97 protein-coding genes and 1 pseudogene (2 of these 98 only partly in view) are annotated in these 115,343 nt (G+C 56.8%); 42 read left to right on the forward strand and 56 right to left on the reverse strand.

The genetic code is table 11. The features are described from left to right. The 3 genes in view from edd to zwf are tightly spaced (at most 3 nt apart) and all read right to left on the reverse strand, a layout consistent with a single transcriptional unit that may run on beyond the window. Window positions 1-59 carry the start of a phosphogluconate dehydratase gene (gene edd, locus AC0L6S_RS08955; protein ID WP_473428136.1) on the reverse strand. The gene continues 1,780 nt to the left of window position 1, outside the view, so only the first 59 of its 1,839 coding nucleotides appear in the window; its start codon is at window positions 57-59; its stop codon lies beyond the left edge, outside the window. A 3-nt stretch (window positions 60-62) separates the two neighbouring features. After that, complete coding sequence (gene pgl, locus AC0L6S_RS08960) at window positions 63-767, reverse strand: 6-phosphogluconolactonase (protein WP_473428138.1); 705 nt, start codon at window positions 765-767, stop codon at window positions 63-65. Then, the gene (gene zwf / locus AC0L6S_RS08965; RefSeq protein WP_473428139.1) at window positions 767-2,239 is read right to left on the reverse strand and encodes a glucose-6-phosphate dehydrogenase; all 1,473 of its coding nucleotides are present in this window, start codon (window positions 2,237-2,239) and stop codon (window positions 767-769) included. Before zwf ends, pgl begins: the two co-directional genes overlap by 1 nt. Before the next feature lie 154 nt (window positions 2,240-2,393). On the opposite strand from zwf, the gene AC0L6S_RS08970 reads away from it, so the two are divergent. The 4 genes from AC0L6S_RS08970 to AC0L6S_RS08985 all read left to right on the forward strand — a co-directional run bounded on the left by AC0L6S_RS08970 (window position 2,394) and on the right by AC0L6S_RS08985 (window position 7,986). Continuing rightward, window positions 2,394-3,215, forward strand: a complete 822-nt coding sequence (locus AC0L6S_RS08970) for a secretin N-terminal domain-containing protein (protein WP_473428140.1) — start codon at window positions 2,394-2,396, stop codon at window positions 3,213-3,215. Window positions 3,216-3,394: 179 nt separating this feature from the next. Continuing rightward, complete coding sequence (locus AC0L6S_RS08975) at window positions 3,395-4,639, forward strand: cytochrome P450 (protein ID WP_473428141.1); 1,245 nt, start codon at window positions 3,395-3,397, stop codon at window positions 4,637-4,639. Window positions 4,640-4,729: 90 nt separating this feature from the next. Next, window positions 4,730-6,664 (forward strand): pentapeptide repeat-containing protein, encoded by a 1,935-nt coding sequence (locus AC0L6S_RS08980; RefSeq protein WP_473428142.1) that lies wholly within the window; start codon window positions 4,730-4,732, stop codon window positions 6,662-6,664. Window positions 6,665-6,747: 83 nt separating this feature from the next. Then, on the forward strand, window positions 6,748-7,986 hold the full coding sequence (locus AC0L6S_RS08985) for an NADH:flavin oxidoreductase (RefSeq protein WP_473428143.1): 1,239 nt from the start codon (window positions 6,748-6,750) through the stop codon (window positions 7,984-7,986). 88 nt (window positions 7,987-8,074) lie between these two features. Here the strand turns inward: AC0L6S_RS08985 and AC0L6S_RS08990 are convergent, their stop codons facing one another. Continuing rightward, window positions 8,075-9,571: a flavin-containing monooxygenase gene (locus tag AC0L6S_RS08990; protein WP_473428144.1), complete on the reverse strand. Its 1,497-nt coding sequence runs from the start codon at window positions 9,569-9,571 to the stop codon at window positions 8,075-8,077. Between the two features lie 225 nt (window positions 9,572-9,796). On the opposite strand from AC0L6S_RS08990, the gene AC0L6S_RS08995 reads away from it, so the two are divergent. Beyond that, window positions 9,797-10,810: a helix-turn-helix transcriptional regulator gene (locus AC0L6S_RS08995; RefSeq protein WP_473428145.1), complete on the forward strand. Its 1,014-nt coding sequence runs from the start codon at window positions 9,797-9,799 to the stop codon at window positions 10,808-10,810. On the opposite strand, the gene AC0L6S_RS09000 is transcribed toward AC0L6S_RS08995, so the two are convergent. From AC0L6S_RS09000 to AC0L6S_RS09015, 4 genes are all read right to left on the reverse strand, one after another. Continuing rightward, entirely contained in the window at window positions 10,797-11,225 is a 429-nt protein-coding gene (locus tag AC0L6S_RS09000; RefSeq protein WP_473428146.1) for a hypothetical protein, read from the reverse strand. The genes AC0L6S_RS08995 and AC0L6S_RS09000 overlap by 14 nt on opposite strands. Window positions 11,226-11,677: 452 nt before the next feature. Then, window positions 11,678-12,331 carry a response regulator gene (locus AC0L6S_RS09005; protein ID WP_473428147.1) on the reverse strand — a complete coding sequence of 218 codons (654 nt, stop codon included), beginning with the start codon at window positions 12,329-12,331 and terminating at the stop codon, window positions 11,678-11,680. Further along, entirely contained in the window at window positions 12,315-14,693 is a 2,379-nt protein-coding gene (locus AC0L6S_RS09010; protein WP_473428148.1) for a PocR ligand-binding domain-containing protein, read from the reverse strand. Before AC0L6S_RS09010 ends, AC0L6S_RS09005 begins: the two co-directional genes overlap by 17 nt. Window positions 14,694-14,978: 285 nt before the next feature. Then, entirely contained in the window at window positions 14,979-15,929 is a 951-nt protein-coding gene (locus tag AC0L6S_RS09015; protein WP_473428149.1) for a GGDEF domain-containing protein, read from the reverse strand. A gap of 372 nt (window positions 15,930-16,301) precedes the next feature. Between AC0L6S_RS09015 and AC0L6S_RS09020 the strand changes: the two genes are divergently transcribed. From AC0L6S_RS09020 to AC0L6S_RS09030, 3 genes are all read left to right on the forward strand, one after another. Then, window positions 16,302-17,177 (forward strand): DMT family transporter, encoded by an 876-nt coding sequence (locus AC0L6S_RS09020; RefSeq protein ID WP_473428150.1) that lies wholly within the window; start codon window positions 16,302-16,304, stop codon window positions 17,175-17,177. An 89-nt stretch (window positions 17,178-17,266) separates the two neighbouring features. Continuing rightward, the gene (locus tag AC0L6S_RS09025; RefSeq protein ID WP_473428151.1) at window positions 17,267-17,662 is read left to right on the forward strand and encodes a hypothetical protein; all 396 of its coding nucleotides are present in this window, start codon (window positions 17,267-17,269) and stop codon (window positions 17,660-17,662) included. A 37-nt stretch (window positions 17,663-17,699) separates the two neighbouring features. Continuing rightward, window positions 17,700-18,740 carry a transporter gene (locus AC0L6S_RS09030; RefSeq protein ID WP_473428152.1) on the forward strand — a complete coding sequence of 347 codons (1,041 nt, stop codon included), beginning with the start codon at window positions 17,700-17,702 and terminating at the stop codon, window positions 18,738-18,740. Window positions 18,741-18,863: 123 nt separating this feature from the next. Here the strand turns inward: AC0L6S_RS09030 and AC0L6S_RS09035 are convergent, their stop codons facing one another. Further along, window positions 18,864-19,664 carry an alpha/beta fold hydrolase gene (locus AC0L6S_RS09035; RefSeq protein ID WP_473428153.1) on the reverse strand — a complete coding sequence of 267 codons (801 nt, stop codon included), beginning with the start codon at window positions 19,662-19,664 and terminating at the stop codon, window positions 18,864-18,866. Between the two features lie 120 nt (window positions 19,665-19,784). Between AC0L6S_RS09035 and AC0L6S_RS09040 the strand changes: the two genes are divergently transcribed. Then, complete coding sequence (locus AC0L6S_RS09040; protein ID WP_473428154.1) at window positions 19,785-20,171, forward strand: DUF4870 family protein; 387 nt, start codon at window positions 19,785-19,787, stop codon at window positions 20,169-20,171. Between the two features lie 88 nt (window positions 20,172-20,259). On the opposite strand, the gene AC0L6S_RS09045 is transcribed toward AC0L6S_RS09040, so the two are convergent. Beyond that, window positions 20,260-21,075 (reverse strand): SDR family NAD(P)-dependent oxidoreductase, encoded by an 816-nt coding sequence (locus AC0L6S_RS09045; RefSeq protein WP_473428155.1) that lies wholly within the window; start codon window positions 21,073-21,075, stop codon window positions 20,260-20,262. Window positions 21,076-21,084: 9 nt separating this feature from the next. Beyond that, window positions 21,085-22,128 carry a MaoC/PaaZ C-terminal domain-containing protein gene (locus AC0L6S_RS09050; protein WP_473428156.1) on the reverse strand — a complete coding sequence of 348 codons (1,044 nt, stop codon included), beginning with the start codon at window positions 22,126-22,128 and terminating at the stop codon, window positions 21,085-21,087. A gap of 296 nt (window positions 22,129-22,424) precedes the next feature. Here AC0L6S_RS09050 and AC0L6S_RS09055 point away from each other — a divergent pair, with 296 nt between their 5' ends. Continuing rightward, window positions 22,425-23,186, forward strand: coding sequence for an SDR family oxidoreductase (locus tag AC0L6S_RS09055; RefSeq protein ID WP_473428157.1), 762 nt, complete (start codon window positions 22,425-22,427; stop codon window positions 23,184-23,186). Window positions 23,187-23,209: 23 nt separating this feature from the next. Here the strand turns inward: AC0L6S_RS09055 and AC0L6S_RS09060 are convergent, their stop codons facing one another. The 11 genes from AC0L6S_RS09060 to AC0L6S_RS09110 form a co-directional block, all read right to left on the reverse strand. Then, the gene (locus tag AC0L6S_RS09060; protein ID WP_473428158.1) at window positions 23,210-23,962 is read right to left on the reverse strand and encodes an SDR family NAD(P)-dependent oxidoreductase; all 753 of its coding nucleotides are present in this window, start codon (window positions 23,960-23,962) and stop codon (window positions 23,210-23,212) included. A gap of 181 nt (window positions 23,963-24,143) precedes the next feature. Beyond that, window positions 24,144-26,690, reverse strand: coding sequence for a TonB-dependent receptor (locus AC0L6S_RS09065; RefSeq protein WP_473428159.1), 2,547 nt, complete (start codon window positions 26,688-26,690; stop codon window positions 24,144-24,146). 395 nt (window positions 26,691-27,085) lie between these two features. After that, window positions 27,086-27,487: a GreA/GreB family elongation factor gene (locus tag AC0L6S_RS09070; protein ID WP_473428160.1), complete on the reverse strand. Its 402-nt coding sequence runs from the start codon at window positions 27,485-27,487 to the stop codon at window positions 27,086-27,088. A 362-nt stretch (window positions 27,488-27,849) separates the two neighbouring features. Continuing rightward, the gene (locus tag AC0L6S_RS09075; protein ID WP_473428161.1) at window positions 27,850-28,869 is read right to left on the reverse strand and encodes an NAD-dependent epimerase/dehydratase family protein; all 1,020 of its coding nucleotides are present in this window, start codon (window positions 28,867-28,869) and stop codon (window positions 27,850-27,852) included. Continuing rightward, entirely contained in the window at window positions 28,866-30,101 is a 1,236-nt protein-coding gene (locus AC0L6S_RS09080; RefSeq protein WP_473428162.1) for an MFS transporter, read from the reverse strand. The genes AC0L6S_RS09075 and AC0L6S_RS09080 overlap by 4 nt, the downstream gene beginning before the upstream one ends. A 93-nt stretch (window positions 30,102-30,194) precedes the next feature. Continuing rightward, window positions 30,195-31,811 (reverse strand): AMP-binding protein, encoded by a 1,617-nt coding sequence (locus AC0L6S_RS09085; RefSeq protein ID WP_473428163.1) that lies wholly within the window; start codon window positions 31,809-31,811, stop codon window positions 30,195-30,197. Window positions 31,812-31,879: 68 nt separating this feature from the next. Then, on the reverse strand, window positions 31,880-32,806 hold the full coding sequence (locus tag AC0L6S_RS09090; protein ID WP_473428164.1) for a TauD/TfdA dioxygenase family protein: 927 nt from the start codon (window positions 32,804-32,806) through the stop codon (window positions 31,880-31,882). 18 nt (window positions 32,807-32,824) lie between these two features. Beyond that, window positions 32,825-33,595, reverse strand: a complete 771-nt coding sequence (locus AC0L6S_RS09095) for a class II aldolase/adducin family protein (protein WP_473428165.1) — start codon at window positions 33,593-33,595, stop codon at window positions 32,825-32,827. Window positions 33,596-33,719: 124 nt separating this feature from the next. Further along, a complete protein-coding gene (locus tag AC0L6S_RS09100; protein WP_473428166.1) occupies window positions 33,720-34,676 on the reverse strand; it encodes an AraC family transcriptional regulator in 957 nt (318 codons plus the stop codon). A 303-nt stretch (window positions 34,677-34,979) separates the two neighbouring features. Continuing rightward, on the reverse strand, window positions 34,980-35,291 hold the full coding sequence (locus AC0L6S_RS09105; protein WP_473428167.1) for a Rieske (2Fe-2S) protein: 312 nt from the start codon (window positions 35,289-35,291) through the stop codon (window positions 34,980-34,982). Beyond that, on the reverse strand, window positions 35,292-36,680 hold the full coding sequence (locus AC0L6S_RS09110) for an aromatic ring-hydroxylating oxygenase subunit alpha (protein WP_473428168.1): 1,389 nt from the start codon (window positions 36,678-36,680) through the stop codon (window positions 35,292-35,294). A 147-nt stretch (window positions 36,681-36,827) separates the two neighbouring features. Between AC0L6S_RS09110 and AC0L6S_RS09115 the strand changes: the two genes are divergently transcribed. Together AC0L6S_RS09115 and AC0L6S_RS09120 are read left to right on the forward strand one after the other, a co-directional pair. Next, complete coding sequence (locus tag AC0L6S_RS09115) at window positions 36,828-37,355, forward strand: nuclear transport factor 2 family protein (protein ID WP_473428169.1); 528 nt, start codon at window positions 36,828-36,830, stop codon at window positions 37,353-37,355. A 16-nt stretch (window positions 37,356-37,371) separates the two neighbouring features. Beyond that, window positions 37,372-37,887 (forward strand): nuclear transport factor 2 family protein, encoded by a 516-nt coding sequence (locus AC0L6S_RS09120; RefSeq protein WP_473428170.1) that lies wholly within the window; start codon window positions 37,372-37,374, stop codon window positions 37,885-37,887. Between the two features lie 4 nt (window positions 37,888-37,891). On the opposite strand, the gene AC0L6S_RS09125 is transcribed toward AC0L6S_RS09120, so the two are convergent. After that, window positions 37,892-38,731, reverse strand: coding sequence for an SDR family oxidoreductase (locus AC0L6S_RS09125; RefSeq protein ID WP_473428171.1), 840 nt, complete (start codon window positions 38,729-38,731; stop codon window positions 37,892-37,894). 221 nt (window positions 38,732-38,952) lie between these two features. Here AC0L6S_RS09125 and AC0L6S_RS09130 point away from each other — a divergent pair, with 221 nt between their 5' ends. Next, entirely contained in the window at window positions 38,953-41,091 is a 2,139-nt protein-coding gene (locus AC0L6S_RS09130; protein WP_473428172.1) for an oxidoreductase, read from the forward strand. Window positions 41,092-41,163: 72 nt separating this feature from the next. Here the strand turns inward: AC0L6S_RS09130 and AC0L6S_RS09135 are convergent, their stop codons facing one another. Continuing rightward, window positions 41,164-42,249, reverse strand: a complete 1,086-nt coding sequence (locus AC0L6S_RS09135; RefSeq protein ID WP_473428173.1) for a helix-turn-helix transcriptional regulator — start codon at window positions 42,247-42,249, stop codon at window positions 41,164-41,166. A 212-nt stretch (window positions 42,250-42,461) separates the two neighbouring features. On the opposite strand from AC0L6S_RS09135, the gene AC0L6S_RS09140 reads away from it, so the two are divergent. The 5 genes from AC0L6S_RS09140 to AC0L6S_RS09160 all read left to right on the forward strand — a co-directional run bounded on the left by AC0L6S_RS09140 (window position 42,462) and on the right by AC0L6S_RS09160 (window position 44,745). Next, the gene (locus AC0L6S_RS09140; protein ID WP_473428174.1) at window positions 42,462-42,968 is read left to right on the forward strand and encodes a hypothetical protein; all 507 of its coding nucleotides are present in this window, start codon (window positions 42,462-42,464) and stop codon (window positions 42,966-42,968) included. A 4-nt stretch (window positions 42,969-42,972) separates the two neighbouring features. After that, window positions 42,973-43,728, forward strand: coding sequence for an SDR family NAD(P)-dependent oxidoreductase (locus AC0L6S_RS09145; protein WP_473428175.1), 756 nt, complete (start codon window positions 42,973-42,975; stop codon window positions 43,726-43,728). Between the two features lie 270 nt (window positions 43,729-43,998). Then, window positions 43,999-44,379 (forward strand): nucleoside diphosphate kinase regulator, encoded by a 381-nt coding sequence (gene rnk / locus AC0L6S_RS09150; protein WP_473428176.1) that lies wholly within the window; start codon window positions 43,999-44,001, stop codon window positions 44,377-44,379. Beyond that, window positions 44,376-44,639 (forward strand): hypothetical protein, encoded by a 264-nt coding sequence (locus tag AC0L6S_RS09155; RefSeq protein WP_473428177.1) that lies wholly within the window; start codon window positions 44,376-44,378, stop codon window positions 44,637-44,639. Before rnk ends, AC0L6S_RS09155 begins: the two co-directional genes overlap by 4 nt. Beyond that, on the forward strand, window positions 44,623-44,745 hold the full coding sequence (locus tag AC0L6S_RS09160) for a hypothetical protein (protein ID WP_473428178.1): 123 nt from the start codon (window positions 44,623-44,625) through the stop codon (window positions 44,743-44,745). The genes AC0L6S_RS09155 and AC0L6S_RS09160 overlap by 17 nt, the downstream gene beginning before the upstream one ends. 61 nt (window positions 44,746-44,806) lie before the next feature. Here AC0L6S_RS09160 and AC0L6S_RS09165 read toward each other — a convergent pair whose 3' ends face one another. Then, the gene (locus tag AC0L6S_RS09165; protein WP_473428179.1) at window positions 44,807-45,190 is read right to left on the reverse strand and encodes a DUF6306 domain-containing protein; all 384 of its coding nucleotides are present in this window, start codon (window positions 45,188-45,190) and stop codon (window positions 44,807-44,809) included. 182 nt (window positions 45,191-45,372) lie between these two features. Here AC0L6S_RS09165 and AC0L6S_RS09170 point away from each other — a divergent pair, with 182 nt between their 5' ends. Together AC0L6S_RS09170 and AC0L6S_RS09175 are read left to right on the forward strand one after the other, a co-directional pair. Beyond that, entirely contained in the window at window positions 45,373-45,642 is a 270-nt protein-coding gene (locus AC0L6S_RS09170; RefSeq protein ID WP_473428180.1) for a hypothetical protein, read from the forward strand. 140 nt (window positions 45,643-45,782) lie between these two features. Beyond that, window positions 45,783-47,477, forward strand: a complete 1,695-nt coding sequence (locus tag AC0L6S_RS09175; RefSeq protein ID WP_473428181.1) for a class I adenylate-forming enzyme family protein — start codon at window positions 45,783-45,785, stop codon at window positions 47,475-47,477. A 41-nt stretch (window positions 47,478-47,518) separates the two neighbouring features. Here the strand turns inward: AC0L6S_RS09175 and AC0L6S_RS09180 are convergent, their stop codons facing one another. The 4 genes from AC0L6S_RS09180 to AC0L6S_RS09195 are packed head-to-tail and all read right to left on the reverse strand — an operon-like array spanning window position 47,519 to window position 51,899. Continuing rightward, window positions 47,519-48,793 (reverse strand): MFS transporter, encoded by a 1,275-nt coding sequence (locus AC0L6S_RS09180; RefSeq protein ID WP_473428182.1) that lies wholly within the window; start codon window positions 48,791-48,793, stop codon window positions 47,519-47,521. A 9-nt stretch (window positions 48,794-48,802) separates the two neighbouring features. Continuing rightward, on the reverse strand, window positions 48,803-49,783 hold the full coding sequence (egtD, locus tag AC0L6S_RS09185; protein ID WP_473428183.1) for an L-histidine N(alpha)-methyltransferase: 981 nt from the start codon (window positions 49,781-49,783) through the stop codon (window positions 48,803-48,805). A 27-nt stretch (window positions 49,784-49,810) separates the two neighbouring features. Beyond that, window positions 49,811-51,091 (reverse strand): ergothioneine biosynthesis protein EgtB, encoded by a 1,281-nt coding sequence (gene egtB / locus AC0L6S_RS09190; RefSeq protein ID WP_473428184.1) that lies wholly within the window; start codon window positions 51,089-51,091, stop codon window positions 49,811-49,813. Next, window positions 51,084-51,899 carry a PhzF family phenazine biosynthesis protein gene (locus AC0L6S_RS09195; RefSeq protein ID WP_473428185.1) on the reverse strand — a complete coding sequence of 272 codons (816 nt, stop codon included), beginning with the start codon at window positions 51,897-51,899 and terminating at the stop codon, window positions 51,084-51,086. Before AC0L6S_RS09195 ends, egtB begins: the two co-directional genes overlap by 8 nt. 255 nt (window positions 51,900-52,154) lie before the next feature. Here AC0L6S_RS09195 and AC0L6S_RS09200 point away from each other — a divergent pair, with 255 nt between their 5' ends. Further along, window positions 52,155-54,215: an SDR family oxidoreductase gene (locus AC0L6S_RS09200; RefSeq protein ID WP_473428186.1), complete on the forward strand. Its 2,061-nt coding sequence runs from the start codon at window positions 52,155-52,157 to the stop codon at window positions 54,213-54,215. Between the two features lie 36 nt (window positions 54,216-54,251). Here the strand turns inward: AC0L6S_RS09200 and AC0L6S_RS09205 are convergent, their stop codons facing one another. Further along, entirely contained in the window at window positions 54,252-56,933 is a 2,682-nt protein-coding gene (locus tag AC0L6S_RS09205; RefSeq protein ID WP_473428187.1) for a bifunctional diguanylate cyclase/phosphodiesterase, read from the reverse strand. Between the two features lie 469 nt (window positions 56,934-57,402). Between AC0L6S_RS09205 and fghA the strand changes: the two genes are divergently transcribed. After that, window positions 57,403-58,251, forward strand: coding sequence for an S-formylglutathione hydrolase (gene fghA / locus AC0L6S_RS09210; RefSeq protein WP_473428188.1), 849 nt, complete (start codon window positions 57,403-57,405; stop codon window positions 58,249-58,251). A 70-nt stretch (window positions 58,252-58,321) separates the two neighbouring features. Here fghA and AC0L6S_RS09215 read toward each other — a convergent pair whose 3' ends face one another. The 7 genes from AC0L6S_RS09215 to AC0L6S_RS09245 form a co-directional block, all read right to left on the reverse strand. Then, on the reverse strand, window positions 58,322-59,218 hold the full coding sequence (locus AC0L6S_RS09215; RefSeq protein WP_473428189.1) for a hydroxymethylglutaryl-CoA lyase: 897 nt from the start codon (window positions 59,216-59,218) through the stop codon (window positions 58,322-58,324). 35 nt (window positions 59,219-59,253) lie between these two features. Next, complete coding sequence (locus AC0L6S_RS09220; protein ID WP_473428190.1) at window positions 59,254-61,278, reverse strand: acetyl-CoA carboxylase biotin carboxylase subunit; 2,025 nt, start codon at window positions 61,276-61,278, stop codon at window positions 59,254-59,256. 39 nt (window positions 61,279-61,317) lie between these two features. Then, entirely contained in the window at window positions 61,318-62,925 is a 1,608-nt protein-coding gene (locus AC0L6S_RS09225; protein ID WP_473428191.1) for a carboxyl transferase domain-containing protein, read from the reverse strand. Window positions 62,926-62,979: 54 nt separating this feature from the next. Continuing rightward, complete coding sequence (locus AC0L6S_RS09230) at window positions 62,980-64,149, reverse strand: isovaleryl-CoA dehydrogenase (protein WP_473428192.1); 1,170 nt, start codon at window positions 64,147-64,149, stop codon at window positions 62,980-62,982. Window positions 64,150-64,359: 210 nt separating this feature from the next. After that, window positions 64,360-65,805: a phosphotransferase family protein gene (locus AC0L6S_RS09235; protein WP_473428193.1), complete on the reverse strand. Its 1,446-nt coding sequence runs from the start codon at window positions 65,803-65,805 to the stop codon at window positions 64,360-64,362. A gap of 5 nt (window positions 65,806-65,810) precedes the next feature. Continuing rightward, window positions 65,811-67,076, reverse strand: a complete 1,266-nt coding sequence (locus tag AC0L6S_RS09240; protein WP_473428194.1) for an acyl-CoA dehydrogenase family protein — start codon at window positions 67,074-67,076, stop codon at window positions 65,811-65,813. Window positions 67,077-67,148: 72 nt separating this feature from the next. After that, window positions 67,149-67,973: a crotonase/enoyl-CoA hydratase family protein gene (locus AC0L6S_RS09245; RefSeq protein WP_473428195.1), complete on the reverse strand. Its 825-nt coding sequence runs from the start codon at window positions 67,971-67,973 to the stop codon at window positions 67,149-67,151. A gap of 144 nt (window positions 67,974-68,117) precedes the next feature. Between AC0L6S_RS09245 and AC0L6S_RS09250 the strand changes: the two genes are divergently transcribed. The 3 genes from AC0L6S_RS09250 to AC0L6S_RS09260 all read left to right on the forward strand — a co-directional run bounded on the left by AC0L6S_RS09250 (window position 68,118) and on the right by AC0L6S_RS09260 (window position 70,583). After that, window positions 68,118-69,281: an acyl-CoA dehydrogenase family protein gene (locus tag AC0L6S_RS09250; RefSeq protein WP_473428196.1), complete on the forward strand. Its 1,164-nt coding sequence runs from the start codon at window positions 68,118-68,120 to the stop codon at window positions 69,279-69,281. Window positions 69,282-69,306: 25 nt separating this feature from the next. Next, a complete protein-coding gene (locus AC0L6S_RS09255; RefSeq protein ID WP_473428197.1) occupies window positions 69,307-70,203 on the forward strand; it encodes an HTD2 family dehydratase in 897 nt (298 codons plus the stop codon). A 179-nt stretch (window positions 70,204-70,382) separates the two neighbouring features. Continuing rightward, complete coding sequence (locus tag AC0L6S_RS09260; protein ID WP_473428198.1) at window positions 70,383-70,583, forward strand: hypothetical protein; 201 nt, start codon at window positions 70,383-70,385, stop codon at window positions 70,581-70,583. 77 nt (window positions 70,584-70,660) lie between these two features. Here AC0L6S_RS09260 and AC0L6S_RS09265 read toward each other — a convergent pair whose 3' ends face one another. The 3 genes from AC0L6S_RS09265 to AC0L6S_RS09275 all read right to left on the reverse strand — a co-directional run bounded on the left by AC0L6S_RS09265 (window position 70,661) and on the right by AC0L6S_RS09275 (window position 74,362). Beyond that, the gene (locus AC0L6S_RS09265) at window positions 70,661-71,833 is read right to left on the reverse strand and encodes a saccharopine dehydrogenase family protein (protein ID WP_473428199.1); all 1,173 of its coding nucleotides are present in this window, start codon (window positions 71,831-71,833) and stop codon (window positions 70,661-70,663) included. Between the two features lie 40 nt (window positions 71,834-71,873). Further along, entirely contained in the window at window positions 71,874-72,764 is an 891-nt protein-coding gene (locus AC0L6S_RS09270; protein WP_473428200.1) for an SDR family NAD(P)-dependent oxidoreductase, read from the reverse strand. A gap of 68 nt (window positions 72,765-72,832) precedes the next feature. After that, the gene (locus AC0L6S_RS09275; RefSeq protein ID WP_473428201.1) at window positions 72,833-74,362 is read right to left on the reverse strand and encodes a flavin-containing monooxygenase; all 1,530 of its coding nucleotides are present in this window, start codon (window positions 74,360-74,362) and stop codon (window positions 72,833-72,835) included. 124 nt (window positions 74,363-74,486) lie between these two features. On the opposite strand from AC0L6S_RS09275, the gene AC0L6S_RS09280 reads away from it, so the two are divergent. From AC0L6S_RS09280 to AC0L6S_RS09305, 6 genes are all read left to right on the forward strand, one after another. Then, on the forward strand, window positions 74,487-75,584 hold the full coding sequence (locus tag AC0L6S_RS09280) for a helix-turn-helix transcriptional regulator (protein WP_473428202.1): 1,098 nt from the start codon (window positions 74,487-74,489) through the stop codon (window positions 75,582-75,584). Window positions 75,585-75,672: 88 nt separating this feature from the next. Beyond that, the gene (locus AC0L6S_RS09285) at window positions 75,673-76,260 is read left to right on the forward strand and encodes a TetR/AcrR family transcriptional regulator (protein ID WP_473428203.1); all 588 of its coding nucleotides are present in this window, start codon (window positions 75,673-75,675) and stop codon (window positions 76,258-76,260) included. Between the two features lie 34 nt (window positions 76,261-76,294). After that, window positions 76,295-77,173 (forward strand): haloalkane dehalogenase, encoded by an 879-nt coding sequence (locus tag AC0L6S_RS09290; RefSeq protein ID WP_473428204.1) that lies wholly within the window; start codon window positions 76,295-76,297, stop codon window positions 77,171-77,173. 40 nt (window positions 77,174-77,213) lie between these two features. Next, window positions 77,214-77,528, forward strand: coding sequence for a DUF1330 domain-containing protein (locus AC0L6S_RS09295; protein WP_473428205.1), 315 nt, complete (start codon window positions 77,214-77,216; stop codon window positions 77,526-77,528). Window positions 77,529-77,739: 211 nt separating this feature from the next. Beyond that, window positions 77,740-78,366, forward strand: coding sequence for a cohesin domain-containing protein (locus AC0L6S_RS09300; RefSeq protein WP_473428206.1), 627 nt, complete (start codon window positions 77,740-77,742; stop codon window positions 78,364-78,366). A 23-nt stretch (window positions 78,367-78,389) separates the two neighbouring features. Then, entirely contained in the window at window positions 78,390-80,936 is a 2,547-nt protein-coding gene (locus tag AC0L6S_RS09305; RefSeq protein WP_473428207.1) for an SO2930 family diheme c-type cytochrome, read from the forward strand. Window positions 80,937-80,955: 19 nt separating this feature from the next. On the opposite strand, the gene AC0L6S_RS09310 is transcribed toward AC0L6S_RS09305, so the two are convergent. The 4 genes from AC0L6S_RS09310 to AC0L6S_RS09325 form a co-directional block, all read right to left on the reverse strand. Beyond that, window positions 80,956-82,641, reverse strand: coding sequence for an AMP-binding protein (locus AC0L6S_RS09310; protein ID WP_473428208.1), 1,686 nt, complete (start codon window positions 82,639-82,641; stop codon window positions 80,956-80,958). Between the two features lie 82 nt (window positions 82,642-82,723). Then, the gene (locus AC0L6S_RS09315; RefSeq protein WP_473428209.1) at window positions 82,724-84,952 is read right to left on the reverse strand and encodes an NADP-dependent isocitrate dehydrogenase; all 2,229 of its coding nucleotides are present in this window, start codon (window positions 84,950-84,952) and stop codon (window positions 82,724-82,726) included. 157 nt (window positions 84,953-85,109) lie between these two features. Continuing rightward, complete coding sequence (locus AC0L6S_RS09320; RefSeq protein ID WP_473428210.1) at window positions 85,110-85,766, reverse strand: 3-oxoacid CoA-transferase subunit B; 657 nt, start codon at window positions 85,764-85,766, stop codon at window positions 85,110-85,112. An 11-nt stretch (window positions 85,767-85,777) separates the two neighbouring features. Continuing rightward, on the reverse strand, window positions 85,778-86,479 hold the full coding sequence (locus tag AC0L6S_RS09325; protein ID WP_473428211.1) for a CoA transferase subunit A: 702 nt from the start codon (window positions 86,477-86,479) through the stop codon (window positions 85,778-85,780). A gap of 198 nt (window positions 86,480-86,677) precedes the next feature. On the opposite strand from AC0L6S_RS09325, the gene AC0L6S_RS09330 reads away from it, so the two are divergent. After that, entirely contained in the window at window positions 86,678-86,875 is a 198-nt protein-coding gene (locus tag AC0L6S_RS09330; protein ID WP_473428212.1) for a hypothetical protein, read from the forward strand. 165 nt (window positions 86,876-87,040) lie between these two features. Here AC0L6S_RS09330 and AC0L6S_RS09335 read toward each other — a convergent pair. The 3 genes and pseudogenes from AC0L6S_RS09335 to AC0L6S_RS09345 all read right to left on the reverse strand — a co-directional run. After that, a pseudogene (locus tag AC0L6S_RS09335) lies at window positions 87,041-87,751 on the reverse strand (carbonic anhydrase family protein); the annotation flags it as partial. Window positions 87,752-88,068: 317 nt separating this feature from the next. Then, window positions 88,069-90,243 (reverse strand): catalase/peroxidase HPI, encoded by a 2,175-nt coding sequence (gene katG / locus AC0L6S_RS09340; RefSeq protein WP_473428213.1) that lies wholly within the window; start codon window positions 90,241-90,243, stop codon window positions 88,069-88,071. A 257-nt stretch (window positions 90,244-90,500) separates the two neighbouring features. Continuing rightward, entirely contained in the window at window positions 90,501-90,749 is a 249-nt protein-coding gene (locus AC0L6S_RS09345) for a hypothetical protein (RefSeq protein ID WP_473428214.1), read from the reverse strand. A gap of 526 nt (window positions 90,750-91,275) precedes the next feature. Between AC0L6S_RS09345 and AC0L6S_RS09350 the strand changes: the two genes are divergently transcribed. From AC0L6S_RS09350 to xylA, 6 genes are all read left to right on the forward strand, one after another. Continuing rightward, window positions 91,276-92,064, forward strand: coding sequence for a dienelactone hydrolase family protein (locus AC0L6S_RS09350; protein WP_473428215.1), 789 nt, complete (start codon window positions 91,276-91,278; stop codon window positions 92,062-92,064). Window positions 92,065-92,114: 50 nt separating this feature from the next. Then, a complete protein-coding gene (locus AC0L6S_RS09355) occupies window positions 92,115-93,023 on the forward strand; it encodes a YihY/virulence factor BrkB family protein (RefSeq protein WP_473428216.1) in 909 nt (302 codons plus the stop codon). 70 nt (window positions 93,024-93,093) lie between these two features. Next, window positions 93,094-94,377, forward strand: a complete 1,284-nt coding sequence (locus tag AC0L6S_RS09360) for an MFS transporter (RefSeq protein WP_473428217.1) — start codon at window positions 93,094-93,096, stop codon at window positions 94,375-94,377. 211 nt (window positions 94,378-94,588) lie between these two features. Next, a complete protein-coding gene (locus AC0L6S_RS09365) occupies window positions 94,589-95,032 on the forward strand; it encodes a hypothetical protein (RefSeq protein ID WP_473428218.1) in 444 nt (147 codons plus the stop codon). Between the two features lie 219 nt (window positions 95,033-95,251). After that, a complete protein-coding gene (xylB, locus tag AC0L6S_RS09370; RefSeq protein ID WP_473428219.1) occupies window positions 95,252-96,739 on the forward strand; it encodes a xylulokinase in 1,488 nt (495 codons plus the stop codon). A 45-nt stretch (window positions 96,740-96,784) separates the two neighbouring features. Further along, complete coding sequence (gene xylA / locus AC0L6S_RS09375) at window positions 96,785-98,125, forward strand: xylose isomerase (protein ID WP_473428220.1); 1,341 nt, start codon at window positions 96,785-96,787, stop codon at window positions 98,123-98,125. A 9-nt stretch (window positions 98,126-98,134) separates the two neighbouring features. Here the strand turns inward: xylA and AC0L6S_RS09380 are convergent, their stop codons facing one another. From AC0L6S_RS09380 to uxaC, 4 genes are all read right to left on the reverse strand, one after another. Further along, window positions 98,135-98,758 carry a bifunctional 4-hydroxy-2-oxoglutarate aldolase/2-dehydro-3-deoxy-phosphogluconate aldolase gene (locus tag AC0L6S_RS09380; RefSeq protein WP_473428221.1) on the reverse strand — a complete coding sequence of 208 codons (624 nt, stop codon included), beginning with the start codon at window positions 98,756-98,758 and terminating at the stop codon, window positions 98,135-98,137. 51 nt (window positions 98,759-98,809) lie between these two features. Further along, a complete protein-coding gene (locus AC0L6S_RS09385) occupies window positions 98,810-99,604 on the reverse strand; it encodes a FadR/GntR family transcriptional regulator (protein WP_473428222.1) in 795 nt (264 codons plus the stop codon). 90 nt (window positions 99,605-99,694) lie between these two features. Then, entirely contained in the window at window positions 99,695-100,894 is a 1,200-nt protein-coding gene (uxuA, locus tag AC0L6S_RS09390; protein ID WP_473428223.1) for a mannonate dehydratase, read from the reverse strand. Between the two features lie 74 nt (window positions 100,895-100,968). Beyond that, window positions 100,969-102,384 carry a glucuronate isomerase gene (uxaC, locus tag AC0L6S_RS09395; RefSeq protein ID WP_473428224.1) on the reverse strand — a complete coding sequence of 472 codons (1,416 nt, stop codon included), beginning with the start codon at window positions 102,382-102,384 and terminating at the stop codon, window positions 100,969-100,971. A gap of 266 nt (window positions 102,385-102,650) precedes the next feature. On the opposite strand from uxaC, the gene AC0L6S_RS09400 reads away from it, so the two are divergent. The 3 genes from AC0L6S_RS09400 (at window position 102,651) to AC0L6S_RS09410 (ending at window position 106,803) form a co-directional block, all read left to right on the forward strand. Beyond that, window positions 102,651-103,610 (forward strand): sugar kinase, encoded by a 960-nt coding sequence (locus AC0L6S_RS09400; RefSeq protein ID WP_473428225.1) that lies wholly within the window; start codon window positions 102,651-102,653, stop codon window positions 103,608-103,610. A gap of 69 nt (window positions 103,611-103,679) precedes the next feature. Then, the gene (locus AC0L6S_RS09405; protein ID WP_473428226.1) at window positions 103,680-105,167 is read left to right on the forward strand and encodes a mannitol dehydrogenase family protein; all 1,488 of its coding nucleotides are present in this window, start codon (window positions 103,680-103,682) and stop codon (window positions 105,165-105,167) included. Then, on the forward strand, window positions 105,160-106,803 hold the full coding sequence (locus tag AC0L6S_RS09410) for an acyl-CoA synthetase (RefSeq protein ID WP_473428227.1): 1,644 nt from the start codon (window positions 105,160-105,162) through the stop codon (window positions 106,801-106,803). Before AC0L6S_RS09405 ends, AC0L6S_RS09410 begins: the two co-directional genes overlap by 8 nt. 30 nt (window positions 106,804-106,833) lie before the next feature. Here the strand turns inward: AC0L6S_RS09410 and AC0L6S_RS09415 are convergent, their stop codons facing one another. Beyond that, window positions 106,834-109,005, reverse strand: a complete 2,172-nt coding sequence (locus AC0L6S_RS09415; RefSeq protein WP_473428228.1) for an acetyl-CoA hydrolase/transferase C-terminal domain-containing protein — start codon at window positions 109,003-109,005, stop codon at window positions 106,834-106,836. 232 nt (window positions 109,006-109,237) lie between these two features. On the opposite strand from AC0L6S_RS09415, the gene AC0L6S_RS09420 reads away from it, so the two are divergent. Beyond that, window positions 109,238-109,684 (forward strand): ester cyclase, encoded by a 447-nt coding sequence (locus AC0L6S_RS09420; protein ID WP_473428229.1) that lies wholly within the window; start codon window positions 109,238-109,240, stop codon window positions 109,682-109,684. 59 nt (window positions 109,685-109,743) lie between these two features. Here the strand turns inward: AC0L6S_RS09420 and AC0L6S_RS09425 are convergent, their stop codons facing one another. The 4 genes in view from AC0L6S_RS09425 to AC0L6S_RS09440 are tightly spaced (at most 56 nt apart) and all read right to left on the reverse strand, a layout consistent with a single transcriptional unit that may run on beyond the window. After that, the gene (locus AC0L6S_RS09425) at window positions 109,744-111,132 is read right to left on the reverse strand and encodes a DUF1329 domain-containing protein (RefSeq protein WP_473428230.1); all 1,389 of its coding nucleotides are present in this window, start codon (window positions 111,130-111,132) and stop codon (window positions 109,744-109,746) included. Window positions 111,133-111,154: 22 nt separating this feature from the next. Further along, window positions 111,155-112,774 carry a DUF1302 domain-containing protein gene (locus AC0L6S_RS09430; protein ID WP_473428231.1) on the reverse strand — a complete coding sequence of 540 codons (1,620 nt, stop codon included), beginning with the start codon at window positions 112,772-112,774 and terminating at the stop codon, window positions 111,155-111,157. Window positions 112,775-112,830: 56 nt separating this feature from the next. Then, complete coding sequence (locus AC0L6S_RS09435; RefSeq protein WP_473428232.1) at window positions 112,831-115,263, reverse strand: efflux RND transporter permease subunit; 2,433 nt, start codon at window positions 115,261-115,263, stop codon at window positions 112,831-112,833. Window positions 115,264-115,265: 2 nt separating this feature from the next. Then, window positions 115,266-115,343: the final stretch of a WD40/YVTN/BNR-like repeat-containing protein gene (locus AC0L6S_RS09440; RefSeq protein ID WP_473428233.1), read on the reverse strand. It continues 1,029 nt past the right edge of the window; 78 of the gene's 1,107 nt are visible here — the last part of the coding sequence; the start codon falls outside the window, past its right edge — the gene reads right to left on this strand; the stop codon is at window positions 115,266-115,268.

A 115,343-nucleotide genomic window follows, 5' to 3' on the forward strand; every position in this document is an offset into this window, starting at 1 on the left:
CGCGTCAGCTTGCTGCGGCTGCGCAGGTTCGCGGTAACCTCTTCCACTACCGGGTACATGATTCAATTCCTGTTGGCGTAGTAAATGTCCAGCGCAAGCGCTTCTCTGTGCAGCAATGCGCGAATTGGTAAAAGTGCGACATCACCGGCTTCACTGGCGAGTGCCAGCACCTCGTGCTTGGCGTCTCCGACGATGTGCAGGTAGGCGTGCCTTGCGCGTAGCAGTGTGCTCAGCGAAAGCGTCATTCTGTCGTGTGCGGCCTCGGGCGGTCGCACCGCAACACACACATCTGTCCCTGTGGGGTCCATCGCGCGCATCAGGCTGCCGGCGCCGGGAAAGAAGGATGCGGTGTGGCCGTCCTCACCCATGCCGAGCACCAGTACGTCGATACCGGCGGCAAAGCGCTGCAGTTTGCTGCTGGCGGCCCGTTCCGCGGTGAACGGCGAATCCTCGGGTGTTTTCATCGAGAGGAATTCGGCAGCGGCGGCCTCGTGTTGCAACAGGTGTTGTTTTATCAGCCGAGCATTTGAGTCGTTGTGCGTCTCATCCACCCAGCGCTCATCCACCTGGGTGACGGCCACCTGTGACCAGTCCAATACCTGCCGGGATAGCGCTTCAAACAGCGGTCGCGGAGTAGAGCCACCAGATACCGCAAGCGTGGCACTGCCGTTTTCGGCGATGGCCGATGCCAGATCGTCGGCAATACGCACCGCGAGCGCCGTCGACAGCTCGGCGTTGGTGTCAAAGGTGTGCATGGGCCGGGTCACTAGGAGAACTCCCGCCAGGCCCTGTCATCGCGCGCAATCAGCGCAACGGCGCTGGTGGGCCCCCAACTCCCGGCGGTGTATTTCTCCGGTGCCTTGCCGACTTCATCCAGCAGGGCCTTGATCTGATCGACCCATTTCCAGGCCTCTTCCACCTCGTCGGAGCGAACAAACAGCGTGGGGTTTTCGCGGATCACATCCAACAGCAGACGCTGGTAGGCATCAGGGGTACTGCCCGGCTCGTTTTCCTCGGGAAAACTCAAGTCGAGCGCCGCGGTGCGCAGCGGTATCTTCACATCCAACCCCGCCACCTTGTTCATCAACTCCAGGCTGATGGTCTCATCGGGCTGCAGCCGGATAATCAGCCGGTTGGGCGCATCCATTGCGCGCTGCGACGGGAAAATGGAGTGCGGTACCGGTTTGAACTCCACCACAATCTCTGAATATTGTGTCTGCAGGCGCTTGCCGGTGCGGAGATAAAACGGCACATTGGCCCAGCGCCAGTTGTCGATATGTGCTTTGATCGCGATGAAAGTTTCGGTTCGCGAGTTCGCTTCCGAGCCCTGCTCTTCACAGTAGCCCGGCACCGGCTTGCCCTCTGCGGTACCGGCCACATACTGCCCCACCACGACATTGTCGCGCAGCATATCCTGTTGCAACGGACGCAGGCAGGACAGGACCTTGAGCTTTTCGTTGCGCACCGCGGTGGGTTCCAGGTGTGCGGGGGGCTCCATTGCGATCAGGCAGAGCAACTGCAACATATGGTTCTGCAGCATATCGCGCATCGCGCCGGCGCCGTCATAAAACTCCCAGCGCCCGGTAACACCGATGGACTCGGCCACGGTAATCTGCACGTTGTCGATGTACTTGCTGTTCCACAGTGGCTCCAGGAACATATTGGCGAAACGCAGGGCCAGCAGATTCTGCACGGTTTCCTTACCGAGGTAGTGATCGATGCGGTACACCTGCCGCTCCTCAAAAATCGCGGTGAGCTGGCCGTTGATCTCCTGAAAGGATTCGCGATCCTCACCCAGCGGTTTCTCTACCACAATCCGCGTATTGGGGCGCACCAGGCCCGCCAGTTTGATCGCCTCGCACACCGGCCCGAAAATAGTCGGCGGCGTGGCCAGATACACAACGAGGTGACGATCGGCGTCGGTGAGGGACTCCTCGCGCAACTGCGCCAGTGCCTCGCCGGAAGTGGCGTCCAGTGAGTGAAAGGTAAGTCTTGAGGTGAAATCGCGCCAGGCATTTTCATCGTATTGCTGCGCGGACTTACTGGTATCAAACCAGGTGCGCACCTGGGCGAGAAACTCGCTCTGTGGTGTGTCCCGCCGCGAGACGGCGAATATGCGGAAGTCTTCTGGCAGGCAATGACTCACCCACAGTGAATACAGGGCAGGGTACAGCTTGCGCAGCGCAAGGTCGCCCTCCCCCCCAACGATTAACAGATCACAGGCTTTTGGCGATTGCATTTTTCTATCTAACGAAGAAGTTTGACACTGGTAAACAGCATACGCCGATTCAATAAATATTGCCCCCCCTTACGGCCTGTACCTGACAAACTACCTCTATTGCAGCATCGCCATGCGCAACATTGGCAGCGTGAACCTGTGTTAGGATTTCTCCATGCGACTCTTTCTGATCCTCATCCTGGCTTTCGCAGCGCCCCTCGCGCTAGCCCAGCGCGTGCTCACGCCGATCACGTTGCACTATGCCACCCCGGCGCAACTGGTACCGGTGATCAAGCCCTATCTCTCTGCGGGCAGCACGGTGACAGCCTATCAAAACCAGTTGATTCTGAACGCGACCCCAGAGGAACTGGAGAAAACACGCGAGCTGCTGAAGAGCCTGGACAAGGCCGGGCGGCAGCTACAGATATCTGTGCGCAGCGACAGCACCGGCAGCGACCACCGTCAGGGCGTGGACGTCGATAGCGTCATTCGCTCTGGCAATACGGTAATCCGCACCGGTAGCGGCGGGCGCAGTATCGACAGTGGTAATTCGGGGAGCCGCACCACCATTCGCGTTGAAAATCATTCGGGCACCAGCAGCGGCGAAGGCTCGCAGGCCGTGCGAGCGACGGAGGGGATGCCGGCGTATATCGCCACGGGCATGAGCGCCCCCGTGCGAACCTACACGCTGGGCGCCGATGGCAACCGCTATATGCAGCAGGATTATGTGAATGCACTGCAGGGGTTCTACGCCACGGCCTGGCTCAATGACAACACAGTGCGAGTCAGCATCGACCAGAGCAACGACCAGCTCGAAGGGCGCACCGTCGCCACACAGCAGCTGCGCTCAGATGTCTCCGGCAGGCTCGGCGAATGGCTGCCTATCGGCACGATCAATACCTCGGGCAGTCAGCAGGCCAGCGGTATCGGTTCCAGCGGACGTGCCAGTGAGGCCTCCTCTACCGCGCTGTATATCAAAGTCGAAGCGCTGGATTAGCGCGCTGCTGGCGTGCACAGAGGCGCAATATTCCCCACACCATTCCCTACCCCGCCGGGCGATGACCTCGCGACATCACCGGGGAAAGCTTGAATTCCGATATTCCCCGACAAAGAGTCTGGATAATTACTCACTCTCTGTGTACCCTTTTCGCCTCTTTTTTACAGCCGGGTAGCAACATGAGCGTTTCACAACAGTTACTGGACCCCGCCGTCATGGGCGATGAAAACACAATGCATGAGCTGTTCCGAGCGCTGCGCGAGAACGACCCTGTCAGCCGCGTGGAGCACCCGGATTTCGAACCGTTCTGGGCGATCACCAAGCACGCCGACATCAAGCATATCAGCCAGAACAACGCCAAGTTTCTGAACAACCCACGCACGGTGCTGATTCAACAGGCGTTTGAGCGCGCGCTGCTGGAACAATTTGGCACGCGCAACGGCCTTGAAACACTCATTCACATGGACGACCCCAAGCACAAGAAGCTACGCAATGTCACGCGCGACTGGTTCAAGCCCGGCCCCGTCGGCAAACTGCGCGGTGATGTCGAAACCATCGCGCGCCAGTATGTCGACAAGATGGAGGCGATGGGCGGCGAGTGCGATTTCGTCAAGGATATCGCGCTGCTCTACCCGCTGCGGGTGATCATGTCGATCATCGGTGTCGCGCCCGAGGAAGAGGCTATGATGCTGAAGCTGACGCAGGAACTGTTCGGCGGCCAGGACCCGACACAATCCCGGGGCGGCGATGTGAATGACGGCATGGCGGTACTGATGGACTTCTTCGCCTATTTCACCGCCGTGGTGGAAGACCGCAAGAAGAACCCCACGGGTGATCTCGCCTCTATTCTCGCCAACGCACTGGTCGACGGCGAGCCGATGGAGCAGCTCGATCAGATCAGCTACTTCATCATCACCGCCACGGCGGGCCACGACACCACCTCCGCCACGATCAGCGGCGGCTTGAAAGCCCTGTTGGAGCACCCTGAGCAGCTGAAGAAACTGCAGGATAACCCCGATCTGGCGCCGCAGGCCGCCAGAGAGATGATTCGCTGGGTATCCCCTGTACGGCACATGATGCGCACTCCCACCGAGGACGTCGTATTGCAGGGCAAAACAATCAAGGCCGGTGAGAGCCTGTGCCTGTGGTATCCCTCGGCCAACCGCGACAGTGACGCGATCGAGAATCCGGACGTGTTCGATATTGAACGCGACAACCGCAATCAGCTCGCGTTTGGCTACGGCGGACACATGTGTCTCGGCCAGCACCTGGCGATACTGGAAGTGGAAGTGTTCTTTCGCGAGCTGCTGCCACGCCTTGCACAGATAGAACTGGCTGCCGAGCCCGAATGGGTGCAGGCGATCTTTGTCGGCGGCCTGAAATCCATGCCGATACGCTACCGCTTCAAAGACACTGCCGCCTAAAGCGCTATAGCAACCCACCCTGCGGAGCCGGGCTCAACGCGTCGCAGGGGGTCACTTGACCAGCGCCCGGGGCTTGACTTAACTGGGGGTATGGATACCCGCGACGCTGCAGCCACCCACTTCGATGGCCTGGATTATATTCTGGAAGAGCACGCCGACTGGTTAACCAGCAATGGCAGCAGTGGTCGTCGCGCGGTACTCGCAGAAACTGATCTGGCAGGCGCTGAACTCAACGGCTGCACACTGCAGAAGGCCGATCTCTCCGGCGCCGATATGCACAGTGCCCAACTGGCCGGCGCGGACCTGCGCGGCGCGGATCTCACCGCCTGCCAACTCGATGGCGCGGTGCTGGAAAACGCAGACCTCAGCGATGCCATACTGGTGCGGGCCCAGTTTGGCAATGCCCGAATGCAGGGCGTGCGAGGTCTCGCCAAAGCGCAGCTGCGGGACGCCGACCTGGGCGATGTCTGTGGCCTCACCGCAGACGATATTGCCGGCGCCGACCTGACCGGCATGCGCCTGCCGCCAGCACTGGCCAGTATCGATCGCATAGGGCATCTCGGCGATGTTGCGGGTATTGCCCGGGGGCTGTACCTGTTTCTGCTGCTGGTGAATGCGTTTATCGTGCTCACGGTGTTCTCGACGCCGGATGTATCCATCTTTACCAATGCGCCCTCAGCGGTGATGCCGAACCTGTCGACCAGCATCCCGGCGGCGTCGCTGTTCTGGATAGCACCCGTCATCCTGGTCTTCCTGTTCGCCTACCAGCAGTTTTATATGACCCGGTTCTGGCAGAGTATCGCGAGCCTGCCGGATGTATTGCCCGATGGCACCCGCATTGAACGCAGCGCCAATTCCTGGCTATTTATGGATCTTATTCGCCTGCGTGAAGGCATGTCGGCGGCGGGGTTTCGTGAGGCGCTGCTTATCTTCCTGATGTGGGGCGCAGTGCCGGCGACGCTGATGGCGATCTGGTGGCGCTATCTTCCGGTGCGGGACTGGCCCGTCACCATCGCCCATATCGGTATTGTGCTGCTGGCCGTATGGGGTGCACTGCGGCTGTTCAGTGGCGCGATGACACAGTTACGCAGGGAGGCGTGGCGCGTCCCAAACGCATCGCGCATCCTGTGGCTGCTCGGTGCTGCGATGTTCGCGATCAGTCTTTTCTGCCACACCCTGCCCTGGCTGCTGGACAGGTTTGTACAAGCGCCGCCCGACCCGGATTTCGCCTATCCGGAAGTGCTGGGCCTCAAACCGAAAAACGTGCGCTGGCTGACGGCGGATATCGAGGATGGTGACCTGCAGGGCACGGCCATGACGCATTCCGATTTGCGCTACGCCTACGGCCACCGCGCGAATCTGGTCGCGGTCAATCTGAAGGACAGTGTGGTTTCTGGCTCGGATTTTCAACGCGCGGATTTCAGTCGCGCGCTGCTCGAGGACGTGGACCTGTCCAATGCCAACCTCGATTCGGTGCGCTTTCGCAACACCTGTCTGCGCCGCGCCAGCCTGGTGCGTTCCGATCTCGAAGACAGCGATTTCTCCGGTGCCTATCTGGGGCGCGCGGACCTGAGCTACGCCTACCTCGGGCGCAGCCGGTTACAACACGCCAACCTGCAGGGCGCGCGCATGGTCGGCGCGGATTTCGAGGGCGCCGATTTGCGCGGTGCGGTGTTTAACTGCTATGTCTCACACCGACACGATACGCGGCGCGAACCGGTGGTTCAGTGCGCTGAACTATCCGGCGCAAATTTCAGCGGCGCAGACCTCACTGGCGCGCAGTTTATAGGCACCGACCTTAGCGGTGTAACCAGCCTGACCAGAACACAATTACAGTCTGCCTGTGGTGTGAATGTGCGCCTGCCAAACGGCCTGCAGGGCGCCCTGCCCAACTGTGGCAGTACTTCCAACACCGGTATCTCCCCGGCAGCGCTGGCGGAAGGTTCCGGGACGGTGCCCGAAGACAACCCCTGCTGGCACGAAATGCGCAGTGATTTTCACCCCGGCCCGGCCACTGAGCCGTAATTGCACCCCCTCTCCAATGCCGGGTAAAACTGCTAGGATAACCGCCGATATTCCATAACAACTATGACTCGTCGGGTTACTGCATGAACGCACCTGCCTCGCCATTCGATCCAATCACTCTCGGCCCACTTACACTGCGCAATCACTTTATCAAGTCCGGCGCAAACGAGGCGATGTGCCTCGATGGGTTTCCGACCAAAGCACTGGTGAAACACCACAGCGATCTCGCGCGCGGCGGCGTTGGCATGACCACCGTCGCCTATATGTCGGTAGCACGCGAGGGACGCACCCTGCCCAACCAGATCTGGATGCGCCCGGAAATCCTGCCGGACCTGAGGGCACTCACCGATGCCGTGCACGCGGAAGGGGCGGCCATCTCCGCGCAGATCACCCACGGCGGCTCGTTTGTCACCGGTATGAAAGTGAAAGGCCGCACCATCAGTTCCAGTGCCGGCTTCAACCCCGCCGGCGCGCTCAAGGGTAACTTCCTGCAGCGGGCCATGAATGAAGACGACATGACACGCGTGATCGCGGAGTTCGTCACCGCCGCACAACTGGCAAGGGATGCTGGCTTTGACGCCGTAGAACTGCATATGGGGCACGGCTACCTGCTGAACCAGTTTATCTCGCCGCTGAGCAACCGACGCGAGGATGAATACGGCGGCAGTGCAGAAAACCGCGTGCGCTTCCCGGCCCGTGTACTGGCCGCAGTGAAAGAAGCCGTGGGCGAGACAACCGCAGTACTGGCAAAGATCAATGTCGCTGACGGCACCCGCCGCGGCGCCAAAGTCGAGGATGGCATCGTCACCGCGCAGGCACTGGAGGCCGCCGGTGCCGACATGCTGGTGCTGAGCGGTGGCCGCAATGTGGAGTCCACCTGGTTTATGTTCGGCAGCCGCATGAACCGCGAGGAAATCGTAAAAGTACTGAAGTCACAGGGTGACTGGCTCACCGCCTTCATGATGAAGGGCGCAGCCGCCAGCGAACCGGACGTGACCTTCAAGGAGATGTACTTCCTCGAATACTCGCGCAAAATTCGCGCCGCCGTCACACTGCCACTGGCCTATCTCGGCGGCATCAAGTCACTGGCCAATGCCGAGCAGGCGGTCGCGGAGGGGTTCGAGTGTGTGGTGCTTGCCAGAGCCCTGATACACGAGCCGGCACTGGTGAATAAATTTCGCGCTGGCGAGCTCAGTGAATCCGGCTGTGACAACTGCAACGGCTGTGTGGCCTATATCTACCACCCGGCGGGTACGCGCTGCGTATACCGCCCGCCCAACGACCCGGCATTAAACAAAGTGGTAGCGTCTGCGCCCGATTAAACGCGCGCGCCGCTGTCGCTTCGCAGCCCATTGTCGAATCCGGTCGAACAACTGAAGGCTATAGCTGCTCCGTCTATGGCAACGAAAGTTATGCCACCGTTTCCGCCGCTTCGCTCTCAGCCGCCGTAGTCAGCTCGAAGTGCTCCCAGTTCGGCTGCTGCATCTCGGCAACAAACCGATCGTAGTCCCACGGCCAACTGGCAGGCACACCCTGCGCATCCAGGTACCAGCTTTTGCAGCCGCCAACAAACCAGACGGTTGTTTTGGCGGCGGCAATTCGTCGCTGCTCAAACTCTTCCAGCGCAGTCTCTGATACACATATCCCGGCGCCCTCACTCGCGCGAACTTTTTCCAACAGCTGTTCAATGTAGTGCCACTGGTGCTCGGCGATATCGATGAGTGGAAAATTGCCCACCGGGCCATTGGGGCCGTTGAGCATAAAGAAATTGGGGAAGTCAGGCATGCTGATCGCGAGGTAGGCCTTGGGGCGCTCCTGCCACAGGCGCTCCATGGTCACGCCATTAGCCCCGGTAATCTGCATCGGCCGCATGAACTGGTCGGGTTTGAAGCCGGTGGCTATCACAATAATATCGAGCTCGTGCAGCGCCCCATCGCTGGTGCGAATGCCATTGGCTTCAATGCGCTCTATCCCTTCGGTGACCAGTGCCGCCTGCGGGTGCTGGATCGCCTGGTAGTAGTCCGGCGAAAAGATCAGGCGTTTGCATAGCGGTTCATGGTCGGGACGCAGTTTTTCACGCAGTACGGGGTCAGCAACACTCGCTTCCAGATTCTGCAGACAGGTGGCCTTCCAGAACTCCGCCGCCTCCGGGTTCTCGCGGGTAATCACCTGCGTGTAGCTGTTGACACTGGCGAGGTACTCCTCGGTCTGCATCACTTCTTCCAGCGCCGCCGGGTCATCGTGGAACGCGCGGCGCTGCTCCTCGCTGTAGGGTGTGTTCTCTACCGGCATGATCCACTGTGGTGTGCGCACATAGTGCTCGATCAAATCGACCTTGCCGGCCAGCGCTGAGATAATCTGCACGCCGGTTGATCCGGTACCGATCACGCCTATGCGCTTGCCTTCCAGCGGCACGCTGTGGTCCCAGCGCGAGCTGTGAAACAGCGCGCCTTGGAAGCTCTCCATGCCATCAATATCCGGGTAGCTTGGATGGTGCAGCACGCCGGAGGCCGCTATGACCACATCCGCAACATCGCGCTCACCGCTTTGCAACTGCAGGTGCCAACGGCCGTCGCGATACTCGGCGCTGTCGAGCTCCGCGTTGAAGCGGATAAACTTGTCGACGCCGTACTTGCGGCAGGTGCGTTCGAAGTATGCCTGTATCTCCGGTCCCGGTGGCAGATAGCTGCTCCAGTCCGGGTTGCGCTCGAAGGTGTATGTATAGTGGTGTGAGGGCGTATCGCAGGTAAGGCCGGGGTAGGTGTTCTCGCGCCAGGTTCCGCCGACGCGGTCGGCCTTCTCATAGATCGCAAAATCGTCTATGCCCGCCTCCTGCAATTTAATGCCGGCGAGAATTCCCGACATTCCCGCACCGATGACCACTACTCGAAAAGGCTTCTTCGCCATATCCCGCCACTCCTGCTCGCTGATTGAAGTGGGCATACAGTAACGCGCTGCGGGACGCCTTATAAGCACATTTATGCTCATCATTATTGGCATTACTGCTACATCTTACCTAAACTCAGTCTAAACCGGGTTCAGCACTGCGGGCCACGCAAGCTGCTCAGTCGACACCGGAAAACGCGGCAGAATAGGGCTGCCGGCAATTCCTCAACATCCAGGGAGAGCAACATGTCCGAAATCGCCAAATCCGACGTCGAACTGGCGCTGCAACCCCTGGTAGAACTCCTGCAACAGGAACTGGCCCACGCGAAGATCAGTCTACCGGGGCCGCCACCGACCTCCATTTCCGAGTTTGCCCACTGGTACCTGGAAGCAGTGCAACGGCTGGAGCAGTTTGTCGCCAGCGCCGATGCCCATGCACCTATGTCCCGCACCGAGGTCGAGCTGATGTGTCGCTGTGTAATGAGCGCGGTAGATTTGCGCGAGGCTATAGCCCTGCTTAGTGACTACACCGCGATGCTGCACCCCCGCGCTGGGCAGATCAGGCTCTCCATCGTGGGAGATACTGCCGTATTCCAACTCGATTCACTGCGCAGCGAGCGCAGCAGAGCGGCGACCCTGATCGACATCACCGGATTGTTCTCGTTCCTGCAACTGCTGCAGTGGCTGGGCGGTGCACAGTTTCCACTGCAACAGGTGTGCATCGGGCCGCTCGAGCGGGAAGACCTGATTCCCTTTCTCAAGCTCTTCCGCGCCCCGGTACTGGCAGGCGGTGACCAGTGCAGTCTGGAATTTCCGGCGACGCATCTGGCGCGGCCTGTGGTGCGCACGCGGGCCGAGTTCACAGAGTTTTTCGAGCTGTTCCCCTGCGCGGTATTTCATGATCCAGCACACGGACTCACGCAGCAGGTTGACGCACTCATCAGCGCAGCGGTGATGCAGGGCCGGCCCATTCCCTCGCTGGAAGAAGTGGCGGCAACGCTTGAGCGACCGCCCTCCACATTTCGCCGGCAACTGCAGCGCGCCGCCACCTCGTTTCGTCTGCTGCGAGACGACTCTCTTCAGGCACAGGCACAGCGCCTGTTACTGCGCGGGGACATGTCCATTGAACAAATCGCCTCCAGACTGGGTTACAGCGATGCCAGCACCTTCAGGCGCGCGTTTCGCAAATGGTGCGGGGTCGCGCCTACGCGATGGAGTGCGGGCAATGCGCACTCATCGCATACCGCTAATGACGCCTGAAGCTGGTTTGAGATAGGCTGTGGAGCAACGCCAGGGCATCGTCCCGGTTGGACAGGACGGCCATTGGCCAGTGTGTCGGTCGCGGCTGACGCATCAGGCAGCAGGCGGCCACATCCGTGAGCGGTTTATCGGAAACCAGCGCAACTGCCAGCAGATCATCCACTGCGCCGAGGGCCGTCTGGGCCTGGAAATCGTAACTGTGCGAATTGCATTCATTAACCAGCAGACAATAGGGTGCTACCAAGGCGCCGCGCAGCAGGCTAAAACACTGTTCGACCATCGGGCCGGACACTTCCACCCCCTCATTGATGACCACCTCTGCAGTCGTCTCGGAGTGGATAACGATGGAACAAAAATCCAGATCAAACGTGCCGGGCTCGTCGCAGGTGGGATATAAACGTTCAAGCGATTGCATGATAACTTCACCTCCCGGTGGCATGTTACCTCCATGTAATTCAGTCCCATTACCGCTGTGGGTCGATCAATGAATCTGGTATGCCCTCTTTTACCTTATAAAGCCCTCTTTTGCCCTATGAAGCCCGTTGCACCGTTCGCGCGCCGTTTGGTCGCCTGCTTCCGGGCCGATGTTGTTGTTCGGACGCGTCCTCGCCCTGCGCCTGGCAGGCACCGCCAAGCACTTTGTTCCACGCCAGGGAAAGCGTCATCCCGGTGAGATTGTAGATCTCCCTGCGCCTGCATCTGGCACACCTGCAATGATCCATTGCTTGCACCCTCTCTCCTCTTGAATAGTGGTCTCGCTATAGAGAATTTATTGGCATCGAATTCTTAAGGCCTTTATAAGCCTTTTTGCGGATGCGGGGCAATCGTAAGATATATGCTATCGACTCATAAAAACTATGAGATTCATCAGGCGTCGCTGGAGACAATACCCTCGCGGATGGCGTAGCGCACCAGATCCGCGATACTGCGGGCGTTAAGCTTTTGCATGAGATGCTGACGGTGTGTGTGGACGGTAGGCACGCCAAGGCCGAGCTTGGCGGCCACTTCCTTGGTGGGATAACCCTCCGCCAGCAGTTGCAGCACTTCGCGCTCACGCTCTGTCAGGGTTGCAAAAGCACTCCCGGCGGACACAGTGCGATTTCTGGATTCCACAAAATCGCCGAGCACTTCCGGACTGATGTACATTTTTCCTTCGCTGACACAGGAAATAGCTTCCAGCAGTTCACTGGCCGCACAATTCTTTGGTACATAGCCACTGGCACCGGCATTGAGCATTTCCGAGACCATGCGGCCCTTTATGTGAATGGACAACCCCAATACCCGGAGATGCGGATAGGTGGATAATAGCTGGCGTGTAGCTTCAATGCCATTGAGCTCCGGCATATTGATATCCATGACGACCACGTCGGGCGCCCCCGCCTCAACCTGTGCCATCAGCTCACGTCCGTTCCCCGCCTCCCCGACTACCGCCAGATCCTCGCGGGAGTCCAGCAGGCTGCGCAGGGCAGAGCGCATCACCTCGTGATCATCGGCGAGCAGGATTTTAATTTTGCGCTTCATGCGTCTCCTCCGATGGCACACTAAGCACCACCTCTGTCCCTTTCCCTGGAACCGATTCAATCTGCAAACTGCCGCCCGGATGGCGGATATACTCGCGGATGTTAAACAGGCCGAAGCCCCCTGACGGCGAAAACCCGCGGCCCGCCATCGTCGCGTCAAACCCGACACCGTTGTCTCTTACGCGGATCTGTACACAGTCACTCAACACCTGCAGAGTCACGCCAGCCCACTGTGCACCCGAGTGTTTCATCACATTGATCAACAGTTCGCGCGTCGACCGGTACAGGGCTATTTTGGTGTCCATTGAAATAGGCAACCGCACCAATGCGCCCTCGAATTCGAAGTGGATGGAGTGCTCGTGTGTCATACTGGAGCACAGCTCATCCAGCGCAGCCGCCAACCCCAGTTCAGAGAGCATCGGACAACTCAGTTCGAACGTCAGGGAACGAGTTTCATCCAACGCTTCCTTCACAATGCCGCAGACGGTGTCGAGTGAATCAACCGCTTCTTCCGGTAAAGGCGACTCCTTGAGCAGGTTCAATCGCAGCAGCGATGAACTCAGAAGCTGGCTTACCCCATCGTGCAGCTCCCGCCCGATACGCTCCCGTTCACGCTGCTCTGCCAGCGACAGCTCAGAGGCCAACCGCCGCAACTCCTCGTGATTTTTCTCCCTCTCCTTTTCGTACGCTACGCGCAGGGTATTATCGCGGATCACGCCGCAGAGCAGGACGCGGCCCTGCAGGGTGAAAGAAAAGGCGGTAATTTCTATCGGGAAAATCGTGCCGTCCTTTTTGCGGTGGCGGGTTACGAAAGTCGGGACCGGCTTTTCCGCTCTGACCTGTGGAATCAATGTCTCTGCCAATTCCGGCTCTGCAGTGACAGCGGAATGTTTCAACTGCAGAAATTCCTGGCGGGTATAGCCGTAAAGCTTGGTCGCGGCGTCATTGACGTCGACAAACTGACGCGTTTCATAGTCGAAAATCATAATGGCGTCGGATTCCGACTCAAAGAGTTTGCGGTACTTCTCCTGACTTTCAGCCAGCGCCTGGCTGGTTCGCTTCTGTTCCTCGATAAAACGGGCCTGCTGTACGTTCTGGTAGGCGGCTGTCGAAAGCTGCCGGGACAACGTATACAGGGCCTGCGCGATCTTGGCAAAACGTTCAGCCGTCATCACCGGCGTCTGGTAGTACGCCTGTATCAGCTCTGATTCGCCTGCCCGGATACGGTGAGCGTAGGCGCGCACCTGCTCCTCGCTCCAGAGTTCGTCGCGCACCTGCCCGATCAGCCATGTCGCTACGTGGCGTCCGTCGATCTCGATACCCGCTCCGGCATCCCAAAGGCCACTGCTCGGCGACTGTGTGATGACCGGACCATCTGGATGAGACTGCTCTATCTCAGTGGGAGACGTGAAGAAATCGACCACCGTACCCTCACTGCTGCGGGGCATGATCTGGCAGAGTTCAACGAAATTACTCGGCTGTGTAATAGCGCTGCCCTCTGCATCGATAATGATGGAGGCGACACCGGTTGCTGTGGAGAACTCATCCTGTATGCGCTGTATTTCCGACAGGTCAAAGAGATCTTCGAAGGCGATGCCCTCCGGCTGCGCCAGCGGATGCGTCAGAGCGAGAACCCGCTTCTGCAGCGCCTGTTGCAAGCGCTTGATCTCGCTGACATCCATGAAATTAACCACCACGCGATCCAGCTTTTTATCCGGTGTGAACACCGGCACGGCACTACCTGTCACCCAGGTAATATCCGCACTATCCGGCTGTTTTATGCCCATACATTCGTAGGCAAAGCTCTCGCCGGTTGCAATGACCCGGCTCAGCGGGTAGTCGGCAAAGTGCACCTCTGTGCGGTCTTCATTGAGAAACTGCCACTTGCCGGAAATGGGTTGCTTACCCAGCATTTGCTCGAGGCTGAGCCCGAGCAGACGGCAAGCCTGTGGGTTACTGTAGACAACGCTGCAGTCAGCGGCATGCACCACGACACCGACCAGCAGGCTGTCGACAGTCGATCTGAATCGGGCCTCACTGTCCCGCAGTGCTGCTTCCGCGCTTTCACGAAGCTCGGCGGAACGCCGATCAATTAATAAATCCAGTCGCTCGGCGAACTGGGCGGAATCTGGTTCGCACTGTTCAGGCGGCGCGTCACCCCGCGAGGTCGTGTTATCACTGAGGCCAGTATCGACACCCGCTCGCAGCTGTTGCCGCAGGGCTTTGTTCTCGCGCTCCAGTTCGAGCTGGTGTTGCTGCAGATTCTTCAGAAGTTGCTGGACACAGGCCGTCTCGAGCACGGGCGTCTCAAGTGGATTTTTCTGGAGCAGCGACTTTGCCTGCTTGTCTAGACTTGCGGACATCGAACTCCGTTCAGCCTCCCTGGTGATCCCTGCACGGCATACAAAAATCTGCATATGTATTCCAGGGCAGCTCGGAACGATGCGGCTTCGACGCAGAACCCAAAAAATGCATAACTGAGGGCATTCATTCGGTGTTACCGCTTTGTTCGGGGGCACCCGTGTGTATTAGCCGAGAAAAGGTGTCGGAAGTCAAGAACCCGCAATGGCAGGCAGCTTAAACCCTGACGGCAGGCACTTATTCAAAATATCCCGGAAGCTGGGAAAAGAGGTCTGGCTTGGTGATCGCTACTTTACAGTGTTGCGCCCGCTGTTCTTCGCAGTGTACAAAGCCTGATCGACACGCTGCATGAGCTTTTCCATCTGCTCGCCCACCTCCAGCTCTGCCACACCGATACTGCAGGTAAACTGAATTTCGTCTGGCGGGGTAGCTTCGATACTAGCGCGAAATCGTTCGGCCAACTCCAGAGCCACTTTGTAACCAGTGTTGGGCAGCAGTATGATGAACTCCTCTCCCCCAATGCGGCCTATATAGTCGGTTCTGCGACCGCACTCCATGAGGGTATCAGCTGTGCCCTTGAGCACGTTGTCACCCACCTGGTGGCCATAGTTGTCGTTGATACTTTTGAAGTTATCAAGATCGAGCATCAGTATGGACAAGGGTGTTTTCTGGCGCTGTGCGCGCTCGATTTCGATGTCGAGTATACGGGTGATCTCGCGGCGGTTGAGCAGGTTGGTCAGGGAATCCCGATAGGCGATTCGTTCCAGCTCCTGCGTCCGCTCAGCAACTTTGGCTTCCCGTGATGCGTTGCTCTGCTGCAGTGCTTCTTTGGCCAATTGCAGCTCTACCATTTTTTCTTTCATATCGGTTCGGGACGGCAGTGCCACCAATACCGGCAAAAGTTTCCAGAGCACGATTGCAGTAGTAAGGGACACAAGCCCGGTCAGGACTTTGGCCACGCCCTCCACGTAATAGTAACCGTGCCAGATATTAATCACGCCGATAAGGTGGGTCAGACCACAGAACAGAATGAAGGCGGCGAATAACAGGAAGAGAGAATTAAACTTGAGATCTTTGCGGATGAGGACAAGCCGCACCAGCACAATAGGAATCATGATGTAGGCAAGCGCTGTGATTATGTCACCGGCGACATGCAGAAAAAGCAGGTCCTCACGCCACAAAAAACAGTGGCCATGTGGCATAAAACTGCCATCCAGAAATTTATCGATTATTGTCATAGCCAAACTTTCTCTGGCAAAAAACCACCACGGTACTGCTGTCCGATACCAAACCGGCATCAGCACTGATAGACCGACCGGATTCTGCATGAAACTGGTGGTTGTTCGCCATACGGAACCTGCCCCTTGTCGATGCATTATATCCAAGTGCGTACACACGGGCACGAAAGTTACTGTTTCTCCACTCCTTTTTGTTAACTGTGTCCCGCAATATCACAGCATTCAGAGCCAGACACTCGCTAGACGATGAGCTGGCCGCCACTTTCAGTTTTTTTGAAAACTGATCGACACAGTGTAAGGTAGCGGCAGCGTCCCGCCTGAAATCAGAAATCACCCTGTTGGCGGGGTTCCTTCTTTAACTGGTACAGCACAATGTCCCTGCCCGAAATCACCCCACGGTTCCCTGTGGGCGCACGCTATATGCTGGTGTCCGCGCTCGGGTTTGCGCTGATGGCTGCCTGCGTAAAGCTGGTCGCCCTGCGCGGTATTCCACTGCTTGAGATTGTCGCGGCGCGCTCTCTGGTTTCGCTGGTGATCAGCTATGCCGACGTCCGCCGCAAGGGTTTGTCGCCCTGGGGCTCGCAGCATGCACTGCTCGCCGCCCGAGGCGTGATAGGGGCAATGGCGCTGATCTGTGTTTACTATGCGGTGACGACCCTGCCTCTGGCTGAAGCCACGCTGTTACAGTACATGCACCCGGTATTTACCGCGCTGCTCGGCCTACTCCTGTTAAAAGAGGGAATTACGCTCTCGACTGTGGCCTGTATCGTGCTCAGTATTGCCGGCCTGGTCGTGCTGGTGGACCCCGGCACGTTCGCAGGCACGTCTGCGGCCCTGCCGTGGTTCAATGTTTCGATTGCACTGCTGGGCGCATTTGGCAGTGCAGTAGCTTATGTACTCGTCAGGCGCCTCAGCCCACACGAGGATGCCTCGGTCATTATCTTTTATTTTCCGCTTATCGCACTGCCGTTGTCAGTGGTATTACTTGGCGACGAGTTTGTCATGCCCAATGCCGGCTCGTTGCTACTGCTGCTACTGGTCGGCATTTTCACCCAGATTGGCCAGCTCGGCCTGACCCATGCCATGCGCTTTGAAACCGCGGGAAAAGCCGCAGCATACTCGTATGTACAGGTCATCTTCGCGGTGGCGCTCGGCTGGGCAGTATTTGGGGAGATTCCTTCTCTGTGGACGTGGATAGGCGGCGCACTGATCATAGCCGGAGCACTACTGAACATTGTTCGGCGCTGATACCGCAGTGATAGCGCTGCACACGGCCGTAGCAGCTGTCACGCGGTATACTTTTTTGCAGGACTGAGGGGCAGCGTTTACAATGCCACATGCTTTCCCCCCGCTCCAGAAAACACACCGTATTGTCGGCCTTTGCGGCCCTTGCGATGCTGCTTCGAGTCGCGATTCCCTCGGGCTTTATGCCTTCGAGCGTGGACGACGGCTGGTTCCTTCAGTTGTGCCCGGATGGCCTGCCGACACATGTCATGGTGGCGCTGTTCGGCGAGCACCATTTCCATCATGGAGACAGTGACAGCGATACCTTCTTCCAGTGTGACTATGACAGCGGTGTCATCGGCGATGTACTGCTCGACGCCAGCTTCTCACCCTGCCCAGAAGCTGGCGGCATTGACGCTGCCACCGCCAGAATCGAATCCCGCAACGCCGGCAGACCGGCCCTTGGCTTTCTCTCGCGCGCACCGCCGCAGTACTCCCGTTTGATCTGACACCACTAGATATAAACCAAACAACGGGAGTAACACCATGAAACTCTGGATTACCGCGCCTGCGGTGATGCTCGTCGCCTGTACGTCAGCCTTTGCCGATATGCGCCCCGACTCGCACGCACCGATAAACGTAATGGGCGACCACATTCACAAGAAGGGAGAATTCATGTTCTCCTACCGCTATATGCACATGTCGATGAAAGACAACAAAGACGGTTCATCGGGCATATCGGACGACGAGATCGTAACCACGATACCCAACCGCTTTGGAATGCCGCCAACACTGCGCGTAGTCCCGACCGAAATGACGATGGATATGCATATGCTCGGCATGATGTATGCGCCGACTGATCGCATTACGCTGATGGCGATGGTCAATTATCAGGAAAAGGATATGACCCACATCACCTACGCCGGCATGATGGGTACCACCCAACTGGGTAAATTCAAAACCAGCACCAACGGTTTTGGTGACTCTGTGATATCCGCGCTGTACGGACTGACGGACGCCCATGCGGCGCACCGCTGGCACGCCACTCTCGGTGTCTCGCTACCCACCGGCAGCATCGATGAAGATGGCCGCATCCTCACACCGATGAATACCCAGCCCACCGTGCGCCTGCCCTATCCGATGCAACTGGGTAGTGGCACCTATGACTTACTCCCTGCGATCACCTACGCGTCCGATGCAGGCGCATGGGGCTGGGGTTCACAATTGAGCGCCACTATCCGCCTGAGCGATAACGACGAGGGCTATACACTGGGCAACCGGTTCCAGGGACAGGGATGGGTCAGCTATATGCTCAGCCCCTCACTCAGCGTGTCAGGCAGCCTGGGATACTTCGACTGGGGTAATATCGATGGCATCGACCCTGAGATTGCCCTGCCTGTGCAAACGGCCGACCCCAGCATGCAGGGCGGGCAGCGTGCGCAATTCGGGCTGGGTATGAACTACCTGCTCCCCGCCGAGGGGCACCGGCTGGCACTGGAAGCCACCGTGCCTGTATGGCAAAACCTGAAGGGGCCACAACTGGAAGTCGACTGGGGCGTGACATTCGGCTGGCAGTATACGCCCTGAACCGCTGGCATCTCACCGCAGCGGACCGCCTTGGATGGCGGCCGCTGCCGCGCTGGGCAAATCACAGCGCCAGATTGCTCCGGGCCAGACCAAAATGGCCAGAACTATCCCGCAGGATTGGCCTCAGCCATGCCTGGCAAGAAAGTCCAGCACCAGCGTGTTGAACGCCTGTGGCGCTTCCATATTGGTCATATGCCCCACACCTGACATTACCGCCTTTACTGCACCGGGAACACGCTGATGCACCAGCTCGGCGATCTCATGAAACTCGGGTAAATCGCGCTCGCCAATAATAACCAGCGTAGGCGTGTCGATAGAATCAAGTTGTTCTGCCGCCGGCGGCTCCGTTGGCTGCCATGAATCCTTGTTGAGCCAGTGCCAGCCTGAATAGTCCTCCACCATCTGCCTGAGGCGCTGCGCTACCTGTGGGTGCTCAAGCGCCGGGGCAAACAAAGCCCCGGCCAGCCAGCGCCGTCGCGCCGCCTCTATCCCCGCACCTACGGCCTCATTTCGCACCGCGGCCGAGAACTCACCGTAGTCACGCCACTGAAACTCTCTCAAACCCGCATCGGCCAGAATCAGTGTCTCTGTCATTGTGGGATAGGCAAGAACAAACTCTGTTGCCACCGCGCCGCCGAGCGAAAGCCCGAGGATATGCGCGCGCTCCTCTCCAACATGGGCCAGGAGCGCCGCCAGGTCGTCTGCCGGCGTATACGGCTCGCCCGTCGGTGGTGCAGACCGGCCAAAGCCGCGCATATCATAACGAATGACCCGGTACTCTTCGGCAAACGCCGCTACTTGATCGTCCCACATGCGGGTATCGAGGGTATTGCCGTGAATCAACACCAGTGCAGGGCCCTCGCCCTCTATCGCATAATTAAGCTGTGCGCCATTGACGTGCGCAGTGCCCTCGGTTGGCTTCATGTATCTCTCCGGGCCTGTCCCGCCCTGTCGCTGCTGAATGTCCGATTGATGCTCCACCGGTAACCGGCGTACAATTTGTACCACACACCCCGCTCCCCTGCAGCCAATTCAGGATACGTCATGCAACAGACCCCCAGCACCAATATGATCAACCTCACCTACCTGATCTATGGCCTGCATTTGTTCAGTGCAATCAATGGCGTACTGACCAGTGCCTTTATCGTCACGGCATTTCTGAGCGGCTGGCCCTCCATACTCGCGGTGATTCTCAACTACATCCAGCGCGATGACGCCCGAGGCACCTACCTGGAATCGCATTTCCGCTGGCAGATACGCACATTCTGGTATGCGCTGCTGTGGCTGATCATCGGAGGCGTGCTGGTAATAACGATAATCGGTATTCCACTGGCCCTGGTTATGGTGGTCGTGGTGGGGCTGTGGGTGCTGTACCGAATGCTGCGCGGCCTGGCCCGGTTGATGGATAAAGAGCCAATGCCGCTACCCTAGCGGCGTGCGCCGAACACTACCCGCGCAATCGGCGGGATTACGATACGCCGCAGTCACCGAAACGATTCAATACTGCGGTTGGCAGAGGCTATCGATCGACAGCCTGGTTATCGAGATTGGTGATATCAAAGGCGGGCACATACAACTGTGAGTTCTTTCCCCCGTCTACCGGCAACACAACACTAGTGATAAACGAGGCGTCATCAGAGGCCAGAAAGCAGATCGCATGGGCGACCTCCTCAGGGGTCGCTGCGCGCTGCATCGGAATGGCGTCAGTGATAATTTTTTTCACCGCGTCATTTTTGAGTGTTGCCGCGTTCAGTCCCGGGGTGTCGACAGCACCCGGGGCCACCACATTTACTCGCACATTGTGCGGCGCAGCTTCCATTGCCGCGCACTGGCTGAACTGATTCAGTGCAGCCTTTGCTGCACCGTACGCACCTGCAGCTATCCCGGCGCGCAGACTGCTCACCGAAGAGACATTGATGATCGACCCGCTGCGCTGCGGAATCATAATGCGCATCGCGGCCTGCACACCGATAAACACACTGTCGACACCGATACCAAAATTGGCGCGCCAGTCTTTTAATGTCTGGTCCACCACCATCCCCCCGATCACCGAGGGCGCATTGTTTACCAGCACATCCAGTCGACCATATTTTTCAGCCGTGTCGTTAATCAAAGCCGCAAACGCATCCGTATCACCCACGTCCAGGGCATAACCGGTGAATGTCCCACTCAGGCCCTTTGCCGCCTCGTCCAGTTCATCCAGCTTTGCTTTGCGCCGCGCGCAGCTCACCACATGCGCACCCTCCGCGACAAGCTGGAGCACCGTACTTCTGCCGATGCCCATACTGCCACCTGTGACAACAGCGACCTTGCCTTCAAACCGTGATCTGCTCATATCCATGTCCTACAACGTTGTTTTCGTAATTGGCAGCGCCAGCGTAGCACTGCCGGATGTGTGGTAGCCCTGACTATTGCGCCCCCCGAATGCGACCTGTACCCGGTTTTCATCCGCGCCGACTTCCAGGCCGGAAACCTGGCCCTCCATCACCATCACATCGCCCGGAAAATTGGGCGCCATCAGATTGAACTGCAATTGCCGCAGGCGGCTGCCCGCCCCGGCCCAGTCACTGAGGTAGCGAGCTGACAAGCCGCTGGTGGTGAGGATATTCATAAAAATGTCCGGCATACCGGCGGCCTGGGCGGCGGGGAGATTGTGGTGCACCGGAATAAAATCCTGGGTCGCGATTGCGCCACCGACGATGAGCCGGTGCGTGATCGGTATACGCAGTTCGGGCAGGGAATCACCAATGCGCAATGCACCGGGGTCAACATCTGCAAAATCCGACTGCCACGTCTGCCTTTGTGATTGCTCTGCCACACCTGTGCCGGCTGTACCGGGAGCGTCGAGGCCCTGCTCGGCATCGGACTTATCCACCGCTTCAGCCAAAACCGCGGGTTGGTATTGATAATAGGTGATCAGGGCCTCGGCGAATAAAATATTCCCGGTAGTGAGGTATTCAACACGCTCGGTTACAAAATAGCCGGTGCCCAGCCGCGTGGTTTTTTTGTCGCTGATAGCCACCACGGTGGTGAAGTGCTGGGCGCGCTCCCCTACCCGCAGGTAGTGGTGAAAGTGGATATCGTAACTGACCGCGACATTTGCCGGATAACCGAGCGCGCGCATGTCCTCAAACACCTGGTAGGGCTGTGCTTCGGTGGATCCTGGCGCGTACCGGTCATTGATATCGCGCATCGTCCACATCTGCATCATCGCGGGCGGTGCGATCTGCTTGTCACCTGAGAAATAGCTGGGGTTTTGATCGCCCATCGCTGAACACCACTGCCAGATCTGCGTCGCGCTGACCGGATTGTGGCTGAGATATGGCCCCAGACGCTGCCCCTTCAATCTCTCCAGCTGTTGTGACTCTTCGCGCATTGCGTTCGACATAGACCCTACCGACTGAATATTCCCCGACTCTGCTTGTCTACCCACGGCATGACACAGCATGGCACCACCGAACGGTAACCGGCATCCACTATACCCGCAGCGAGGTGGTGATCGAATCGACCTGAGGCATCGAATTTGTAAACAAATACTTTCAGTTTAGCTTTCGCTACCGGCGCCGACTCATCGGCGAAGCGGCAGCTAATGCTAATACATTCGAGCGATTCGGTTCTGTCGAGCACAACAGTACAGCGCTAACGTGTCGGGACACTCTCACAGCACAAAGGCGGGACGAAACAATGGGTACCTATGTTATAACCGGCGGAGCCAGCGGCATCGGTGCGGCCATCGCCACGCAACTGGAATCGGAAGGACATACGATTATTGTGGTTGATATCCAGCAGGCCGATATCGTCGCAGATCTATCCAGCGCGCTGGGTCGAACTGCAGCGGTCGCGGGTATCAGGGACGCTACGCGCAACGAGTTCAGTGGCCTGGTGACGTCTGCTGGCATCGGCTCACATATCCCGGATCAGGGCTTGATCGCAGCCGTCAATTATTTTGGTAGCGTGGACCTGATTGAAGGTTTGCTACCCGAATTAGCTGAGCACAGCGCCTCGGTGTTACTGATCTCTTCCAACTCTGCGCCGATGGAAACCAATCCAGCGTATGTGGACGCTTTGCTGGCCCACGACGCGAGCAGCGCCACGCGTATCGCCTCTACCATGGCATCGCAGCCAGTCTACTCGGGCTCAAAACAGGCGGTTACCCGCTGGATGCGCGCTAACGCTCAGGCCTATGCCGCCCAGGGTATACGGATGAATGCCATTGGCCCGGGATATACTCGCACGCCGCTGAGTGCAGCCGTCGAAAACGACGCTACATACAGCGCGGCAATCAAACAATTTGTTGAATCCATACCCGTAGGCCGCCCCGGTCTGCCGCAGGACATGGCAGATGCCGCCAGCTTTCTGCTCAGCGACAGGGCGGGATTTATCTGTGGCGCCATACTGTTTGTCGACGGCGGACACGACGCCATGCTCAGGCCTGACCAGTTCTAGCAGCGCAACCCTGCGCAGCCTTCTCAGCCGAGATTGGCCTGCCCGCCATCCAGTGCAATGCTCTGACCATTCACATAGCCCGAGGCGTCAGAGCACAGCATCACCACAAACCGCCCAATATCTTCCTCACACTCCCCGACCCGCTTTTGTGGAATGGAGGCGATAAACTCCGCCGCCTCCTCGGGCCTGTTTTCAATCCACCACTTGAGGCCCGGTGATTTCGCGTGCGGCAGAATCACGTTGGTACGAATACCCTCCGCGCCCCACTCGCAGGCGGCGGCTCGAGTCAGAGAGCGTATCGCTTCTTTAGTGGCAGCATAGGCACCATAGCCCGTCATATCCCAGCGCATCGCGGCGGCACTGGCCAGATTGATAATGCTGCCATCGCCGGCGAGGTGGGGCCGGCATAATTTCATCAGGCGGAACGTTGCCAGCGGGCCAGATTCCCAGCCTGCGGCAAAGCTTTCATCTGTGACATCATCGAGTGTACCAAGCGGCACCTCCTGGGCATTGTTCACCAAAATCTGCAGGCCGCCAAAATGCTCCAGCACAGTGGCCAGGCACTGCTCCATTGAGCTGAGCGATTTGACATCACAGACCACCGGCAGTGCGTCGCCACCACGCTGCTTGATCATTTCACAGGTATCCACCAGCTTTTCCCGAGTGCGCCCCGTTACGGCGACACGGGCACCCTCCGCGGCCAGCGCCAGAGCGATACCCTGCCCTACGCCCTGTCCTGCACCGGTCACCAGCGCTATCTTTCCGTTCAAAAGCATGCAATTTCTCCGATTGTTTCCACAGTATGGTTACAGAGTAGTCGCCACAAACGTCTACACCAAGCAAAAAAAAACCGCGCCCTGTCCGGGCGCGGCATATAAAGCCCGCAAAGTCTGTGTACCTGGGGAACTCATGCCATGCAATAAAACCAACCGGCGTGATGTTCCCCGCGTTGTGCGATCAATACTCGTATGCCACTTCTATACCGAAAGTGCGCGGGTCACCATAGTTTTGTGTGATCAGGCCAACCTCGTTGCCAAAGTTGATACCGTAGAGGGTGTAGTCCTCGTCTGTCAGGTTTTTACCCCACAATGTAAAGCGCATCATCCCGCCACCCAATTCAACATTTTCCAGGCTAAGGCGCGCATCAACCAGGGTGCGAGCGTCCATTTCCCGGTTCTCATACAACACCGGCACTGTGGGGCCACCTCGACTGACAGCGACCAGCGCTGGATAGGCCGCGGATGCATACCATTCATCCTGCCAGTTGAGGTTTAGGTAACCGGTTATTTCGCCCCATGAGGTACGTGCGAATACGTAGTCGGCGTACAAGTTGAATTGGTTATCGGGTGAACCACCGCGTTCGGCATAATCTTTGCCAATAAAGCAGTCTGTTGGGTCAACCATGCCACAAAGATCGGGGAACTCATCGAAATCACCGTGGATATAGGCATAGCTTATGCCTACGATGAGGTCATCAATTGGCGCTACCAGAACCTCCAGTTCTCCGCCCCAACGCTCGGCTTTACCTGCGTTGGTAATGAAGGATGTCGGTGTACCGTCAATGGTTTCTATCAAGCTAACCTGCAGATCATCGTAGGTGTAGGTATACAACGCAGCGTTTATACGCAGGCGGCTGTCCCAAAGCTCGCTTTTCACGCCGATTTCATACTGATCGATGGTCTCTTCCTCAAACGGTGCGCTGTCGAATGATTCACCGTTGAACCCACCACTGCGGTAGCCATTGCCATAGCGAAAGTAGGTATTGATCTCATCGGTTGCCTGATAGGCCACTGTAAAGCTGCCGCTCCAATTGTCGAACGACTTGTTGTCACTGGCGCTTCGAGGCGGTGTTGTGCCAGACAATGCACCGACAAACGCCCCGTCATCCCAGTCGATGTCCTTATCTTCCTCGGTGTAGCGCAGCCCTACAGTGAATGACAGGCGATTATCCAACCAGCCAGGTGTCCAGGTCGTTTGACCGTAGGCTGCCCAGGCTTCGGTGGTCATTTTATATCGTGCCTCACCGATCGGTGCCACTGGCACCAGCGAAGTAGACGTGCGCTTGTACTTCGCCGTGTCGTCGAAGTAATACAGGCCACCGACATACTCAAATTGATCGGTGGAGCCTATGACCTGAAATTCCTGCGAAAACTGGTCATAGTCGGACCGGCTGTTCTGCGAGAAATGCAGCGCACCTCCCTCTGCATCAATCTGGTCCCAGAACGCATCTACCGGGAGGAAGGGTTGATTGACGCCACCCGTTGCCCCATATATCGAGCCCAGCGTCAGGTGCGCGAAATCGTTCCAGGCGGCGACACCGGCGGCGTCGTTTCTGCTGTCGATTGAATCTATATCACCGCGTGCCTTGGTTGTGTTGCTACGGTACCCAGTGATCGACTTGAACGTAATGTCGTTCTTTTCCCAGGCCAGCGTCAACCCATGCCCCTCGGTGTCTGACTTGGAGCGAGGCGTCACATCAATCCCTGCACGATTGCGTCGACCCTCACCGGCACCAATGCTTTGCTGGTAAACATCGATAGTCTTTTGCAGCGATGGAATCCAGCGCGAGGCGATACGCGGGTCAGTACCGGGAGCGGCGGCCCAGGCCTGCGCCTGTGCCAGTGTGCCCTGAAGCGCGGCGACCCTGTTTGTGCCAGCCGCGCCCACCGGATTGAATCCAACAACAGCGTCCAAATTGTTGACCTCATCCAACTGGGAGCCGTCATAGGCATAATCTACCCGCAAATTTTCTGTGATGTCCCAGGCCAGACCGATACGCCATGCCTGCCGATCGAGATCATTGAAGTCATCCCCGGTCGTTGTGTTGGTGTAGAAGCCATCCCGGTTGCGTGTCTGCACGCCGAAGTTAGCCGCGAGTTGGCCAGCCCCGACACCGACCTGACCGATGGACGGCGTATCAACATTGATCTGCGCTCCGTAGTAATCGTGATTCCCCACAGAACCTATGGCCCGCACACCGAACTCTCCGCTGGGCTTGCGGGTGATGTAGTTCACCGCGCCGCCGGTGGAGTTGCGCCCGTACAAGGTACCCTGCGGGCCTCGCAGCACTTCGATCCGTTCCAGTTCTGCGACATCGGTGGATACGCCGGTCATTTTTCCGAGGTAGACGCCGTCCATGTAGATACCGACAGCAGGATCAAGCGACAGGTTCGAGGGGGAACCACCGGAGACGCCGCGAATTGACAGGCTCGTATTACCCCTGCTGCCCGGGGCGGTGAAGCCACCCACACTGGGTATCTGACCGAGCAAATCTGCTACATTGGATATGCCGCGCTGCTCAATATCTTTCTGGCTGAATGCGGTGATTGCAATAGGGACTTCCTGCAGACTTTCTGTGCGTTTCTCAGCGGTAACGACAACTTCCTCAAGCACTGTGCCGTTCGGGGCCGGAGTCTGGGCCTGTGCAGGCGCGACCATTGCTGAGACCAACGCGGAAACGGCAATCGCCAATGGGTGTACAGATGTTGATTTTCGTAGTGACATAGCCATCTCTCTCTTTATGTATTTATGAGGTCGGGGGCCAACAGCTAACTCCCCCGCAAAACAGGATGTACAACGGTTAGAAGTATGCTGAGATTAGAAAATGCTGGACACAACAAAGCAGACCAGATTTATGAACAAATCAATTCAGGTGCTAACAATGAAAAATCGGGCACACGGTTGTGTGCCCGCAAAGACAGGTCTACTTAGGCTGTAACTTACGTTTATCGCGCTTTTCCTGACGCTTTTCCTTCAGGCTTTTCTGCGCTTGCTTCTTGGTTCTGTCCTTATTCATGATTAATGTTCTCCAATACCACCAGCATCAACGGAACTGCCGCCATGTCCCGGGATGTCTGGTTCCATAACAGACGATAGAGTTGGGCGGCAGGCAAAGTGCTTCATGACGGCGTTTCCTCCTCTCTTGTCACTACCGATTCAACGCGGCGAATATCCAGAATCTGGAACCTGTGACTTCGCCCCCAAAGCTCTACCCGGCTGACGCTGCCCATTTTCAAACCGAGCAGACTAGAACCCAGCGGCGACAGCACTGAGATTCGGCCGTTTTCCGGAGATGCTTGCGCTGGCATCACCAACTCAACGCTGACACAGCTCTCATCGCTCATATCCAGTAGATCAACCACGCAGCCGGTACCAGCCCGTATAGGCTTGCTGGTTTCAGAAAATGTTTTCTGCGCAAGACTCTCGAGTTTATCCAGTGCGACTGCCAAAAGAAGTGGACTGTTGTAGACGTGAATTCCCGCGCGCAGCGAACGCGCTCGCTTCCTTAAGTAACTGTACATGCATACCCCCAACCCGGGCCCGGATTAGCCCGAATAGCATCCGTAGATTATTTGAATGTGAGAGAACCGAACCAAGCGCCCGCAGGCACTTGGCTTAAACGAGGAAGGTGGGAGTGAACTCGTACATGTAAGCGTGTGAAGTGTTCATATGCTAAAAGGATTGCCCTGAATAACATTTATCTGAAATCAACGGACACCATAGCAATCGCTATAGGGAAAGGCAAATGCAAGCGCTGCATCACAATCAAAGGTGCAATTAGGCCTTACTGGGCAGTGTTCGCCTGTCGCCTGTGACGGGAAACAATCGTGTCCAAGGCTGTTGTGCATATCTGCACGGGTGACGAAAAACTTTAAACCCTGGCTCACGCCGGCAGATTATGGCGCGACAACAAACCGGCCTGAGTACGGGTAATATAATTTTCCTGCTCGAGCCAACGAATCGCCTCCACAAGGGATTGCTCAAATGGACGAAAAACAATTCCCAGATCTTGCTCTGTCTTGGCATTCTCAAGCTTGACCCAGTTGGTCGCGTACACCATCGCCTCGTGGGAAATGGGGGTATGGGAATCAATCAGGGGCTTCAACACATCCAGTGTACGCCCGAGCAGGCGCATCGATAGACCCGACACGGGTAGCATCACAAGGTTCCGTCCTGTCAGCCTTTGCAACATCGCGTAGAGGTCTTTCCAGGAGACATAATGCCCTCCTAGCGGATAACGTCCCGGCGGCAATCGGCGTTTCAGTAAGGCGACATGTGCTGTGGCGACGTCCCTGACATCGACATACTGGTTACCACTGGGCATATCCAGCCCCAAACCAAACAGGTTGGCAATCAGACCCTCGTGCGGCTCAGTGAGGCCGGGGTCGTCCGGTCCGATAACACTCGCAGGATAGGTAATATGTAACGGTGCACCCTGCTCCTGCAGGCTACGCGCATATTTTTCGCACTCAACCTTGGAGCGACCGTACGCATTCCTGGCGACGCCCGGTGGAGATTTGTGGTTTAAAGTCTTTGCTTTCGGATCGTAGATGGCTGTAACGCTGGATACATGAATAATTTTCTTGCAGCCGGCTTCAACGGCCTGGCCAAGCACATTCCTGGCGGCGGATACATTGGTTGCGTAGACCTTCTCGGCGTCGTCTTTACTTGTCGACACCATAGCCGCCATATGAATGGTCGCATCGCACCCTCGCATGGCCTTCTTCACATCTGCGGCACTGTCGATATCACCGACAGCGATTGAGCGAATAGTGCCGCCAAACAGCCGCTTCGCCTTTTCCTTATTGCGCACAAACAGTTTTATCGTGTGCCCTGCTCTCAATAGAGCCCGACAGGTGTGTGTGCCGATAAAGCCGGTGCCTCCGGTCACAAATACTTTCATGTCTTCACTCCTTCGCCAATGGTTCCCCCCGGTGGCTTGTCATGGCGCAGCGGCACAATCAGCAAGGCGGCCACTACCAATAGGCCACAAAACAGCCACAGGCTAAGGCTGAAGCTACCAGTGGCATCGTACAAACGGCCAGTCAGTGGAAATCCCAGCATAACAAACAGGGTAATGATCGGCGCCATCAGCCCGAATGCACGACCATAGCTTTGCAGCCCAAAAATATCTGCGATAAAGGCACCCCAAACTGGCAGCATGCCACCCGCCGCCAAGCCTATTGAGACACAGGCTAGCAGAATCAACGGATAGGCAGGCTCTGTCGCCAGTATACAAAACCCGGTGGCCACCAGCAGTTGTGCGCTCCACAGAGCCAATTTTTGGCCGAGCTTATCCGCAGCCATACCGAATACCAGTTTGCCCAGCAGGCCACTGATTGCCACCACCATAATGAGCCCGGAAGCGGCCTCCTCCCGATGGCCCAGTTGCGAGGCATAAGGGGTTAGATTGGAAAGCACCGAGGTATAGGTACTGAACAGCAAACCCAGCGCGGTGGCAAGCCACCAGAAATTCGCATTGCCCAAAATATCTTTCAGGCCAAGCTGTGTCTCAGCGCCGGATGCATCTCCCGGCCCGCCTTGCTGTGCCGCCTGCATCCCGACGTCCGAGGGCCAACTGCGAATGGCCCAGACAAGGAGTGGCAACACGATAAAGACAAGCACTGTCGCCAGGTTCTCCAGGGTACCGCGCCAACCATAATCAGGCAGCCAGTGCGTGATCAATCCCGGAATCAGGACACCACCTACCGATGTGCCCGTTGCAGCTACCCCGAGCGCCCTGCCCCGGTGTTCCGTAAACCACCGCGACACAACAGCTGAAGATACCATGGAGCCCGCCATTGCGTTGGCCACGGCCATGGTAGTTCCGAAGATCAGTATATACTGGACGATTGTTGCACTCTGGGCCAGCAGCCACAGGCCGGCCGCAAACAATGCAATGCCGGCGGCGAAGATTTTGCGCACTGACAGCTTGTCGAGCAGGATTCCAACAACGGGCATCGCGAAGAGGCCGAGGAAGGTACCGCAGGTCAGGCTGTACATCACCATTTCTACGCCGACATCAAAACTCTCCTGCACGGGTTGCGTGAGAAGGCTGACCGCATAGGTGAAGAAGCCAATCACAAACGCCTGCGAGAGAAAACCGCCACCGACGACACGCCAACCAAAAGACATTGCTTTACTCCCCACTGTCGACACCAGGGTGCGAACAGTATTTCAGGCGCCAGTTGGCGACCCGATTGAATGGCCAGGCTTCATATCTCATGCCTATTTTCGTACGACATAATCCGACGTTTTCAGATCCCAGGTATTCTCGTTAATGCCCCGCTCCCGCAGCTTGAATTTCTGAACCTTGTTAGTTGGGGTGTAAGGCAGTGAATCGACAAACTCCAGATAACGGGGCACAAAATAATAGGGTGCGTTGTCGTTGATAAAGCTGCAGATGGCCTCGGCAGAGGCACTGCAGCCCTCTTTCAGGACAATATTCAGCTTCAGTTCCTGTTCGCTCTCCACTTCTTCAGAAGGAATACCAAAGGCGGCGACGTCCTGCACGGCTGGATGGCGGCGCACGATACTTTCCACTTCAAGGGTTGAGATATTGCGGCCGGCAAAGCGCAGCGCATCTTTTTTGCGGTCGGCATAAAAATATGCGCCACTGGCGGGATCCTGTCGGGCCAGATCACCGGTACGGTAGTAGTCACCAAAGTAGGCTTCGGCGGTAGCTTCGGGATTGTCGAAATAACCATTGAAAAGTACGTAGGGGCGCAGCGGTTTGATGCAGATCTCTCCGACTTCGCCGCTGGGCACTTCGTTACCGTCATCGTCCAACAGGCGAATGATTGTGTCGTCTGCTGGAAAACCGAGGGCATAGACAGGAACGTCATCGCGGTTTTCCACCTGCGTCATAACCAATTGGCATTCACTCTGGCCGAGTCCTGTGCGAATCAACTGCAGGTCAAAGCGCTGTTCAAAGACCGGCCACTGGGCAGGTGCCAACGGCACAATCTGGGCGAGGCGTAAAGGCGTGTCACTGTCGTCTTCTCGCTCGGGGGCATTGAGCAGGAACGCCCCCATTGCACCGAGCAAAAATGTTTGGGTCGCGCCAAACTGTTTGATCCGCTCCCAGAAGTTGGTGACAGAAAAACGCGGCTCGATAATGCAGGGAATACCCTCGATCAGCGCGCGGTAGACCGAGGTGATCCAGGCTGCGGTATGGAACAGCGGTAACACACAGTAAATGCTGTCACCCGGTTGTGAGTTGTATTGCAGGCTGCAGCCATCCACCACCGCGCGTATCCAGCAGTTGTAGCTCTGCAGCACACCCTTGGACTTTCCGGTAGTGCCGGATGTCCAGAGGATGGCGCAGTTATCGCCGTAGTGCAGCTCGGCATAATCAAGTTGCGCGGGAGGGTGATCCAGCAACCGCTGATAGTCCACCGGGGCTTTCAGTGCGCTGGCCTCGCTGTCGCCCACCAGCACGATGTTCTCGATGTCTAACTGCGCTTCTATCCCGACGATGCGATCCTGGTATTGATCGTCCGTGACCAGTACTTTGGAGCGCGCCATCTGCAGATTTTCGACCAGCCACTGCCCTTTGTAATCGCCATTGATCGGGGTCCAGATCGCGCCGAGTTTGTTGATAGCCAGACTGAGCAAGACCATCTCCGGGCGATTGCCGAGAAACAGGGAGACGATATCGCCGCTGCCTACACCGAGCTCACGCAGGCCGGCTGCCAGGCAATCCGTGATCGCATCAGCCTGGGCAAAGGTGATTCTGGTGTCATCGGTGATCAGGAATTCTGCATCACCGTTTTGCCTGGCCTGTTGCCTGAGGATCTGCGGGAATGTCCGGTCCACGGTATTGGAAAGATCGAGTTTATTCACTGATTGCCTCGGGTATGATTATTGTCCGATAGTAATAACAGCCTGACGCTCGGCGCGCCTACATCGCTTTACTCCGCATTGAGTACACGACCCAGGGTAATATCACCTTCGATGGTAGTGCGGTTTATAACCCTTCTAATGCCAGGTTTGGTGCCGGTGGTGCAATGCATCGCGCGCCAGTTATCCCAGAGCACCATATCGCCCTCTCGCCAGTCATGAAAATACGTGAATTCGGGCTTCTTTCCATGCGCGACCAACCGCTCCAGTAATTCGATGGACTCGTCATTAGACAAGCCGAACTGTTGCGGGGTAATAACGCGGTCCAGAAACTGCTCTACCACTTCTAGCACTTTGCGACCACTGACAGGGTGAGTGACCACAGCGGGGTACACTGCGTCGGCGAAGTCCGGGAATCCGACATCGGTGGGTTTCTTCGGGCTGTAGGGGCCGGGCTGATAACCTTGCAGGTTCACATAGCGCATATGGCGGCGTTGCATACTGAAGCTATAAACCACCTCCAGTTTTTCCAGCAGGGCTTTGGTGTCGTCATCCAGCGCATCATAGGCCTTGGCCAGATCACCAAAACCGGTGAGGCCATCTTCCTCGGCAACCACCACCGCCCGCAGCAATGCCCCATGGTTGGGGCGGCCGGTGTAGTGCAGATCCATATGCCAGTCCAGACGCCCGACAATCTCTTCACCCTCGTAAAACGCAGTGAAGAATTTGTCCTTGTCACCACCATTCTCCAGTACAAACAACTCGGGGTATTCTGCGGAGGTGGTGGTCGTTAGAGGGTGCATCTCCAGCGGCCCGAAAATACGGCTGAACTCTATCTGCTTTTCCGGACTGATATCCTGGCCCCGGAACACCAGAATGGCATGTTCATACCAGAGTTCCTTTAAGCGCGCCTGCAGATCACTGCTAATAGGCGCATTGATATCGAAGCCGGATACTTCGACGCCGACATTGTCCAGAGGGGTAATCTGTAAGCTCATAATTCCTGCCTATCGACACTATTCGACAATTGTAGGGTCAGCCCGCAACTCGCGCCTGGCCATCGCTTCCCAACAAAAGGGAAAACCGTGGGTATCCGTAATAGCCACTTTCTCCACGTCTTCATCGCTCAGAGGAACGCCACCACCGGCAAGCTCGACTTCATAGGCACGTTTACAGCGCCATTCAAGTGTGATGGCACGCAGATGCGCCTGGCGCAAGTCCTTACCCACAACCAGAGACCCGTGATTAGCCAGCAGTGCCCATTTGGAGTCACCCAGCGCCTCGGCGGCCGATGCCGAGGTAGCTTCGTCTTCAAAGGTACCCTGATACTCATTGTACAGGGGCAGTGCAACACCGCAGTGCGCACCGGTTTGGTCATATACCGGTGGCACGCGCTGCAGATTGGCCCAGATACCACTCCAGTGTGCGTGATTGTGAATAACGACATGGACGTCCGGTCGCAGTTCATGCAGTTGTATGTGCAGGCCGATAGCCGGTGTGACATTCCAGTCGCTATCGAGGATCTTCCCGGCGGGATCGAGGGTGACAATATCGCTGGCGGTCAGCTCATCCCACGCCAGCTCCCAGGGGTTGGTGAGAATATTGCCGTTGTCCAGTCGATAGGTAATATGGCCGGCAATGTGCTCATTCCAGCCCTCGCGAAACAACATCCGGCACATCAGTGCCACCTGGGCTTTTTCGCTTAGCGGGGGTAGCAGCGCCCTGCGCCCCGGCTGGGGAGCGTAGTGCTCAACCATGGCTTTATTCAGGCCGTCAAATTTTTTCATCGTTATCATCCTCGGCGGGTGAACAGTGACATGTTACAACCTGGACCGGATATTAAGTAAGCACTGGCCAGAAAGCTTGCCCAATTCAGCCAAATTGTTGTCCGATATGGCCACCGGGGAAAATCTATCGGGCGGTAAACAGCGCGGCGCGAAAAGCACGAGGCGACAGCCCTGTCCATTTTTTAAACGCGCGGTGAAAACCGGAACTATCGGCATAGCCCAACTGCTGGCCGATTCGCGTGATCGACAGCGTCGGGTCGCTCAAGTAGCGGCGCGCGTGAATCTCCCTCACCTGATCAATCAACTGCTGATACTGCCAACCCTCAGCCAGCAGTTTCCGGCTGAGGGTGCGGCTGCTGCAGTGCAACTGCCGCGCGGCCTCATGGAGTGAGGGTGGTCGCCCAGGGTCTTCGACCACGACCTGCCAAAGTCGCCAGGCGATGTCGCCCTGATTGCGGGCAATACTCTGTTCTTCACAGAGTTTTTTATACAGCGCCGCGCTCTGCGGGCTGGACTGTGGTAGCGGTTGATCGAGAATCCTGGCATCGAAGAAAAGTTGCGTCACCGGTGTGTCATATTCCACAGGGCACTGGAAAATGTCCTGATACCGCCCGGCGTGGGGCGGTGCTGGATAACTGCAGCGCAGTTTGGTGATCGGCAAGGCCTTGCCGAGGACCCAGCGACAGGTCGTTACAATATTGGTGAGGATATCCTCAATCGCAAGGAGCCGCAGCTCGCCCAGCTCGGCTTTCGCGTCCACCTGATAACAGCCCTCCGATGCTATCTCACTGAAAGACGTGACGATAAGACTGCCGGAAAACCTGCCGGAGTAATTCTGGTACCTGAGGCCAGCATCTGTGGCCTCACGCAAGGTGGCACTGCTCATCATCAGGTAGGCGAGCTGATCGAGGGTGGCGATTGAGCGCTGCAGCCCCAGTGCGAGTCCGAGATCAGTGCCCTGGTAACAAGCCTGAGCATCACCGAGCACGCCGCGATGCTGCGCGGCGCTGACCAGAGCGTTCGGCTGCTGCAGCGCAGTGCGACTGATGCCATTATTGTCCGCGATGCTGTCGCTATCCATCTTGAGGCTGGAGAGAAAATCCAGCAACCAGATAATGTAACGCGTATCGGTATTGATATGCCTATCCTCTGCTCTGTCGGCCGCTTATAGAACCCATTGGCGGTATATCATCTGACAGGCAGAAAAGCGATCAGGTTTTTCTGAGGCCTGATAACGCTGTGGCCGGGGTTGGCATGGCACGACTGTATCGCAATAAAAAAGACGACGGGCGGTACGCATGCTTAACGCTCCGCAGCACAGGCACAAGGGTCGCAAGAGATGTATTCAGGGTTGCGCTGGCGGGAGCGGCTGTGTCTGTCTCGGCTACGGCAGTAAATAGATCTGTTCATTCTCGATCAGCAATGGATAGCTCGCCAGCGCCGTCCTGGCCGGGCGGGTCAGCGCACTACCGTCTCGCACATCAAACGCCGCACCGTGCAACGGACACAGGATCTTACAGCCTTTGAGCTTGCCCTCACTGAGCCGTGCAGCGGCATGTGTACAGAGATTATCCACAGCATAGAAACCCTCTTTGGCATGGCACAATAATATCTCCCGGCCAGCCACTTCCACGCACAGGGTTTTCCCCTGCGCAACATCACGGATACTGGCGATCAGCTGGTAACCCGCTTTCATTCAGGAACGCTCCTCGGCCCGCTGCATGAACGCTTCCTGTGTCTGGTAAACCCGGCGTATCCGGGATTCCTGATAGTTACCCAGCGTCATACCTTTGAAGGTACTTTTAAAACCCTGGGTCTGCAGCTGTAGATTGCCGGTGTCCTCGTCGTACACCGGTGCCAGCCACGCCAGCTCCTCTACCTCGGTGTAGGATTGCTCGACCGACAGTTGTATCGGCTCCGGCGGTTCCGGGTGCTCCTCGCCATCGGGCAACGGCTCGAGGAACATCAGGTCGAAAATACAGCTGTCGACGTCCATACCGTTGGGCCGGAAGCGATAGACCATCGGTACGACAATACCCGGAAAGAAGAACATATTGGGAAACAGGTGATACTCGATGGAATCCAGAATGACACTGTCGCTGGTGGCGGACAGATCCACCCCCAACTCCGCGCCGAGATTATCCCGTATCGCCTGCGCCGCCACCTCTCTGGCTGTCTCACCCTCGGCCAGGGTGCGCCCTGCAACGGCTAGTGCTGCCAACATTTCCTGTTCAGTCATCGGCGGCGCGCGCCATTTGTCACCGGGGTAGTCCGACAGGGCCTGTGGACTGTAACTGCCAATATTATGGATAAAGCGGCTCACATACTGTCCGAAAATATCGTACTGGGCATTCGCACCGTGGGGCGAATCATGCGTTTCGAAATTATGGTAGGCCTCCATAAACGCTTCCTGCGCCGCCTTCCAGTTGGCCGGCAGGGTTTTCTGCACATGCAGCTTGATGCGACGCCGCTCCAGCGGAAAGTCCTTGAAATGCTCCACCATAACACCAAGGTAGTGCTCCAGTGGTTCTGCGTCCCTATCCATATTGATAAACACAAAGCCGCCCCAGCGCGCGCAGAGCACTTCCTGCAAGCCGTGGGTGGCATCGGTGACATGGGGAAAATCCCAGCGTCCGGGAATATTGCGAATGGAGCCATCCAGATGCCAGGACCAGCCGTGGAACGGGCAGGTAAACCCCTGGCTGTAGTGACTGCCCTCGCCGTCCAATAATCGTGTGCCACGGTGAGTGCAGGTATTCAGGTACGCCTTGATGGTGTCCTCATCCACGCGAGTAATGATGACCGAGTAGGGGCCGATATCGTAGACCTGCACATCGCCGATATCAGGCAGGTGCTCCTCGCGACAGGCCCATTGCCAGGTGCGCGGCCACAGCGATTGTATTTCGCGATCAAAATAGGCCTGCGAGGTATAGCGTTCAAAGGGTATATCTTCATCGCCGAGAAACTGGGGCGACTCCTCCAGCAACGGTGCAGGTGCGGCATGCTTATCCGCTAACAGCGTGTCTCTGGTTGCTGGGCCCTGCGCTCTGGCGTTGCCGGGTTCCAGTGAAGCGTCTTTCGTCATATCGTGCACTGTGTCGTGGTGGACGAGCATCATCAGATCTGATAAAAGTCAGTTCTGACTGTTTTTTTCATTATGTACCTCATACCAACCGGAGTGCAACCCCCGCGACCTGTGCCCCGCAACCATACAATAAGGAATTCGACCGCCATGAAAATCGAACCCGGAATGCCACCCACCGCCGAGGCACTCGCACAGCGCGAGGCCATCAGGGACGTCCTGTACACACACAGTCGCGGCCTGGACCGTCTCGAACCCGCGCTGCTGAAACAGGCATACTGGCCCAACGCAGAGGTGGATTACGGCGCGTTCAAGGGCAGCGCGCACCAGTTTACAGAGATCATCTGCCCCGCCCTCTCATCCCAGTTTGAACTGACCCAGCACCTGTTGGGCCAGACCCTGATTGAGTTGGACGGCGAAAGTGCGAACACCGAGACCTATGTGTATGCCCGCCACCTGCTGTTGGGGGCGGAGCAGGAGCTGGCATTCGCCGGGCGCTACCTCGATCAACTGCAGTGCCGCGACGGGCAATGGAAAATACTCCACCGCCGGGTGGTCATGGACTGGTGTCACCGGGTTGCCGTCGAGGATGAGCGCAAAGGCGATGCCTTCGGCTCACTCAGCAAGGGCTGTGCGCGGGCGTCAGACCCCAGCTATGACCTGTTTGGTAACGCCTGATAAGGAGAGCGGCAGCATGAACAACACTATTGAAAGCGTCATCGCCAAGCAGGACATCACCGAATTGATCTACCGCTATATGCGCGGACTGGATCGCTGGGATGATACCTTGCTGAGGTCACTGTTCACCGCCGATGCGTGGTGTGAATACGGCTTTATGAATGGCCCTGCCGACGCATTTATTGACTTTGCGCTGGGCGCCCTCAAGGACCATACCGCCAACCAACATATGGTCGGCAATATCCTGTTGGATATCGAGGGTGATGAAGCCTTTGGCGAGGTGTACTTCAACGCCTATCACAAGGTGAAAAACGATGCCGACTTTGAAGACCTCATCATCGCAGGGCGATACCTCGATCGCTACGAGCGGCGCGATGGCGTCTGGAAATTCGCCTATCGCTCAGAAGTGGTGGACTGGAGCCATTCCAGGCCCACCAACGATACGTACTTTGAACTGGCTCCCGGCTCCTTAATGGGGAGCCGCCGCGACGATGCCGTTTATGATCGCGCGGCGCGTTACAAGCGAGCCTGACGGATCAACTGTCAGCATGGGCACCGCCGCGGCGTCGCTGGCCTGCGTGCAGCATGACCTCCGCCTCCTGCGAATAGAACGGCGGAGCGACGCCACCGGACGTTAATCCGGCATCGATGACCAGCGTGTGACCGGTGATATAGCGCGCATCCTCACTCAGAAGAAACAGAATGCCGTTGGCAATATCCTGCGGCAGACAGGCAAACCCCAGTGGCGATGCCGCTGCAATACCGGCGGCAATCAATTCGGCATTGTTGTCAGTCAGGGCACTGGTCATCGGTGTCACCGTACCGCCGGGTGCCACCGCGTTGACGCGAACACCAAAGGCGCTGAATTCACTGGCTGCAGACTTGGTCAGGCCGACCACACCGTGCTTGGCCATGGTGTAGACATGTGGCCCCTCCGCGCCCTTCACACCCGCCGTACTGGCCAGCGATACAATCGCACCGGCGCCGTTGGGCTTCATCGCCCGTCCGGCGTGCTTGATACCCAGAAATACGCCCCGCGACAGGATGGACATGGTGAAATCATAGTCTTCTGCACTGGTGTCCATGATGGAGCCGATCACACCGATGATCCCGGCGTTGTTCACCATACCGTCAAGCTGGCCAAACTCCGCCACTGCCAGATCAATCGCGGCAACGATTTCCTGCTCGTTGGTGACATCCATCTTCTGGAATATCACGCTGTCGCCGAGTTCCGCTACCAGCGCCAGCGCCAGCTCTTCCTGAACATCGGCGATAACCACCCTGCCACCTTCTGCCACGAGGCTTCGGGTTGTCGCTTCGCCGATACCGCTGGCGCCGCCCGTTACCACAAACCCTTTTCCCGAAAACCTGGCCATGTTTTTCTCCCTGCTGTTATTGATTAGTCTGTCGTGCGAGTCGAAAGCCTACTCCATTTCGCCGGACTCACCAACACTCCCGCTCGCCTGCCCCGCGCACTGGCCAGACCGTTGTTCGAGAAGAACGTAAATGTCTATGAAATTGGCGTTAAGGGTTCTGTGAGATTCTACGCAGCTGCCTAACATAGCCGTGAAATACATGGATTATGCGGGCGCACCCGATGTCACAGAGCTATCCCCATCTGCTATCAGCAGGCCGAATAGGCGGCCTGGAACTGCGCAATCGTATCGTGATGGCGGCGATGGGAACGAACTTCGCCGCCACAGACGGGCACTGCACAGAACGCTTAATCGCCTACTACGAGGCCCGCGCCCGTGGTGGTGCTGGCCTTCTGGTGCTGGAGACATCCGCCGCATTCTGGCCCAGCGGTGCCAGCATGCCCAATACGATTGCCTTCTCAGATGACAGATTCATCCCCGGCTTGCGCGAGCTGACCGGGCGGGTCCATATACACGGTGCCAAGATTGTGGCGCAACTCAACCACAGCGGTACCAAGGCCCAGGAAGACACCGCTGCAGGTCGACCGATTCCGGTACCCTCGCCGGTGGAGCGCTCACGCAGCGATATGTTCAGCGTGTTGACCGAGAGTGAGATCGCCAATTTCATCAAGGGTGCAAGCCCCGACGGCACTGGTCCCAAATACTATGAAATGACACCGGATGATATTGCAGCAACCGTACGCGGCTTTGCCGCCGCGGCAGCGCGCGCCCGTCAATCCGGCTTTGACGGTATTGAACTACACGCCGGGCACGGCTATCTACTGGCCAACTTTCTCTCGCCCTACACCAACCAGCGCACCGACCAGTATGGCGGCTCGGTTGTGAATCGCGCCCGCTTTCTAGTGGAGACCATCGCAGCGGTGCGCTCAGCCACGGCGCCGGACTTTCCCATTCTGGTTCGCCTCGATGCATACGAATTTCGCATAGAAGGCGGCATCGAACTGGATGATTGTGTGCAGACGTCTCGCCTGTGCGAACTCGCTGGTGCCGATGCAATTGACGTGAGCGCGTATGGTAACGTCGCCCGCTCTATCGCATTCACCGAAGCGCCGCTGGTGCACGAGCCCGGCGGTTTTATCGATTTTGCCAAGGCCGTCAGGAGTGCGGTTGCTATTCCGGTGATTGCGGTGGGAAGGATTGAGCCTGACGTAGCAGAGCGCAGCCTCGCGGCAGGTGAATTTGATTATCTGGCCATGGGCAGAAAACTACTGGCTGACCCGGACCTGCCCAACAAACTGCTGAACCGTCAGGAAAAATCGGTAAAGCCCTGCATCTACTGCTATATATGCGTCAGTCAGATATTCATCAACCAACCCGTATGTTGCGCCGTCAACCACACTACCGGGCGCGAGTATGAGGGGGACATACTCGCGCGCACAGGCGCTGTGAAAAATATACTGGTGATTGGTGGCGGCCCTGCGGGTATGGAGTCCGCCCGATTGCTGGCGGAGAAAGGCCACCGGGTGACCCTGTGGGAAAAGGATGTCGACCTCGGTGGGACCGCGCGCATTGCCGGACTGGCCTATTCGCCCAATGAGAAACTGGTACATTACCTGGCCAATGCCGTACGTGCGCTACCGGTCTCGATACAGCTTCGTACGATGGCCACCCGCGAGAACATCGCTGCGCTCGATCCCGACCATATCATCCTCGCCACGGGAGCTGCGCGCGTCGCCCCGGACATTCCCGGCAAAGACCAGCGTCATGTCTTCGATGGGGATGAATTGCGCGGCATTCTCTTTGGCAGCAATCCCGCAGCAATTGCCAAATTGTCCTTACCGCAGCAGTTGATTCTGCGAGCCGGCCGCCGGAGCCAGCTACTTCGTAGTATCAGCCTGATGCGAATGCTCAGCAAGCTGTGGATGCCAATTACCCGGGACGTGGTCATCATCGGCGGCGGTCTGGTGGGATTGGAATTGGCGGAGTATCTGGTAGAGCGCAAGCGCAACGTGACCATACTCGAACCCGGCCCCGCCTTTGGACCGGAACTCGCCCTTGTTCGCAGAGCGCGAGTACTGCACCTGCTGCGGGAGCACGGCGCGACACTGCACAAGTCCGTCGAGAGTATTAATATTGGCGAGCGGGCAGTCCGTTTTACATTGAAGGGAGAGACACGGGCGCAGGCATGTGGCCAGGTGATCATCGCGATGGGCGCACAACCCGACCACAGCCTGGAGCAGCAGCTCACTGACAGCCGCGCGCAGGTTCACCAGATTGGCGACTGCCGCAGGATTGGCTACATCGACGGCGCTATTAACGACGCGCGCCTATTGGTTCAGCGTCTGGAAAAGGCGCTTTGAGCCATAAACGCCGCACTGCCCTTGCCGCTGCGCCAGCGAGCACGGCACCGTGCTGCAATAGAGCGATCACACTCAAATCCGGCCCAGTGCCTGCATCCTGTCCTTGTAGGCCTTGGGTGTATAATTGGTCCAGCTCTTGAACGAACGCACGAATGAACTGGGTTCGGTAAACCCCAAAAACTCGGCGAGGTCTGCGACGCGGGCATCCTCATGCAGCAGCTTGTCGATGGCGACCTGGCAGCGTACTTCATCCTTGATCGCCTGATAACTGGTCTCTTCGCTTTGCAAGCGCCGCCTCAGGCTCGACTCCGACATATAGAGCATGGCGGCAACATCGGCGAACGAGGGTAGACCGCTGGGCAGGTCGATACTAATCAGCGACTTGATCGCGGCACTGGTACTGGTGGTCACCCGGCCCATCGCAATCACGTGATAGACACTGTTCTTGAGAAAATCGGCGAGCGACTCCGGTGTATGGACCACCCGGCGATCCAGCAATGTACGATCGAAGCTGCAGGTGTTCTCCCCCGCATCGAAATGTACTGGACCATTGATGGTCTGCTCGAGGCTCTCGCGGTACTCGCGATTGGGGGCGGGAGCATCGATGCGCAGTTCCGCCGCGGTAAGCGCCTGCCCTATCAGCCACCCGCACAGCGCATGCCAGACCAGCAGGCCCGACGCCCGTGCAGCGGCAATACCGGAATCGACCCTGTCCCAGTCCGCCGGTATCAGTGTCTCAGTCGCTTCCGAGATATCGATATCGTAGCGCAACCTTACCGCGTCTGAATCGGGCTCTTCCAGCAAACGCATGCGATAGCCATTCAGCGGGTACAGCAGCTCATCCAGTCGTTGTGCCAGCTGCAGCGCCGCTCGCAGGGTGCGCCCCCCAATCATGCAGTGACACATCAACTCGAATGCCTCGCTTCCGAGGCCAGCGCCCCACGGCAAGCGCTGCTCCATCTCCTGCATCTTTGCTGCCGCCGCCTTGTATAGACGCGAGTAATGCATCGCGGGCAGCGTGTGTTCCGGGTCCAGCGCGGCTATACGGTCAAACCGCAGCTCCACTGTCTCAGCCAGCAGGGGCGCGTCAATCCCGATTCTCTCCATATAATCGAGAAGGCGCATGAACTTTTTTGCGGGTATCGTAATTTCGGCCATCGTAGTAGCAACCGCCGGGGCGGCCATTGAACCTGAACTAGCGTAGTTATTTGCAGGGAGTCTAGCATATAAGTTCCACGCCCTGAGCAACGCGTGGCTCGCGCACGGGACTGAGCGATTATGTGCAATAAATTGATTGCTTGGGTCCTATGCTCTGTTGCGGGCGGCCATGCCATAATCGGCACCCATCACAGACTTGGACACACATCCGCATGAAGGCAACAGCGACAGCCAACGAGCATATCCGGCACGAGATTCTGGTCTGCGGGATTTCCAATGCTATTTTCAATGGGCTGAGCGCCTGGTTGCTGATGAAAAGCGGGCCCGGACTGCGCTGGGGCGGAGAACACAGCTTTGTCGTCGACGTCATCGCAACGGGGCTGCTGTTACCGTTTATTGTCGCGCTCATAGTTATACCGCTGCAACGCGGCAAACTGAACAAGGGAAAACTGCAAGCCATAGATTTGGGCGAAGCTTCCCTCATGCAGTCATTTTCCAATATGTTTCCTGCCAGTACTCCGCGCAGTGCCGGCCTGTTCGGGCTGATCGGAATGCTGGTGATCGCCCCGCTGACGCTGGCAGGTTTCTACCTGCTCGGAATCGAGTATGTCAGCCCGCTACAGTACGCGATATTCAAGGGTGTGTGGGCCGGTGCAATCGCGGCCGTGCTGGTAGTACCAATGGTGCTGATCGCCCTACGAAAGCCACAACAGGAGTAACAACATGGGTTTGCTGGAAAATAAATCAGGCATCGTTACCGGCTCCGGCCAGGGTATAGGCCGCGCCATTGCGTTGTCATACGCAAGCGAAGGCGCCCGGGTTATCGTGTCCGACATCAATGACGATATGGGTGAAGAAACGGTACAGCTCATCACAGATGCGGGCGGCCGCGCTGTATTTGTTCACTGTGATGTCAGTGACGAGAACTCGGTCAAAACGCTGGTGGATGAAACCCTGCAACACTTCGGACAACTGGATATCGCCTGCAACAGTGCGGCGCTCAGCCGGGGTTCCGGCCCCATTCACCAGTATGAACGCGGTGTGTTCGACCAGACCCTTGAAATGTGCCTGACTAACACCTGGCTGTGCATGAAATATGAAATTGCCGCGATGCTCAAACGCGGGGGCGCCATTGTCAACATATCATCCAATGCCTCATTGCGCGGTCAGGCCTACAACACGGCGTACGCTGCCGCCAAGGCCGGGGTCAATGTACTGACCAAAAGTTCAGCGGCGGAGTACGGCGCTCAGGGTATCCGTATAAACGCTGTGTCACCGGGTGTCATTCGCACGCCAGGGCTGGAGAAATACTTCGAGGAACAGCCGGACAAAGCCGCAGGACTGAAGAAGGCGGCAGTGCTCAATCGCCTCGGAGAACCGGCAGAAATCGCCGAAGCCGTGACCTTTTTGTCCAGCGATCGCGCTTCATTTATCACTGGACAGATACTGTCTGTCGATGGCGGCGGCGCTGTGCGCTAACAGCCCGTTTGCGGCCAAACCCTTGGCCAGATACAGGTGCGCAATGAAACCTCGCGCGCCCGGTTGTGGGGATTGCTACTTCGATATTACCGGGTATACTCAACCCATGTTTACTCAACTATCATCATTCTCCTTTGCGTCTGCTCACAGCAGCGCGGTTGGCGGCTGTCCGGCCTTCCTCTCTATCGGCGGCTGAGTTCCTGCGAACTTAGTCGCCAGAAAACACTTCCTAACATTCCAATTTTTTGTTTTCACTTCCGAGGAGGGGTTATGTCAAACCCACGTTCTGTATTGGTTGGTCGCCGCGATAGCGAGCGGCTTGAAGGGCTTCTGCGCAATCTCAAGTATGACGATAACAGTTTGCTATTTGACGAACTCGACAGTGCCACCGTGGTTGCAGACCACGCACTTCCCGAGGATGTCGTCACGATGAACACAATGGTGACGTTTACCGATCTGGACACGCAGGCCGAGTCGACTGTTACACTGATGTACCCGCATGAAGTCGGCAACGCGGTGAACGCAGTGTCGATACTGGCGCCGGTGGGCGCAGCACTGCTGGGCCTGCGAGTAGGCGAAACAATAGAGTGGCCACTTCCCAATGGCAGGATACGCAAGCTGAAAGTTGTCTCGTTGAACAGACACACGTGATGCACACACAGGGTAACGACCTGCTGTGGGGCAGGCTCCTGACGCTGGCAGAATCGATGGAGGCACAGGACTGCTCTATAGAAGAGATCGTGGGCTTTATGAATGGTCTTGATGAGGGCTTTGCCGGTGCTGCTGATCCAGTGGATGATTTTCCCGCGTATGCCGCCATCCGCCTGTGTCGCTCGATGGCACAGGTATTACAGCGTGTCGAAAAAGGGCGCCTATGCGATGCAGGACACACCGATGATTGTACTGATTGATGCGCAGAGACGACTACAGAGGCAGTGGTTTGGCGCACCGTCGGACCTGGCAGTCGGGGCGGAAATTATCCGGCAGGTGATGGAGCGCGATGCAACTGCCAATTAGCCTGGCACAGACAACCCGCCGCATCTGACGCCACCGGTACTGATATCGGCAGCGCACTGCCCTACTCTACAACATGGTAGCGCCGCACCGATTCCAGCTCCTTGCGAATACGCGCATCACCCGTGCACGCCAATAACTGTTCCACACGACGCAATACCCAGCGCTGCCCCCTGTCGATGAGGTGTAGCCGCTCGTCGAGCGACTCCAGCGCGACAACCTTGTGGTAGAAATCACCGACATCGTTGCCGGGCTTGACGCCCATATGGTGCAGGCAGGCCAGTAACGCGCGGCAACTGTCAACTTCCTGCCGGTGCAACTGTTGCAGCCGCTCACGCTCTTCACTGCACCGCGCCATAGAAAGGCAAGCGGTGGCCGCACGAGCTCCGGCGCGCTCTGCCGCCAGTAGTTGCCGCAGTCCAGCGATCATTTCGCGTTCGCTGATCATATGTCTGCCATGCCCTCCCGACAGTAGCGGGTAACCTGACAAAACCCGATGTCACGCCTGCTGATTCTGCGACAGGTCTCTGCTGTATTCAATCACCGGGGGCTTTCAGTCGCTGGTAAACACTACGCAACGATGATCGAGAGCGGGTACAATAAACGCAAGACAGGTACAGGAGGCACGGCATGCGATGGCGCTACCTGAACTGTGGTGACCCGACACTGTGTGATGCAAAAGTGCAGGAATTGCTGCAGACATATGACAATATGAACCGATCGAAACAACTGCCCTCCGGCGCGGCAGTTTTCGCTCGACACGAGTCGCTCGGCGATCTACATTGCGAGTTAGTGCTTTACTTCAACCCCGATGCTGAGGCCATTGCGGAAACAGTGGGGGCAGCGGGTTGTGCCAAACCGCAGCCACAAGGCCTGTCACGAATAGCACCGGCAAGTTAGAGCATCCCTGAGATAAAACACACATAACACAGCTGGAAATTCGAGCGTACAACACCACCTGACTCCAGGTTCAGCGACAAGTTGCCTGCAGAGCTTGCGCTAAGCTTATGCGCCGATGCATGCACTTTGAGGAAAACACAATGGACGAGATTAAGCAGGCCTACGATCAGTCAATCGCCGCGCTGACATCAGCTGGCAGCGACTTTGAGACGACCCAACGCACCATCGACGGCGTTGATTTCACCGTGTACAAACATGCACCGCAAACCCTGCTGGAAATCTATGTTGCGGCCGCCGGCCACGCAGACAAGGAATTCCTCGTTTACGAAGGCGAACGCTGGACGTTCAACGACCTGTTTCAGCAGGCCTGGGCACTGGCAGCGGCCCTGCGCGACAAACACAATATCACCGCAGGCGACCGCGTGGGCATTGCGATGCGCAACTACCCGGAATGGTTGAGTGCCTATATCGCCATCACCGCCATCGGCGCCGTTGTGGTACCGATCAACAGCTGGGGTACAGCGCAGGATCTGCTGTTTGCCGTGCGCGACAGCGGTTGCAAAACCGTATTTTGCGATCAGCAGCGCTTCGACTTGATGGCGAGCGGCCTGGCGGAATCCAACATCCATGCGGTGATCGCCCGACCCGACCCCGCTGGCGACGAGGGCGCGGCACAATCACTGCAAAATTTTGTCGCTGACATGGGCAACGCCACAGCACCTGACAGCAACATCGCCACTGAAGACAATGCGATGATCATGTACACCTCCGGCACGACTGGAAAGCCCAAGGGTGCGCTGTCTACTCATCGCGCTGTCTGCCAGGCACTGATGAACTTTGATTGCACCGCAATGGCATCGGCGATGGCGAACCCGGACCTCATCGGTGCGATGCTGTCCAAGGGGCTGGAGCCGGCGCAACTGCTGGCTGTGCCGCTGTTCCATGTGAGCGGTCTGCATGCGGTATTCCTCAATGCACTGCGCGCCGGGCGCAAAATCGTCATGATGTACAAATGGGATACGGTCCGCGCGCTGGAACTGATTTCCCAGGAGCGCGTCACCGCGCTGAGCCTGGCACCGGCAATGCTGCTACAGCTACTCGAGTCACCTGAGTTTGACCGCTATGACACCAGCAGCCTGTCCAGCCTCGGCGCCGGCGGCTCGGCAACACCGGCGAAGGTCACCGCCCTGATGCGCGAAAAAGTGAGCAATATGTATGGCGGAACCGGCTGGGGACTCACGGAAACCAATTCCATTGGTACAGCTTTCACCGGCGAGGCGTTTAATAACAACCCCGGCAGCGCGGGTTTCAAGCATGCCACTGTCGACGTCAAAGTCTGTGACGAGGACGGCACCGAGCTTCCCCAGGGCACACCGGGCAAGCTGTGGATCAAAACGCCGACCGTTGTCAGCGGGTATTGGAACAGGCCGGACGCCAATGCCAGCAGTTTCCGCGAAGGCTGGTTCGATAGCGGCGACATCGGCTACTTTGATGGAAACGGCTATCTCTACCTGTCAGACCGCGCCAAGGACATGATTATCCGCGGCGGCGAGAATATCTACCCGGCTGAAGTCGAAGCGGCATTGCTGGGGCACCCCAGTGTTCACGAGGTCGCGGCCTTCGGCCTTCCCGACGAAACAATGGGTGAGCTGGTTGCTGTCATTATTGTACCCAGAAGCAATGCGACACTGAATGAAGACGAGATTACGCAGTTCGCCAAACAGCAACTGGCTGCGTTCAAGGTGCCGCAGCGTGTGCATATCATCAGTGAGCCGCTGCCCAGAAATCCGGCCGGGAAAGTGTTGAAGCATATCCTCAAAGAAAAATTGCAGTAGCCGGTTCTGGTGCAGGCGACATGCACTCCTGTGAATACGCTTCAGGCGTCCACTGCGAGGCGCCGCGAGCGCAACCGCCACGACAGCGCCGCTGCTGCCAGCATGCCGGCGACGCTGATACAGGCCATCAAGCCGAAATAGTGCTGAAACCCGACAGCGCCGGGGTTGGCGTCCAGTAATCTGCCGGTCAAGGCACCGAAGAAGATATCGGGCGCGAAACCCACCACGGAAATCAATCCGACAGCGGTGCCGGTATCGCTGGCCCTGAGCCCACTCTCTTCAACCAGGCTGAAATAAATTCCCCGCAGCGCATAGACGGCGACGAAGGTGATCATCACATTCGCTATCACCAGAGTGGAGGCTGTGCTCGTCACTGCCTCCAGACCCATAACGAAAAAGGCAACGCCTGCCAGCACGAACAGCACCGTGATTAACCTGCTTGAGGACCAACGGTCTGCCAACAAACCGGCAACAACAGCCGCAACCGGGCGGCTGTAACTCGCATAGGTGGTGAGTTCAGCCGATGCCAGTGGCGACATCTGCAACACCTCCACCGCATAAACACCATAGTTGTCCAATGACTTGTAACCGCAGTAGGCACAGATCACCACGCCCGCCTGCAGGTAGACCCTGCTGTCGGCCAGAACCCTGCGCCAATGCCGTCGTTCATCCATGTCAGGTACCGAGTTCCGGGCACTGAATAATGACGTGTCGTGTGGCAGCGTGAACCAGACGACAACCGCACTCAGCAGAACAATAACCGTGTAGAACAGGATGACTGACTGCAAACCGGCCGCACTGCCGAGCCCGCCGACAAACTGCCGCGCGAGAATGTAGACGGCGACAGAACTGAACAGGCTCGCGACAAACCCGCGCCCGCCCTCCAGCATGCCAAAGGCGATACCCTGTTCACTGGCACCACCCCATTCACGGGTAGCCTTGATCAGTGCCGCCCAGAACAACAGAATGCTGGTAACACCCCAGTAGGCAAAAAGCAGATAAAGCCCCACCGTCCCCGGCAGGGTATAGAGGTAGAAACCACCCAGCGCCGTTGCCACCAGTGACAGCGACATCAGGGTACGCGCCGAATAGCGATCCGCCAACGCCCCGCCGGGAAAGTAGGCGAGAAAGGCGACCACACCATAGATGGCAAAGATGTCACCCAACTGCGTATGGCTGAGGTGGAATACCTCGAGCATACTGGGGCGAAAGAATCGCGGGATATGAAACGGCAGGCTGAAGATAACCTCACCTGCCAGTATCAGGACAATCAGAACAGCGTAGTGCCGCGCGGTCGATCCCTTGGCGGCAGGCACCGGTCTCTCCTATCGGTTGGCTACACTGAGAAAATGCACGCTAAACAGCTGATCTTCATCGAGCCAACTTTTCTGCAAGCTGAACCCGGCGGCCTCAATCAGCTCGGTAAATCCCTCTATGGTGTACTTGTAGGAGTTTTCAGTGTGCAGCGTCTCACCCTTGTTGAAGTTGATGACAGTGTTATCAACCCTGACTGTCTGGCCTTCCTCGCTGACCAGATGCATCTCAATCCGCTGTAATGGGCGATTATAGACTGCCCGGTGCGAAAATCGCTGTGCGTCGAAGTCCGCCCCGGTCACCCGGTTTATCGCATTGAGAATATTCAGGTTAAATTCGGCCGTCACGCCGCGGGCATCGTTGTAGGCAGCGTTTAACAGGGCTTCCGATTTGTGCAGGTCAACCCCGATCAGCACACCGCCATCGGCGCCGATCCACTGGCGCAGGTCGGCCAGAAAATCCTGTGCAACCGAAGGCTCCATATTACCGATCGTTGAACCCGGGTAGAAAATCACCCGGCGCCCACCGGGCAACTCGGTGTGCGCATGCCATGCATTGGCGAAGTCCGCGCAAATCGCCTGTACCTGTAACCACGGGAATTCACGGGCCAGCTTTACCGCCGATTCGTACAAAAAACTCGCGGATATATCCAGCGGAACGTACGCTGCCGGTCGCAGACTGTTGAGCAGCAGCCTGACCTTCTCACTGCTGCCGCTGCCCGGCTCAATAAGCACGCAATCTGGACCACAAATGCGGGCCATTTCCGCAGCGTGACGCTGCAGTATCGCTATCTCTGTCCGGGTAGGGTAGTACTCATCCAACTGGGTAATCTGCTCAAAAAGCTCCGAGCCCCTGGCGTCATAGAAATACTTGGGATTGACCTCTTTCTGCGTTTTCTGCAGCCCGGCCAGCAACTCAGCGCGGCTATCACTCGGCACCGGGTGCTGGTCTTCAAAAAGTACATTATCGTTTTTCGCGGCTGTTACTGGCATGGTTCACTCCATGGGTTCTGGCTGGATTCAAACATCTCTGGCTAGACGTATACCGCTGAACTGCCAACGGTCCTGTGGGTAGAAAAAATTGCGGTAGCCGGGCCTGCTGTGACCCTGCGGGGTGACGCACGAGCCCCCGCGCAGCACCCACTGGTTGGCCATAAACTTACCATTGTATTCGCCGATGGCACCGGGCGCGGGACGGAACCCGGGGTACGGACGGTAGGCTGAGCCTGTCCACTGCCAACAATCACCGAAAAGTTGCAACAGCGGCTCGCTGCCTTCCGCCCTCGCAGGATGCAGCTTTTGATCGTTGGACAGCACTGATAGGGGCCACTGCTCAGCGGCCGCGTGCTCCCATTCAAACTCAGTGGGCAAGCGCCCGCCAGCCCAACTGGCATAAGCGTCCGCCTCATAACCACTGAGGTGACACACCGGCTGATCGGGTGACCTGCGTTGTAGGCCGTGCAGCGTGAAGTGCATGGGCACACCGTCACGCTGCAACCAGTACAGCGGCTGTTCCCAGCCCATTTCCTGAACCACAGCCCAGCCATCGGCGAGCCAGAACTCGGGGCGCCGATAGCCTCCGTCGTCGACGAAATGCTGGAACTGCGCATTGGTCACCAATGTGCGAGCCAGCGCGAAGGGCGCGAGGAACACGCTGTGCCGTGGCCCTTCATTGTCGAACGCAAATACCTCAGCATTGGAATTCCCTGCATCGCGACCCACTGCAACCAGTCCTCCGGCGTACTCGCTCCACTGCGGTTCTCGCGAGAGGTTTTCAGGCTGGCTGTCACTGCCTGTAGAGCCAATAACACCGCTGTATTCGGGATATAGGGGATTGGCGTATAAGGAGTATTTCAGGTCAGTATAAAACAGCTCCTGATGCTGCTGCTCATGCTCTATGCCAAGGCGGGTGCGCTGCAGAATCGTTTCACGCTGCTGATGACCGATGTCCTGTAAAAGGGCTTCCATCGCCTGATCGATGTGAGCGCGATACTGCTTCACGGCTTCAACGGACGGACGCGATAGCAGGCCTCGTTGCGCCCGGTTGAACTGGGAGCCAACACCGTTGTAGTAGGAGTTAAACAGAAACTCGTAGCGTTCGTCGGGCGTCTGGTAACCGGACAGGAACGGTTTCAACAAAAACGTTTCAAAAAACCAGCTGGTATGCGCGAGATGCCATTTTGGCGGGCTGGTAAATGCCTCTGCCTGCAAACCATAATCTTCAGTCTGTAGTGGCTCACAAGCCTGCAGCGATTGCTGGCGAACCTGCAAAAAGCGCGAATGCAGTGCGATCTTAGTCATACTCACCTACCGTTGTAACACTACAGCGCCCACCCACCTCAACATACGCTGCGCTGTGCCGCGACATCAGCAGTCCTCCGGTTGGAGAGCACTGGTGCGCCGTCAGTGTGTGAAATCGGGGAGACCAGTACTGTGCCAGCACACGCATCGCCGAACCGGTAGCGGCATCCTCAGCGACACCGTACTGCGGTGCGAAATAGCGCATCTGAATTACCCCGTGGCCCCACTCGGGTCGGGCTGAGGTACAGATCAGCGCGCGCCCAGTGAATGTGGACAACAACTCTCCCGGTCGGGATAACTGCTGCAGGTCGAAGCTGTCCGGCCACCGCAGTACCAGGTAGCCCTGCGCATCGCCTGCGATCGCGGCTGCCTGTACCAGCGATGCCGCGCTGATCACGTGCTCCAGCCATTCGGGAGCAACGCAGTCAGCGGTGTGAATGCCGTTAAAACGCAGCCAGGTGATATCCCCCTCGCGCGAGCTGGCGACGACGCTGCCGTTCATAGAGAGGTTTAAGGCACGGCGCTGCAAACGTCGCTGCCAGCTGTGTGCAGCGGCGAGCAGGCCGTGACCACAGCATTGAATAGGATCGCCTGCGGTGCTGTAACAGCGCACCGAAATCAATGGCTGCTCATCGCGAAAATCAGGCCATGACTGGCATTGCGTGGTATCCCGTAACGCAGCAGGCCGGCCTGGCGGCATAGCATCGAATGTCTGCAGCAGGCAGGGATTGCCGGCACAGTGCTGCAGACGGGATGCAATCCCGTCAACAGACACAAAGCTATGCAGCAGTGATTGTTCAGCTACCATTTGCGGATACCATTTCCCTGTCTGGCACGCTGTATGAAAAACATGACGAATTGTGCGGGACCCGGGATTATTTATCCATTTTCCGGTTCAGCGGCATCATTCGCCTGTCATTAGACATCAGATACGTTACATCCTAGCGCATAGATCACCGCGCGCCAAAGACAGCGATTCACTTGGGCTGCAGATTGCTCTAATGTGGTCTATCCTAGGCGCAGATATACACTGTCTGGTAAAACCATAACTAAGGACACGCATATGAACTATTTTGTCACTGGCGGCACTGGCTTCATCGGTCGTTTTCTGGTTCCCAAGTTGCTTGATCGCGGCGCTACCATCTATCTGCTCGTGCGTCCGGAATCAATGCCGAAAGTCGCTGGACTACGTGAACTGTGGGGCGCCGATGAGGAACAGATCATTGCCGTTGAAGGCGACCTGAGCCGCCCAAGACTGGGTGTTAAACCCGCATGGATCAAAAAACATGCAGGCAAGATCGATCATTTTTTTCACCTCGCGGCGATCTATGACATGAAGGCGGATGCCGAGAGCCAGCGGGTTAGCAATGTCAACGGTACCAAGCAGGCGATCAGTCTATCCAAGGCTCTCAAGTCCGGCTGTTTCCATCAGGTGAGCTCAATCGCAGCCGCCGGATTGTATGAGGGGACATTCACCGAGGATATGTTCGAGGAAGCCGGGGCGATGGATCACCCTTACTTCCTCACCAAGCACGAATCCGAGGGCCTGGTGCGTGCAGAAACCAAAATGAACTGGCGCATCTATCGCCCCGGCATGGTCGTAGGGCATTCACTGACAGGCGAAATGGACAAGATCGACGGACCCTACTATTTTTTCGAGACGCTTAAAAACCTGAGTTCAGTAGTGCCGGAAGGTTTCCCACTGCTGCTGCACAAGGCCGGTCTACTGAATATCGTGCCGGTGGATTATGTCGTAAACGCCATCGATTATCTCGCGCACGTACCTGGGCAGGATCAGAAATGCTTTTTTATCACCGACCCCGATGGCATCCGGGTCGGTGATTTGTTGAAAGAACTGATGAAAGTCTCCGGCGGGCCGGGGCTTAAGACACTGGATGTCCGATTACTGGACTCCGCAACAAAATTGGCCGGCAAGGGCATCAGCCGGTTACCGCCGGTGAAAGCACTGGGCGAGAAAATGCTCTCGCGTATGGGCGTTCCGCCGCAAGTCGTTGGCTACATCAATTACCCCACCCATTTTGATTCCTCGGCAACGCGCGCCCTGCTCGCTCAAGCTGACATTACCTGTCCGCCGTTTGAGGATTATGCCCCTGTTATCTGGGACTACTGGCTGCATTTTTTGCGCCCCGATTCAAAATCCCTGATATCCGAGGTGGACGGCCTGTTTAACCAGATGGTGGGACGGCCGACGCTATCAGCGGTGCGCCGTAAAGTGAGAGGCAAGGTTGTGGTTGTCACCGGTGCCACATCGGGTATCGGCAAGGAATGTGCGCTGCGCCTGGCGCAGGCAGATGCCACGGTGATCCTTGTCGCTCGCACAGTAGAGAAACTGGACGAAACTCTGGCGGAAATCGCCGAGCAGGGAGGTAGAGCCCAGGCCTATTCCTGCGATGTATCCAGTGCAAAAAATTGTGACAAGCTGGTCTCCGATGTCCTGCGTGATCACGGCAGAGTGGACATCCTGATAAACAACGCCGGGCGCTCCATTCGACGCTCTGTGCGCTACAGCTATGACCGCTTCCATGATTTCGAACGCACCATGCAGCTGAACTATTTCGGCGCACTGCGGTTGATACTGGGCTTCCTGCCGTCGATGGAACAACAGAAAAATGGACAGATCATCAACATCTCCTCGATAGGTGTACTCACCAGTCCGCCGCGCTTTTCTGCCTATGTTGCGTCCAAGGCGGCGCTGGATGCGTTCAGCCTGTGTGCGGCACCTGAATACGCTGCAGAAAATATCGATTTCACCACCATCTATATGCCACTGGTACGCACCCCGATGATCGCCCCGACCAGCCTGTATAAAGCCTTCCCGACGCTGTCGCCCGAGCAGGCCAGGGACCTGATCATCAAGGCGATTATTTCCAGGCCCAAGCGTGTTTCCACCAAATTGGGAGTAGCCGGAGCGGTAGCCCAGTCGACGATACCCTCAGTAACCGAGGCCTTCCTGAGTCAGGCGTATGCCCTCTTTCCCGATTCAGCGGCCGCGCGCGGCCTCAGTGAGGAAGAAGCGGCTCTGGAAAAAGAGAGTATCCCCTCATCGCGGCTGGCACTGGCGCAGAAACTGTTCTCCCAGGTGTGGCGCGGCGTGCACTGGTAGGCACGTACCGGCAACGCTGTAGCACTGGATGGGAGTCTATTTGTGTCTGGCTGGTGTTACCAGCCGGGCTATGGCGGGCGCAACAGGTGACTTACCGCTGCCGTTCAGCGCCTCGTAGTAAGCCGCCAACCACGCTTTGAATTCAGACTTGGGTTGAGGCCGACTGAACCAGTATCCCTGCGCACTGTCACAACCGCGATCGCGCAGGAACTGCATCTGCTCGGCCGTCTCAACTCCCTCGGCAACAAGGTGTAGTGACAACTTGTGCGCCAGACCCATGATGGTTTCCGTCAGGGTCACCGCGTACGTATCATCGGGTATCTTGCTAACAAAAAAGGCATCCACCTTGAGTGTATCGATCGGAAACTTCGCGAGGTAACTCAGCGAGGAGTAGCCGGTGCCAAAATCGTCGATGGCGATCTTCACACCGGCGGCGCGTAACTGCTGCAGCGTGACAGTGGCGTGAGGTGTGTCCTGTGTCAACAGTCGCTCGGTAATCTCAACGGTGAGATCAGTGCGTCGGGCACAGGCTTTGACATCATCAATCCAGCGGTCGAGTTCACCGACCCTGTCGAAAAATATACGCGGAGAGATATTCACCGACAGATCAGGTGGCTGCAACCCTTCTGCATGTAGCGTCTCCATAAACAGCGTCGCCTCATGCATCACAAAGCGATCGATTTCTGTAATCAGGCCAGTCTCCTCGGCCAGCGGGATAAACGACTCCGGTGAGATATACACACCGTCCTCCTGCCAGCGAACCAGCGCCTCACATGCCATTTTCCCTGAACTGACCAGTGGCACGATCGGTTGAAAATGAACCTCCAGGCGGCGTTCAGAGACCGCCAGCGCGAGTTGGTTGATCAAGCGGTGACGCTCTTCCGAGCGCTGTTGCAGCTCGCGCGTAAAAAACGAATAGTCATTGCGCAGGCATTTTTTGACCTCATACATCGCCTGGTCGGCGTTGATGAGCAATGCATCAGTGTCCGTACCATCATCCGGATACACGGCCACCCCCAGACTTGCACTGACATACACCTGCCGCGAATAAACCTCGAACGGCTCACGCATGACCGTTACGATTTTCTGCGCCACTAGTGCCGCCGCTTCTGCGGATGCCACATCTGGCAGTATTACAGCGAACTCATCACCGCTGAGGCGAGCCACGGTATCTGACCGGCGCGTGCAGGCTTTGATGCGCTCGGCTGCCGCCACCAGCAGCACGTCGCCACCGCTGTGACCGAGGTTGTCATTGACAGATTTGAAGTTGTCCAGATCGATAAACAGCAGCGCCAGTTTCTGCTTGCGTCGCTGCGCAGCTAGCATCTCTCTATCAAGGAACGTATCGAACTGTTGCCGGTTGGGGAGCCCCGTCAGGCCATCACGCGTCGCCTGTCGCTCAATGGTCTGCTCGAACTCCTTGCGTTCCGTGATGTCCTGAATCCCCCCCACAAGTTCTATCGTTCTGCCTTCCTGCAGCACGGGGTTACCCATAATCCGCAACCAGCGCGGTTCACCATCGCGCGTAAACGGCAGCTCAATATCAAATGGCTCTCCTCTGGCAAAAGCCCTGCGCACGGCTTGGTCGAGTTGGGATTTGGATTTCTGCGGCAACACAGACAGGACGTATTCGCGGGCGGCAATATTTTTCTGCGGAATCCCCACTATTCTGGAAAATTCCTCGCTGAAGTTGAGCAATTCGGCCTTTTTGTCGATTTTCCACCCGGCCACTGCGGCCAGCTTGCCCGCTTCCTGCAACAACTGTTCGTTGGCGCGTATTCGCTGCTTGTAGTCGTGCTGTTTACTGCGTGTGCGACGCAGGTGCTCGAGAAAAATCAACCAGCCTGCCGCAACAATCAACGCGACAATTCGCAGGAACCAGACACCACTGGCCAGTGAGTCCAACGGCGAGTATGCAGCTGCCATCATCCAGTTTCCCGAAGCCACAGGCACCGGGAGAAGAAGCACATCTTCAGCGCTGAACAACTCCGATGCGCCGTAGAACACACTTCCGCGGCTGCCCTGACCATCTACGCCACGCAGCGCAATCTGGCTGGTCATCCGGCCTGCCTCCAATCCAGCCGCTGCGAAAATCTTGTTGGCATCCAGTGTCGCCGAGACAATGCCCCAGAATTTGCTGGTTCCGTCCGGCTGGGGAATATATACAGGCAGGCGGCCGATTAAAGCCGTCCCCCCCTGGACCAACTCCACCGGGCCCGCCAGCACCGCCTTGCGCTTATCACGCGCGCGAAGTACCGCATCCCGCTGCGAGGGCACCTTCAGATAATCCAACCCCAATGCCTGCTCATTCCCGGCGAGTGGGTACACCATCGTGATCACCAGATCGGGGGCGGCCGCTATATTGATCAGGAAACCCTGACGCGCGAAGATGGCCTGCGCGAAAGCCTCAAATTCAGCCTGGTTCAAATCCGGATTGGAAGCAATGTAGACAGCCAGCCCTTCCACCGCCGCAAGATGTGAACCCAACTGGCCAATCAGGCGCTGTGCAGCAGAGTTGAGCTCACTTCTGGCTTCCAGTTCGGCCCGCTGCCACTCATTCTCGACATAGGATCTCTCCAGCGCCAGTTGTACCGGAAACACCGAGCCGAATACCAGCACGCAAGCCAGTGCCGACACCCCACGGCGCGTCACCAGGAAAATCGCACACCCGAGTAGCGCCGCAACCAGCAGAAAATATAACGGCGCATTACTCAGCATGTCGGCCTCTTGTACAGGTAGAACTCATTCCTTGTCGCCCACGCACAGACAGGTGCGTATATCTCCCTTGAAATCATTACCTGTAATACTACTGACTGATAATCGATGGCTCGAAACAAAAGTGCAGAAAAGCCCAGATTTTATGTGACCCAGTTGGCAGGTTCCTGTCTCTCGACCTGCAGCAACTCGAACGGGACGACAAATCATCCATTGGAGGCAGAAAAATGACCAGCCCTGAGCAGCCCATTCCTGGAAGCGTGGTCAACCACGGACATTCGACGGAATTGATGCAATACGACCTAAGGCCCGAGAGTTCAGGTTGAAAGGCTTTATCAGCTATAATCTGTCGCTTGACCAGATCGACGATACTTCAGATTAGATGCATTTGGGTAACAACATCCGCTCTGTTATCGATTTCAGGATATAGGCCCTTTCGGGTAGAGTTCAGCAAGGCGCGGGAACAGTCACTATGAAGATTGAAGAGATCAGCAGCAACCGGAGTTTTGGCGGTTGGAACAGGCAGTACAGCCATTTCTCCGAGGTGCTAGGCTGTCAAATGCGTTTCGCGGTCTACTTGCCACCGCAAGCTGACAATGGTGAAAAAGTCCCGGTCCTGTATTGGCTGTCAGGGCTGACCTGCACCGATGAAAACTTTATGCAGAAAGCCGGAGCACACAGAGTGGCCGCAGAGCTGGGGGTAGCGATTGTTGCACCGGACACCAGCCCGCGCGGTGAGGGCGTGCCGGATGATCCCGAAGGCGCCTATGATTTCGGATTGGGAGCGGGGTTTTATGTCAACGCCACTCAAGCACCCTGGAACGAGCACTACCAGATGTATGACTACGTGGTAAAAGAACTGCCGGCACTGATCGAATCTGAATTCCCGGTCAGTGGCCAGCGCGCCATCAGCGGTCATTCGATGGGTGGCCACGGGGCACTGGTTGTCGCGCTGAGGAATACCGACAGATACACGTCGGTGTCAGCCTTCAGCCCTATAAGTAACCCTGTCAACTGCCCTTGGGGAGAAAAAGCATTTTCCAACTACTTAGGTGATGATCGCGGGCATTGGGCACAGTACGATGCCAGCGAGTTGCTTAAGAACAGTAGCACGCACCTGCCGGCATTAGTGGATCAAGGCGACGCAGACAACTTTCTCGCTGAGCAACTCAAGCCCGATGCACTCAAGGCCGCTGCTGACGAGAGTGCCTATCCGCTGGAACTGCGCATACAGTCGGGCTATGACCACAGCTATTTTTTCATCGCCAGTTTTATCGCAGATCACCTCAAGTTTCACGCTGCGTATTTAAGGGAAAAATGAGGCCGCAACTCGCGTAACTTTCCCAAATTTCGGATCAACCAGATCAAGTGACAGGCCCGCTTTAGTTCCTTTACTTTAGCGCAGCCAGCGCCACTTTAGAGCCGCTTTTTCTCCCCAGTTGTCGGCTGATGTAATTTCCCGCTGCCATCAGTCTATCCAGATCAATCCCGTGCTCGATACCCAGGCCATTCAACAGATAGACAACATCTTCAGTCGCGACATTACCCGAGGCACCTTTCGCATACGGGCAACCGCCAAGTCCCGCCACGGAGCTGTCCACCGTGGCGATGCCCATCTGCAACGAAGCGTAGATATTTGCCAGCGCCTGCCCGTAGGTGTCATGGAGGTGCACGGCCAGTTTTGCTACAGGGATATGTTCAAGCGCTGCCTCCAGCATCGCGCTGACAGACGCCGGTGTACCCACGCCGATGGTATCGCCCATCGACACTTCATAACAGCCCATGTCATATAACTGCCGTGCCACATCGGCCACTTTGCCGGGCGCCACATCACCCTCATAGGGACAGCCCACAACACAGGATACGTAGCCTCGCACCGGGATATTGTCATTTGTCGCCGCCGCCATGATGGGTGCAAAACGCTCAATGCTCTCGGCGATAGAGCAGTTGATATTCTTCTGGCTGAACGCCTCCGATGCGGCCGCAAAAACAGCCACCTCCGACACACCGGATGCAACCGCCCCCTGATAACCCTGCATATTGGGTGTCAACGCTGCGTAGGTCACACCCTCCTTGCGCACGACCTGCTGAAACACCTCAGCACTGCCGGCCATCTGCGGAATCCATTTCGGGTTCACAAAGCTGCCTGCTTCGATGTACGTAATACCAGCGTCAGTAAGCTGGTGAATCAGGTCCAGCTTTACCGCTGTGGGAATGATGTCTTTTTCGTTCTGCAGGCCGTCGCGCGGCCCGACTTCGACGATTTGAACACTGGGGGGAAGCGTCATCTTCATATTTCTGCCTGACTACGTATGTTTAAGCACTATTCGCTGTCACTAAACTCCAACAGCTCCGCACCGCCGTCCACCAGCTCGCCCGCCTGATAGAAAAAGCTGACAACATGTCCGTCTGCGGGGGCGCGGATGGTGTGTTCCATTTTCATTGCCTCCATTACCAATAGTGGGTCACCCTTGCTCACGGTTGCTCCCACATCCACCAGCAGGGCTACCATCGTGCCGTTCATCGGGGCGATCAAACCACCCGCTGCATCCTGTTGATCCGCATCGCCGAGGTCCGGTTTTGCCTGCCTGAATGTCAGCGCGCTGCCAGCGGTGTAGAGGCTGAAGCTGTCATCGTGCTCGGCAACAGTGGCATTGAACTGGTAGCCGTCCAGGTCTGCTCGCAACAGACTCCCTTCCAGTGTGCCCTGTGCCGAGACTGTTTGCCCGTTGTGACTGATCGTGTAACGGGTGGCGGCACCGAACTGCTTCTGCTCCACATCGAGCTGGTATTCCGCTTCGTGCAGGACAATATTCAGGGTGTGGACATTGTCTTCCACCGATCGCCAGGCGTTGTTCATATGCCAGGGAGAAGTGGCGTCCTGTGGGCCACTGCCACCTGCGAGGGTATACGCTTGCGCTGACCTGGCATTCTGACGCAGCAGCAGGAAGAGCGCGGCCAGTGGCAGGTCATTTTCAATATCGCGCACACTGTCGTGAAAGATCGCGGCGTGGTGCTTCTCAATAAAACCCGTGTCGAGGTCGGCGTCTCTAAACGGCTGGCAGCTCGCCAGGTTGTAGAGAAAATCGATATTCGTCGTGGTGCCGCTGATCCGGTATTCACTTAGCGCGCGGGTCAAACGACTCAGCGCCTTGTCCCTGTCCTCATCCCAGACGATCAACTTGGCGATCATCGGATCGTAGAATACACTCACCTCATCACCCTGCCTCACGCCGGTATCAACCCGCACATGGGGGCTGGTTTCGGGTGGCTGCACAAACGCCAGCGTACCGGTCACCGGCAGGAAGTCGTTATCGGGGTCCTCGGCGTAAATGCGTGCTTCAAATGCGTGGCCGCTGATGACCAACTGTTCTTGTGCCAGCGGCAGTGGTTCGCCATCTGCGACGCGCAACTGCCACTCGACCAAATCTTGCCCGGTTATCATTTCTGTGACCGGGTGCTCCACCTGCAGGCGTGTATTCATTTCCATGAAGTAGAACGATGCATCGCTGTCGAGCAGAAATTCGACCGTCCCCGCACCTTCATAATCGATGGCCAGCGCAGCCTGGATGGCAGCCTGCCCCATGGCCTCGCGAAGCGCAGCTGTCATACCCGGTGCCGGTGCCTCTTCAATCACCTTCTGGTGTCGCCGCTGCACCGAGCAATCGCGCTCGAACAGATACACGGCATTTTTATGCTGATCGCAAAAGACCTGTATCTCGACGTGCCGTGGCTGCGTCAGGTATTTCTCAACCAGCATGGTGTCGTCACCAAAGGCATTCATGGATTCCCGTTTGGCGGCGGCCAGTGCCTCATCAAACTCTGCAGCACTCCACACCTGCCGCATGCCCTTTCCTCCGCCACCGGCAGCCGCCTTTAACAGCACGGGATACCCCATTTCGTCGGATGCCTGCCGCAGCAGCTCGGAGTCCTGATCCGTACCATGATAGCCCGGCACCAGCGGCACACCTGCCTCTTCCATTATCGTCTTGGCGGCGGATTTGGAACCCATCGCCTCTATCGCAGCCATCGGCGGGCCGATAAACGTGATGTCATTATCGCGGCAGGCCTGGCAGAATGCCGCATTTTCGGATAGAAAGCCGTATCCGGGGTGAATAGCCTGCGCGCCGGTTTTGAGCGCGGCATCAATCACTTTGTCGAACTGCAGATAAGAGTCTCGCGACGGTGCTGCACCGATGTGAATCGCCTCATCGGCCATTGTGACATGCAGCGCGTCCCGGTCGGCATCACTGTAAACCGCCACCGTGCGAATACCCATTTTGCGTGCAGTGCGAATGACACGACAGGCAATTTCACCACGGTTCGCTATCAGGATCTTGTCAAACATCGTGTTCGTTCCTATTTATCGGGCGTGCAACACGGCCTGTTACATTCTAAAGACACCAAACCGGGTATCCCCTATCGCCTTGTTGAGGCTGGCAGAAATCGACAGACCCAGCACCATGCGGGTATCGGCCGGGTCGATGACGCCATCGTCCCACAGCCGCGCCGATGCATAGTAGGGGTGGCCCTGCTCCTCATAGGTGTCGATGATGGGTTGTTTAAAGGCGGTTTCCTCCTGCTCGCTCCAGTCCTCGCCCCTTTTCGCTTTTTGGTCGCGCTGTATCTGGGCCAGTACACCGGCGGCCTGCTCTCCGCCCATCACGGAGATGCGGGCGTTGGGCCACATGAACATGAAACGTGGATCGTAGGCCCTGCCGCACATGCCGTAGTTTCCGGCACCGAATGACCCGCCTACCAACACCGTAAACTTCGGCACCTGCGCAGTGGCGACAGCGGTCACCATTTTGGCGCCGTGCTTTGCAATACCGTCGTTCTCATACTGCTTGCCCACCATAAAGCCGGTGATATTTTGCAGGAAAACCAGCGGTATTTTGCGCTGCGCGCACAGTTCGACAAAGTGCGCGCCTTTTTGCGCAGACTCGCCGAACAAAATACCGTTGTTCGCCACGATCCCCACCGGGTAGCCAAAAATACGCGCAAAACCGCACACCAGGGTTGTGCCGTAGAGCGACTTGAACTCATGGAATTCCGAGCCGTCGACGGTGCGGGCAATAACCTCCCGCACATCGTAGGGTTGGCGCGCATCTTTGGGAATGATGCCGTAGATCTCCCGACTGTCGTAAAGCGGCTCCACCGTGTCTTTCACATCCAGTGAAATCGGTTTGATGCGGTTCAATCGGGCGACGGCTTCGCGCGCCAGTTGCAGCGCGTGGTGGTCGTTCTGTGCGAGGTGATCGGCAACACCCGAGGTGCGGCAGTGTACATCCGCGCCGCCCAATTCTTCGGCGCTTACCACCTCACCCGTCGCCGCTTTTACCAGCGGCGGTCCCGCCAGAAAGATCGTGCCCTGTTCCTTAACGATAATGGACTCATCGGCCATCGCCGGCACATAGGCACCGCCAGCCGTGCAGGAACCCATCACGACAGCAATCTGGGGAATATTGAGCGCAGACATATTGGCCTGGTTATAAAATATCCGCCCGAAGTGCTCGCGGTCGGGAAACACATCGTCCTGGCGCGGCAGGTTGGCGCCGCCGGAGTCTACCAGATAGATACACGGGAGATTGTTCTCCTGGGCGATGGTTTGCGCGCGAAGATGCTTCTTCACCGTGAGGGGATAGTAACTTCCGCCCTTCACTGTGGCATCGTTGACGACGATCATGCACTCCTGGCCGTGCACGCGGCCGATACCGGTGATAATACCAGCGGCGTGAACATCTTCACCGTACACATTCATCGCTGCCAGTTGTGACAATTCCAGAAACGGCGAGCCCGGGTCGATCAGGGCGGCAACCCTGTCCCTGGCCAGCAGTTTCCCCCGCGATGTATGACGCTCACGCGCTTTGTCTCCGCCGCCCTGCTTGACCGTTTCCAGCTTTGCCTTCAGGTCTTCAACCTGTGCCTGCATATGCTGCGCATTGGCGGCGAAGTCATCCGATCGTGTGTTCACCCGCGATTTCAGAATGCCCATACTGCTACCTACACCGTCGTCTAACGTGAAAAAAAACCTTGTAAACCCTGTACTTCACCGAGTCTCATTGAACAATTCGCGGCCAATCAACATGCGGCGAATTTCACTGGTGCCTGCCCCGATCTCATACAGTTTGGCGTCACGTAACAAACGGCCTGTCGCAAATTCGTTGATGTAGCCGTTGCCGCCCAGCACCTGTATCGCCTGCAGCGCCATCTGTGTCGCGCGTTCGGCCGTATAGAGAATCACGGCGGCGGCATCCTTGCGGCTTTCCTGCCCTCTGTCACAGGCTTTGGCGACAGCGTACAAATAAGCGCGGGACGCATTCAACTCGGTATACATGTCGGCAACTTTTCCCTGCATCAGTTGGAACTCACCGATGGATTGGCCGAATTGCTTGCGATCGTGAATATAGGGAATGGTGATATCCAGACAAGCCTGCATGATGCCCACCGGACCACCGGACAGAATGGTGCGCTCAAAATCCAACCCGCTCATCAAGACCTTTACGCCCTGCCCCTCTTCGCCGAGGATATTCTCGGCGGGCACTTCGCAGTCCTGGAAAATCAACTCGCAGGTATTGGAACCGCGCATACCCAACTTATCGAGCTTGGTGTTGCGCGAAAAACCGGGGAAATCCCGCTCGACAATGAAAGCCGTCATACCCCAGGCACCTTTGTCCATATCGGTCTTGGCATAGATCACATAAGTGTCGGCATCGGGACCGTTGGTAATCCACATTTTGTTGCCGTTAAGTATGTATTTGTCACCCTGTTTGTCGGCGCGCAATTTCATGCTGACAACATCGCTGCCGGCATTGGGCTCGGACATGGCCAATGCGCCGACATGTTCACCGGAACACAGTTTCGGCAGGTACTTCAGCTTCTGCGCCTCACTGCCATTTTTATGAATCTGATTCACACACAAGTTCGAGTGTGCGCCGTAGGACAGGCCAACAGAAGCCGAGGCGCGAGATATTTCTTCCATCGCCACGGTGTGTGCCAGATATCCCATATCAGTGCCGCCGTACTCTTCTGCCACGGTCATACCCAGCAGGCCCATGTCTCCGAACTTGCGCCACATATCGGCGGGGAACTCATTCTCTTTGTCAATTTGTTCCGCGCGTGGTGCCAGTTCCGCCTGGGCCAGTTGGTATACGCTGTTGCGCAGCATGTCGATGTCTTCACCGAGGTCAAAATTCAGTGATGGATAGCTGGTGCTCATGGTTGTCTCCTGTTGAAAATCACCACACGCATATTCACATGTGATGTGATGCGATCTGTTCTGGTAGCGCCCCGGTGAAAGCTGGTCGCACTGACACCCAGTGTAAACCTTAGACAGCGAAGCGCGAGATTAGCTTACCTTTACGTTAACGTCAACTTTATCAATAGCCAGCGTGCTGGCTCAGCTTGAAAAGTGCCATGCTCGCGGAGTTCAATTGGACGGGCGCAGTGCTGAATACCGGGGCTGGTCAATCGCCAGTTGTCCCGCCACCGTCTGGCGCAGGTGATCCGCCAGACCAGGTGTCTCCAGCGGCATTTCCGTTCGCAGCCGGTTGACCAGTTCCCAGCGCAATGTATCCAGCGTGCCCTGCTGCCCCAGCAGTGTCTGCAGGCGCTGCCGCTCCTGCTCAGCCAGTTCACCGCCGAACTGCAACTCGCGCTGTGCTATACCCAGTGAATTGGCCGCCACCATCGCCAAAAAACCGCTGCGGGAATCCAGCGCTGGCGCGACCTCGGCCTTCAGAAAATCGACGACACCCGTCAACAGCTCAGCGGGCATCGGCAATTGCGTGCCTCGAGAAACATCGTCGTTGGTATTAGGCAACGAAAACTCACCCGGGATAAGCAGGTTAACGCAGTCCATCTGCGCCTCAGAGGATCGCCTGCCGATAACGGGTCGCTCCAAACTGGGTGTTTCACCCTTGCGCCAGGCATTGGCCATCTGCAGCGTCACCATGGCCCACCAGAACGAGCCAAACACCTGCCAGAATTCAAGCTCGCGCCGCGACACGTCCAATCCCGATGTCTCGCGGTAACCCGCCAACAGGTCGTTGATCTCGCCGAAGCCACCCACGGGCAGTGCGCTCTTGCCGAAACGCCAGGAGTTCACACACAACCACCCCAGATCGCGCACCGGATCTCCGATATGCGCCAGTTCCCAGTCCAGCACGGCATTGATGCCGCCTGCGGTCACCATCAGGTTGCCGTTGCGAAAATCGCCGTGTACCAGCGTCGTGCGCGACGCAGCCGGCACGTTGTCGCGCAGCCAGCGCCAGGTATAGTCGATCATCGGCACCGGCACATCCAGATCGCGGTAGTGCGCCCAGGTTTCCTCAATCAGAGCCGCCGGGGAAACCACGGGCAAAGCGTCCGCCAGCTTCGCTGCCTGCCAATCCAGTGCATGGATGCGACCGAGTATCCGGCCACACTCGCGCGCCAGTTGCGGGCGCACCTCGGCCAATTCCTCTGCACGAACTATGCGCTGGCCCAGCGTCTCTCCTTCCAGCCACTGCATAATAAATCCACTGCCGAGTCCATCCTCAGCTTGCAGCACATAATGAACAGCAGGCCCGGGAATACCGGCAGCGCCAGCCAGTTGAAACAGTCGCGCTTCTGTGGCCAAACTGATACCACCCACACCGGAGTCGGCCGGGGAGTTAGGCTGTGATCGACGCAGCGCCAGATGCTGTTCGCCAGTGCGGGCATCAGAGGTATCGTCATCCCCCAAAGTCGCTTCGACGACAATACGATACGTTTCCTGACTGGCACCGGCGGTCAGCTGCTGGCAGGATATGAGCGACTTGAAGCCAGCCAATTCCCTGCAAAACACCCGCTTCAGAGCGGCAGTAAATGCATCATCTTCTAGATGTTGATTCACTGCGCTCAACTTACGCCTTTCGGCTTCTGCTGTTTCATAAAACCAAACAGATACCCCGCGGCGCGGCGGATCTGAATCTCGTCTGCGCCTTCTGTGATGCGGTAGCGGCGATGATGGCGATAGATATGCTCAAAGGGTTTATAGCGCGAATAACCCATACCGCCGTGTACCTGCATCGCAAAATCGGCGGCCTCGCAGCACAGCCTGTTCGCCTGATAGTTGCACATAGAGACCTTGTCTGACACCGAAAACGCGCCATCGCGATCCATCAGCCAGGCCGTTTTGTGAATCAGCGCGCGCAGCATTTCACAGCGGGTATTCAGGTCTACCAAGGGAAACTGGATACCCTGGTTGGTCGAAAGCGCTTTGCCGAATGGCTTGCGCTGATTGGCGTGAGCCACCGCTTCGTCGACGCAGTACTGGGCCGCACCGAGACTGGAGGCCGCCTGTCGAATCCGGTTCTCATTGAAGAAGTGTTGAATCACCATCAACCCTTTGCCCTCTTCGCCGAAGATCGCGCTGTGCGGCACCCTCACATCGGTAAACGAGACACGCGCGTGATCGGAGGGCATATTGAACGTCCACAGATACTCTTCGACCTTCACACCCGCGGCCTTCATCGGCACCAGAAACGCCGTGATGCCAAGCGCCTCACCCGGTTGGCCCGAGGTTCGCGCCATCACCATATCTGCCTGGGCGACATGCACACCGGTGTTCCAGGTTTTCTCACCATTGATTAGCCAGTCATCGCCATCGCGTACAGCGTTCGTTTCCATGTAGGTAGCATCCGAACCGTGCTCCGGTTCGGTAATGCCAAAACCAAAACCCATAGTCGCGGTACTCATACCTTCCAGCCACTGGGCTTTCTGTTCTTCGCTGCCGTACTTCAACATCAACAGCAGGCCGATGTTATTGCCGACGACCGAATGCTCGTTCTGTAGGTCGTTGTGCAGCCCCAGGCCTTTTGCGGCGAGATGCTCCCGGATAATCGCCATACCCAGATTACCGCCACCGCGACCACCGAATTCAACCGGAAACGGGTAATTGAAAATCCCAGCCTCTATCGCCAGCGTCTTGGCTTTGTGCAGCAAGGCCTCCCACGCCTCATTGGGAAGACCCTGCCGCTCCCAATCCGTTCTGGCGTCCTCGCGCCGGTGATCGAAAAAACGCATATTGTCATCCGCCTGTTCCAGCGGCTTTATCTTGTTTTCGATGAAATCGTCCACCTCATTGAGAAACGCAGCGATATCTGCGGGCATCTCGAAATCCATTTGGTACTCCTGAATTTGGTGTAGTCGGTGTGGATACCGGTTCCATTGGGGTGTCGAAACAGCAGCCTGTTCTCAGTCCAGCGCTATATCATCAAACGTTGCCGCGTCGCGTTGCTGATAGTCTGCGGGGCGCCCCTCAAACTCTGACATCACCGCCTCTATCTGATTGGGCGTTTTAAGCACTTTGGCCTGCAGGCGCTCCTCGGCTTTCAGACCCTCGTATTCATCACCATGCCAGCTCGTGTCGAACAAGTACTTGCTATAAGTGATGGCATTGGGATTGCGCTTTGCAATCGCCGCCGCCATCTCCAGCGCGGCATCTCGCGGGCTTTCATTCAGGTAGGTGACGAGACCGAGGTTCAGCGCCTCTTCGCCACCAACCACCCGCCCGGTGAAAGTCAGCTCTTTTGCGACGTCCACGCGCACCAGATCGCGCAGGGTTTGCGAAGCCGACATATCGGGAATCAGGCCCCATTTAATTTCCATCACTGACAACTTACTGTCGGGGTGAGCGATGCGGATATCCGCGCCCATAGCGATTTGCAACCCTCCGCCGTAAGCGACACCGTGCAGAGCGCATATCACAGGCACCGGCATTTTCTTCCACACATAGCCGGGCAGTTGGTAGAAGTTCGGATAAAAGCCACCGCGCCCCTCGCCGAACGGCTCTGTGCTGAAATCAGGGTCAGTCATGTTCGCCAGATCCAGGCCGGCACAAAAACCGCGCCCTTCGCCAGACAATACAATCGCGCGAATCGACTTATCCTGAGCCAGTTGCTGGCCAATGCGCGTGATAGCCTCGAACATCGGCACACTCAGTGCATTCATCTTTTCGGGCCGGTTCAGGCGGACATCGGCAATGTGGTCGGTAATCTGGACGGTAACCAGTTCGGACATGGAGCACCTCTCATTCAGTTCGGTTAGACGGGACACTGCCTACCAACAGCGTATATTATCGCGTAGCATCATAGCGCCCAAGGCGCGAATGCACCACGACAAAAGCTTTCGGGCCACGCACCGTTAAAACGCCGGGACAAACAGATGACGCAAGCCGATCAGTATCAGGATATTCGCGACGCCGTCGCCAAACTCTGTGCGCGATTTCCGGGAGAGTATTGGCAAGCACTGGAGAACACGACTGACTACCCTACCGAGTTCGTGCTCGCACTTACCGAATCGGGCTACCTCTCCATTCTAATTCCGGAGGAATACGGTGGCGCAGGGCTGCCGCTGTCCGCCGCCTGCGCCGTACTGGAAGAGATTCAGCGCAGTGGCTGCAATGCCGGTGCGTGCCACGCACAGATGTACACCATGGGCACTCTGTTACGCCACGGCAGCGAACAGCAGAAGCTGCAATACCTGCCTGCCATTGCGGGCGGCAAGCTGCGCCTGCAGGCATTCGGGGTGACGGAGCCCGGCAGCGGCACAGACACCACACGCATTCAGACACGCGCGCGGCGCGACGAGGACAGCGGCGATTACGTTGTCAGTGGCCAGAAAGTGTTTATCTCCCGCACCCAGCACTCCGACCTGATGATACTACTGGTGCGCACAACTGCTCGTGAGGACTGCGCCAAACCCACCGATGGCATGTCGGTGCTGCTGGTTGATATGCGCAGCGCACTGGACAATGGTTTAACCATCAAGCCGATCAAGACCATGATGAACCACGCCAGTACAGAACTGTTTTTCGATGAGCTGCGGGTGCCCGCAGCGAACCTGATCGGCGAGGAGGGCCGAGGCTTTTCCTACATTGTGGACGGCATGAACGCAGAGCGTATCCTGATCGCTGCGGAGTGTATCGGCGACGCCCGCTTCTTCATTGAACAGGCGAGCCGCTATGCCGGAGAGAGAGAGGTATTCGGCAGACCCATCGGCCTGAACCAGGGCATACAATTTCCTATCGCGCGAGCCCATGTGCAAACAGAGGCGGCAGATGCCATTGTGAAACGGGCTGCGCAGAAGTTCGAGCGCGGAGAACCCTGTGGCTCGGATGCCAACATGGCAAAACTGCTGGCCTCAGAAGCCTCGTGGCAGGCCGGTGATACCTGTATCCAGACATTCGGCGGCTACGGGTTTGCAACCGAGTACAATATCGAGAGAAAGTTCCGCGAGACACGCCTGTATCAGGTAGCCCCCATCTCCACCAACCTGATTCTCTCTCATGTTGCAACCCACGATCTGGGCTTGCCGAAATCATTTTAGAGTGCATAGCAGTCAGAGATTTGTCATGTCAGAGCCGGTAGACATCGATTATCTGCGCAACTGGGTAGGCCGACAGGAGTGCAGTAGTGACATCATCACGCCGGAGATGGTAAAGCGTTTCAAGGCGACATTGGATGGTTACACATCGCTGGCCAGCGCACAGGGCGCTGCGCTACCCCAGGGACTGCACTGGTGTCTCGCACCACCGGCTGTCGCGCGCGACAACCTTGGGACCGACGGCCACCCTGCAAAAGGCGGGTTTCTGCCGCCGGTTTCACTGCCTCGCAGAATGTGGGCGTCCAGTGCAATCCGCTTTTACAAACCGCTGCCTATCGCCAGCCCCATTGAACGCATATCGACCATTGCCGACGTTGCACTAAAGCAGAGCAGCACAGCCGGGGCGCTGGTGTTTGTGGATATCGATCACCTGTACACCCATAACAGGGAAACGCTTATCGAAGACAGGCAGACCATCTTCTACCGGGACGCACAGGCAGCAACCGTTGAGACTGTGCAAAAAACCAGAGCCCACGTACCGGCTGCTGCGACAACGCGGCAGCTTACACCAGACAGCACACTGCTGTTTCGCTATTCCGCGCTGACCTTCAACGGGCACAGAATTCATTACGATCACGACTATTGCGTCTCCCAAGAGGGCTATCAGGGGCTGGTAGTACAGGGGCCTCTGACAGCCACACTGTTGATGAATCTGGCGCAGGACGAGTATCCAGAGAAGTCGTTGCGGGAGTTTGCATTCAGAGCAGTCACACCTGCGTTTGTCGACGAGGAAATGCAGCTTTCGATACAACCCGCCTCACCACTGTTGCCCGGGAAGGATGCAGCAGACACCAGCCTGGTGCTCGAAGCACGAAATCACCGGGGCGCATTGCTCACCACGGCAAATGCTTTGTTTAACACTTGAGAAACAGTACCCAACGCGGGCTGTTCCACTTTCAGAAGCTCGATACTACGGATCAGGTCGACAGTTTTGCGTGAACTGCGATGTCGATCACTCTCTGCGATGGTAAAACGTCTGGAACCGTGTTCATACTGTAACGGCAATGTAAACAAGCAGTCTCGATACTGACTGGAAGGTATACAGTGATCAGTGAAACGCAAACAACTCTCAATCGACAGAAGGATGAGGAAGGAAACTCACGCGAATTTTTAAAGGATAATGGCGAGCACACACCCGGTATCGCCGAAGAGATTTCTGAAGATGCCTATAAACAGAACTACGTGTACGGTTCCTGCGCCACGCGTTCCCCGAAACGGCAATGGGGTAACATCCCCCCGGATTAAAACGCCGATACAAGCGAGAGGGCAAGGGGCAGAGCGAGCTACCCATCAACCCTTCACTTGAATCCGGCCAGTTGGCGTTACTCCACCGCGAACGTGAGACCGGCATTGTCTTGCAAACGGTCTATCAGCAGCGAACCCATCGCCGCAGCCGGTGTCCATACGCCACCAGCGGCAGCATCTGCATTTTTCAGCAGGCAGACCGCGCTCTCGGCGATCATCTTACTGGTTGAGCCATAGCCCGGGTCTTTATCGCCCTTCACGCTTGCCATCACGCGCTCACCGTCGGCGTTAATGCCGACAAACAGCACATCGTAATGGCCTGTCTCACGCTCTTCCTTGCTCGGCCCCTCACCCGGCTGGCGGGGATCCTCTGCCATTGACTTGTCTTCGGCAACCGCTTTAGCGATTGCCTCACCCTGATCGCCCGGGCCGGTCAACAACATTTCGTCGTAGACAAAGTCATCGCCGTACTCATGCGCCAGCAAATAATTCGAGCGGTGGATATTCTTGGTGTTGATGGTCGCCATCACAAAAGGTGCCGACCAGCTGTTCAGGTCTTCCTCAAAAATCGGCGCCATGCCGGAAGGCTGCTCGGGCCCTTCAAACTTTTCCGTCAACGCAAAGGGGTTCATCAGCACGGACACCAGTTCCGGTTTTTCTGCCGCCGCTGCCATCGTCGCCTTGAAGCTGGCCAGCGTACCACCGGAGAAGGTGCCCTTCATGACACGCACACGGCCTTTGATTCGCGACACCGGCCCGCCGAGCTTTTCTTTGGCAACCTGCTGCAGGAAGTAGACGCCCAGATCAAACGGGATGGAATCGAAGCCGCAGGAAAATACGATACGCGCACCGCTGGCTTTAGCCGCCTCCCGATGTGCATCAATCATTTCATGCATCCAGTTGGGCTCGCCACATAGATCCACATAATCGGTACCAGCTTCTGCGCAGGCCTTAACCACATCGCTGCCGTACAACTGATAGGGCCCCACCGTTGTCAATACAACGTTGGCGCGCTCAACCATGGCTTTGATACTACTGTAATCACTGGCGTCAGAAACCACCAGTGGCACATCAGAGGGGATGCCCATTTCATCCCGAACCGCTTCCAGTTTCTGCTGGCTGCGCCCTGCCATGGCCCATATTACTTCACCGTTCACACCGTATTGATTATTCAAATACTCACAGACCAGGCGACCGGTATAACCAGTAGCGCCATAAACGACAATGCCGAACTCTTTTGTAGTTGCCATGCTCATTTCCCTCCAGTAATTAATCTCACAGAGTTATCGGTCAGCTGAAACTGGCGATATCCTCGTTCAATACATGTTGCAGTAACGGACTCGAAGCGGATCGCTCAAACGCTTCGTCGATAGCTTTATACCGCGCTTGCACCACCTTGCGATAATTCGGGTGAGTAAAGATATAGAGTTCTCCCGCGCTGATCGCTTCGATCACTCGCTCACCCACTATCTCCGGCGCCAAACCAGCTTCCACCACTTTTTTCAGATGCTCCTCAAATACGGACATGGTTGCATCGCTCTCGCTGCCGGCCCGCGCTTCTTGTTCATACTCCGCGTGCTTGTTGCGGTGTGAGAGATTGATACGCGTCCTGACAAAGGCCGGGCAGAGTACAGAGACCTGAATATTGTGCGGCGCCAACTCGGCGTGCCAACTTTCAGACATGCCCACCACTGCCACCTTGGTCGCGGTATAGGGGCCCGCGAAAGGGACACCCATCATGCCGGCCATGGAGGCGACATTGATCACCCAGCCGCCCTCGCCGTGTGACTTGATGCGCGGCACGACAGCCTCAGCACCATAGATAATACCCATCAGGTTGACATCGAGAACCCAGCGCCAGTCTTTGTCATCCGTCTGTTCAATCGCACCGGGCGTACCGGATACGCCGGCATTATTTACCAGCATGTGTACCTTGCCAAAGCGCTCTACCGCCTGCTCCGCGACTGACTGCCACTGCGCCTGTTTGCTGACATCCATCGACACCGCGAGAACGTCAATACCCTGCGCCTGCAGGGCCGCACTGGCGTGCTCAAGCTGCTGCGCGTCGATATCGCCAATGACAACGTTCATGCCCTGCTTTCCCACTGCCTGCGCAATGCTGAACCCAATGCCCTCAGCGCCACCGCTGATGATGGCAGTCTTTCCCGCAAACTTTGACATAGTTATCGCTTCCACTTATTCATAAATGTTTTCCGGCCAACGTCGTCCGCTACCGGAGACCAGTTCGCCTAACTGTTGGCAGCAACAGCCTGCGATGCCGTTTCATAGACCAGCGCGTCCTCATTGAGATCGATTGCCGGCAATATGTCCTTCTCAACATAATAATCGCGACAGAACTGCCAGGGCTCGTGACCACCCTGTTTCGGCAGCAGGTGCATGCTGCGTTTCAGGTATCCGGCATTGAACTCATCATCCTCGATCCAGGGAAGTACCTCCATCCCTTTATCCTCCTCACGCAGTGTCGCCGTGCAAACGCTCAAGCCCTCATCATCCATCTTGTTCAGCAGCCGGCAGACGAAGTCGCTTACCAGGTCAACCCGCATGGTCCAGCTGGTGCGCAGGTAACCGAACATATACGACATATTAGGTATGCCGGAATTCATGATACCGCGGTAGGTATACGTCTGGGCAAAGTCGACTGGATCACCATCCAGATCGAAGGCAATTTCACCCATGATGCTCAGGTTGAACCCGGTGGCAGTGACGATGATGTCGGCTTCAAGCAGTTCTCCGGATTGGGTGAGAATACCCTCTGGCGTAAAGCGCTCGATATGATCGGTCACCACTGACACTTTGCCGGATTTGATACCCTCAAACAGATCGCCATCGGGCACATACGCCAGACGCTGCTGCCACGGCCGATAGCTGGGCGTGAAGTGGCTCATATCAAAGTCATCCCCGAGGTATTCGCGTATCACCCTGAAGAGTTCCTCCTTGACCAGGTCGGGATCTGACATGGAGAGATACTGCACATCCTTGGACATTTTGAGAATACTGCGACGGACAATCTCGTGCACCCATTCTTCCGGCACGTCCAATTCCCGCAATTGATCAGCCAACTCATTGCGATTTTCACCCGTCCAGAAATAGGTGGGTGAGCGCTGCAGCATGGTGATATGGGCACAGTCATCGGCCATATTGGGAATCAGTGTGGCTGCGGTAGCACCCGACCCGATCACCACCACGCGTTTGCCCTTGAAATCCAGGTCTTCCGGCCATGTCTGCGGGTGCACGATCGGCCCCTTGAAGTCGCTCATGCCCTCCCACTGTGGGGTGTAGCCCTGGGCATGCTGGTAATAGCCCTGACACATCCACAGGAAGGAACAACTGAATCGAACGGCTTCCCCGGTATCTTTCCTGCGCGCCTCGATCAGCCACAGTTGATCAGCGGAGGACCATGAGGCACTCAGTACCTCATGCTGGTAACGGATGTGTTGATCGATATTGTCCTCTTTGATGGCCTCTCCCAGATAATCCAGGATAGCGCCGCCGGAGGCGATAGGCTGTCCGGTCCAGGGTTTGAATCTGTACCCAAAGGTATACAGATCACTGTCTGAGCGAATACCCGGATAGGTATGCTGGTGCCAGGTACCGCCATAGGACTCCTTGGTTTCAAGTATGACATAGCGCTTGTCGGGACATTTTTCATTCAGGTGGTGAGCGGCGCCGACACCGGATATCCCTGCGCCGACAATCAATACATCGACGTGTTCACAGGCGGAACTGGAAGCGTGCTGCGAGGCAGTAGCAGAACTCATGGCGGACCTCTTTCACTGATTATGGGTTGAGAATGGCATCCTAGAGTCTTATCGAGCGACAAAACATTGCCGAGCGCGCCCATTTTTTGATAATTTGGGCCAAAAATGTACATAATGATAAGTCATGGACACTGAAACGACTGTTCTTGCCAGTGGAAACCTGGCCTCATCGCAGCGCACCGTCACCGGCATACTCGGGCAACTGGTCTTCCTGAGCGTCAGCGATGAGGATGCGCTGGCGCTGTTTACCGGTGCAGGTTTACCCGCCAGAGCCCTGGAAGAACCCGACTTCCCCATTTCCCTCGAACAGGAATTGATCATCTGCATGGGGTTGGTGCGTCGCCTCAGTAGAGACCGCACAGCCTTGCGAGTATTTTTTCAACGCATGCATAGTATAGGCATTGAAAACCTCGGTGTTCTCGGTATGGCAATGCGCCACGCAGCTACTGCCATAGCAGCGCTGGAGGTCTGCATGAGTTTTCCACAACTGACCTGGGGCCACTCTCGTCTGGTGGTAACGCGCACCTTCGATGTATCCCTTTTTACTTTCACGATGCAACGGCCACAGATACGCGATGCCTCACCAGCAGATATTGACGCACTGGTGAACTACTGCCTCACATTGGATCTAGTGACATCGCTACGCAACATTCAGGATATAACGACTGCAGATGCCATTCCGCTATACATCACCTTTCCATTCGCCAAACCAGCTGACTGGCAACTGGTGGAGGACAGCCTGCCCTGCCCAGTTGAATTCTCCCGCGCGGAGGCCTGCCTGGCATTCTCCGGGGGATTTGACAATACACCACTGCCGAAAGCCAACCCGCTGGTGTATCGCTCTTATGTCACCATCGCGGAGAAACTGTCGTTGATGCTGGCCGAAGAGATCAGCCTCACCGAACGCGTGACGCGCTGGCTCTGGGCCTATACACCTCCGCTGAAACGCGGTGAAGTCGCCAGTCAGTTGTCCATGTCCGAGCGCAGCCTGACGCGGCAACTGGGCCGCGAGGGAACCTCGTATGCCAGCCTGCTCGCCAGCGTGCAGGCTGAGCGCGCGCAAAACTATATGCGCAACCCCAATCTCACCGTGTCCGAAATTGGGTACCGGCTCGGTTATACGGAACCGGCAACATTTACCCGCGCATTTACCAAATGGACAGGTTGTTCGCCGCTCAAATGGCGCAAGTCACATATTTCACCTGCGGCCGATGGGGTCTGATACAGGCAATGGGTGTCGGGCTGTAGAAATACCTTGCGATTCTGTACCAATCAGTTCAATATAATTTTTTTTACTACGCGACGACATCATGCCCCGTTCACCAGAGTTCGATCGCACCCGCGCGCTGGAGGCAGCAATGAAGCTGTTCTGGACTCGCGGTTATACTGCGACCTCGCTACCCGATCTGCTGCAGACGATGGGCATCGCGCGCTCCAGCTTTTACAGCAGCTTCGGCAACAAACGGGAACTGTTCATGGAATGCCTGGAGTTGTTTGGCGACCGCACCCTCGCCATTGTAGAAGACGATGCCAAACGCCTGCCGCCCACCGCCCTGCCCCGTGCGTTCTTCGAAGCGACCCTGTTGGAGCCTTCACAGCGCCGCACCAGACAGGGCTGCATGCTGGTAAACACCGTCCTGGAACTGGCCGATACGGATGCTGCGCTGAACCGCTTGGCAGCGCATAAACTCGACAGCATCGAGGCCGCCTTTGCCCGCGCCTTCCAACTGGCACAGCAAAGTGGTGAACTGAGCACGATGCACACTCCACAGGCTCTTGCCAGTATGGTGATGACCGTCAACTTTGGCCTGCGCGTCCAGAGTCGCAAAAAGCAATCCCGTCAAGCGCTGCGACGCATTGTCGATAACAGCCTGTCCATGCTCGGCCTGGCTGCCTGAACCGATTTCCACAACAACTCAAGGAGGCACCGCCATGTTGTCTGAAACCATGCCCTACCAGAAAAAAAGTGCAGCCGTAAACGGCAAAAAAATCGCCTATGTTGAAGAGGGCAGCGGCGATCCCATCGTACTGTTACACGGCAACCCAACGTCCTCTTATCTATGGCGCAACGTGGTACCTGAACTGGTGGCGTCTGGCCGGGTAATCGTTCCGGACTTGATAGGCCAGGGCGACTCTGAAAAACTCCCCGCAAGTGATGGCCCTCAGCGCTATACACTGGAAGTGGCGTATGACTATGTAGCAGGCCTACTGGAAACGATCGGCGCCGACAGGAATGTCACACTGGTTATTCACGACTGGGGAAGCGCGATCGGTTTTATGTGGGCGATGCGCCATGCCAGCGCAGTAAAAGGCATCGCCTACATGGAGGGCATTGTGATGCCCGTGAAATGGTCAGACTGGCCCGAAGGCGCAGTGGGTATCTTTCAAGGCTTTCGCTCAGACAAGGGTGAAGACCTGATACTCAACCGCAATATGTTTATCGAAGCAGTGCTGCCCTCCTCTGTTATGCGCGAACTCAGCGCTGCCGAGATGGATGCCTATCGCGCCCCCCACCTGCAGACCGACGATCGACAACCCCTGTTAAACTGGCCACGCCAGATACCCATAGAGGGAGAGCCGGAAGATATCGTTGCACTGGTCGATGAGTACGGCGCCTTCATGGCAGGCAGTGATATACCCAAGTTATTCATCAACGCTGACCCCGGTTCCATCCTTGTAGGCGCACAACGCGAGTTTTGCCGCAGCTGGCCGAACCAGCAGGAAGTCACAGTGAAGGGTTTGCACTTCGTGCAGGAAGATTCGCCTGTAGAGATTGGCCAGGCGGTCGCCAACTGGTTAAAGACACTCTAACCGGCATTCAATACAACTAAAAAATCACAGGGAATACACTATGTCAGACCTACCCGTTTATATCGTTGCCAACCTTGTCGCTCACGACAAAGAAGAGTACCTGAAGTATGAAAAGGGCTTTTTCCCGCTACTGAAAAAGCACGGCGGCTCCTTTATCACCTTCGATGACAACATCAAGCACCTCGAGGGAGCTGACCCCAGGCCCGGCCGCATGATCATTTTCCAGTTTCCGTCGGAGGCCGCGGCCGAGGGCTGGTATAACGACCCCGATTATCAAGCGCTGTCCGAGCATCGGAGAGCCGGCGCTGACCTTATATCACTGACGCTGGTACACGGTTTGCCACCGCGTAAATAAACATCGGGCTGTGTCAGGATTTTTTACAGTCTCCAGCTCCGGGGATAAGACAACGCGTCACAAACCACGCATAAGTCGTTAGTTTTTAAGTACAATGCACCATGGTGGCGCATATATTGCATTCTTTCTCCTGATAATTGGTCACCACTGCAATGCCTGACTCGCTCGACAAGAGCGCCAGTACAATAAAACTATCAGGAGCGCCGGAACTTTGCCTACCCTACCCCGCATTAAAACCTTTCTCGCGGCTCTCGCCATCGTTGGTCTCGCGCAGGCTCCTGCATCGCATGCTGCGCTGCTGAGCCTGCAACCCGGCACCAGCGTTGCCAGCAATGGGGACACCGTGTCATTCGAGCTCTTCGTCAGCGGGCTTGGGGACTTCAGCCCCAGCTCGCTCGGCGCATTCGATCTCTCGGTAAGCTACGATGCCTCGGTCTTGTCCTTTGTCGACTACAGCCTCGGGCACTTCCTCGGTGACCTCGCCGGGTTTACCGCGCTCGATGTCAGTGGCGGCGATGTGGGTGGCGCAGTCAATCTGGCGGAAATCAGCCTGCTGTTGCCAGCCAGCCTGAATGCGCTGCAACCGGATACGTTTCTGCTGGCCTCGCTGAGTTTCGACGTACTCAATCTCAATCCCGGTGCAACAACCAGCCTGGATATTGTGAACGGCGCTATACTCTCGGATGCGACAGGCACTGCGCTTGCAGTTTCTACCGACCGCCCGGCAACCGTCGGCGCGATCCCGCTACCGGGGACACTGCTGCTGGTACTGGGTGGCATACTCGGCTGGCTTGGCAGCCATAGCGTAAGCAAGCCCAGTCCCCTGACACGCCAATAACAAGCACTACCCGGAGCGCGCCAATGCATCTTCTGTCTGGAATCCTCGTTGCACTGTCACTACTTACTGTCAGTAGCCTCAGCCACTCACAATGTGCCGGGCCAGTGCCAAAAACCTGCGACGCAGACGGCGACATGATAGTGGATGCGGATGACATTGCCGCGATCGGCATGGCCAAGGGCACACCAGCCCTCCCGGGTGACCCACTGGATATCGATGGAGACGGCGTAATTACAGTGCTCGATGCCAGGCAGTGTGTTGCGATGTGCGATATGCCACAGTGCGGTTTCGACGACCCGGAGTTTCCCGGCTACAAGCTGGTGAAACTTGCTGCCGGGCCCGATCTGGAAACACGCGCGTTAGCAGCACTGATAGGCGCACAGCCTAAAACGATTATTGAACTGCCCGCAGGCACTTACAACTTTACCGGTGAACTCAGCAGCAGTGTCGACAACATTGTACTGCGCGGTCAGGGCATGACAGCAGAGGGCGGCACAGTGCTGAATTTTGCTGGCCAGACCAACGGCTCACAGGGCATTCTGGTCACCGGCAACAACTTCGTCGCGGAAGACCTCGCCGTCGAGGACACCCCCGGCGATGCCATTAAAATTGAAGGCACCAACGGCGTCACAATTCGCCGGGTGCGGGTGGAGTGGACAAACGGCCCCGATGAGAACAACGGCCCCTACGGCCTGTATCCGGTGCAGACCCGCAATGTGCTGATTGAGGATTCGGAGGTGCGTGGCGCCAGTGATGCCGGCGTTTACGTCGGGCAATCCGAAAATATCATCGTACGGCGCAACTACGTGTATGAGAACGTGGCCGGCATCGAGATTGAGAACTCCAAGTTTGCCGATGTCTACGATAACCACACAACAGGGAATACCGGCGGCATTCTGGTTTTTGATCTGCCTGGCCCTCCTATTCAGGGTGGAGAAGCAACCCGCGTCTTCAACAACCTGATCGTCGACAACAACGAACCAAACTTTGCCCCGGCCGGGAATATCGTCGGCACCGTACCTACTGGTACCGGCCTGATGATCATGGCCAATGACGATATCGAGGCCTTTGGCAATGTCATCTCTGGCAACCAGTCATTTGGAACAATCATCGTGAGTTACTACTTCGTGGATGTAGGGGTCAGTAAACCAACGTACGACCCTGTCCCTGAGAAAATCTATATTCACGACAACACCATGATCAATAACGCCTACGATCCACAAGGCGATGCTGAACTTGTCGGAAGCGTATTTTCACAGCCCCCGGCCAATTTTTATGACAGCTCAGGGGTGGGTACCGACGGCGGCTTATTGGTAGAGTTTCCCGATGGATTAACCGAAAGCCAGGCGATTTGTATCGTAAACAATGCCCCAGAAGGCGATATAGGAACATTCAATATCACGACCATCCTGGGTATTGTCCCTGGCAGTCCTGCTTTATCCACTGACCCCGCGCTTTTCGACTGCAGCCACGCTTCGCTGCCGCCCATCGTACTGGAGCCACCGGTCGACCCTGACAACCCCACCGAGCCCAACCCGATCGAGTTCTGTGATGTGGAGGGTGATGGCATGAACGCTCAGGCCTATCTGGCGAACTGTCCCAACTTGTCGGACTATCGCCTGTTTGCAGATGCCAGCAATCCGCTGAACAACGCCAATGACGGTGTCATCTATGACCTAAACACACCACTGTTCACAGATTATGCCAACAAGTATCGCTTTGTATTCGTCCCCGATGGCGCAAAAGCGGCTTACCGGGATACGGAGGCCTTCGACTTTCCGGTGGGTACCATCATCGCCAAGACCTTCACTATCCAGGCCGACTTGCGCGATGACAACAGTGCACAGGATATTATCGAAACGCGCCTGATGATCCGGCGCAACACCGGCTGGGTTGCGCTGCCCTACATCTGGAATAGCGATAAATCGGATGCCGTATTGACGGTGACCGGTGGCACGCAGCCGGTGAACTGGATCGACGAGGACGGCCTGCCCCGATCCACCAACTACGTCATCCCCAACACCAATAACTGCGCCAACTGCCACGGCGAGGATAATATGCTGCCCCTGGGCCCGACCGCGCGATCGCTCAACAAGGATTTCGACTACGACAGCGGCACCGCCAATCAACTCGACCACTGGACAGCAGAGGGTATCCTGAGCGGCGCACCCACGGACACTGCATCGATACCCAGTATTCCACTGTGGGAAGACACCAGCGCGGACCTCGATGCTCGCGCCAGAGGCTACCTCGATGTCAACTGCGCGCACTGCCATTCGCCGGGCGGCGCCGGTGACACCTCAGGCCTGTACCTCAACTACTTCCTGCCATTCGGCCCGGAAGTGGGCGAATGTAAACCGCCAGTAGCTGCTGGGCCAGGCACCGGGAACCTCGGTTACGATATCGTGCCGGGAAGTTCTGAAGAATCCATTCTGGTATTCCGAATGGACTCCAATGCCCTTGAGGTGCGCATGCCGGAAATCGGCCGCTCTATCATCCACCCCGAGGGTGTCGAACTGATAGCGCAGTGGATTGATGCGATGGACCCCGTAGACTGCGGCTCGCTGTAAGCGCGCCGCAATGCGGACGTTAATGGTCCACTGACTGCTCCGCAAGCATCTGCTCGCGCATCACAAATTTTTGTATCTTGCCGGTTACCGTCATCGGGAAATCCTCCACGAAACGGATCAGATGTGGCACCTTGAAATGGGTGATCTGTCCGCGGCAGAACGCGCGCACACTCTCCTCACTCAGAGACTGTCCTTCACGCGACTTGATCCAGGCACACACCTGCTCGCCGTAGCGAGCATCGGGTATACCGAACACCTGGACCTCCTGAATATCCGGGTGGGTATACAGAAACTCCTCCACCTCGCGCGGATAAATATTCTCGCCACCGCGGATAATCATGTCCTTGATACGCCCGGTGATCTGGAGATACCCCTGCTCATCCATCACCCCGAGGTCACCGGAGTGCAGCCAGCCCTCGCTGTCTATCGTCTGGGCGGTACGTTCCTCATCATCCCAGTACCCCCGCATTACAGAATGGCCGCGACAACAGATCTCGCCCTGCTCCCCTACCGGCACTACCGCACCGTCCGGATCAATTATCTTGATCTCACAGTGCGGTGCGGCCCTGCCCACACTACCCACCCGTTTATCAATGGCATCGTCGGCGGATGTCATATGGTTGACTGGACTGGTTTCTGTCTGTCCATAGGCTATAAGCACTTCACTCATATGCATCTCATCGAGTACCCGCCGCATCACTTCGACTGGACACGGCGCTCCCGCCATAATGCCGGTGCGCAAACTGCTGAGATCGAAGTCGCCAAAGCGGGGATGGTCGAGTTCGGCGATAAACATGGTGGGTACGCCATGCAGCGCAGTACAGCGCTCCTGCGCAACGGCCTGCAGCACCGCTTCCGGTTCAAATGTCTCTGCCGGAAAAACAGCCGCCGACCCGTGTGTAATACAGGCCAGATTGCCCATGACCATGCCGAAACAATGGTATAGCGGCACCGGAATGCACAGGATGTCATCACGGGTAAGTCGCATACCATCACCCACGAGCTTACCGTTGTTCAGAATATTCATATGGGTGAGTGTGGCGCCTTTGGGGCTACCCGTGGTGCCACTGGTGAACTGAATATTCACCGGGTCTGTGGGGCTGAGCCGCACGGCTATCTCGCGCAAATTCCGACGTTCGGCGTTACCACCCATCGCGCAAACCTGATCAAAATTGAACATCCCCTCTGAGGCATCGCCCCCCGTGCGTATCACCGTGGTGAGAGAGGGCAACCTGGCAGACTTCAACTGTCCGGGTGCACAGCGTGTTAATTCCGGGGCGAGTTCCCGCAACATTCCGAGATAATCACTGGACTTAAAAGCCTCCGCAGAGATAATCGCCCGGCACTGCACCTTGTTGAGTGCATACTCCAGCTCAAATAGTCGGTAGGCGGGATTCAGACACACCATAATTACGCCGATTTTTGCCGTGGCAAATTGCGTCAGGCACCACTCGTAACAGTTCGGCGACCAGATTCCGACCCTGTCACCCGGTGCAATACCCAGCGCCAGCAGGCCACAGGCGAGCCTATCAATCTCTCGCTGGTATTCCCGGTACGTCCAGCGGATATTCTGGTGGCGAACCACCAGCGCAAGTGCCTCGGGGTACCGCTCGACGGTACTGTCGAAGGCACGACCGATGGTCTCGACGAGTAATGACGCTTTGGTAGAACCGGCGCTTTGGCTGGGTTTTATTGTCCGGGTCACGATCGCTCCCCCCGCTCTCACCTAACAGTGTGATCTATGTTCACGACTTACAGGGCCGCAGGTGTGCCGGCCCGTTGCCACATCACGCCGCGTGCTGCGCCAAAATCTGATTCAGTGTGGCACTTGGCCGCATCACCTTTTTCACGGTATCACGGCGCGTGTGATAGTAGCCATCCAGTTGCGCGGGTTCCCCTTGCACGGCAGCCAACTCAGCGATGATTTTGTCTTCATTCTCTCGCAGGGTTTTCGCCAGTGGCGCCAGCTGTTCGGCAAGCGCGGTGTCCTCACTCTGGGCCGCCACTGCTTCGGCCCAATACAGGCCCAGATAAAAATGGCTGCCGCGGTTGTCCAGTTCTCCCGTCTTGCGCGAGGGCGACTTGTTATTCTCTAGCAGTGTCGCAGTTGCCTGATCCAGCGTCTTGGCCAACAGTAAAGCGCGTGGGTTGTCCTGCTTCAGCCCCATATCTTCCAGCGATACCGCCAGTGCCAGAAACTCGCCGAGCGAATCCCAACGCAGGTGGTTTTCCTCTTCAATTTGTTGTACATGCTTGGGAGCCGAGCCTCCAGCACCGGTTTCGTACATTCCACCGCCGTTGAGCATCGGTACGATAGACAACATCTTGGCCGATGTTCCCAATTCAATAATGGGGAACAGATCTGTCAGGTAGTCGCGCAGTACATTGCCCGTCACCGAGATAGTGTCGAGCCCGCGTTTCATCCGCTCCATGGACAGGCGAATGGCCTCGTTATAGCCCATAATGCGGATATCCAGCCCGGTTGTATCATGATCCTGCAAATACCGCTCAACCTTTGCCTTTAACTGTCTGTCGTGCGCCCGCTCCTCGTCCAGCCAGAACACTGCCGGCGTATCTGACTGACGTGCCCGCGTAACGGCCAGCTTCACCCAGTCGCGAATCGCCACATCCTTGGTCTGGCAGGCGCGCCAAATATCACCGGCTTCGACTTGGTGCTGCATCAGCACTGCACCGTTGGCGTCGACCACGCGCATTGTGCCCGCTGTTGCCACTTCGAAGGTTTTGTCGTGTGAGCCGTACTCTTCCGCCTTTTTCGCCATCAGGCCCACATTGGGTACCGTACCCAACGTTGTCGGTTCGAATGCACCATTGGTCTTACAGAAGTTGATAACCTCCTGGTAAATACGCGCATAGGTGCTTTCGGGCATCACGGCCTTGGTGTCCTTCAGCTTGCCATCCGGGCCCCACATTTGCCCGGAGCTGCGAATCATCGCTGGCATAGAGGCATCGACAATCACATCGCTGGGTACATGGAGGTTAGAGATACCTTTTACCGAGTCCACCATCGCCAGTTCCGGACGCTGTGAGTAACAGGCCTGAATATCCTGCTCAATTTCCTCACGCTGCGAAGCGGGCAGGTGGGCAATCTTGTCATACACACTGCCTATGCCGTTGTTGGGATTGACTTCCAGCTCCTTGAACAGTTGTGCGTATTTCTCGAACACGTCCTTGTAGAACACCTTGACCGCGTGACCGAAAACTATGGGGTGCGACACCTTCATCATGGTCGCTTTCACATGCAGAGACCACATGACACCCGTCTCTCTGGCGTCATTCATACTCTCTTCAAAAAACTGTTCCAGCGCGTCGCAGCTCATAAACATGCTGTCCAGCACTTCGCCAGCTTCCAGACTCAAGGCTTTCTTCAGCTGCACCTCGCCGTCGGGGGACACAAATTCGATTCGAACATCGGTGGGTGCATCCACAGTGACAGATTGCTCACTGGAAAAGAAATCACCCGAGCGCATGTAATCAGCATGGGTGGTAGAGGCCTTACTCCACGCGCCCATCGAGTGCGGGTACTTCCTCACAAACGCTTTCACTGCGGCCGGTGCGCGTCGATCGGAGTTGCCCTCGCGCAGTACTGGATTGACCGCGCTGCCAAGTACTTTCGAGTAGCGCTCAGCTGCACGACGCTCCTCATCGGAGTGGGGGTTATCCGGGAAGTCAGGCACCGCGTAGCCCTGCGACTGCAACTCAGCGATACACTCTTTCAACTGCGGTATGGATGCACTGATATTGGGCAGCTTGATGATATTGGCGGTGGGTTGCTGGGTCAGTTCGCCCAGAAAGGCCAGGCCGTCCACGACACGATGATCTTCGCTCAACTGCTCCGGAAACGCTGCCAGGATACGCCCGGCAAGAGACACATCCGTCACTTCGATCTCAATACCCGCCGCCTGTGAGAAAACCCTGACAATGGGTAGCAATGAGCAGGTGGCCAGCGCCGGAGCCTCATCGGTCAGTGTGTAATAAATCGTCGGCTTTGCGCCCATACCATCTCTCCGAGTAATTATTCAAATTGTTAACCCGCTAATTGTCGCACAATTCAGCGGGTTACAAACAAGAAGTAATCGCGCAGGTGGCAGCCCACTGTCAGATCCGAAGGGATTCTCACGCAGCCCGAGTGATCAGACAATGCCGGTAAGCGTCCTAGACCCGCATTTCGGGGACGTCATCGGGAACAACCAGCTCGCCTTCAGTGAGATTGACGATCTCCTCAATACTGACGCCGGGCGCGCGCTCGCGCAGTACAAACTTGCCACCTTCGATATCCAGCAATGCGAGGTCCGTCAACACGCGTTTGATGCAGCCCTTGCCGGTCAGCGGAAGCGTGCACTCAGCCAGCAATTTCGATTGGCCGGACTTGGATGCGTGGGTCATCGTAACGACGATATTCTCCGCGCCAGCGACCAGATCCATTGCACCTCCCATGCCTTTGATCATCTTGCCCGGAATCATGTAGGACGCAATATTGCCCTGGCAATCGACTTCGAATGCACCCAATACGGTCAGGTCAACATGGCCGCCGCGAATCATCGCAAAGGACTCTGCTGAATCAAACAGCGATGCTCCGCGCACCATGGTTACAGTCTGCTTGCCGGCATTGACGAGGTCGGCATCCACTTCTTCCTCGAGGGGAAACTGCCCCATGCCGAGCAAGCCGTTCTCCGACTGCAGCATTACCTGCATACCCTCGGGGATAAAATTGGCTGCCAATGTGGGAATACCAATACCGAGATTAACGTAGTATCCATCCTGAAATTCCTGGGCAACACGTTGCGCCAGTTGATCGCGAGTCAAAGCCATGTCAATCCTCCTTATGCGCTGCGCACAGTACGCTGTTCAATATCTTTCGCAAACGTACCCTTTATGAGACGGTTTACGTATATGCCGGGAAGGTGTATCTCATCCGGGTCCAATTCTCCCACCTCGACTATTTCTTCCACCTCAACCACAGCGATTTTACCCGCGGTAATCGCCATCGGATTGAAGTTGCGAGCCGTCTTGCGGAACATCAAATTGCCAAAGCGGTCAGCCTTCCACGCTTTGGCTATTGCGAAGTCGCCCTGCAGCGACTCCTCAAGAATGTAATGCCGACCATTGAATTCACGCACCTCTTTGCCCTCACCAACAGGTGTACCGTAGCCGGTTGCGGTATAGAACGCGGGAATTCCGGCGCCGCCAGCGCGCATTTTTTCCGCCAGCGTACCCTGCGGCGTAAGCTCCACTTCAAGTTCGCCGCTCATCATCTGAGCTTCAAACAGCGCATTCTCACCGACATAGGAGGCGATCATCTTTTTGATCTGCTTGTCTTCCAGCAGCAGGCCCAGCCCCTTGCCATCGACACCGGCATTGTTGGATGCAATGGTCAGGCCTTTCGTGCCTCGGCGTTTTATCTCCTTGATGAGATTCTCCGGTATCCCGCACAGACCAAAGCCACCAGCAATAATTGTCATGCCATCCACGAGACCGTCCAGCGCCTCCTCGTAACTGCCTACCACCTTGTCGAATCCAGCCACGGTTCGCTCCTGTTGATTGTTTTGGGGGCGTAAGAATTGCACAGAGTGATCGCTATCGCCACCCAAAACCGCCTGAAACCCCAGTGTAGAATGACAAAATTTTCAATTATCTGTCACTTCGCATTCATCTTCGCTGACCATACTCACCCCGACTGGCAATACAAAGAGACAAACGAGCAGACAACAGAGGATATGATTATGGACAGTCGGCAAACCATCGATGTGAAGAATCTTAGCAGTCGCAAACTGTGGGAACTGGTCAGTACCGGCAGACTGCCACCCGCGCAGCTACAACTTGCGGAACAGGAACTACTGCTGCGCAGACGCCACCTGGATCATCTGGGTAACCTGCACCCGGCGAGTACCGTCGATCAGCGACCAGAGTTCCGCCCTTAAGGCGCGGTAGAAAGGAGGTTTGATACGTTCAAGCACTGTGTGAAAATGCAAAAATCCTGGCTCTGGTAATGCGGCTATCACTGACACGTGGTCGATAGGATGCAGCAGACAGAGCGCAGGAGTTTAGCCCAGCACAGTAGATCGGTGCTGGGCACAGGTACAGCCCTAGTTGAGCAGTTCAACCTCGCCAGAGTGCAAGTCGTAGACACCGCCAACGATAGCGACTTGCCCGGACTCGACCATTTCGGCAACGATGGGGCTCTTCTCGAGAATATTCTGTATCGTCAACTCAACATTTTTTTCCGCAACGAGGTGAACGAATTCGGGGTTAGACGAGGTCTGCTCGCCCGGGTAATCAGACAAGGCCTCTACAGCGGGCTTGATGTTCTCCAGCAGCGCAGTAATGTTGCCCAGCTGGACATTGTCGATAGCCGCCCTGATCGCACCACAACTCTCATGTCCCAGCACGACAATCAATTTGGCGCCCGAGACTTTGGTGGCAAATTCAATGCTGCCCAATATGTCAGTGTTTTCTATATTGCCGGCAACCCTGGCGACAAAAATGTCGCCTATGCCCTGATCGAAGATATCTTCGACCGGCACTCTGGAATCGACACAGGACAGTATCATCGCCTTGGGTGCCTGTCCGGCAGCGGCGTCGCGCACCAGTGAGGAATGATTACGGGTAGTCAGATCGCCACTGACGAACCGGCCGTTGCCGCCGTTGAGACGCTCAAGCACCTGATCAGGTGTGAGCGCCTGCTGCTCCGCCTGTGTCAACACTCGGTCAGTTCTAGGTGCAGGGGTATCGGCAACAGCAAATGTTGATAGCGCCAGGGACGCCAGTAAGCAGGTGATTTTTCTCATTGTATGCTCTCTAAAAAAGTTGTTGGGTCAGGTGTGGTACAGCGCCACAACCATACACGCAGCATCAGGAGCAGAGCAACACTTTAGAATCAAATCCGGAACAGAAGCGCAAAAAAAATACGAGAGCAGGCCAGCGCAATGCGCGTACATGCGGTTGCGGTTGCGGTTGCGGTTGCTGTTGCTGTTGCTGTTGCTGTTGCTGTTGCTGTTGCTGTGACTATGCGCATCACCGCACAATAAAAAACCACCGGGACAGCCGCTGAAGGCGACACACAAATACAAGGCATCCCCGAACCGCGAGAGCGCTGCGGGGATGCCATTGGCGATTACACCAGATCGAAACGATCCGCGTTCATAACTTTCGTCCAGGCGGCGACAAAGTCATTCACGAACTTCGCAGCGTTGTCATCCTGTGCGTACACTTCTGCATAGGCACGCAGGATGGCATTAGAGCCGAACACCAGATCCAGGCGCGTTGCCGTCCATTTCACCTCGCCCGATTGACGGTCGCGTATCTCAAAGAGTCCGTCACCGGTTGGATGCCAGGAATTTCCCATGTCCGTCAGGTTAATGAAGAAATCCTGTGTCAGCGCACCAACGCGGTCAGTGAACACACCGTGCGGACTACCGCCGTGATTCGTCCCCAGCACGCGCATGCCGCCAACCAGAACCGTCATTTCAACGCCAGTCAAACCCATCAACTGAGTGCGATCCAGCATCATCTCCTCGGGACTGACGGTGTACTCCTTTTTCAGCCAGTTACGATAACCATCGGCAAGAGGTTCCAGTGCGTCAAAGGACTCGGCGTCGGTCATCTTCTCGGTGGCATCGCCACGGCCGGGGCTGAAGGGAACACTCACCTCAAAACCCGCTTTTTTGGCGGCCTGCTCAACACCGTAGTTACCAGCCAGCACGATCACATCCGCCAGGCTTGCACCGGTGTCGGTTGCGATACTTTCGAGAACACCCAGCACCTTGGCCAGACGCTCGGGCTCATTGCCCTCCCAATCCTTCTGCGGAGCAAGGCGAATACGCGCGCCATTGGCGCCACCACGCATATCAGAACCCCGATAAGTGCGGGCGCTGTCCCAGGCTGTCGCAATCATTTCACTCAGGCTCAAACCGCTTTGCGCAAGTCGCTCGGTGATGGCACCTGTATCGAAATCGGTGCTGCCCGCGGGAATCGGATCCTGCCAGATCAGTTCTTCAGCCGGCACATCGGGCCCAACATAGCGCGCCCGGGGACCCATATCGCGATGGGTCAATTTGAACCAGGCACGCGCGAAAGTCTCAGAGAAGTAAGCGTGGTCTTTGGCAAAGCGCTCACAGATCTCGCGATAGATCGGGTCGTACCTCATCGCCATATCGGCGTCGGTCATGATCGGCTTACAGCGGATAGAGGGGTCCTCCACATCGACCGGCATGTCCTCCTCTTTGATGCCTATCGGTTCCCATTGCCAGGCGCCCGCGGGCGACTTCTGGGTCCACCAGTCGTAGCCTAACAGCAGATCGAAATAGCCGTTGTCCCATTGAGTGGGGTGTGTTGTCCAGGCGCCCTCGATGCCACTGGTTATCGTGTCGCGACCCTTTCCGCTGCCAGTGGGATTGCGCCAACCCAGCCCCTGCTCTTCGATACCCGCGGCTTCTGGTGCGGCTCCGAGCAGGCTTGCATCACCATTGCCATGGGTTTTGCCAACGGTATGGCCTCCGGCAGTCAGCGCAGCTGTCTCCTCATCATTCATCGCCATGCGCGCGAATGTCTCGCGCACATGCTGCGCTGTTTTCAAGGGATCCGGCTTGCCATTGACACCTTCGGGATTGACATAGATCAAACCCATCTGCACTGCGGCCAGTGGATTCTCCATGGTGGACGGGTCTTCGAGATCGCCATAACGCGCATCGCTGTCAGCGAGCCATTCCTGTTCGGACCCCCAGTAGGTATCCATCTCGGGGTGCCAGATATCCTCGCGCCCGAATGCAAAACCAAACGTCTTCAGCCCCATGGATTCATACGCGATGGTCCCGGCCAGAATTATCAGGTCGGCCCAGCTGAGGCTGTTACCATACTTCTTTTTTATCGGCCACAACAGTCGGCGCGCCTTATCAAGGCTGACGTTATCCGGCCAGGAATTCAGCGGCGCAAAGCGCTGATTACCAGTACCACCACCACCGCGACCATCAGCGAGGCGGTAGGAGCCTGCCGAGTGCCAGGCCATACGGATCATCAAGCCGCCATAGTGACCCCAGTCGGCCGGCCACCACTCCTGACTGTCTGTCATGAGCGCATGAACATCCTTTTTCAGCGCCTCCACATCGAGCTTTTTCAAGGCTTCGCGGTAATCGAAATCAGCACCCAGCGGATTGGTCTTGGTATCGTGTTGGTGCAGGATGTCGAAGTTCAGCGCGTTCGGCCACCAGCCTGTCACTGACTTTCCACTGGTTGTATTGCCGCCGTGCATCACCGGACACTTTCCGGCAGTATTGTTTTCGTTTCCGTCCATTGCTATCTCCCAATGTGATTTCAAGAACAACAGTAAAGTCGTGGCCGCAGTTCGACCTCCACTAGCGGCCTGCACACCGTTTCCCGGCGGCAAGCCTCTTTCACGACCAGTGTGACTTTCAACTAAGCACAATTGAGTATACTGCACCGACCTATGAGGTAAATTTGCATTTCCTTATGCGAGCGATAGCCATTGTGTATCGCCATCACCATTGGCAGATATTTCCGCTATACGGAGGCAGAAAATGGACGAGAGCTTCAAGAACCAATAAATGCTTGCTTCAGATGTTCCAGGCGCTCCTCGCTCGCTTCTTTCGCTTCCGCCAGCTGCTGCTTCGCATCGTCAATCTGGCCCTGCAAGCTCTCAATGTTCTTCTTGATATCTGACTGGACATCGGCTTTGGCTTTTTCGTTTTCAGCCGCGGCCATTTTGCGATCCGCTTCTTTCTGTTCGGCCTCGACCTGCTTATCCAGTTCATCAATCTTGGTTTGGATAGCTTTGCTCACTGAGTCTACTAATGACATCGGTTGGTCTCCAGTTGTTTGAAAAAGATTATCTGTCTGCTCAAGTCACAACTTCAGCGGACTACAACAGGGAGGGAGCAATATGCGTGCCAGCCTGCCAGCGCGGCGCCCAATCGTCTGCTTGAAAAGCGCTAAAGCCCCGGCGATAGTGGGCTGGCGGATTGCCCGCACTACCTTCAAGGAGGCAGCGCGCGGCTCAGGCAATGAGAGCAAAGCTGAATTCCATGTAGGCTTTTCCACGCGAGTGAAAATCCTACAATGACCGTCCAGCACTACACGGATTACACGGTGCACTGCTGAAAATACAGGCTGCGTATCGACGCTGACCCGCCATTGAGATCAACTGGTGGAGCGACTGACCGTGCTGCCGCGACATATTTCACCTATACTCGTGCAAACTGAAACAGAAAACACAGTAGCGCCGTGCGCCCCCTTGGGATGGGGCTACAGGCCTCGACAACTGTGCTGGATTCTACTAACACTGCTTGCGCTGTGAGGAGCCTCAGATATGAACATATACAAGTTTTCAGGGTTGTGTGCGCTGTTGTGCGCGTCGTTACTGGCCGCGCCAGCATCGGCCGACATTGTCGAGAAACAGGTGCAGTTAGAAGATGGTCTTGGCAGCGCGGTGCTGTACTACGACGATACCATCACACAACCGACCGCCGGTGTTGTCGTTGTCCATGAGTGGTGGGGGATGGACGACTACACGCGAAGTCGCGCGCGACAACTTGCCGACGCGGGTTACAGCGCCGTCGCGGTTGATATGTACGGCCATGGCAAAGTCGCGCAGCATCCCAAAGATGCGAAGGCATTTATGAGCGCCGCTCTGGCAAACCCTGAGTCGATGAATGCCCGGTTCAATGCCGCCTTGTCACTACTGGCAAGTGCGCCGAATGTCGATCCAAAGCGTCACTTTGCCATCGGGTACTGTTTTGGTGGCGCAGTGGTGTTAAATCAGGCCCGCAGCGGCGCCAATCTCGCCGGCGTGGCCAGCTTCCACGGCAGCCTTGGCACTGAGCAGCCAGTCGACCCGGGCGTCATTAAAGCCAGGTTACTGGTCGCCACCGGTGCCGATGACCCGATGGTACCGGCGCAACAGGTAGGCGATTTTGTCGTCGAGATGAGCAAGGCCGGGGCAGAACTGGAGTTGTTGAGTTTTCCCGGTGTTATGCATGGATTTACCAACCCTGACGCTACCGCGAAGGGCGAGGAGTACGAAATGCCGCTGGCGTATGATGCACATGCCGATGCGCAAAGCTGGCAGGCGTTGCTGACAATGCTCGCCGGCGAATAACAACGGGGTTTGCGCCGGTGGGTGAATTCTCCCGTTAGGCAACCATCGCGGTGACAAGAATCGAACGGTTCAAATACTGGCTCAACATCCTGAAAGACGCCGCCAGCATCTGGCTGCAAAGCAATGCCTTTGCCAATGCTGGCTCGCTGGCCTTCTTCACGCTGTTTTCGATTGCGCCGGTGATGATAGTCGCCGTCAGTGTGATCGGCGTGTTTTTTGGCGAGGAAGCCGCACAGGGTCAGATTGCAACACAGCTCAATGAGGTCGTCGGTGCGGAGGCGGCAAAGACCGTCCAGACCGCGGTCGCACAATCGAGTCTCAAAGATGGTGGATTGCTCGCCACGCTTGCGGGAATACTGGCGATGCTGTTGGGCGCGACAACCGTTTTCGGACAGATGCAGAATTCGCTCAACTCGATCTGGAACGTTGTTCCCAAGCCATCGCGCAACAGCGTGGTCGCGCTAATAAGGAGTAGACTCACGTCGCTGACGATCGTACTGGCAATAGGCTTTATTATGCTGGTATCGCTCTCGCTCAGCGTGGGTCTGCGTGTGATACTGGACAATGCCCAGGGCTGGCTGCCCTGGTATGACGTCGCGTTCAGTGCCTCCGAAGCGGCGCTGTCCATCCTGGTTACGTCCTTACTGTTCGGCACCATATTCAAGGTGCTACCGGATGTGTACCTTTCGTGGCGGGACGTCGCTCTCGGTTCAGTGCTGACGGCTGTCCTGTTCACCCTAGGCCGCTCGCTGATCGCGCTTTACCTGAGTCACACGGCAACGGCATCAACCTATGGCGCGGCGGGCTCTCTAGTGCTCTTACTACTGTGGGTAAACTACTCCTCACTGATATTGCTATATGGCGCTGCGTTCACCAAGGCACACTATCTGGCGCGGGGCCTGACAATACGACCACGAAGCGTGGCAGTGCATGTACGCCACGAAATTATCGAGGATTAGAATACTCGATGCTGCACATACCCGCGCACTAGGGTATGTTGCGCCTTTCACTGTTTGCGGCTAGACCGGAATGACTGAACCACACGCCCCACACCCTTTCACGATTCCCAACTATCGCTATCTGTGGCTATCGCGATTGTCGTCGATGGTGGCGCTATATGCATTGCTGCTCATTCTGGGTTGGCAGGCCTACAATCTGGCACGGGAAGACATGGGCATCTCCGCATCTGCCGGTATTCTGGGGCTGCTGGGTTTGCTGCAATTTGTGCCACTATTCATCCTGACACCAGTGACGGGCTGGGTCGCCGACCACCTGGACCGGCGCTGGGTGGCCCGTGCGGTGCTGGCAGCACAAACAGTTATTGCGCTGTTCCTGGCGATACTCACCCTGAGCAATCTAATAACCCTCAACTGGATCTACTTTATCGCCGTGTTACTGGGTATCTGCCGGGCTTTCCTGGGTCCGGCAATTTCGTCACTGGCGCCCAACCTTGTACCCAAAGCCTCACTGCCGCGCGCTATCGCCCTGTCGACCATCGCCTGGCAGGTTGGCGTGATAGCGGGGCCGGGGCTGGCCGGGCCGTTTTATAAAATCGGGCCCGCCGTGCCCTACTTCCTGTGCGCGGCACTCTATGCGGTGGCCACGATCTGCGTCTTCATGATTGGCCCCGTACCGCGCAGCAAAATCGACCGCAGCAAAGGCCCGGTGCGCCAGTTGGTCGATGGCATGGCCTACGTCTGGTCGAACAAACTGGTGCTGGGTGCGATCACACTGGATCTGTTCGTGATGTTCCTCGCCGGTGCCACCGCGATGATTCCGGTGTTCGCCAAGGATATTCTCGGAGAGGGCGAAATCGGTTTGTCTCTGCTGGCCGCGTCACCGGCCGTGGGCGCGGTTCTGGTTGCGATCACGTTTTCATTTGCACCGCTGTCCAAAAACGTCGGCAACCTGATGCTGGCCGCAATGGTGGTGTTCGGCATTGGCACTATCGGCTTTGGGCTGAGCAAAGTCCTGTGGCTGTCAATGCTGTGTCTGGCGATCTGCGGCGCGGCCGACATGTTCGGTGTGTATGTGCGGTCATCGCTGATCCAGCTGCACACACCCGATGACCGCCGGGGCAGGGTCAGCGCCGTCAGCCAGTTGACCATCAGTGCATCAAACGAACTGGGAGACGCGTTGACCGGTGGCCTCGCAGTCCTGTTTGGTCCGGTCGCCGCAGTTGTCGGTGGTGGTGCTGCAGCCATAGCAATCACCGGATTATGGTCGAAAATCTTCCCGCAACTGGGTGCGGCCAAAACATTTGATGCGCCCGAAGAAGTACTTGCGATGGAAGCCGAGAGCCGTACTGACTAATTACATATCACCCGAAAGCATATCGCTCCATAGGCTCCGGTTATATCCTCGCTCGTTTCGGAGTAGCCCGAACGTTTTATGTGACTTCACTCAAAGAAACTGACCACCACATTTGAATCCCGCTGTTATAAGCGCACAATGCTGTAGCAGTTACAGACCGGCGCATACTTACAAGATTCAAGCAGGATTGTGCCAGAACACAGGGGTGCATATGAAATTATCGGCGCTACTTAAGGCTCCATTAAACTACTTGCCTTTTTCCGTATCGACCTCCGCATCGACGCCGGAGAAAAGTGAAAGCGTCGCGAAAAATACACCTCCCCCGGCGAAAAAGCCTCGCTCAGTAAAAGCGGCAAAACCTGTTCAGCTGAAACCCTATCGTGGCACTGCTATTGTGCTTGACGAGGGCGCCTGTGATGCTGCTAAAGCGCTGAAGAACAAACGCTTCCTGGTCTCTGAAAGAAACACGCCAATGCTGCCATTGCCGGCGTGTGATGCAGCCAGCTGCAACTGCAGATACAAGCACTACGATGATCGTCGGGAGGACGATCAGGACCGTCGGCACGCCGCAGCACTGCGGACCGAGTTGTACGAAGATACCGGCAACGAAAATCGACGCGCAAAAAAACGGGGCCGCCGCAAGACCGATTTCTAACGGTACTGTATCGTCACATAAGTCTGCTTAGTGATATCACCGCCTCCAACAGGCTACCGCTTTACTATGCAGAGACTTCCTACCCCTCGCCTTCTAACCGGAAGGGCATTCCACGCTTGGTTCTATCCGCAGACAGACCATAGCAAAATTCTAAACGCCTGCCGCACCAAGTTGCGTATAATTCCACTCTTCCAATAGCGGCAGCGGAAATCTCACGCAATGCAGACAGTACTCGGCCTTGATCTGGGCACACAATCGCTGAAGGCGTTGTTCTACGATTTCGGGAACCGCGAGGTGGTCGCCTGTGAAAGCGCTCCCTTAAAGCTCTATCAGGACGAGAGTGGCGCGGCCGAGCAACGGGCACAGTGGTGGCTGGATGCCCTGCATCTGATCATTGCCAGGGTTGATCCCGCCATTGTTGCCTCTGTTGTGGCCATCGGCGTTTCAGGTCAGCAGCACGGTTTTGTTGCTCTGGGAAAAACCGGCGACGTACTGGCACCCGTCAAACTGTGGTGCGATACCTCCACTATTGAAGAGTGCCGCGAAATTACCGCTGCCTTTGGCGGAGAACAACAGTGCATAAATGAAGTTGGCAACCCAGTTCTTACAGGCTACACCGCCGCTAAAATCCGTCGGTTTGCCAAACATGACGCAACCCTTTACGAACAGCTCGATTGCATCCTGTTGCCGCATGATTATCTGAATTTTTACCTGACGGGTGAGCGCTGTATGGAAGCGGGTGATGCCTCTGGTACCGGCTTTCTCGAAATACGGGAGCGGCGCTGGTCCAAGCGCATGCTGCGCGCCATCGACCCACAGCGTGATCTGGCCGAGTGTCTGCCGCAGTTGAAAATACAACCCGGGGTGATTGGCTCGCTGCGACCTGAAGTGGCTGAGTTGACCGGGCTGCCTGCAGGGGTTCCGATTTCTACAGGCGGTGGCGACAATATGATGGGGGCCTTCGGCACCGGCAACCTCAGCGCCGGCAGAGTCACCATGAGCATGGGGACGTCGGGCACCGTGTATGCGTTTTCAGAAACGCCTGTAATCGACCCCAGAGGCGAGATAGCTGCTTTCTGCTCTTCCACAGGTGGCTGGCTTCCGCTGATGTGCACCATGAACTGTACCGTGACAACTGAGCAAACACGGTCTCTTCTCGGCGTCGATCTGGCTAACTTTGAACACCGAGTGAGCAGTTCTCCCAGAGGCGCTGAAGGTGTCATCACTCTGCCGTTCTACAACGGTGAGCGCACCCCCAATCTGCCGCGAGCCAAAGCCTGCGTAATGGGTCTCGACACTAACAATGCCCGCCCGGAAAACCTGCTACGTTCAGCGCTGGAAGGCGCCACTTTCGCATTGCGTTACGGGCTGCAGAGAATGCGTGAACTGGGCATAGACGGGGCCGACGTGGTCTTGACCGGCGGTGGCTCAGCCAGCGCCACCTGGCGACAGGCGGTCGCGGATATCTGCAATGTACCGGTGACAATACTGCATCAGGATGAAGGCGCTGCCTTCGGCGCGGCACTGCAAGCATTGAGCGTACTCGAATCCTGCAGTCGCGAGGACCTACAGCAACTCGCGAATGACCACCTGAGCAAAAACCAGGCGCTGTGCTGTGAACCGGACAGCGCAGCGGTCACGTTTTATGACGACGCCTACCAGCGCTATCGGGAATCGCTGGCGGCGATCACACCACTCTATGCATGATATAGCCGGTAACCTACTATTGCGACTGAAGGAGGGAACAACCCAATGAGTAAACCAGTGTTTATTGGCGACAGGGAATACTTTCCTGCAATACCGCAGATTCAGTATGAGGGGCCGGAGTCCGATAACCCCCTCAGTTTCAAAGCCTACCAGCCGGAGCGGATTGTCGCTGGCAAGACAATGGAGCAGCACCTGCGATTTGCCGTCTGCTACTGGCACACGTTCTGTGCTGACGGCAGCGATCCATTCGGCCCGGGCACTCGGGTTCACCCCTGGGACACCGGCAATAGCGATATGACCCGCGCCCGTAACAAACTCGATGCAGCGTTTGAACTTTTCACCAAACTGAACGTGCCCTACTACTGTTTCCACGATCGCGATCTCGCGCCCGAGGGCAACTCCGTGGCCGCATCAGAGGAAAACCTTGCCACGCTGGTGAGTCTGGCAAAGGAACGACAGGATGCCAGCGGCATGGCGCTACTCTGGGGCACGGCGAATGTGTTTTCGCATCCGCGCTACATGAATGGCGCTGCAACCAACCCCGACTTCTCCGTAGTCGCGCAGGCCGGTGCGCAGGTCAAGGCAGCACTGGACGCCACTGTCGCACTCGGCGGGGAGAACTATGTGTTCTGGGGCGGGCGCGAAGGCTATGCCTGCCTGCTCAATACCAATACCGCAAAGGAACTGGACCACCTGGCAACCTTTCTCACCATGGCCCGGGACTATGGTCGTTCCATCGGCTTCACCGGCACGTATCTGATTGAGCCCAAACCGATGGAACCGATGTACCACCAGTACGATGTAGATGCACAGACTGTGATCGGTTTTCTTCGTCACTATGGCCTCGATGACGATTTCAAGCTCAATATCGAAGCCAATCACGCCACACTGGCCGGTCACAGCAGTGCTCACGACCTGCAGATGGCCGTTGACGCGGGGTTACTGGGATCGATAGACGCCAACCGTGGGAATGCCCAGAACGGCTGGGACACGGATCAGTTTCCGATGGATATGTACGACTGCGTGCAAAATATGCTGGTCGTGCTCGGCGCCGGCGGCCTCGGCCGCGGCGGGCTGAATTTCGATGCCAAGGTGCGGCGCGAATCGACAGACCTTGAAGACCTGTTTCTGGGTCATATCGGCGGTATGGATGCGTATGCCCGCGCACTCGTTATTGCCGATCGTATTATCAGCGATGGCAAACTGGCGGCTTTAAAGGCCAGTCGTTACGATAGCTTCAACCAAGGCAGCGGTCAGCGTTTCGAAGCGGGCAAATTGAGCCTCGGTGAATTGCGCGATATTGCCGCAGGCAACCCCGAACCAGCGCGGATCAGTGGCAAACAGGAATGGGTGGAGAACCTGCTAAATGACTATATGTTTTCATAACAGCGCAGATTAAACCGGTGCGCTTGCCATCGCATCGCGCGCCAGCACTTCTATTTCATCCCAGCGATGGTTGTCGACAAGGTCCGCGGCAACCATCCAGGAGCCCCCGCAGCAGACCACATTCGGCAGTGCCAGAAACTCCCTGAAATTGACCGGATTCAGGCCCCCTGTGGGGCAGAACTTTACATCTGGAAAAGGCCCGGCGAGTGATTTCAGCAGGTTCAAACCGCCCACCGCCACTGCGGGAAACAGTTTGAAGCAGTCATACCCTTCATCCAGCCCTTGCATCACTTCCGAGGCCGTTGTGACACCCGGAACAAAATCGATGCCCGCCTCGCGTGCAGCGCGCAGTAAACGCGGCGTTGCGCCAGGGCTCACCACCATCATGGCGCCCGCCTCCACCGCGTGGTGCAGTTCATCGGGATTGGTCACGGTACCCGCTGCCACTATCATGTCCGGCACCTGCGCGGCGACGGCGCGAATACTGTCGAGTGCGGCCGGCGTGCGCAGCGTAATCTCCACCGCCTTCATCCCCCCGCGACCCAGCGCCTGTGTCAGCGCGACAGTACTCTCCACATCCTTTGCAGTAATAACCGGCAATACCCGGCAGGCAGATAATGTTTTGACAATCATTGGGAGAAACCTCTAAACGGTGGCTTTCGGCCAGTGGTTAAATCGGAGCCTTTACACGATGGCTTTGGTGAGATTGAGACGATCCCGGCTCTCTGAGGTGCGATTGCGCGCTGCCTCTATCGCATCCGCTTCGGTGGCTTCAAGAATACTTTCAATCACTGTCAGCAAATGTGAACGCATGGCCTGACGAGCGGCTGCGGCATCGCGGGCTTTCAGCGCATTGTAAATATCCCTGTGTTGCTCTACCGAGGGCCTCAGGCCAGAGTTGCGTGCCTTTTGCAGTGTACTTGCTGTCAGTGCAGAGCTTTCGCGCATCTCCCACAGGTTTTCTATAGTCGATCGAATGGCGCTGTTGTTGGTCGCCTGCGCAATGATCATATGGAACTTCTTGTCGGCCACCTCATGACTGTCGATCCCGTGCGCGTTCTCCTCGACCATTTCATCCAGCGACTCGGCCAACTGGACCAGTTGCTCATCGGTGATCATGGTCGCCGCCAGCGCGACAGCTTCGCCTTCGAACAGGGCCCTGGCTTCTGTCAGCTCAAACGGCCCCACATCCTGATCAGAAAATCGGCTTCTTCCCTTCTTGTAATCCAGCACATACACGCCAGAGCCCATACGGACTTCAACATAGTGTGCAAGTTCCAGCGCGATCACCGCCTCGCGGATGGTTGGACGGCTGACACCCAACATCGTCGCCAGCTCACGCTCCGCCGGCAGCCGCGCACCCACCTCGTACTCTTCACGTTCGATCAGGCCGATCAGCTTTTCAGCGACCTGCTGGTAGAGGCGCGGCTCACGCTGGAGTCGCTCAGTTGTCTGGGGGGATTTGGCTTTATCTTTCATACACGCTCTGACCTGCACAGACGATAACATATGCCCGTGGGCCGGGCTATGCATCCGGTCACACCATCGGGCAGCCCCTGTGCCGCAGAGTTAATCCCGGTACTCCAGCGCTTTCACTACTCCGCGAATTTCAGCGAGCCCTTTTAGCCTGCCGATACAGGAATAGCCCGGGTTCACCGCTTTGTTGACGTCATCGAGAATCTGGTGGCCGTGGTCGGGCCGGATAAAGATTTCATTTTTGGCATCCCCTTGCGCGCTGCGCCTTCGCTCCTCAGCCAACAGCGCCGATATCACACCGACGATATCGACATCGCTATTCAAGTGGCTGGCCTCATAAAACGAGCGCTGCTCATCGGCGTCGCGTATCACACCGCGCAAATGGGAGAAGTGGATGCGCGATGCAAACTGCCTCGCCATCCCGGGCAGGTCATTGTCGGGGCGGCTGCCATAGGTCCCGGCGCATAACGTGATGCCGTTGGCCGGGCTGGGCAAGCGATCAAACAGAATATCCAGATCGGCTGCGGTGCAAATAATCCTTGGCAGACCGAGCATATCGCGGGGCGGATCATCGGGGTGGATTGCGAGTTTTACGCCGAGTTTTTCCGCCACAGGCAGGACGCATTCGAGGAACCGGTACAAATTGTTTCTCAAGGTAGCGGCATCCATCCCCTGATAATTGGCGAGCATCGCACGGAAGGTATCGAGGCCATAGGCATCAGTCATCTTTCCCGGCAGCCCGGCGATGATATTGCGCGTCAACAATGCCTTCTCGTCGTCCGACATCTGTCCGAAGAGTTGTCGCGCAGCGGCGATCTCCTGTTCGGAATAATCCCGCTCCGCGCCGTCCCGCTCCAGAATGTATAGATCAAATACGGAAAACTTCTGCTGATCAAAGCGCAGCGCGTAGCCACCGCTGGGCAGGCGGTGGCGCAAATCCGTTCGCGTCCAGTCGATCACCGGCATGAAGTTGTAACAGATGGTTTTAATGCCACAGGCCGCCAGATTTTCCATTGAGACCACCCAGTTATTGATATAGCGCTGGCAACCCTCGCGCGCCAGTTTGATATCCTCGTGAACCGGGATGCTCTCCACTACGGACCACACCAGCGGTGACTCACCCGGCTCACAGGTTTCAATCAGTGCCTGATGTTCGCGTATCGCATCTATCGGCCACACTTCACCGCTGGGAATCGTGTGCAGCGCACTCACGATATCGGTAGCGTCAGTCTGCCGTATATCCTTTATCGTTACCGGGTCGTCCGGGCCGAACCATCGCCATGACTCACGCATTGGTGGTCACCCACGAGCGCTCTGTGGTGATCATTTTCATAATAGAACTATCTCCCGTACGGGTTTTCAAAACGTCACAATTTGTAGGCTTTCCTGACCAGGTTATACGTCAGGTCGACAGCCAGTTCCTCTGCCTCCTCAAGATCGAGGCGATGATCACACACCAGTTCGGCGAGCCAGTTACAGTCCATGCGACGCGCGACATCATGGCGGGCGGGAATCGACAGGAAGGCGCGGGTGTCGTCGTTGAAACCCACGGTATTATAGAAGCCTGCTGTCTCTGTCACCTGCTGCCGAAAACGGCGCATACCTTCAGGGCTGTCGTGGAACCACCACGGCGGCCCCAGTCGCAGACAGGGGTAATGCCCGGCCAGCGGTGCCAGTTCACGGCTGTAGGCCGTCTCGTCCAGCGTAAAAAGGATCAGCGTGAGATCCGGGTGTGTGCCGTATTTATCCAGCAGCGGCTTGAGTTGTTCCACATAGGAGGTTTGCAGCGGTATGTCCGCCCCCTTGTCGCGACCAAATTGCCTGAACACGCTGGCATTGTGATTGCGCGATGAACCGGGGTGCAGCTGCATCACCAGCCCATCTTTAATACTCATGCCCGCCATCTCGGTCAGCATGTGAGCCCGGAACAACTCGGCTTGTTCGGGGCTTGCGTGACCACTGATGGCAGCGGCGTACAGGGCTTCAATCTCTGCGGCCGGCAGATCGGCTGTTCGCGCCGTCGGGTGACCGTGATCTGTGGAAGTCACACCGGTTGATTGGAAAAATGCGCGGCGCACCCGGTGCGCCTGCAAGTAACCGGCGAAAGTGGAGATATCTTCACCGGTGAGTTCACCAAACTGGCGGACCGCATCAACAAAGCCTTCAAACTCCGGATCCACGACCGGGTCGGGGCGGTAGGCGGAAATCACCCGCCCCTGCCAGTCGCTGGCGGCAATGGCCCGGTGATGTGCCAGATCACTCAACGGCGACTCGGTAGTGGAAATCAGCTCAATATTGAATCGCTCGTAGAGCGCACGCGGCCGGAAGGCGTCAGTGGCCAGTGCCGCGTTGATGGTATCGTAGTAATCATCGGCTGTTTCGGCAGACAGAATATGCTCAATCCCGAACACCTCGGCGAATACGGTATCAAGCCACAGCCGTGACGGTGTGCCGCGAAACAGGTGGTAGTGACTGGCCAACAGACGCCAGATTTTGCGCCCGTCCTGCTCCACCGCAACCCCGTCGGTGCGGGGGATACCCAGAGCCTCCAGCGCGATGCCCTGACTGAAGAGCATGCGAAAGACGTAGTGATCCGGCTTTATCAGCAGATCAGAGGCATTGTTAAAGGACGCATTTTCGGAAAACCAGGACGGGTCGGTGTGCCCGTGAGGACTGATGATCGGCAGCCCCTGCACCTTTTCATAAAGCCCCTGCGCAACGTCGCGCTGCCTCCCATCGGACGAAAACAACCTGTCGGGGTGTAAAATGAGCTTTCTTGGCATCAAAATTTCAATCCTTGTGGCAAACTGGCGCTTTCAGGTGCCCAACTGGCTTTTTGGCCTGACCATTTTAAAGGACTTGCGGCCATAGTTTGCCTGGTGCATCTCGAAACAATGCGTCGATGCCCAAGGATACCGGAATTTTTTGATTATATTCGACTAAATATTGGTAAGTCCAAATTCCTTGTTCATATTCGCCGTTGATTGCGCCAAACTCCCATTATCCGGCCAGTTGCACACTGGCCATCGAGAAATATTGAGCAGAAACTATGAGTGACATCGTCATTTTGGGCGAAGTAATGATCGAATTGGCACCGCTGGGTGAGCAGCGGTACGCTCTGGGTACCGCGGGCGACACCTACAACACCGCCTGCACCGTGCAGGGCCTGGGTGTCGATGCCGCTTATGTGACAGCGCTGGGCGCGGGTCCGCAGGCCGACAGAATCCGCTCGCACGCTGCGTCACAGAACCTGACCCTGGTGGAACCGGATATGGATACCGGGCGCCACCCCGGACTCTACATGATCAGCACCGATGAAACCGGCGAGCGCAGCTTCGAGTACTGGCGCAAGGATTCGGCGGCCAGCGCACTATTCAAGCAGTCGTCCACCCTGCTGGCCCTGCTGGAACCCTTGAAGACTACACCCTACCTGTATTTCACAGGGATTACGCTGGCCCTGATGAACGATGCCAGCCGGCGCGTGTTACTGACATTCCTCCGCGAGTACCGAGGCCTTGGTGGCACCGTGATCTTTGACCCAAACTTCCGTCCCGCACTGTGGTCTGGAACCGCTGAGGCAGCAGCAGCCATCGGGCGGGTTCAGGCTCTTACCGACATCTACCTGCCGGGATTTGAAGAAGAGGAAACACTATTTGGGTTTACCTCCATCGACGAGGCGGCGCAGGCTCTACTTGCCGGCAGCTCACGGGAAGTGATCCTCAAAAACGGGGCGCAGACCTGCATCCTGATTACCGAGGGCACTGTCAGCGAGGTTGGCATTGAGCCGGCACAGGAGATACTCGACACCACCGGTGCCGGAGACACCTTCAATGGGGCCTATATCGCGGCCAGGCTCGCGGGGCTCGCAGCGGTTGATGCAGTAGCCTTTGCCGGGCGCACCGCCAGCGAAGTGCTGCGGGTAAAGGGCGGGCTGCTAACGCCCGACCAGTTACAGCGGGTGAAATCGCTGCTGCAATCCACCCGACATGCGCAACAACAACAGCAATAACGGCAACAGCCAATCCACCACGCCCGTCAGGGGCCTACCGAATCAGTTAACACAGGTTCTACCGCCGAAATGAGATTATCGACAGAACACCTTGTTGCACTGCAACACCAACAAACCATCGCAACGCCGCGCTACGACCGTGACAAAATGGGAATCGGTATCGTGCATATAGGCCCCGGGGCCTTTCACCGCGCCCATCAGGCAGTCTATACGGAAAACGCGATGAATCAGTCCGGGGGAGACTGGGGTATTTGCGGGGTATCGCTGCGCAGCAGCACGACGCGGGATGTACTCAGCGAGCAGGACTATCTCTATACCCTGGCTATACTGGACAAAACATCGCGCTACCAGATCATTGGTGCCATCCGGGAGATTCTGGTCGCGGGTGAACAAAGCGCAGACATCCTAAAACGCCTGCGCGCCGACACCACTAGAATTGTGTCCTTGACCATCACGGAAAAGGGTTATTGCCTGAACGCCAAAGGCAGCCTTGATCTGGAGCACCCAGATATCGCTGCAGACCTGCACAACCCCCGGCAACCGCAAAGCGCGATCGGCTTTCTGGTTGAAGGGCTGCGCCTTCGGCACGACACAGGCGCAGCGGCCTTTACCGTGCTCAGTTGCGACAATGTTTCCGGCAACGGCGAAAAACTGCGCCGCTCAGTGCTGGATTACGCCCGCTTGATTGATGGGGAACTGGCCCAGTGGATCACCGACAACGTGGCGTTTCCGAACTCGATGGTAGACAGCATCACACCTAAAACGGAAGACTATACGATCTCTACCGTTGCCAGCGCCATCGGTGCGCAGGACAACTGTCCGATTCAACGCGAGGAGTTTACCCAGTGGGTGATCGAGGACCACTGGAGTGGCGACAAACCAGACTGGGAAAGCGCCGGTGTTGTGTTCACTGACGATGTCGAGGGATTTGAAAAAGCCAAGTTGCGCCTGCTGAACTGCCTGCACTCCACCCTGGCCTACGCCGGCACGCTGGATGGTTTTGCGACAGTGTACGATGTCACCAGCGATCCCCGGTTTCAACAGTTCATTACCGATCTGGCGCGCAACGAGATCATTGGCTCTTTCGAACCGCCGAGGGAGCTGGATATACAGGCGTACAGCCAGCAGATTATCACCCGCTTCCTGAACCCTGAAATTCAGCACCAACTGGCACAAATCGCCTGGGATGGTTCTCAGAAAATCCAGATGCGTATCCTGCCGATCATCAGGGACAACCTGACGCTGCAGCGCCCCACTGGCGGGCTGTGTCTGGCGCTGGCCTGCTGGTTCGAATTCATCTGTCGTGCGCTGCTGGCAGGGCGGGAGATTGTGGACCCGATGGCGACGGAGTTTGCACAACTGGCGGCATTGTGCGACAGCAATGCCGGCACAGTAGTCAACGGCTTCTTGAGCATGGAGAGCATTTTTGGTGATGACCTGATCGACAACCCGCAGATCAATGAACAGTTAACCGAGTGCCTGCAGAGCCTGCGAGACAGCACAGCGAAAGGCGCGCCCGTTGCAGACATCCTGAACGGAAATACCGCACATGCCTGAATTCCATGAGTTGCTGACCCAGACCGCCGACGGCTGGCAGTGGCACCTGCCAGCGCAATTCAACATTGCCCGCGCCTGCGTACGCCGTCATGTCGATGAGGGCAATGGGGAGAAAACCGCGCTGGTTATCGAGGATGACCGGTTGGGCACCTCGGAATTGAGCTATCGTGAACTGGACACGCTAAGCGGCCAGTTTGCGCATATTCTGGGTGAACTGGGCATCAACCCCGGCGACCGGGTACTGATTCGACTACCCAATTCCATGGACTACCCTGTCAGCTTTTTCGGCTGCCTGAGATTCGGTGCAGTAGCGGTGCCCACATCGACCCTGCTGTCGCCACCGGAAGTCGCCTATCTGGCAAAGGACTCCGGTGCAAAGGTGCTGGTCACCCATAAATCCATGTGGCCGGAACTGCACCGCGCTTTGGATGGGGGCAGCGACCTGGTCACTGTCGTACTGGCAGGGCCGGGCGAGATGCCACAGGACACCGCCCGCGGCGGCCTGCGGGTCTTCGAACTGGACGCCCTGCTGGCCGACAGCCCGATTGACGAGACGGTTATCGCCAGCTCGCCGGATGACCCGGCCTATCTGGTCTATACATCCGGCACAACGGGCTACCCCAAAGGCGTGTTACACGCGCATCGCTCGCTACTCGGCCGTCAACCCGCGAGCCACTTCTGGTTTGACTTCAAGGCGGGCGACCGAATTCTGCACTCGGGGAAGTTTAACTGGACCTATGTATTGGGTACCGGCCTGATGGACCCGCTATTCCACGGGCATACCGTGGTTGTCTACGAGGGGCAAAGCAATGCCAGTGTCTGGCCGAGACTGATAAAAAAGCACGACTGCACTATTTTTATCGGCGTCCCCACCATCTATCGCCAGATACTTCAGAAGACAGACGCCAGCGGTTCAGATGTGCCCACGCTGCGCCATTGCATGAGCGCCGGCGAGCACCTCAGTGATGAAATGCTATTTTTGTGGCGCGAGCGATTCGGCATGGATATTTACGAAGCCATTGGCATGAGTGAATGTTCCTACTATATCTCACAACACAAACAGCGCCCCATTCGCCCCGGTGCCGCGGGTTTTGTCCAGCCCGGCCATGAGGTCGTATTGCTGGACGACAGCGGACAACCGGTTCAGGCCGGCGCAGAAGGGATGATCGCGATCAAGGACTCTGACCCCGGTTTGTTTCTGGGCTACTGGCGCTTGCCGGAAGAAACAGCGAGGTCGCGCAGCGGCGGGTATTTTTTCACCGGCGACTACGCCCGTATTGATGAAGATGGCTACATCTGGTTTGTCGGGCGCAAAGACGACATTATCAATACCTTCGGTTACCGCGTATCGCCACATGAGATTGAGCGCGTTATCAAAACGCACCCCGACGTCGGCGACTGCGTGGCCCTGGGTGAGATGGCGGGGAAGGACAAAATACTGGTGAGTGTCTGCATCATCCCCAACACGGGAGCGACGCTTAGTGAGCAGGATATTCTCGACTTTGGCAACGCCAGGCTCGCCCGATACAAGGCGCCCAAGCGCGTACATTTTTACCGCGAATTTCCCAGAACCCGAAACGGCAAAATACTGCGCAAGCAGATGGCCGCTGAACTTGCTGCCGGACAGCCGTCATAGAACTGGCGGCAGGTAATCTGTGCGCCTGCGCTAGAGGTAACCGAGTTCCTTCAGTTCGGCCACCAGCAGTTTCTGATAGGCCGTCTCTTTCAAATCGTCCGGCTCATCCAGACCCATTCGCGCGAGATACGGCATCGCCGCCGCCGGCGGTGCACCGGCCGCACCCACTGCGCCTGCGAGCGTTTTAAACAGCGTGCGTCGCGACCCCATTTTGGCTTTCAAACTTTGCAGCGCGCCGGCCAGAACCAGTTCCTCGGAGGTAAAATCACTGCCAAAGGGATATGCCGGGAACAGGCCCTCAGGCCGCAACCGCGCAGCAACACGCTCCAGCCTCTCGGGAAAATTGTTGCAGAACTGCGGCGGTATTTCATAGTCTGCGGGTATCTTTCCGGCGCGTTTAGCCTGTTCCAACAACTCCGGCTGGAAGCGCGAGTCGGCGATATTCAGCATTCGCGCAATCACATCTTTCTCCCGCTGTCCGCGCAGCATCGCCATGCCGTATTCAGTGATCACTATGTCGCGAAGGTGGGCCGGAATGGTTGTGTGGCCATAGTTCCAGACAATATTGGATGTAACCTCGCCGCCCTTGGCACGGGTGCTGCGACACATCAACACAGAGCGCGCATCATGCAGCGCATGCGCCATCGCGACAAAGTTGTACTGACCGCCGACACCGCTGATCTTGCGCCCGTCTTCGAGGCCATCGGAACACGCCGCACCCAGCAGGGTGATCATTATCGACGTATTCATAAAGCGCGCGTCGTGGCGCTGTAGGCGCGCTAACTCCTCGCAACCGTACAACTGGTTGACAAAAGCGATGTCCGTCATACAGATTTTTCTGGCATCGGTCTCCGGCATGGTCTGCAGTTGCTGATACATGGCATGAGGCCCCAGGAAGAAGCCCGCGTGCAACACAATGCCGCCCTTCAGTTCCTCTCCCATACAATGGCGGCCGATCAACTCCAGAGCCGCAGAATCACCGAGATCGGCGTCAACTTCCGCGCCATCACCGCACAACAGTACGCCATCTTCAAGCGCGACCGATTCCTCGAAGAAACCGTATTTTTGCAAGAACTCGAGATCACCAGATGACAGACGGGCGGACACAAGCCCCTCCTCCACCAGTGCGCGAAGGGATTCCGTACTGACTACCGGGGCTATCTTGCCAGCGTTTACAAGCCGCTGCAGACCGACATGCTCGTACACAGCCCGCTTGAGCACACCGCGATTGAACAGATGACGGAAGCCGTCGGCGAACATTTCGGTAGCGCCATACAGGCCCCTGTCGAATGGCCCGGTCCCCCCGACACGCTCAACAATTTCACCGAAGCGCTCTGTGATACCCAACTCTGCCAGCACATCGGTGTACTGCCTGTTGTGCTCATGGCGCAGCAGACAGCCGTAGGTAATCGCATCACCGAGCGAACCGATTCCCACCTGCAGCGTGCCGCCATCGGGTAACAGGCTGCTGGCATTCAGGCCGATCATGTAGTCTGTGGTATCCACCGAGGGGGAAGGCGGCCCCAGCAGTGTGTGATTGTACTCGGGGGCATCGAGAATAATATCGTAGGTTTCAACCGGCACTATGGCATCGTTGTACATGAACGGCAGCTGGTCATTCACCTGTGCAATGACAGCGATCTGCTTGCCCTCCTCCCTCAGTGTCTGCAACCGGGGGAGAATATCCAGCGCATAGGCATCGTGGCTCATACTGTAGGCCATCTCGCCATCAATCTCGCGTTTGGCAATCATCTGGCTGAACACATTACAGCCCTGCTCAATCATATCCCTGAGCCAGTGAGTGAAGTTGCTGTAAACAAAATTTTGCTGGGCATGCTTGTTGTTCAGGTAGGTGCCCGCCTGGAGAAAGAGCTCAACAATCTCGATATTGTCCGGTAGACGACCCTGTTGGTAAGGTGCGACATAATCGAGTTCCGGCAGATTGCCAAAGACCCTGTCTACAAAGGGTTCGAGAAACCGCTTCTCAAGATCGCTACTGCCCTTGGGGCGATTAAAGGACACGCCGGTAATGATCGTCAGCTCGATGCTGGGATCCGCCTGCGCGCGCCGGTACAACTCATTGAAGATATGTATGGGCCGTCCGAAACCACCGGCTATAACGACTTTCTTTCCGACCTGGGCAAGCAGCGCATCCACACTTTCCTCTAGGTCAGTAAAGAAAGCGGGCTGTGTATTGGTCATTCCCTTGCTTCTCCCAAGCTGCATCAGCGCGTTAAACAACACGTCGGAATATTTTCCAGCCTATGTATAGCATCCGCAGGATGAACTTTCCATATCGCAGCGCACATGAAGCGTTTATGGACGGGTTGCTGGCCATATGGCCCGACCTGATCTACGATACCCTCAGCGCCACGACTCACCTGCTTAAGCAAACAGGTTGGGAGCACAGACACTGCGAATGGAGAGTACAGCCATGTCAGAAAAAAATATGCTGGTAGTTCGTCGCCTGCTGGAAGAAGTGTGGACACAAGGCAAGCTGTCGCTACTGCCTGACCTGGTTGCGGACGGCGCTGTCGCGCATCCCATGCCAAACCTGGGTGCCCTGCACGGCGTTGTCGATTACCAGCATTTCATCGCCATCTATAAAGGCGTCTTTCATCATATGGATTTCAGTATCGAGGACCAGTTTTCTGCGGGAGACAAAGTGGCCACTCGCTGGATCACCAAAGTCTACGACGAGTTTGGCGACGCGCGACAGGATGAGCACAGCGGCGAAGAACTGACCGTCGACGGCACCACAATCACACATCATGATGACAGCGGGAAAATCATTGCCGAATGGGCAACCTGGGATACCGGCATACTGCTGCAATCAGCAGCCGCCCCCAAGGTTTTTGCGCAGCTGTCCATCAAAGCCTGACCCTCGTTTCACCAATACATTTCGGGAGGGATTTCGCGGGCACCGTCTCATCGCGATAATCACCGCTTGCCCAGCTTGCGTATATTGCTGGGTGTGAAGTACCCCGGGCCTCTCATCGGCTTGACATCATAGAGCATTGGCGCGCTGTCGTTGATCAGGCGCTCGGCAATATAGGCGCCGGCACGCAGATCGTGGTACATCTGTGCACGCCTCACATAACCCTGGCTGCCATAGTCATACACATTGTTGGTCAGAACCACTTTCCACAATTCACCACGGCCATCGTAATTTTCGGTGATCGCAGTAAAGCCGGTGTCCTCATCCACGTATATGCGGCGCTTGCCGTAGATATGGCGCTCACCATCGCGCAGTGTACCTTCCACCACCCAGACCCGCCGGAGTTCATAGCGCATGTAATCCGGGTTGGCGTGAAACTTTGTCAACAGTTCGTCATAGGAGACTTCCGGCGCGTCGAAATCATAGTTGTGATACGGAATAAAAATTTCCTCGCGCCCGAGCAACCTCCACTCGAAGCGCTCCATGGAGCCGTTAAAGCCGCGAACCTCATCGACTGTCTTCAGTCCACCGGGGCCGTCGGGCGTATCAAAACCCACGGTTGGAGCACGCCGGACGCGGCGTGAACCCGGCAGATAGCGCCATACCTCGCGCGCGTTCTTCGAGTAATCATACGGTTCAATCACCGCGGTGATCAGCCCCTTGTCGCGGGCCGGCTCGGTGACATACGTCATGATATAGCCACCGAACTCACCCAGATTGGGATACTCGAAATCCGCATTGATCGGATTATTGCGGCTGGCATAGGGCGACTCCTGCAGAAATCGCGAGCGCCGTGTGGATCTAGTGCCATTGGGAAAGACGGCGATATCGCTGTACTCGCCTTCTATTGTTTCGTTCGCACCCGTGGTGCGGGTAAACCAAACGGCCTCCGGGCCTGTCGAAGGCACCGGAAATGCCGCGCCACCGAGAAAACCCTGGATACCCTCATCGCCATTAATCAGTTCGCTGTGCTCTGCGTTATAACGGACTTTCTCGTAGAACGCCGGATAGAAGGCGAAATCCCTGTGACCGGGATAGACCGGCATTCGGAACGTTTCCGGATAGGTCTCGAACAAAGCAATCTGTCCCGGACTCAGCCGCGCCTTGTATTGCGCCATAGTATCTTTGGTAATCACAAATAGCGGCTTCTCATCCGGCCAGGGATTTGGATAGGGTGTACCCGGGCCGTCCCACTGCAGGCCTTCAGGCAAGCCGATTACCGAGCCAGTCCACAACGGCAGTAGCCCATCCTCGCTCCCCGCCTTGATACCACCGATGGGGTTTAGATCCTGACTTAGCCGCGCGACATCCTCTGTCGACATTTTAGCGATGGCACTGACAGCCAGTATGGACAGCGCCGTGGCGACTATGCTGTGTCTGATAAGCTGCATGTTCCCGCTCCTCCTCGTTATCTTAAAAACTGTATGAAATATTGAGAGATATATTGTCGCGATCATTGATGTAGGTGTTCTCACCACCATCAAAGAAGTTGGAATAGCCTATCTTCGTCGTAAAATTATTCAGATAGATAAACTGGAACTCGATATTCACAGCCGATGAATCTTCCACCATCTCACTTTCCAGAATATTGCCGTCCATACCGCGCCTGAAGAATATGGGAACTTTCAAATCAAGCCCCGGCATCAGGTTGAGATAGGCCAGTTCGAGACGCAGGTTGATGACGGTACCGTTGTCGTCATACAACAATTCACCGCTGTCGTGCGATGTGAGGTACGCACCTGCCAGTTCAAAGGTCAAATTGGCATCGTCCCATAGCGCATTGGGCTCGAAGACGTACGAGCCTCCGATTTGATAAGACGCCAGATCACCTTCAACGGGGTCGCCGTTCTCAAGCACGACCGGCATACCTGTCTTGAAGGAAACCTCACCCTGCACATTGGTGATACCCAGCACAGTAGTGAAGCTGGCAGCGTAGCCCTGTATATCCTCGAAGTAGACAATCGTGTATGACTCCGGTAGTGGGTTGCCGTTCGCCGGATAGTTGATCTGGTAAGCCGGCGCCTTACTGTGGGCATTGATGTAGTAAAAGCCGAGGTCCGTGTCCCCGAGAACGATCCAGTGCAGCGCTGCTCCCCACTGACCGCTGGCTGATGCGCTATCATCCGCTGTGCGCGGCACTGCGGTGATACTGTCCGGGTTTGAACCGATCGGAATCAGGAAGTTTCTGGCACCGGGGCCGAGAAAATCCCGGTCGCTGAAATAACTGCCCACGCCATTGAGCTCTGTTTTCTTCCATTCGTACTGGTAGTAGGCTTCAAACGTTAGATCCATGGTCAGATCGATCTGACCGTATATGGCACCCGTGGGTAACAGTATCTCCTTGACCTCCACCCCTGGCGTATTGCGGGCGATCAGGTCCGCGCGATTCTGCAGGCCGTTGATGCCCTGGGTGAACGTAGCCTCGCCCCAGTTGATCACCTGGCTGCCAAGCCTGATACTATAGAGACGATCCCCAAAGGCCTCGCCGCTGGCATATAGGAAGTAATCCAGCATCTCCAGACGATCCCGGTGCTCATCTACCGTGCCATCGGGAAACTGCCGAAAATAGGCGTCGCCGTTGGGAAATTTCGTGTTGTTGTTGTACGTCTGATAGTCCTGCTGACTCAACTCGGTATGCTGATCGTAGACCTCGTCGTAGTAGGTGCGTGCACGGGCAAACAGCCCCAGATTCCGCCAGCTCAGATCGACTTCAGTGACGGCGGAGACCTTGTTCTGCACGAGGTCACCGCGATCAAAGTTGTTGTCGCCATCGTTGGCATTAATCAGTACGGCCCAGGCCCTGCTGTCGGCTTCCAAATCACCAGTATCCCGGTAGCGAAACTGGTTATTATCACGCTTGGCGACTCGCATCTGGGCGGTATACGCGACGTTGGTGTCCCAGTCGAGCTCCCACTCACGATCCTCACCGAACTGGAATGACAGCGCCTGTGAGCTGGCTGCGCCAATGAGCAGCGCAATAGTCACAAGCGCTACAGACAGGGGTTTGTGTTGCCATCGTTCGCGCTGTTCCATGGTCATCCCTTCCTCGCTAATGAACCGGCCAACCGCGTCAGCACACACCCATGACTTCATGAGGCGGTTGCCCTCGTCAGCTGGCGGTTTTTCTGTTTTACGAATGTCTCGGGTTTTATCAGGAAGTGGGCAAGCGCAGGCAGCAGCCAAAGTGCCCCCACCATGTTCCACAGGAACATAAAGGTCAGCAGCATCCCCATGTCGGCCTGAAACTTGATCGGCGACCAGATCCACGTCGCGACGCCAGCCGCCAGCATCGCGCCCGTCAGACTGACGGCTTCGCCCGTGGTGGTGAGCGCGCCATAGTAGGCTTCCTGAATTCCCATACCCTGACGCAGATAGTGTGAAAACTTGCTGTAAATATAGATGCCATAGTCCACCCCGACCCCGACACCCAGTGCGATTACAGGCAGCGTTGCAACTTTTACTCCGATTCCCAGAAAGGCCATCAGTGCCTGGCAGAGCGCCGATGTCAGCGCCAGCGGAACGACGATACAAACAACCGCTCGCCACGATGCAAAGATAAAAAATATCAACAGACAGACAACGCTATAGATGAGCCACATAATGCGCTTCTGGGCTACTTCAATCTCTTGATTGGTCGCAGCCTCTATCCCCGCGTTGCCCGCTGCGAGCGCAAAGTGAATACCTTCCTGTTTGTTCTGCCTGGCGAATGCCTGCGCGGCGTCAACCACTCTCTGCAGCGTTTCGGCCTTGTGGTCATCGAGAAACAATGCAACCGGCAACAGGCTGCAGGTGGTATTCATTAACGCACCGGGCATTTGATCAAATGTGGAACCCAGCAGCCGTTGGTTGCGACCAATGGTCGCCCATTTGAGATTGCCCTCGTTATAACCTGCCGCGTAAAGCTTGGACACTTCGGCCGCACTGATTGCTGAATTGACACCGGCGACATTGCGCATATGCCATGTAAACTGATCAACGAGCTTCAGGTTTCGGTACAGAGTACACTCCTGTTCGCCAGTTTCGACCATGACAACCAGAATATCGGAACTGGTCGCGTAATTGTCGGTGATAAACTGGTTATCCCGGTTGTAGCGTGAATCCGGATGCAACTCCGGCGCGCCAGCGTCAAGATCACCTATCTGCAGGTTCTGGCTACCATAGATACCAACGCCGAAACCGATTGCAGCCAGCGCTATAGAGACTCTGGCCACGCGCGGATTGGCAAAATTAGCGAGCAGCCGCCAGACTTTACCCCGCAAGGACTCCGCCTGATTGTTCCGGTGTCGAGCCAGAGTCTTGCTGGTGATACCCAGATAGGACATCAGGATCGGCAGCAACACAAGATTGGTCAGTACGATAACCGCAACCCCAACACTCGCCGCGACGCCTAGATCCCTGATAACCTGAATGGGGATTAGCAACATGGTGGTAAAGCCAACTGCGTCGGAAACCAGTGCCGCCATACCCGGCAAATAGAGCGCCCGGAATGCCAGCCGAGCACTGACGTAACGATTCTTGCCGGAGACACTTTCCCCGAGAATGGCATTCACCATTTGCACTCCGTGGCTCACGCCGATGGCAAAAACCAGAAACGGAATCAGTATGGAGTACGCGTTAAGTCCATAACCTAACGTGGTAAGCAAGCCGAGTTGCCAGATCACTGCTATGACTGAGCAAAGCAGTGGTGAAAATGTACCTCGCAAGCTGCGTGTATAGAGGAAAAGGAGTACGGACGTAATCACCAGCGTGATCACGGCAAACAGCAGTATCGACGTAATGCCGTCCAGAAGATCACCTATGACCTTGGCAAAACCGATGATATGAATGCGGACTTTCGGGTCGCCGTTGCTGTCCAGCGACAGCTGCTCGTACTTTTCCCGGACGTTTTTCTCCAGCAGCTGTGAAAGCTCCCAGTAATCGAGGGGTTCACCGGATGCCGGATCAATATCTATCAGTGGTGCTTCCACGATACTGGAGCGGTAGTCATCCGATACCAGTCGACCGACTTCACCGGAACGCAACACATTCTGGCGCAGTTGCGCCATCGCACGATCGGAGCCGTCGTACTGCGAATCTATGACCTTATCGCCTTCAAAACCGAGTTCAGTCACTTCTACCCAGCGGACATTGGGCGTCCACAGGGAACGCATCCGATTGCGATCCACTCCCGGCAGATAAAACACTTCATCGTTGACCTGACGCAGCACATCCAGATACTCGGGATCAAATATATCGCCGCTGGTATTCTCCACGGCCACCTGAATCGTGGTTCCGGCTGCCCCCAGATCAGACATGTGCTCGATAAAAGACTGAACAAAGGGATGCTCCATCGGAATCATTTTTTCGAAGCTGGCATCGGGCCGCAGACCTGACGTCTGGTAGGCGAAAAAGATCGTGGCCAACAGGAAAGCGATGAGCAGCTGAGGGCGATAGGTAAAGATAATGCGCTCCAGAAAACGCTCTTCCTCGCCAGCCTGGTAGCCATGCAGTTCACTGTTACTGCGCTGGGGTAAATCATCCATGCTCAGTCACCCTCCTGCACGATCTTGACGCCACCCTGGCCAATCAGTACCAGTCGTTCGCCGCGCCTTATGCCGTTGCT

The organism is Halioglobus sp. D3-4 (genome assembly GCF_055809315.1).

Excerpts from the sequence above, each read along its gene's own strand:
- zwf (WP_473428139.1), bottom strand. The coding sequence starts at position 2,239 with ATGCAATCGCCAAAAGCCTGTGATCTGTTAATCGTTGGGGGGGAGGGC.
- AC0L6S_RS08970 (WP_473428140.1), top strand. The coding sequence starts at position 2,394 with ATGCGACTCTTTCTGATCCTCATCCTGGCTTTCGCAGCGCCCCTCGCG.
- AC0L6S_RS08975 (WP_473428141.1), top strand. The coding sequence starts at position 3,395 with ATGAGCGTTTCACAACAGTTACTGGACCCCGCCGTCATGGGCGATGAA.
- AC0L6S_RS08980 (WP_473428142.1), top strand. The coding sequence starts at position 4,730 with ATGGATACCCGCGACGCTGCAGCCACCCACTTCGATGGCCTGGATTAT.
- AC0L6S_RS08985 (WP_473428143.1), top strand. The coding sequence starts at position 6,748 with ATGAACGCACCTGCCTCGCCATTCGATCCAATCACTCTCGGCCCACTT.
- AC0L6S_RS08990 (WP_473428144.1), bottom strand. The coding sequence starts at position 9,571 with ATGGCGAAGAAGCCTTTTCGAGTAGTGGTCATCGGTGCGGGAATGTCG.
- AC0L6S_RS08995 (WP_473428145.1), top strand. The coding sequence starts at position 9,797 with ATGTCCGAAATCGCCAAATCCGACGTCGAACTGGCGCTGCAACCCCTG.
- AC0L6S_RS09000 (WP_473428146.1), bottom strand. The coding sequence starts at position 11,225 with ATGCAATCGCTTGAACGTTTATATCCCACCTGCGACGAGCCCGGCACG.
- AC0L6S_RS09005 (WP_473428147.1), bottom strand. The coding sequence starts at position 12,331 with ATGAAGCGCAAAATTAAAATCCTGCTCGCCGATGATCACGAGGTGATG.
- AC0L6S_RS09010 (WP_473428148.1), bottom strand. The coding sequence starts at position 14,693 with ATGTCCGCAAGTCTAGACAAGCAGGCAAAGTCGCTGCTCCAGAAAAAT.
- AC0L6S_RS09015 (WP_473428149.1), bottom strand. The coding sequence starts at position 15,929 with ATGACAATAATCGATAAATTTCTGGATGGCAGTTTTATGCCACATGGC.
- AC0L6S_RS09020 (WP_473428150.1), top strand. The coding sequence starts at position 16,302 with ATGTCCCTGCCCGAAATCACCCCACGGTTCCCTGTGGGCGCACGCTAT.
- AC0L6S_RS09025 (WP_473428151.1), top strand. The coding sequence starts at position 17,267 with ATGCTTTCCCCCCGCTCCAGAAAACACACCGTATTGTCGGCCTTTGCG.
- AC0L6S_RS09030 (WP_473428152.1), top strand. The coding sequence starts at position 17,700 with ATGAAACTCTGGATTACCGCGCCTGCGGTGATGCTCGTCGCCTGTACG.
- AC0L6S_RS09035 (WP_473428153.1), bottom strand. The coding sequence starts at position 19,664 with ATGAAGCCAACCGAGGGCACTGCGCACGTCAATGGCGCACAGCTTAAT.
- AC0L6S_RS09040 (WP_473428154.1), top strand. The coding sequence starts at position 19,785 with ATGCAACAGACCCCCAGCACCAATATGATCAACCTCACCTACCTGATC.
- AC0L6S_RS09045 (WP_473428155.1), bottom strand. The coding sequence starts at position 21,075 with ATGAGCAGATCACGGTTTGAAGGCAAGGTCGCTGTTGTCACAGGTGGC.
- AC0L6S_RS09050 (WP_473428156.1), bottom strand. The coding sequence starts at position 22,128 with ATGTCGAACGCAATGCGCGAAGAGTCACAACAGCTGGAGAGATTGAAG.
- AC0L6S_RS09055 (WP_473428157.1), top strand. The coding sequence starts at position 22,425 with ATGGGTACCTATGTTATAACCGGCGGAGCCAGCGGCATCGGTGCGGCC.
- AC0L6S_RS09060 (WP_473428158.1), bottom strand. The coding sequence starts at position 23,962 with ATGCTTTTGAACGGAAAGATAGCGCTGGTGACCGGTGCAGGACAGGGC.
- AC0L6S_RS09065 (WP_473428159.1), bottom strand. The coding sequence starts at position 26,690 with ATGTCACTACGAAAATCAACATCTGTACACCCATTGGCGATTGCCGTT.
- AC0L6S_RS09070 (WP_473428160.1), bottom strand. The coding sequence starts at position 27,487 with ATGTACAGTTACTTAAGGAAGCGAGCGCGTTCGCTGCGCGCGGGAATT.
- AC0L6S_RS09075 (WP_473428161.1), bottom strand. The coding sequence starts at position 28,869 with ATGAAAGTATTTGTGACCGGAGGCACCGGCTTTATCGGCACACACACC.
- AC0L6S_RS09080 (WP_473428162.1), bottom strand. The coding sequence starts at position 30,101 with ATGTCTTTTGGTTGGCGTGTCGTCGGTGGCGGTTTTCTCTCGCAGGCG.
- AC0L6S_RS09090 (WP_473428164.1), bottom strand. The coding sequence starts at position 32,806 with ATGAGCTTACAGATTACCCCTCTGGACAATGTCGGCGTCGAAGTATCC.
- AC0L6S_RS09095 (WP_473428165.1), bottom strand. The coding sequence starts at position 33,595 with ATGAAAAAATTTGACGGCCTGAATAAAGCCATGGTTGAGCACTACGCT.
- AC0L6S_RS09100 (WP_473428166.1), bottom strand. The coding sequence starts at position 34,676 with ATGGATAGCGACAGCATCGCGGACAATAATGGCATCAGTCGCACTGCG.
- AC0L6S_RS09105 (WP_473428167.1), bottom strand. The coding sequence starts at position 35,291 with ATGAAAGCGGGTTACCAGCTGATCGCCAGTATCCGTGATGTTGCGCAG.
- AC0L6S_RS09110 (WP_473428168.1), bottom strand. The coding sequence starts at position 36,680 with ATGACGAAAGACGCTTCACTGGAACCCGGCAACGCCAGAGCGCAGGGC.
- AC0L6S_RS09115 (WP_473428169.1), top strand. The coding sequence starts at position 36,828 with ATGAAAATCGAACCCGGAATGCCACCCACCGCCGAGGCACTCGCACAG.
- AC0L6S_RS09120 (WP_473428170.1), top strand. The coding sequence starts at position 37,372 with ATGAACAACACTATTGAAAGCGTCATCGCCAAGCAGGACATCACCGAA.
- AC0L6S_RS09125 (WP_473428171.1), bottom strand. The coding sequence starts at position 38,731 with ATGGCCAGGTTTTCGGGAAAAGGGTTTGTGGTAACGGGCGGCGCCAGC.
- AC0L6S_RS09130 (WP_473428172.1), top strand. The coding sequence starts at position 38,953 with ATGTCACAGAGCTATCCCCATCTGCTATCAGCAGGCCGAATAGGCGGC.
- AC0L6S_RS09135 (WP_473428173.1), bottom strand. The coding sequence starts at position 42,249 with ATGGCCGAAATTACGATACCCGCAAAAAAGTTCATGCGCCTTCTCGAT.
- AC0L6S_RS09140 (WP_473428174.1), top strand. The coding sequence starts at position 42,462 with ATGAAGGCAACAGCGACAGCCAACGAGCATATCCGGCACGAGATTCTG.
- AC0L6S_RS09145 (WP_473428175.1), top strand. The coding sequence starts at position 42,973 with ATGGGTTTGCTGGAAAATAAATCAGGCATCGTTACCGGCTCCGGCCAG.
- rnk (WP_473428176.1), top strand. The coding sequence starts at position 43,999 with ATGTCAAACCCACGTTCTGTATTGGTTGGTCGCCGCGATAGCGAGCGG.
- AC0L6S_RS09160 (WP_473428178.1), top strand. The coding sequence starts at position 44,623 with ATGATTGTACTGATTGATGCGCAGAGACGACTACAGAGGCAGTGGTTT.
- AC0L6S_RS09165 (WP_473428179.1), bottom strand. The coding sequence starts at position 45,190 with ATGATCAGCGAACGCGAAATGATCGCTGGACTGCGGCAACTACTGGCG.
- AC0L6S_RS09170 (WP_473428180.1), top strand. The coding sequence starts at position 45,373 with ATGCGATGGCGCTACCTGAACTGTGGTGACCCGACACTGTGTGATGCA.
- AC0L6S_RS09175 (WP_473428181.1), top strand. The coding sequence starts at position 45,783 with ATGGACGAGATTAAGCAGGCCTACGATCAGTCAATCGCCGCGCTGACA.
- egtD (WP_473428183.1), bottom strand. The coding sequence starts at position 49,783 with ATGCCAGTAACAGCCGCGAAAAACGATAATGTACTTTTTGAAGACCAG.
- egtB (WP_473428184.1), bottom strand. The coding sequence starts at position 51,091 with ATGACTAAGATCGCACTGCATTCGCGCTTTTTGCAGGTTCGCCAGCAA.
- AC0L6S_RS09195 (WP_473428185.1), bottom strand. The coding sequence starts at position 51,899 with ATGGTAGCTGAACAATCACTGCTGCATAGCTTTGTGTCTGTTGACGGG.
- AC0L6S_RS09200 (WP_473428186.1), top strand. The coding sequence starts at position 52,155 with ATGAACTATTTTGTCACTGGCGGCACTGGCTTCATCGGTCGTTTTCTG.
- AC0L6S_RS09205 (WP_473428187.1), bottom strand. The coding sequence starts at position 56,933 with ATGCTGAGTAATGCGCCGTTATATTTTCTGCTGGTTGCGGCGCTACTC.
- fghA (WP_473428188.1), top strand. The coding sequence starts at position 57,403 with ATGAAGATTGAAGAGATCAGCAGCAACCGGAGTTTTGGCGGTTGGAAC.
- AC0L6S_RS09215 (WP_473428189.1), bottom strand. The coding sequence starts at position 59,218 with ATGACGCTTCCCCCCAGTGTTCAAATCGTCGAAGTCGGGCCGCGCGAC.
- AC0L6S_RS09220 (WP_473428190.1), bottom strand. The coding sequence starts at position 61,278 with ATGTTTGACAAGATCCTGATAGCGAACCGTGGTGAAATTGCCTGTCGT.
- AC0L6S_RS09225 (WP_473428191.1), bottom strand. The coding sequence starts at position 62,925 with ATGGGCATTCTGAAATCGCGGGTGAACACACGATCGGATGACTTCGCC.
- AC0L6S_RS09230 (WP_473428192.1), bottom strand. The coding sequence starts at position 64,149 with ATGAGCACCAGCTATCCATCACTGAATTTTGACCTCGGTGAAGACATC.
- AC0L6S_RS09240 (WP_473428194.1), bottom strand. The coding sequence starts at position 67,076 with ATGGATTTCGAGATGCCCGCAGATATCGCTGCGTTTCTCAATGAGGTG.
- AC0L6S_RS09245 (WP_473428195.1), bottom strand. The coding sequence starts at position 67,973 with ATGTCCGAACTGGTTACCGTCCAGATTACCGACCACATTGCCGATGTC.
- AC0L6S_RS09250 (WP_473428196.1), top strand. The coding sequence starts at position 68,118 with ATGACGCAAGCCGATCAGTATCAGGATATTCGCGACGCCGTCGCCAAA.
- AC0L6S_RS09255 (WP_473428197.1), top strand. The coding sequence starts at position 69,307 with ATGTCAGAGCCGGTAGACATCGATTATCTGCGCAACTGGGTAGGCCGA.
- AC0L6S_RS09265 (WP_473428199.1), bottom strand. The coding sequence starts at position 71,833 with ATGGCAACTACAAAAGAGTTCGGCATTGTCGTTTATGGCGCTACTGGT.
- AC0L6S_RS09270 (WP_473428200.1), bottom strand. The coding sequence starts at position 72,764 with ATGTCAAAGTTTGCGGGAAAGACTGCCATCATCAGCGGTGGCGCTGAG.
- AC0L6S_RS09275 (WP_473428201.1), bottom strand. The coding sequence starts at position 74,362 with ATGAGTTCTGCTACTGCCTCGCAGCACGCTTCCAGTTCCGCCTGTGAA.
- AC0L6S_RS09280 (WP_473428202.1), top strand. The coding sequence starts at position 74,487 with ATGGACACTGAAACGACTGTTCTTGCCAGTGGAAACCTGGCCTCATCG.
- AC0L6S_RS09285 (WP_473428203.1), top strand. The coding sequence starts at position 75,673 with ATGCCCCGTTCACCAGAGTTCGATCGCACCCGCGCGCTGGAGGCAGCA.
- AC0L6S_RS09290 (WP_473428204.1), top strand. The coding sequence starts at position 76,295 with ATGTTGTCTGAAACCATGCCCTACCAGAAAAAAAGTGCAGCCGTAAAC.
- AC0L6S_RS09295 (WP_473428205.1), top strand. The coding sequence starts at position 77,214 with ATGTCAGACCTACCCGTTTATATCGTTGCCAACCTTGTCGCTCACGAC.
- AC0L6S_RS09305 (WP_473428207.1), top strand. The coding sequence starts at position 78,390 with ATGCATCTTCTGTCTGGAATCCTCGTTGCACTGTCACTACTTACTGTC.
- AC0L6S_RS09315 (WP_473428209.1), bottom strand. The coding sequence starts at position 84,952 with ATGGGCGCAAAGCCGACGATTTATTACACACTGACCGATGAGGCTCCG.
- AC0L6S_RS09320 (WP_473428210.1), bottom strand. The coding sequence starts at position 85,766 with ATGGCTTTGACTCGCGATCAACTGGCGCAACGTGTTGCCCAGGAATTT.
- AC0L6S_RS09330 (WP_473428212.1), top strand. The coding sequence starts at position 86,678 with ATGGACAGTCGGCAAACCATCGATGTGAAGAATCTTAGCAGTCGCAAA.
- katG (WP_473428213.1), bottom strand. The coding sequence starts at position 90,243 with ATGGACGGAAACGAAAACAATACTGCCGGAAAGTGTCCGGTGATGCAC.
- AC0L6S_RS09350 (WP_473428215.1), top strand. The coding sequence starts at position 91,276 with ATGAACATATACAAGTTTTCAGGGTTGTGTGCGCTGTTGTGCGCGTCG.
- AC0L6S_RS09360 (WP_473428217.1), top strand. The coding sequence starts at position 93,094 with ATGACTGAACCACACGCCCCACACCCTTTCACGATTCCCAACTATCGC.
- AC0L6S_RS09365 (WP_473428218.1), top strand. The coding sequence starts at position 94,589 with ATGAAATTATCGGCGCTACTTAAGGCTCCATTAAACTACTTGCCTTTT.
- xylB (WP_473428219.1), top strand. The coding sequence starts at position 95,252 with ATGCAGACAGTACTCGGCCTTGATCTGGGCACACAATCGCTGAAGGCG.
- xylA (WP_473428220.1), top strand. The coding sequence starts at position 96,785 with ATGAGTAAACCAGTGTTTATTGGCGACAGGGAATACTTTCCTGCAATA.
- AC0L6S_RS09380 (WP_473428221.1), bottom strand. The coding sequence starts at position 98,758 with ATGATTGTCAAAACATTATCTGCCTGCCGGGTATTGCCGGTTATTACT.
- AC0L6S_RS09385 (WP_473428222.1), bottom strand. The coding sequence starts at position 99,604 with ATGAAAGATAAAGCCAAATCCCCCCAGACAACTGAGCGACTCCAGCGT.
- uxuA (WP_473428223.1), bottom strand. The coding sequence starts at position 100,894 with ATGCGTGAGTCATGGCGATGGTTCGGCCCGGACGACCCGGTAACGATA.
- uxaC (WP_473428224.1), bottom strand. The coding sequence starts at position 102,384 with ATGCCAAGAAAGCTCATTTTACACCCCGACAGGTTGTTTTCGTCCGAT.
- AC0L6S_RS09400 (WP_473428225.1), top strand. The coding sequence starts at position 102,651 with ATGAGTGACATCGTCATTTTGGGCGAAGTAATGATCGAATTGGCACCG.
- AC0L6S_RS09405 (WP_473428226.1), top strand. The coding sequence starts at position 103,680 with ATGAGATTATCGACAGAACACCTTGTTGCACTGCAACACCAACAAACC.
- AC0L6S_RS09410 (WP_473428227.1), top strand. The coding sequence starts at position 105,160 with ATGCCTGAATTCCATGAGTTGCTGACCCAGACCGCCGACGGCTGGCAG.
- AC0L6S_RS09415 (WP_473428228.1), bottom strand. The coding sequence starts at position 109,005 with ATGACCAATACACAGCCCGCTTTCTTTACTGACCTAGAGGAAAGTGTG.
- AC0L6S_RS09420 (WP_473428229.1), top strand. The coding sequence starts at position 109,238 with ATGTCAGAAAAAAATATGCTGGTAGTTCGTCGCCTGCTGGAAGAAGTG.
- AC0L6S_RS09425 (WP_473428230.1), bottom strand. The coding sequence starts at position 111,132 with ATGCAGCTTATCAGACACAGCATAGTCGCCACGGCGCTGTCCATACTG.
- AC0L6S_RS09430 (WP_473428231.1), bottom strand. The coding sequence starts at position 112,774 with ATGGAACAGCGCGAACGATGGCAACACAAACCCCTGTCTGTAGCGCTT.
- AC0L6S_RS09435 (WP_473428232.1), bottom strand. The coding sequence starts at position 115,263 with ATGGATGATTTACCCCAGCGCAGTAACAGTGAACTGCATGGCTACCAG.